This window comes from Paraburkholderia sp. (genome assembly GCF_004298475.1).
Lineage (GTDB): Bacteria > Pseudomonadota > Gammaproteobacteria > Burkholderiales > Burkholderiaceae > Paraburkholderia > Paraburkholderia denitrificans.
In genome coordinates this window covers 1-114,373 of record NZ_SCRP01000003.1, presented here as the reverse complement: position 1 = coordinate 114,373, position 114,373 = coordinate 1, and the positions used below count along the sequence as shown (strand labels likewise).

Genomic DNA, 114,373 nt, shown 5'->3' with positions numbered 1-114,373 from the left:
CACGCGAACGAGCGCCTTGGAGCATGCGCGCACGAAATCGACACGCTTGCGGCGCAGATCGATGCGCTGCACGCCGAACTGGCGCAGCGCAAGTCGGTGGCAGACGCGCTCGACGCAGCACTCTACGCCGAGCGCGCACGGTGCGAAGCCGCGCAGCAGCGCGCGGCGGGCATTGCTGACGAAGCTGCGCGTCTGCGGCACATGTCGGCGACATTCGAGCGCTGGCACGAGCAGATGATCTCGCTGATGGCGCAGAACCACGACATGCATCAGAAGAACCAGGAGCTGTCGTCGATCGTGAGCCACGTGCTGATCGTGTCGCTCAACGCATCCATCGAAGCCGCGCGCGCGGGCGCGGCGGGCCGCGGCTTCTCGATCGTCGCGGGCGAAGTGCGTGCGCTGGCGACGCGCTCGCAGGAACTCTCCAAGAGCTATCGCGACAGCCTGCACCGCAACGATCTCGTCACGGCCGCGACGTTTCAGGACATTCAGGCGGGCGGCAAGATGATTGCGGCGTCGCTCGCGAGCGTCGAATCGCTGTCGACCCAGTTGCGCTCGCAACTGGCGGAAGCGCATGCCGAGGCGCTGGCATGATTGGCGAGCGCGCGAAGGACAGCATCGACCGCATTTTTTTCGCGGCGGCGCGCACGCGCCTCGTGGCCGACGCGCAGCATGCCTGCGAGATCGTGCCTCACGCGGGCGAAACCGCGCAGGGCGCGCACGTGGTCGCACTGACGATCTCGTCGATGCAGTTTCGCCTGCTGTTGCTGCTGCACTTCAACGACGACGAAGCGACGCGCCGGTACTACGTGGGCGACGCGCAGCGCACGCTGGCGGAAACGTTCATGGAGTTCGGCAATCTCTGCTGTGGAGCAATGAACCAGCAACTGGTGGAGCATTTCCCGGATCTCGGCATGTCGACGCCCTATGTGCTGAGCGGCGGGTGTCTGCCGTATCTGCAGGAGCTGAAGCCCGCCTATCTGGCGTCGCATGCGCTGACGCTCGATGCGAGCGTGCGGCTGGGCGCGACGCTGTGCGTCTGTTCGAAGACGCCGCTCGATTTCGTCGCGGCGGATCAGGAAGCGGCCTGCGAAAGTTCGGGCGAACTCGAATTGTTTTAAAGCTGCGAGCGAACGCAACCATCAAGACGCAGCAACAGAACAGCCATAAAACAGCAACCAGGCAGCAACCAGGCAGCAGCGAAACGTAATTCAGGCAATCACACGGCAACGGGCAAGGCGCAATACGCAACGCGCAGTTGCAGGACGCAGGAAGAACACGCATGGACTCGAACAAACCGGTCAGCAAGGTGTTGCTGCTGGAAAGCGACACGGATTGCGCGGACGCGCTGGGCCGCTTTTGCGAAGACAACAATCTCGTGGGCGTACGGGTGCGCCGCGACGCGCTGGCCGGTGCGCTGCGCGCCCACAGCGATCTGGGCGGCGTGCTGCTCAGTGAAGACTTTGGCGGGTCGCTCGAAGCGAGCGCGGCCGTGGCGGCCTGCCTCGACGCCGCGCGCCCCGAGCTGCCGATCATCGTGCGCCGGGCGTCGCAGCCGACGCTCGACGGCTTGCCCGATGCGTTGCAGCGCGCATCGCGCGCCGCGTGGGCACACAGCGATCCCGCGTCGCTGCGTGCGGCGCTCGATGCATGCGTATTCACGCAGGACTACCCGGATGCGCTCGTGCGCGGCATCACGGAGATGACGGTGGAGCGCCTGCACCACGTGTTCGGCAATGTCGACGTGAGCTGGGACGCGCCGAGCATCGTGCGCGACCGCATCATCTTCGGCGAGGTGTTCAGCCTGATTCCGCTGGAGACGGCGTGGTGCCGCGGCTATTTGTTGATGCAGGCAGAGGAGGCTCCGCTCCTCGGCTTGCTGCCGCCGCGTGCGGGCCGTGAGGCGGAGACGGATTTCCGCGAGATGAACAGCGTGCTCGGCGAATTGACGAACCTCGTCTGGGGCGCGTTTCGCAATCGCTATCTGGGCGACGTGCAGGCGCTCGCCGCCGTGGGGACGCAAGTGCAGGTGCCGCTGCTCATCAATCATCGGCGGCGCTACCTGTCGTTCGGTTCGGATAACCCGCAGCTGTGCATCAAGTACCGGCTCGCCGGGCGCGGCACAGGGCACGAAGTGACGATCGACCAGCGTTTCGTGTTCAGCCTCGGGTGGTCGCCCGAGGCGTTCGACGAGACGCTTCAAAGGGCAGAGACGGCCAGCGCGGACCCGTGCGGACAGGACGCAGGCGAGCTGGAATTGTTTTGATGAAGGAGGCGTCGGGCACGACGCAGAGGAAAACAAAATGGCGAAAATTCTGGTGGTGGACGATTCGAGCACGGTGCGCGATGAAGTGGCAGGCTTTCTGCGCAAGAACGGACTCGACGTGGACACCGCGGTGGACGGCAAGGACGGCCTCGCGAAGGTGCGCGCGAATCCGGGCGTGAAGCTCGTGGTGAGCGACGTGAACATGCCGAACATGGATGGCCTCACGATGGTCGAGAAAATCCGCAGTGAGCTTGCGAACACGGCAGTCAACGTGGTGATGCTGACGACGGAGAGCAGCCCGGCGATGAAGGAGCGCGGCAAGGCGGCAGGCGTGCGCGGCTGGATCGTGAAGCCGTTCAAGGGCGACGCCGTGCTGGAGACGTTCCGCAAGCTGGCTGGCTGATTTGCGGGCGGATTCGGTCGGCTGACCGCGCAGCGCAGGCGCGCGGGCAGCCGTGCCGACGAGACGGTTGTGCAGGCAAGGGCAGGCAAATGAGGGCGTGGTTCCCGGCGGCGGTCGACGAGGGCTTTCCCTGGCGTGTTCGCCCCAGGACAAGCGGGCCCAGGTGGCGCTAAGCTAGGGCCTGTTCGCATGTGGACGAGACATGCGGGCGCCCGCTCCCGGCTCTTTTGGCCGGACTGCCACTTGCCGTCACGCCATGGACTATATCGACAGCCTGCGTATTTTCCGCTCCGTCGTCGAGGCGCGCAGCTTTACGCGTGCCGCCGACATGCACGGGGTCACGACGCCGGTCGTGTCGCGTACGATTGCGCGGCTCGAAAAACGCCTCGGCAGCCGCCTCTTTCACCGCACGACCCGGGCCATCTCGCTTACCGAAGCCGCTGAGCGCTTCTACGACGGCTGCTGCCGCGTGCTGGACGACCTCGATGCGCTGGAGGCGGTCGCCTCCGAGCAGACGCGCGAGGCCGAAGGCGTGCTGCGGCTCGTTGCGCACACCACGGCAATGGTGAGCCGGCTCGTGCCGCTCGTCTCCAGCTTCAAGCACGCGCATCCAAAGGTGAGTCTCGACGTGACGCTCACCGAACGTCCCGTCGATCTCGTCGCGGACGGCTTCGATCTCGGCCTCGTGCTGCCGTTCATGCTCAACAACGACACGACCGTGACGCGCCTGCTCGAACGCATTCCGCTCGCGCTCGTGACGACGCCGGGCTATCTGGCCACGCGGAAAGTGCCCACGCATCCGTCCGATCTGGAGCAGCACGTGTTCGTGACGATGCCGCCTTCGCTGCGCAAACCGGCGATCACGTTTCGCGCGGGCAACGAGGACGTGGTCGTGCACCTCAAGCACGAAGTTGCGTCGAACAACCCGGCGTTCAACCGCGAGATGGTGCTGGAAGGGTTCGGCATCGGCGTGCTGCCGCTCGGGCTCGTCAGCGCCGAGCTTGAATCCGGGCGGCTCGTGACGGTGCTCGACGACTTCCCCATCGTCGACGCGCAGATCGAGATCCGCCTCGCCTACACGACGCGCACGCTACTGCCAGCGAAGGTGCGCGCGTTCATCGACCACGTCACCGCATTCTTCGACGATGTCGGGCCCGCTGTATCCGCCCCCGCAGCAGTGAAAGACAATTGAAGGGTTGAAGGCCATTATTGCCGGCGCGTTCACACTGTGATGTCGCGCCTGGCGATTGTGGCGGCCCGTCGTGCCCGCTAATCTGTGCGTATGCACACTAGCGCATCTCCACGGCTTTCCAGGCACGACGACGGCTTCGCCGTTCGCCAGAGCGCCCGCCATCCGAGCCATGCCGTTTCATCGTGCAGCAATGTGCAGCCATCGCGTCCGGTCGTAGAGCGGCGTTTTTTTTGTCTCAATTAGTGCATATACACAGGTGAGCGTCATGTCGAGTCCTGCCAATTCCGTTGCAGACCAACCGGTCGCTGTGCGCGTCCAGGCGGGCCGGGTGCCCTGGATGGCGCTGGCACTTGGCGCAGTCGCGCTGGTGCTCGCGGCGGCGCTCGGCGACTGGTTGTTCGTGCTGCGTTTCGTGCAAACGACCGATGACGCCTACGTCGGCGGCAACGTCACAGTGATGGCGCCGCGCGTGAGCGGCTTCGTGAATGAAATCCTCGTGCAGGACAACGAGCGCGTGCACGCGGGCCAGGTGCTGATCCGCCTCGATTCGCGCGACTACGACGCGAAGCTCGCGCAGGCGAACGCGGAAGTGGACAGCGCCCGCGCGGCCGTCGCCGAACTGGAGGCGCGCCGCACGCTGCAGGAAGCCGTCATCAACCAGCAGCAGGCGCAAGTGCGCGCATCGAATGCGGAGCTCACGCGCAGTGCGCAGGATGAGACGCGCTATCGCGAACTCGTGAAAGACGACGCCGTATCGAATCAACTGGTCGAGCGGGCTCATGCCGACTACGCGAAGGCGCAGGCCTCGGTGGCGAGCAGTGGGGCGGCCGTGCAGGCCGCGCAGCGCCAGCTCGATGTGCTGGCCGCGCAGATCGCCGACGCGAAGGCGCGCGTCGCGACCGCCGTCGCGGCCCAGCGGCTGGCGGCGCTGAACGTCGGCTACACGACGATTTATGCCCCCGTCGATGGCTATATCGGCAATCGCACGGCGCGTACGGGGATGCTCGCGAACGTCGGCGCGCCGCTCCTGACCGTGGTGCCCGCCGCCGGCCTGTGGGTGGATGCGAACTTCAAGGAGGACCAGTTGAAAAAGATGCAGGTGGGCGACCGCGCCGACGTCGAACTCGACGCGGCCAGCGGCACGCTGCAGGGCCACGTCGACAGCCTCGCGCCCGCGACCGGTGCGACCTTCAGCGTGCTGCCGCCGGAGAATGCCACGGGCAACTTCACGAAGATCGTGCAACGCGTTCCCGTGCGTATCCGCCTCGATGTGCCGAAGGGCGCGGAACGGGTGCTGCGCCCCGGTCTCTCGGCGACGGTGAAGGTGCATCTGGGCCACGCTGCTCAGAACGCCTCGGCGCAATGACAGGGGCCACAGACATGACCACCACGCAGACAGCGCCTTCGCACGCGGCACCACTCGCGCCGCACCTTCAACCGCTCGGGCAGCGCGCATTCGCCTTCGCGCTGATGTGCATCGGCTTTTTCATGGCGACACTCGATATCCAGATCGTCGCGTCCTCGCTGCGCGACATCGGCGGTGGGCTTTCCGCGAGCCAGGATGAACTCTCGTGGGTGCAGACCGCCTATCTGATCGCCGAAATCATGGTGATCCCGATGTCGGGCTGGCTCTCGCGGGTGTTTTCCACGCGCTGGCTTTTTGTCGGCTCGGCGGTGGGTTTCACCATGACGAGCATGCTGTGCGGGCTCGCATGGGATATCGACTCGATGATTCTCTTTCGCGGCCTGCAAGGCGCGCTGGGTGCGGCGATGATCCCGACTGTATTTACGACCGCATTCATGCTGTTTCCGGGCAAGCAGCGACTCGTTGCGTCCACGACGATCAGCGCGCTCGCCTCGCTCGCGCCGACCATCGGCCCCGTGATCGGCGGCTGGATTACCGATCAGTGGTCGTGGCACTGGCTCTTCTATCTGAACCTCGTGCCGGGCATCGCCGTGGCAATGCTGGTGCCGCGCTACGTGCACGTCGACGAGCCCGATCTCTCGCTGCTCAAGCGTGGCGACTATGTCGGTATTCTGTTGTTGTGCGGCTTTCTCGGCTGCCTCGAATACATGCTCGAAGAAGGCCCGCGCAAGAACTGGTTCGGCGACGACACGATCATCGCATGCGCGTGGATCGCGGCGATCTGCGGCTTCCTCTTCATCGTGCACGGGCTCACGGCCAAAGACCCCATCGTCGATTTGCGCGCGCTCGCCGTGCGCAACTTCGGCATCGGCAGTCTGCTGTCGTTCGTGACCGGCATCGGCATTTTCGTGGCCGTGTTTCTCACGCCGCTCTTTCTCGCCGAAGTGCGTGGCTTCAGTTCGCTGCAGATCGGCTTCGCGCTGCTTTCGGTCGGTATCTTCCAGTTGCTCGCACTCGGCGTGTACGCGGTCGCCACGCGCTTTTTCAGCATGCGCACGCTCATGGTGTTCGGCCTGCTGCTGTTCGGGCTCGGCTGCTATCTCTACGTGCCGCTCACGCACGACTGGGGCTGGGAGCAGTTGCTGCTGCCGCAGGCGTTGCGCGGCATCGGCCAGCAATTTGCGATTCCGCCCATCGTGACGATGGCGCTCGGCTCGTTGCCGCCCGCGCGGCTCAAGTCGGCAAGCGGGCTGTTCAACCTGATGCGCAACCTCGGCGGCGCCATCGGCATCGCTGTGAGCGCAACGATGCTCAATGACCGCCTCAATTTCCACTATCTGCGCCTGAACGAGAGCGTCACGCACGGCCAGCCGCAGGTGGAATCGCTACTCGCGGGGCAGGCGTCGTACTGGACGTCCGTCGCGGGCAATGTGCTCGACGCGGGCACGGCCGGACTCCTGCGGTTGCACGCGCTCGTGATGCGCGAAGCGCTTGTGCTCACGTTTTCGGACACCTTCTTCGTGCTGTCGCTGTGCTTCGTGGTGGCACTGGCGAGCGTGCTGTTTTCGCGGCCGATCACGTTAGGCGGCCCGCCCACCGATGCTCATTGAGCCACAGAGGTCCATCATGCAAGCGTCTTCGAATTTCAGGCCGCTGCGCGTTGCGCGCACGCTTGTTGCGTCAGTCGTGGCCGCCGTGCTCGCAGCGTGCGCCGTGCAGCCCGCCCAGCATGCCGATTTACCGGCAACGGTTCACGAAACCGCACCCGCCGCCTGGCGCATCGACGCGCCGCAGGACGCCGTCGATGCGCAAACCTGGTGGGCGCAATTCGGCGACGCGACGTTGAACGCGCTGCTCGCTACCGTGCTGCAAGGCAATCTCGATCTTCAGGCCGCGGCGGAACGCGTGAAGCAGGCGCAGTCGATCACGACGCAAAAGCACGCGGCGCTGCTGCCGCAACTCGATTTCACGGCGCACGGCGCGTATGTGCGGCAGAACACGCCGCCGCCGCTCGGCTATGTGAAGCAGGCGGGTGCGGGCTTCACGCTTGGGTGGTCGCCGGATGTGTTCGGCGGCGAGCGGCTCGATCTGCTTGCCGCGCAGGCGAATCTCGTCGGCCAGCAGCATGCGCTCGACGCGCTGCGGCTCGCGCTGGCCGCCGATACGGCATCGGCCTACGTCGATTTGCGCTGGGCGCAGGCTGAACTGAATATTCTCCAGGACAACGTTTCGATCCGGCAGCGCGCGCTCACGCTCACGCAGGACCGGCTGAAATACGGCCTCTCGACGCAGCTCGACGTGACGCGCGCACAGTCGCAGTTGAGCGAACTGCAGGCGCGCATTCCACGCGCGCGGGCGAGCGTCGAACATCAATTGAACCTGATTGCGATCTACACGGGCCGCACGCCGGAATCCGTCGCGCAGCTTGCACTGGCCGCTTCCGCGCCTATTCCGGCTGCGCCCGTCGGTGCGCCGCAACTGCTGCCCTCGGAAGCGCTGCTGCGTCGACCGGACGTGCAGGCGGCCTACGCGAGCGTGGAGCAGCGTGCAGCCGAAGTGGGCGTTGCGCGTGCAGAGCGCTATCCGAAGTTTTCGCTGAATCTCACGGATGGCGTGCTGGCCGCATCGTATCTCGGCCTGCCGACGTTAACCGACAATCTCTTTAGCGCGGCGATTGGCGCGACGAGCCCGATCTTCAACGCGGGCCGCATCACGGCGGAAATCGGCCAGAGCGAGAGCCGCATGCGCGAGTCGCAACTGAACCTTCGGCAGACGATGTTGCAGGCGCTGCGTGAAGTGGAGGACAGCCGCACGGACCTCGTGAGCACGGCGGATCAGGCACGGGAGTTGAACGATGCGGCGGCTGCCTCGTCGCAGGCGCTCAAGCTCGCGAATCAGCTCTACAAGGGCGGCGCGGCGGACTTCCTCGACGTGCTCACGGCGCAGCAGACCTATCTCGCCGATGCCGACTTGCTCAACGAGGCGCAACGCGAGCGTGCGCTCGCGGCGGTTGCACTGTACCGGTCGCTCGGCGGCGGCTGGAGCCAGAGCGGCGAGGTGATCGCCCAGGCCGCCGATTTACCTCGCGCCGAAACCACGCCCGACGTGCGCGTGAAATAGCGCCACACGTTGTGCCGTGACGTTTTGCAGCGGTAGCGCCCGGGTATCGTGCCCGCGCCGGGGAAAGTATGATGACCGTGCGCCGCGTGGCGCGGGACTGAAGAGGTGAAGGTCATGACGAAGCAGACAACTCGCGACGAATGCAACTGTTTTGCGCTGCGGCAGGCCGCGCGTTTCGTCACGCAACTCTACGAGCGTCATCTTTCGCAGGCGGGCGTGACGGCTGCGCAATTCACGATCCTTTCGCGCCTCGCGAGGCACCCCGATGCGACCGCCGCCGAACTGTCCGACGACCTCGTCATGGACCGCACGACGCTCGTGCGCGCGCTCAAACCGTTGCAGCGCGATGCGCTCGTGGTCGCGTCGGCGTCGCAGCAGGATACGCGCATGCTCGTCTATCGCCTTTCGACTGGCGGCCGACGGCGCTACGAGCGTGCGCGCGTGCTGTGGCAGGACGCGCAGACCGAGTTCGAGCAGCATATGAAGCGCGACCGTGCGAAGGCATTGCGCGCCGAACTCTTCGCGCTGACGAAAGCAGACACCTGAATCGCCGCCCGCGCGCGGCGCGATCTGCGAAGCGCAAGCTTCGCGCCGATAACGATCCGATCTGGCGCGAAAATGGCATCATGAGGTTTCCAGGAGTCTGACGCGTCGCCGCCGGGTTCTCATGAAACGATATCGACCGCCGCTACATTTTCTGCGCGAACACGCTCAGCCCGACTGGCGCGATCTCGCGCTATCCGCGTTGCCGGTTGCGATCATTTGCGGTGTTATCGTCGCGCTCATGGTGTGGCTCGTCGATCCCGCGCCGCCGCGCAGCATCACGATCAGCGCCGGTCCCAGCGACAGCTCGTTCATGCTGTTGGCCGAGTCCTACCGCACGATCCTCGCGCGCAACGGCGTGACGCTCGACGTGCTCGAATCGGATGGCTCGGTGCAGAACCTGAACCGGCTGCTCGACCCGAAGTTGCACGTCGATGTCGCGCTCGTGCAGGGCGGCGTGGCAGGCGACCGGGATGTGAATTCGCTGATGTCGCTCGGCAGCGTCGCGTATCTGCCGATGGTGGTGTTCTATCGCGGTTCGGGTCTCACGCAGCTTTCGCAGCTCGAAGGCAAACGCATTGCCATCGGCCGCGAAGGCAGCGGCACGCGGATGCTCTCGCTGCAGCTGCTCGACGCGAACGGCATCGTTCCCGGCGGCGATACCACGCTGCTGCCGCTCGACGGCTTGCAGGCCGCCACGCAACTCGTCTCCGGTAACGTCGATGCCGCCATGTTGAGCGGCGACTCCACGACGCGCGAACTGATGCTGCGCGTGCTGACGATTCCAGGCATCTCCGTGATGAGCCTCGACGAAACGAGCGCTTACACGCGGCTCTTTCCCTACCTCGAAACCATCGACCTGCCGCCAGGCGTGCTCGATCTGCGCCACCGCGTTCCGCCCGATACCGTGCATCTGATCGGCCCGACCGTTGAGATCGTCGCGCGCAGCACGCTGCATCCGGCGATTTCCGATCTGCTGATCGAAGCCGCAAGCGAGGTGAACAGCGCGCCGGGTCTGTTGCAGCGCGCGGGCGAGTTTCCGAACACGTCGGTGCACGACTTCCGGATCAGCGAAGACGCGACGCGCTATTACCGCTCGGGCAAGAGCTTTCTTTATCGCACGCTGCCGTTCTGGCTCGCGAGCGTGGCGGACCGGCTCATCGTTCTGCTGCTGCCGCTCGCCGTTCTCGTATTCCCGGCCCTGCGCGCCATTCCCGCACTGTATAGCTGGCGCGTGCGCTCGCGCATCTATCGCTACTACGGCGCGCTCATCGCGATCGAGCGCGATGCGCTCAAGCATACGAGCGAAGAAGAGCGGCGCCAGTTGATCGGCGAACTCAACGAAATCGAGCGCTCGCTCAACACGCTGCGCATGCCGCTTGCTTATGCCGATGCGTTTTACGTGCTGCGGGAGCATATCGGCTTCGTGCGCTCGCATCTGGTTGCGAACGAGCCCGTCACCCACTGATCGATCTGCATTGATGCGCACTGATCCAATGCGGAGTGACCACTGCGCGGACGCCTCTCATCGATTTCGTGCAAACTGGGGTGGGAATGTGGGAATGCGGCTTGCGCTCACGTTCCCACATTCCCATTCGTGTGGAGATAACGATGCAACGACGAAACTTCATCCTCACGGCCGCCGCCGCGCTCGCCTCGGGCGCATTTGCGCTCGAGGGGTGTACCACCACGCCGGGCACGAATCCGAGCGCGGCGGATAACGCCTCGCGACGCCAGTCGATTGACGCAGGTATCGACGGCGCCTTGAACAAGCTCTTTACGACCGTGCCGGGCTCGCATGAACTCGTAGCAAAGGCACGTGGCGTGCTCGTGTTCCCGTCCGTGCTGCAGGCCGGATTCATCGTCGGCGGGCAGTATGGCGAAGGCGCGCTGCGCGTGGGCGGTGCAACGGTGGGCTACTACAGCACCGTGTCGGGATCGTTGGGTCTGCAGGCGGGCGCGCAGTCGAAGGCGGTCATCTTCTGCTTCATGACCCAGGATTCGCTCAACCGCTTCCGCGCGTCGGAGGGCTGGTCGGCGGGAGCGGATGCGTCGGTGGCGCTCGTGAAGATGGGCGCGAACGGTGCTGTCGATACGACCACCGCGACGGCGCCGGTTCAGGTGTTCATCGTGACGAACGCGGGCCTGATGGGCGATGTGTCGCTCGCGGGTACGAAGGTCACGCGGCTGAAGATCTAGACGCGCAGGAAGTCAGGCAAGGCGCAATCGCCTTGCCTGACTTTCCCTCGGCAGCGGGCAGGCGGCTGCGCAGGATGTTTTGGATAACTACGCATCCATGCCGCAGCGCATGGCGATCTGCGAAAGAATAAAGCCAAAAACGAAAATGACGCATTCCCGCGAGGGACTGCGTCATTGCCGGGTGTTGCAACAAGGTACTGCACTATTCGTTGGTAGGCTCGATTGGACTCGAACCAACGACCCCCACCATGTCAAGGTGGTGCTCTAACCAGCTGAGCTACGAGCCTGTCGAGGCGCGAATTATAGAGAGACTCGTGCGCGCTTGCAAGCGCTTTTGTTGCGGTTTCTCTTTCCTGGTGCGAGATCGTCGTGGCTAGTCTGCTGGCACCCGCGTGGCACCCGCGGGCTATTTCTGGACTGCTTGCCGGTAAGTATTGGGCGCGGCACCGAATGCATCGCGGAAGCGATGGCTGAAGTGGCTCGCGTTCGCATAGCCGCACTCGGCCGCAATCTGCACGAGCGGTTGTGCGGTCGAGCGCAACAGGGCGCGGGCCCGTTCGAGACGCTGGGCCGCAATCCATGCATGCGGCGGCTGACCGAACGACGTGCGGAACATGCGCGCGAGATGGTATTCGGACAGGCACGCGATTTCAGCGAGTGCGCCGAGCGTCAGCGGCTCGCCCAGATGGGCGTCGATGTAGTCGCGCAGGCGCCGCCGCGTCGCCACCGAAAGGCCGCCCTTGAGCGCCGCGCCCGGGCGGCGCACGCTCTGGCTGCGCAGCAGCAGGCTCAGCACTTCGTGGGCCGTTTCGTTGCTGCGCAAAAGCCCTTGCGGATCGGTCCAGTCTTCGTGGGCAAGCGTCTGGCAAAGCATGGCGATCCGCTCGTCTTCGAAATACGTGCGGTCTGCCAGCGTGAGTTCGCGCGGTTCCAGATCGAGTTCGCTGACGGCACGTTGCGTAAAGTGCTCCGGCAGGAAATAAAGGTGCATGAAATGCATGTGGCCCCGCACCCACCAGCGCGATTCGTGATCGCCCGGCAGCGCGCAGAGGCGGCTCGGTGCGCCGTAGATGCCCGGCAGTTTTTGCCGCTCCGTCCGGTAGCCGCCGTCGATGTAGCACGAGAGCGTGTGATGGCCGGGCCGCTCGTAGACCGTCTCCGTCTCGCGCGTCTCGCGCACCCAGACGGCTGCCGCAAGCCGGTCGCCGAGCCAGGCAAACCGTTCGAGCGTCGCGTCGGCTTCGCTCAGCGTGCGGCACACCGAATGCAGCCCGAATGGGCTGTCGGCGAGATCGGGCACGGAGGGAGTCGGCTGGGCGTTCATGGTTCGCAACAGGCCGCTGCGCGACCGGTGGAGGGATCGTGAAAGTATACGCGCGCGCCGGCCGGAGCAGGCCGCCGACAAAAAAGCGCAATCCTGGACAAGTGCGGGTCACAACTGCGCGCGATAGTGGGGACTTTCAGTTTCGAACTGGTTCCGGAAATGAATCTCTTGCTCTATGCGCTCACCGTCGTGATCTGGGGCACCACCTGGATCGCCATTAAATGGCAGCTTGGCGTCGTCCCGGCACCCGTTTCCATCGCCTGGCGCTTCGGGCTCGCGGCGCTCGTGATGTTTGCGCTGCTGCGCATCATGCGCCGCCCGATCTGGCCGCCGCGCGCGGCGTGGCGATATCTGGTGGGCCAGGGGCTTGCGCTCTTCTGCCTTAACTTCCTGTGCTTTTACTATGCCGAGGGCATCGTGCCGAGCGGTCTCGTCGCCGTCGTGTTCTCGACAGCGCCGCTGCTCAATTCCATCAACGGCCGCCTGTTCATGGGGCGGCCGCTGCAGCCTTCCGCGGTCGGCGGAGCCGTGCTCGGCCTGATCGGGATTGTTTGCCTGTTCCTGCAACAGATGGCGGGCCATATCGGCGACCAGACCGCCTGGCTCGGGCTTGCCGTCGCGTTTCTCGGCACGCAGTGTTTTTCGGCGGGCAATCTGTTGTCCAGCCGCATGCAATCCATGGGGTTGGATCCGCTTGTCACGAATGGTTGGGCCATGCTGATCGGCACCACGGTGCTGGTGGCCGGCAGCGCGTTCGCCGGTTTGCCGTTCCGGCCCGAACTGGATGCACGTTACCTCGGCGCGCTTGCCTATCTCGTCATCGCAGGATCGGTGATTGGATTTACCGCGTATCTGACGCTGGTTGGCCGGATCGGACCCGAGCGCGCAGCCTATTGCACGGTGTTGTTTCCGATCGTCGCGCTCGCGATTTCGACCGTCTTCGAAGGCTACCGTTGGTCATTGCTGGCCGTGGTCGGACTGGTGCTGATCCTGGCGGGCAATCTCGTCGCATTCGATCTGACCCGCCGTATTTTCACCCGGCGTGCGACAGCCTGACTGGCGTGGTTGCCCGCATTTCACGGGTGTAATAGGATTCGGGCCGCCGCAACGATTTGTTGCGGCGACTTTTCTTCAGGTGCCCGCAAGGGAGAATCGGGAAGGCGGTGCAATTCCGCCACGTGCCCAACGCTGTATGGAGGACGGGTAGAGCAACATGCCACTGGCGCGAGCCGGGAAGGCGCTCTACACGGATGAATCCAAGTCAGAAGACCGGCCTGAAGAGCGAAAAAACGCTGCCAGGCCCGGCAGCCGAATCTTTTCCAAAAGGGGAATCCATGGAAAGCCAAGCTGTCCGGCCCGATCACCAATTTTCCGAAGCAGAACGCGCCGCAGTCTACCGAACCATTTTCAGCCGCCGTGACGTGCGCGGACAATTCCTGCCCGACGCCATCCCCGACGAGGTGTTAAGCCGCGTTCTGATGGCCGCGCACCATGCGCCTTCGGTGGGCTTCATGCAGCCCTGGAATTTTCTGGTGGTTCGCTCGCAGGACGTCAAGCAGCGCGTCCATGACCTGTTCAAAAAGGCCAACGCAGAAGCCGCGCAGATGTTCGATGGCGAAAAGCGCGAAGTCTACAGCCGCCTCAAACTCGAAGGCATCCTGGAGTCGCCCGTCAACCTCTGTATCACCTGCGATCGCAAACGTACCGGTCCGGTCGTCGTGGGGCGCACCCATATTCGGACGATGGATCTCTATAGCAGCGTCTGCGCGGTGCAAAATCTGTGGCTGGCTGCACGCGCCGAAGGTCTGGGCGTGGGTTGGGTGAGCATCTTCAATCAGCGCGATGTGCAGGACGCGCTCCAGATTCCCCGCAATATCGTGCCGGTGGCCTATCTCTGTCTGGGCTACGTCAGCCACTTCTACGACAAGCCGGAGCTGGAAAGCGCGGGTTGGCTGCCCAGGTTGCCGATCGATCAACTGGTTTATATCGACCAGTGGGAACAACAGGCCAAAGCAGACGATCCGCTCATCGACTGCTTGCGTCAGCAGCAGGCAACCATTCAGGAGAATGGTCTGAACGGGACGCTCAACTCGACGAGTTCGCGAGCGCGCTGACGCGCTCGACGCGTTCGTAGAAGGTACGCTCGTCGCGCTGGCGGAGGTCTGCGAGGTCGGACAGCACCTTGTCGAAGCGTGCGGCCTGAGCCTTGTCCTTGATCTCGTCGATTTGCGCCTTCATGCCGAGAAACGCCTCGATGGCCTTGTTCTTCTTTTCGTCCTCGGCAAGCGTGTCGATCAGGCACGCGAGCGCATCGGAGATGCGTCCCAGTTGCCGGCCATAACTGTCCCTGGTGACGACGGCCTGTTCGGTAGCCGGATCGCTCGAATTGTTCTCGTTGATCACAAGGCCCGCGAAGGTCCACGGCAGGATCGACTGGTCGAGCGATCTCGGTGCGGCGTAAAGCGCAAAGAACGGCCGCAGCGCCGCGTACCAGTAATTCATGGGCTGCGCGAGCCAGGTGCCGGTATCGGAGGGTAAGGGCATCGCATTCTCCTGGAAGTCCAGTTGAAAACGTCATTGACCGCGATAGATCGAGTCTTGCGGCGCCTCGGGCGGCGGCTTCGGCGTCGCGAACCGCGCGAGTATCTTCTGCATGACGCTGCGCGCAAACGCGCCTGCGGCTCCGGCGGTTGTCGGTGCGGCCGGTGTCCGGGCGTCGGCCGCGCCAGCCGGGGCATTCTTCGACTGGATGAGATCCTGAATGTGCTGGGCGACGGTCGTGCCGCCGCCCAGTGGCGCGAGGCTCTTTGCGGCCAGCGCGAACAGACCCTGCATGTGCGTCACGTCGCGCCCGTTCGCGGCCTGCAGTGCGGCGTCGTCGACGATGGGTGCGGGCACATCGATCGATAGCGGCCCGCGATTCGCGTCGAAGGGCGCATTGAGCGCCGCGGACAGATCCGGTGCGGCGGCCTCGCGCGCGGAGAGCGGCCCGGCAATGCCGAAGCAGTTGCGCACGGTCTTGAGGATCGACGTGTGGTCGTACGGCACGGGACCGTCCGCGCGCAACACGGTGCCCGCGGCGGTGTACGGCGAGACGATGATGGCCGGTACGCGCACGCCGAAGCGGTCGAACGTGAAGCGCTGCATCGGCCGTGGCGGTTCGGGCTGCGTCGCGGCGGGCGGGGGAACGTGATCGAAACAGCCGCCGTGTTCGTCGAACGTGACGATCAGCAGCGTGTTGTCCCAGTTGGGCGACGCACGCACCGCGTTATAGACGCGTGCGACAAGCGCATCGGCGAACGGCACGTGATGCGGCGGATGCATATCGTTCGGCAATTGCACCACATCCGGGTAATACCGCGGCTCGATGAAGGCGTAGGCCGGCAATTGGCCTGCCGCAGCGTCGCTGATGAATTCGTCGATCAGCCGGAAATTCGCGAAATACGGCCACAGGCGCGAGAGCAGCGCGGTCTGCGGAAAATCGTGGAAATAGATCTTCCACGGCTCGACGCCTTGCAGTTCGTTGAAGATCGTTTGCATCGGAAACGGAAAGCCGTCGAGCGTGTTGTTCTCATACCCGTTGGCGGTGCCCGCATGCACGAAAAACCGGTTGGGCCAGGTCTGGCACGGCGCCGACGCGAACCAGCGATCCGATACGGCGAAGCTGCTCGCCAGCTTGCTCAGGACAGGCAGATCGTTGCGCGTGAAACAGTGCATGATCTCGGCGCCGTTGCCGCCGAGGTGTTTGTAATTGGCGACGAAGCCGCTCATCGACGGCACGCCGGTGATCGGTCCGTTGAAGAGTTGCGCGTTGATGTCGTCGAACGTTTCGCCCGGATCGGGGTTGGGGACCGTCGAACAGTCGGTGCCCTCGGGCGTGGGCCACGGTGCGATGCCGTCGTTGCCCGCGCAACCGGCGCCGTCGAGCCCGTCGAAATCGGAGCCTGCCGGGCGCAGGAAACCGAGGACGTTATCGAACGAACGGTTCTCCAGCATCAGGACAACAACATGCCGTATGGCGGACCAGTCAGTCATCTTGCCTCCTGCGGATTGCACGAGTCTTGCGATGCTGCGGCCCCGCCTGTCGGCTTGCGCCCGCGAAGCAGCTTCACGGATTATCCGCGCGAAGCCGTGCGCCGCCAATCGGCGTGTTGCGTAGCGGGAAAATCAGGTGCTATGGCGCGCGGGTTGCGCTGCTGTGTGTCCGGATGCGGCGCTGCCCGGCGCGTGGCCGGGCAGCGCCGGGCACGCGATGGGAAAACGCGCGCGCCTTCAGCGCCCCCGCTGCATGAACGGTCGAGCGGTCAGACGTGGTCAAACGCGGTCAAACGAGTCCGGTCGCGTAGTACACGGCGATCACGAAGAACACCGCGAGCGTTTTGATGACCGTGACCGCGAAGATGTCGCGATACGACTCGCGGTGCGTGAGGCCCGTCACGGCGAGCAGCGTGATGACGGCGCCGTTGTGCGGAAGCGTGTCCATGCCGCCGCTCGCCATCGCGACCACGCGGTGCAGCACTTCCATCGGAATCTGCGCGGCCTGCGCGCTCCTGATGAACTGGTCGGACATGGCTGCGAGCGCGATGCTCATGCCGCCCGATGCCGAGCCCGTGATACCCGCGAGCGAACTCACGGAAACCGCCGCATTGACGAGCGGATTCGGAATGCTCTTGAGCGCGTCGCTCACGACGATGAAACCCGGCAGCGCGGCGATCACGCCGCCGAAGCCGTATTCGGATGCGGTATTCATCGAAGCGAGCAGCGCGCCCGCCACGGCGGCCTTCGTGCCGGTCGCGAAGCGCGATTGCACGCGGCGGAACGCCGTGACGAGCACGAGCGCGATGCCGAGCAGCAGCGCGCCTTCGACGGACCAGATGCCGACGACCTGCTTGATGGTGGTCGTGACGGGCGCGTGAATGCCGGGCAGCACGTCGGGCGTGACGGTGAAGCTTTCGCCGTACCACACCGGAATCCAGCGCGTGAGCAGGAAATTCGCGACGCCGACGAGCGCGAGCGGCGCGATGGCGAGCAACGGATTCGGCAGGCTCTTCGTTTCGACGCGATCGGGCTCGTTCACGAGCGACGTGCCGTAGCCTTCGCCCTTCGCCATGGCCGTGCGGCGGCGCCATTCGAGGTACGTGAGACCCACGACAATGATAAAGAGCGAGCCAATGATGCCGAGCACGGGCGCGGCCCACGTGGTTGTCTTGAAGAAGCTCGTCGGGATGATGTTCTGGATCTGCGGCGTGCCGGGCAGCGAGTCCATCGTGAACGAGAACGCGCCGAGCGCGATGGCGCCGGGCATCAGCCGCTTCGGGATGTTGCTCTGGCGATAGAGTTCGGCGGCGAACGGATAGACCGCGAACACCACGACGAAGAGCGACACGCCGCCATACGTGAGCAGCGCGCATACCGCAACGATCACGGCATTCGCCCGCGAGCGGCCGATGTAGCGAATCGCGGCGTGGACGATCGACTCGGAAAAGCCTGAAAGTTCGATAACCTTACCGAATACGGCGCCAAGCAGGAACACCGGAAAGTACAGCTTCACGAAGCCGACCATCTTGTCCATGAAAATGCCGGAGAACACAGGCGCGACGGCGGACGGCCCGGTGAGCAGCACGGCCGCGAGCGCGGCGATGGGGGCGAAGAGAATCACGCTGTAGCCGCGATAGGCGGCGAGCATGAGGAACGCCAGGGCGGCGAGGACGATGACAAACGACATTGAGTCTCCTTCAATGGTGATCGTGGTTCGGCAATCCTTGAGACGTCGCGGCAATTCTACAGAATCGTATGATGATTGCGACGCCGGTTGACCGGCGCTATCGTTGCCGGTGCTGGGGCGTGCCAGGACGTGCTGGCGGCGGGGAGGGCGGCGGCAATGAAGTGGTGCGAATCGATTCGGGTGTTGCGCCGGGTGAAGCCAGCGCGCATGACATGGATTGCGCGTGGCGCACACGCGGCCGGTCTTGTGGCGGTCTATGCGGCTGGTTTTGCGACGTGCGCCGCCGTGCAGGCGCAGACGGCAACCGACGCGCAGACGCAGTTCAAGAACTGGTACAACGATCCGTTTTTCGCGCTGTCGAGTGCGGTGAGCGCATGTCCGGTGCCGCTCGGGCCGTTGATGACCCGCGCCGAGGCCGAAGACGACGCGCATTATCGTGTGGAGCGCGGCACGACGTGCTGGCTTGCGCACAAGTGCTCGAAGCCGAACGCGTACCTTTACGACGCGGACATCGCGGCCGCGGTTCGCCAGCAGTTCCAGGGCGACGCGTCGCTCGCGAACACGAGCCTCTGGATCACCGTGCAGCGGCGTTTTGTCTATGCGGAAGGATGCGCGCCCGCCTCATTCGATCGGGCTGCGTTGCAGCGCCGCCTCGAAGCGATCCCGGATGTCGAGCAGGTGTTTGTGCGCGTGGCCGCCGATCCGCACGGCGCGCTGCCTTACAAGACGCTGCCGCCGCCGAACTGAGCGCGCCCGCGCGCGGACGGCGCATGCCGCGCCGCAGGTGCGCGGCATGGCACAATCGCACATCGAAGAATGAGAAAGTCCATTGGGGTGCTACATGAATCGTCCAGGTTTGTCGCTGTCTTTCCGCTTGTGCAGGCTGCCGTTCGCGGCGCTCGCCTGCGCGCTGCTTGCCGCCTTGTCCGCGTGCACCAGCAGCCCGCCGCTGTTTCTCTCCGATGGCCGCCCGACGGTCAAGGTGCAATGCCCGTCCGCCGGCGACCGCGACTCCTGCTCGCAGCAGGCGCGCGCGCAATGCGGCGGCGCCTACGACACCATCGATACGTCCACGAGCGGCTCCACCTTCAGCCTCGTGTTCGCCTGCCGGGCCAAACAAGCCCGCGTCCCGGGCGGCTAGCCTGCGTGCGTCCGGTGCGTCTGCTGCGTCCGGTGTACCGGCAGATTCAGCAGCAGGCGCAGCAGATCGGGCTGGCGGCGCGTCGCAGTCTTCTGGAACACCGACTGTAGTTGCTTGCGCACCGTATCGTGCTGCACGCCGACACGCGCCGCAATTTCCTTTTGTGTGAGCCCTTCCGCGAGCAGATGGGCAATGCGGCATTCCGCGGGCGATAGATCGAATGCGTCGGCAAGGATCTGCTCGTCAACCGGCGGTGCGGAGCGCGGATGATAGAACGTGAGCGCGGCAACGGCGCAAAGTTCGGCGACCGGCGCGTCGCCGTAGGTCTGCACGTTATAGAACGCGTAGAGCACTTCCGGGCCGTTCGTGTCGCCGGGCGCGACGATGCGCAGTGCGCGAAACCGTGCGGCGGCCTCCCGGGCACCGTTTGTCTCGCTGCGCAGCCGCGCTTCGGCGATAGCGACGTCTTCCAGCAAGCGTGCCTGCCAGGGGGCTGGGAGGCGTAGCTGGTGCGCGCGCACGCGCACGAGCGACGTCGCATTCAGGAGCTGCTGCGCGCGTTCGTTGCTGTGCAGCACTTCACCATGCGCATCGACGAGCATCGCGGGCGGACTCGCGCGCTGCACGAGCGCGGATGCGCTCAGCGCGCTGCGTTGCGCGTGAAGACGCAGCGCGCGTATGAGGTGGGGCGTGAGCCGATCGAGCAGCGCACGCGCGGCATCGGACAGCGGACCTTGCGCCGCATCGCGCCGGCAGGCGAGCATGACGGTCAGCGATGAGCTGTCGATCAGCTTGCAAAGCGAAACGTGCCGATGTTCCGCGCCGGGAATGCGCGGCTCGAATACGGGAAGTCCGCTCGCGTGATCGCTTTCGGCGGTATCGCTGTAATGCAGCCACTTGCCGGGCGCAAATGCGCGCAGCCATTCAAGCCGTGGATCGTCGCGATAGAGCGGCCGGATCAGTTCGAGCGGCTCGCTCCGGGCGACATCGAAACCGTCACCATACGAGAAAACATTGCGGTGCCGGTCGAATGCAAACAAATGAACCGATGCGGTTTCAGTTGATTTTAATAATCTTGCGCAAAATTCTTTCCAGAACGCCGGATTGTCGATTGTTTCGTAAATGGCGTTCAGCAAACCATCATATTGTGATTCGTTCGATTCCACCGCGGACTCATCGCTGAATATCGGCGCTGCCTGATGCCCGCAAAAATGCGCGGAGCATATTTTTCCACAAATGAGGAATGTACAGGTTCAATAGCCGTCGTTACTCTCGATCGGGCTTGTTGTCGATGCATCGTCAGGCTCGCAGACGTAGCGCCCGGCTTCAGTGCGGTAGCCAACGGACAACCTTGGATGGTCAGCGGATAAGCAGAATCACGGGATTATTTTTCCCGGGCATGCGCGACAGATTGTTGCCATGCGCGCGTGCCATTATCCGTGACGAATCCGGCATAAACACCAATCGGGAAAAATGCCCGCGCATCGCTTAAGAGAAGCAGCGCAAACCGAAAATACGTAGATGCGCCCGCAGGCGTGTCATTAAACGGCTTGTCATAACCCGGGGGCAACAATGAATCACCATCAACTGGAAAGGGATATCGAGCATCTGGAACATGTCATTGCACGACTTTCAGGACAGGACCGCATTCCGCTTTCGTATTGGCGCGGGCGGCTCGAATCGGTGCTGTGCGCGAATCCGACGCCTTCGCAGACAGAGCGTGTGAAGCGGCTGCACGATGCGCTCTACGTGCTTGAGAATCGCGTGCGCGAAAGCATGCGCCGCCAGACGCTGCGATAGCGCAATGGATTGATGTACTGAGGGAAAAAAAGACGCAATTCGGCACGCTTTGACGCCAGAATGGTCACAATGCTGTCGTGTGACTATTCTGGAGATCACTTCTCATGCCGAGCTACAAGCAATTGACCGCCCAACTGGAAAAGCTCCACAAGGAAGTTGCGGTGGCACGCGAAAAAGAAATTGCGCAGGCGATCACCGAGATCAAGGAAAAAATTGCCGAGTACGACATCACGGCCGAAGAACTCGGCTTTTCGAGTCGTGCGGCTGCGCCGTGCAAGAAGCCGCTGCCGGCCCGCTACCGGAATCCGAAAACCGGCGAAACGTGGAGCGGCCGCGGCCGTGCGCCGGGCTGGCTCGCGGGCAAGAACCGCAACCGCTTCCTGATCCAGGATTAACCAGCAGACCGCCGCGAGCGATTGCGGGCCGGCAGCGGCTTCTTGCGCGGCACGGGCCGTACGCTCCCGCAAAAGCTGACCACGGGTCGCGCACACCGCGTCACACGGCGTTTGCGTGCATGCGTCGCATGCAGGATGCCGCCGTGGCGCCCATACACGCGTATCGAACTCTTCATCGCACGCCGTAATGCCGTGTATCATTCGTCCGCGGTGCCGCTTTGCGCCGGTGTGAGCCATGATTCCCTGACCGTTCGTGCTATTCGTCGCGGCGCTGGATCCCACGCCGGCCCTGCGATGCCGTCCGGTAACCGGACCCGGGTGGCCGCCCATGCCGCCGCCTTTGCAGCAACCCATGCCCGCGCGGCCCGGTTGCCCGAATTTCATCTGTGATACCCAGCTCGATGTCAGTTTCCGAACTCAAACGCCGCCGCACGTTCGCGGTTATTTCTCACCCGGACGCGGGTAAAACCACGCTTACCGAAAAGCTGCTGCTGTTTTCGGGCGCGATTCAGATCGCAGGCACGGTGAAAGGCCGCAAAAGCAATCGCTATGCGACGTCCGACTGGATGGAGATCGAAAAGCAACGCGGCATTTCGGTCGCGAGTTCGGTCATGCAGTTCGAGTACGGCGATGCCGTCATCAATCTGCTCGATACGCCGGGCCACGAGGACTTTTCGGAAGACACGTACCGCGTGCTGACCGCCGTGGATGCCGCCGTGATGGTGATCGACGGCGCAAACGGCGTGGAAGCGCAGACGCTCAAGCTGCTCGAAGTTTGCCGCAGCCGCAAGACGCCGATTCTCACGTTCATCAACAAACTCGACCGCGAAGTGCGCGAGCCGCTCGACCTGCTCGACGAAATCGAGCAGCACCTCGGCGTGGCCGCCGTGCCGTTCACCTGGCCCATCGGTATGGGCAAGGAGTTCCAGGGCGTCTACGACATTCAGCGCGACCAGGTGCGCGTGTTCCGCGCGGGCGAGGAAACGCTCGGCGGCGCGGTGGAAACGCTGCAGGCTCTCGACTTCGAAGAGGGCGAGCGCCGCTTCGGCTATCACTGGAAGCGCGCCAAGGAAGAGGTCGAACTGATTACGGGCGCCACGCCCACGTTCGATCGCGACGCGTTCCTCGCAGGCGAGCAGTCGCCGGTGCTGTTCGGTTCGGCGATCAACAACTTCGGCGTGAAAGAAATTCTCGATGCGCTCGTCGATCTCGCGCCGCCGCCGTCCGCTCGCATGACCGTGCAGCGCCCGGTCGAACCTGACGAGCCGAAGTTCACGGGCGTCGTGTTCAAGGTGCAGGCAAACATGGATCTTGCGCACCGCGACCGCGTGGCGTTTATCCGCGTGTGCTCGGGCCGCTTCGAGCGCGGCATGCAACTGAAGATCACGCGCAACAACAAGACGTTCCGCGCGAACAACGTTGTGAGCTTCCTGTCGCAGCGCCGCGAAACCGTGGCTGAAGCGTACCCTGGCGACATCATCGGTATTCCTAATCACGGCGCGTTGAGCCTCGGCGATACGCTGACCGAAGGCGAGGATCTTCAGTTCACGGGCCTTCCGTTCTTCGCGCCGGAAATTTTCCAGACCATCGAAGTGGTCGACCCGATGCGTGCAAAGCAACTGGGCGAAGCGCTCAAGCAGCTCGGCGAAGAAGGCGCGATCCAGGTGTTCCGCCCGTTGCATGGGGGCTCGATGATTCTGGGCGCCGTTGGCCAGCTGCAGTTCGAAGTGGTGTCGCACCGCCTGTCCGCCGAATACAAGGTGGACGTGCGCATCATGCCCGCACGCTACCGCCTCTCGCGCTGGGTTACCTGTGACGACTCCGCCGAACTGCGCCGCTTCACCGATGCCTACGCGGCCCGTATGGCCTACGACGCATCGAATGCGCCGACTTACCTTGCTTCGCACGTTTCCGAAATCGAAGTCGCGCAGAAGGCCTGGCCGAAGATCGTGTTCAACGAGTTGCGCGAGCACTCGGGCGCACCGTTCCGCAAGGGTTTGTGATCGCCCATTTTCGCCTCACGAATGCGTTTTCATTTTTGAGGTGAAGTCTTCATTGGAGTTCGGATCGGGTTGACGCCACTCGATCCGGATTCGCTGAATGAATGACTCGTCTTCGTTCGGGGCGTGGCATTCATTCGGCAGATGGTGCGCAATATGCGGCATTCACGCGAACCGTTCGCCTTCATGCGTGCCCATTCCTTCGTGGCCAGTTCCATACGACGCGATTCGAACTTCTGGCGCGTATCGATCTTGCCGGTCAGCCTGGCCCACACTTCCTGACTCGCCTGAATCTTGCGTCTGCGGTGGGGCGGGCCGGTGCGATTGGCCGCGCGCGTGCGCGACATTTGTACGCGCCTTGCGCTTCAGACTCTCCGAAATCCCGCGCGTCTTTCACGTTTTTCAGCCCCATTCGACACAGCATTAACCGTCCATATGCTGTGCATTCAACGAGTGCATCGCAAGTGCCGGACACCGCGCGAAACAGGCCTCGGCGCCAGGCTGGCAAGGGTCTGGAAGCGGCGAGCAATTCACACTTTTTGTGCCTTGTTTTACAGGCATTTTGAAACGATGTGTCTAAATCGCGCACCCCTCTTCGGCACCTTTGTCGAGGTCTCGAATTTGATCGTAATCATGGTAAGCTTCGGCCCGATCTCAATAAAACCGCGTGTTTAACGATGCCTGCAGGTTGCCATTACAACGGTGCGGCAGACATGCATCACATGGAAGGCCGGTGATGTCTGAATTTTTCCATCTGTGGTGGAGCGACTGGGCGTCGTTCCTTCGAATGGGACGCTACGGCGTTCATGTGTGGGGCAGCGTGGCGTCGGTGGTCGTTGCGCTCGCAGCAGAGCAACTGGCGTTGAAGCTTCGCGCGCGGCGCGCACAGCCCGGGGCGCACAACGCGGCGCTGGCCGCAACACAGGGAGAGTCGCCATGAGCGCGGTCGTACTGACCCCGCGCCGCAAGCGCCTGCTGCTGATCCTGGTGGCCGCGGCGCTGCTGGTGGCCGCGGGTGTGTTCGTCAAGCAGGCCTTCCGCAGCAACCTCATGTTTTACGTGACGCCGAGCGACATCGCCTCGGGCAGCGCACACGCCAGCGAGACGCTGCGCGTGGGCGGCATGGTGCAGGCGGGCTCACTGCAGCGCTCCCCGGGCGACGCGCTGGACGTGCGCTTCACGCTCATGGACGGTAAAAACAGCGTGCCGGTGATCTATCACGGCGTGCTGCCGGACCTGTTCGCCGAGGGCAAGGGCGCGATTGCGCAGGGCCGCCTCGACGGCTCGGGTGCGCTGGTGGCTACCGAGGTGCTGGCCAAGCACGACGAGAACTACACGCCGCCGAAGACGCACGTGGCGATGCAGGCCGCGCAGTCAGCGCAGTCAGCAACGGGAGCCGCGCAATGATCGGTGAACTTGGACAGCTGCTGCTGATCCTCGCGGTGGTCGCGGCGGCGGTGCAGGCGTGGGGCGGTCTGGGCCCGCAGGCGCAGCCGCGGCTCGCGACGCTGGCCGCGCTGTGGCAGATCGGCGGCATTCTCGGCGCGATCGTGCTGCTCGCGGCGGCGTTCGTGAACGACGATTTCTCGATTCTCTATGTGGCGCAGAACAGCCACACCAGCCTGCCGGTGATCTATCGCATCGCGGCGGTGTGGGGCGGGCACGAGGGCTCGATGCTGCTGTGGATGGCAGCGCTCGCGCTCTGGAGCCTGGCGTCGATGTGGGGCCTGCGCCGGCATGACGCGGCCTACGCGTCGCGCGTGCTGGGCATGCTCGGTCTGGTGAGCCTGTGCATCGGCGCGTTCGTGCTGTTCACCTCGAACCCGTTCACCCGCCTGCTGCCCGCGCCCGATGAGGGCCAGAGCCTGAACCCGCTGCTGCAGGATCCGGGCATGGCGATGCATCCGCCGCTGCTGTACCTGGGCTATGTGGGCACCACGGTGCCGTTCGCGATGACGATGGCCGCGCTCTGGCGCGGCGCGCCCGCGCTGTGGGTGCGCTGGGCGCGGCCCTACACGGCGGCGGCGCTGGTGTTCCTGTCGCTGGGCATTGCGCTCGGTTCGTGGTGGGCGTACTACGTGCTGGGCTGGGGCGGCTGGTGGTTCTGGGATCCGGTGGAGAATGCCTCGCTGATGCCCTGGCTGGTGCTCGCGGCGCTGCTGCACGTGCAGGTCGCCCGCGACCAGCACGGCCACTTCGCGTACTGGACGGCGGCGCTGGCCATCGGCGCGTTCGTGCTCTCGCTGCTGGGCACCTTCCTCGTGCGCTCGGGCGTGCTGATCTCGGTGCACGCGTTCACGACCGATCCGCGCCGCGGCATTGCGATGCTCGCGCTGATCGCGTTCGCGCTGCTGGGCAGCCTCGCGCTGGTGGCGCGCTACCGCGAGCGGCTGCAGCCGGCGCGCGCGCCGCGTGCGCCGGGCCTCGCCTCGCGCGAGACGGCGCTGGCGCTGAACAACCTGCTGCTGGTGGTGGCCTGCGGCGTGGTGCTGCTGGGCACGCTGTATCCGCTGGTCATGGATGCGCTGCAGCTGGGCAAGATCTCGGTGGGCGTGCCGTATTTCGATGCGGTCATGATGCCGGTGCTGATGCCCGCGCTGCTGCTGCTGATCGTGTCGATCTGGCTGCGCTGGGGAAAGAACACGGGCGGCGAGCTGCTGCGCCGGATGATGCCCACGCTGGTGGCGCTCGTGACCGGCGCGGCGGTGCTGCCGGTGCTGCTCGCGCGTGCGTACGGAATGGTGCACGTGCTGGTTGTGGTGGCGCTGCTGGGCGCGCTGGGCGTGGCGGTGAGCACGCTGCAGTGGGCGGTGCAGCGCGTGCGCGGCGGCGGGCTCGGGGCCTCGGGCCTGGGCATGGTGGTGTCGCACCTGGGCATAGCGATCTTTGTGGTGGGCGTGGCGATGGTCAAGGGCTACGGCGTGGAGCACGACGTGAGCATGGCGCCGGGCGACACGCGGGCGCTGGCCGGCTGCACGGTGAGCTTCGACGGCATGGGCCAGGGACGCGGCCCGGACTATGACGCGCAGGTGGGGCGCTTTACGCTGCGCTGTCCGTCGCAGGCGCCGCGCGCGCTCGTGAGCGAGAAGCGCACCTATATCGGCTCGCAGATGCCGCTGAGCCACAGCGCGATCGACTGGACGATGACGCGCGACGTGTACGTGGCGCTGAGCACGCCGGTGGATGTGGCGAGCGGCGCGTGGAGCGTGCGCGTGCAGTACAAGCCGTTCATGCGCTGGGTGTGGCTCGGCGTGCTGTGCATGGGCGCGGGGGCGCTGAGCGCGGCGCTGGCGCGCCGGCTGCGCCGCGCGGCGCCGCAGGCTGCTGCCACTGCCACTACCGCTGCTGCTGCTGCTGCTGCTACCGCTGCTGCCGCTGCTGCCGCTGCCGTGGTGCCGGAAACCCTTTCTTCACTGTGAAGTTGCCCGCATGAATATCCTGATCTCGCTGCGCCGCCACTGGATCCTGACGCTGTCGGCGGTGGCGGCGCTCGCGCTGCTGCTGCTGCTGGCCGTGGGGATGACGCGCGATCCGCGCGAGCTGCCCTCGATGCTGATCGGCAAGCCGTGGCCGGACATGGCGCTGCCTCAGCTGGGCAGCACGGCTGCCGGAGGCGGCGCGATCGGCCCGGCGCAGTTGCGCGGCAAGCCGCGGCTGGTGAACCTGTGGGCGTCGTGGTGCAGCGTGTGCGCCGACGAGCAGCCGGTGATCATGGCGCTGGGCGACACGCTGCGCGCGCAGGGGCGCGGCGACCAGCTGATCGGGCTGAACTACAAGGACAGCGCGAAGGACGCGACGGCGTGGCTGCAGCAGCAGGGCAACCCGTTTGCGATGACGCTGGTGGATGCGGACGGGCGCATGGGCATCGAGCTGGGGGTGTACGGCGCGCCGGAGACGTACCTGATCGATGCGAAGGGCGTGATCGTGTGGAAGCACGTGGGTGAGCTGACGCCGGAGGTGATCGCCAGCGAGGTGCTGCCGCGCCTGGGAGCGCACTCATGAGGCGCGCGGCCTGGATCCTGGCTCTCGCGCTGCTCGCGCCGCTGGCGCAGTTCGCGCAGGCGCAGACTGCACAGACAGTTGTGCCAGCAACGGCCGCGCAGACGGTTGTGCCTGCACAGGTCGCACAGGCTGCACCGGCCACGCAGACACTGCAGCCGGTAGACCCGGACCGCCTGTACCGGCTGACGAGCCAGCTGCGGTGTCTGGTGTGCCAGAACGAGTCGCTGGCCGATTCGGACGCCTCGCTGGCCGTGGACCTGCGCAACCTGGTGCGCGACCACATGGCCGCGGGCGAGAGCGATGCGCAGATCAAGCAGTTCCTGGTGGCGCGCTACGGCAATTTCGTCATCTACCGTCCGCCCGTGACCGGCAGCACGCTGCTGCTGTGGCTGGGGCCGCTGCTGCTCGTGGGCATTGGCATCCTTGCGCTGTGGCGGAGCATGCGCGCTGGCGCTGCGGGTAGTGATGCAGGCAGTGACGCGGGTGAAGTGGACGACGCGGGGCAATACAAATATAAGGAGCCAAGACAATGAACGGCAGCACCGGGATGTGGATCTTTGTGGTCCTGGCAGTGGTGATCGTGGGTGCGTTCGGCGCGAGCCTGTACTGGGCGGGCGGACGCCGTGGCGCGTCGCGCCGCCAGTCGGTGGTGCTGGCGATGTCGGTGCCGCTGGTGGTGGGCGGGCTGTATGCCGTGCGTGGCGAGACGGCTGCGCTGGAGCTGGCCCCGCCGCATTCGCAGATGGCCGCAGGGCAGGCTTCGACGCAGATGCATGACGGCGTGGACATAAACGCGGAGGTGCAGCATCTGGCCGACCACATGAAGCAGCATCCCGAAGACATGGATGGCTGGGTGCTGCTGGCGCGCTCGTACACGATGCTGGGCCGCTACACGGATGCGGCCGCCGCCTACGAGCACGCGCAGTCGCGCGTGATGAAGGACAGTGCGCTGCTGAGCGGCTGGATCGAGGCGCGCCTGATAAGCAACGGCCACAAGTTCGATGCGTACACGCTCGAACTGGTCGACAGCGCAGCGAAGCTCGCGCCGGACGACACCAGCGTGATGCTGCTGCGCGCGCTGGCCGCAAACGAGCGGGGCGACCGGGCAGGTGCGAACAGGCTGGTGGACGAGTTGCACAAGCTTTATCCGGCCGGGTCGCCCGACCGCCAGGACCTGGATGCGGCGCTCGCGAAGTGGATGCCGCAGGGCACGGTAAAACAGTAACCATCTTCAGACAGCAATCATGTTCAGCGTGACGGGCCTGGTAGGCGAGCGTAACGGCCTGCGGCTGTGGGGGCCGCTGGAGTTTGCGGTGGGCGCGGGCGAGGCGGTGCATCTGCGCGGCCCCAACGGCTGCGGCAAGACCACGCTGCTGCGCACGCTCGCGGGGCTGCGCCCGCCGCTGGCGGGGCGGGTGGAGCGGGGCGGGCGGGCGTGTTCGTTTCTGGGTCATCAGGACGGGCTGGCCGAGAACCTGCCGGCGCGCACCAACCTGGAGATGTTCGCGCAGCTGCATGGCGGCGGGGCTGGGGCGGTGCGCCGGGTACCGGCGCTGATGGCGGAGCTGGGGGTGCCGGAGCGGGCGGTGCGGCACCTGTCGGCGGGCCAGCGCCGCAAGCTCGCGCTGGCGCGGCTGCGGCTCACGGCGCACCCGCTGCTGCTGCTCGACGAGCCGTTCGACGCGCTCGACGCGCAGGGCTGCGCGTGGCTCACGGCGCTGGCGCACGCGCATTTGCGCGGGGGCGGGGCGATCGTGCTGACCTCGCACCAGGCGCTGCCGGCGGAGTTCCCGGCGTGCCGGGTGCTGGATCTGAAGGGTGGTGCGAAGGGTGGTGCAGCGGGCGGTACGAAGGGCGGCGCCGTGCTGGGGGAGGTGTCGTGAGTGCACGACCGGAAAGCGTGGCGGCCAGCCGGCCTGCCGCAGTGAGAGACGAAGCGGGCGACCGGCACGACCGGCACGACAGCGCCCTGGCGGGTGCAACGACGGGCGCAGAAAACGTGCCGTGGAGCCGCGCGATCTACGCGGTGCTGCGGCGCGAATGGGCGCTGGTGATGGCGCGCCCGGTGGACCTGCTGGTGCAGGCGCTGTTCTTCATCACGGTGGCGAGCCTGCCCGCGCTGGGGGTGTCGCCCACGCCCGAGACGCTGGCGCTGCTGGCGCCGGGGGTGCTGTGGGTGGCGGTGCTGCTGTGCGTGCTGGTGGCGAGCTGGCGCTGCTTCCACGATGACCTGCGCAGCGGCTGGCTGGACCAGTGGGCGCTGTGCGGGGTGCCGCTGGTGCTGCTGGTGGCCGCGCGCCTGGCCGCGCAGTGGGTGGCGACGGTGGTGCCGGTGCTGCTGCTCGCGCCGGTGGCCGCGCTGCAGTACGGCTTGAGCGGGGCGGCGCTGGGAGTGCTGATGGTGGCGCTGCTGCCGGGCGTCGCGGTGCTGGTGATGCTGGTGGGGGTGGTGGCGGCGCTGTCGGCGGGGCTGCGCCAGGGCGGCATGCTGGTGATCGGACTGGTGCTGCCGCTGGCCGCGCCGGTGCTGGTGTTCGGAAGCCTGGCGGTGCACGCCGCGCAACTGGGCGAACCTGCCGGGGCACATCTGGCCCTGCTGGCCGGCATGGCCTGCGCGATGCTGGCGTGCTGTCCGTGGCTTGCGGCCAGTGCGGTGCGCATTGGCATAGAGAGTTGAAGTCATGAACCTGTCGAGATACGTATTCTGGTTTGCGTCGCCGGCGCGGTTCCTGCCGCTGGCGCGCGCGCTGGTGGGCCCGCTGCGGGTGGTGGCGCTGGTGACGGCGGCGATCGGCCTGTACCTGGGCTTCGGGGTGGCGCCGGCCGACGCGGTGCAGGGCGACGCGTACCGCATCATCTATCTGCACGTACCGGCGTCGTGGGTGGCGATGTTCGCCTACGCGCTGATGGCGTTCTGGAGCTTCGTGGGACTGGTGTGGCGCACGCGCATGTCGCATCTGCTGGCGCACGCGCTGGCGCCCACGGGTGCGGTGTTCGCGGCGCTGTCGCTGGTGACGGGGATGCTGTGGGGCCAGCCGATGTGGGGCACGTGGTGGGCGTGGGATGCGCGGCTGACGTCGTCGCTGCTGCTGCTGCTGCTGTTCCTGGGGTACCTGGCGCTGCAGGGGGCGATTGACGATCCGCAGCGCGCGGACCGTGCGTGCGCGGTGCTGGCGCTGCTGGGGGCGCTGAACCTGCCGGTGATGTACTTCTCGGTGCGGTGGTGGAACACGCTGCACCAGGGGGCGACGATCCGCGCGAGCGGTGCGAGCATGGCGCCGGTGATGCTGTGGGCGATGCTGCTGTGCAGTGTGGCGGCGTGGGCGTGGGCGGCGGCGACGACGCTGCGGCGCGCGCAGCTGCTGATTGCCGAGCGCGAGGCGCACACGCGCTGGCTGCGTGCGATGCAGGACGAAGCGCCAGTCAGTGCGCTGGCTGCGCTGCCGGTCGATCCGGTTTGATGAAAACATCCGGACCTGCGCGGCGAGCGGCACGATCCGCACAATCGGCAGGTCTGGAACGACGCGATCGAGCCATTCGATTTCGGTCGCAGTGAACACCGCGCGTTGCAGCGCCGGTCAACCGCTCTGCTTGCCGATGGGCCGCAAGACAGTCATCGACTGCTGGCGACGCTCCACGGTCATCGGACGCATCTTCGCATCACGAATCACGACGCAAATCGCGTCACGAATAACGACGCGATAGAGTCCCCGCTACCTCTCCTGTTCGCGCCAGTGCGTGGCATCGCCGCGCACACGATTGCGTGTCTTTCATACCCGCCACACCTTGCGCGAAATCCGCGCGCCGTCAGGGCGATTAGCCTATCCTGACTCCGTATGCCATCCATCCGATGATTCAGGAGAATCTGTGACTGTACGCAACCTCGACGCGGTCTTCCAGCCGAAATCCGTCGCCGTGATCGGCGCTTCACGGCGTCCCGACAGCATCGGCGAGATGGTGTGGCGGCGCGTGATCGAAGGCGGTTTCACCGGCCCGCTGTGGGCCGTCAATCCACGCCACGCGAATGATTCGGAAAAGTTCGACGGCCGCCCCGTCCTGGCCGACGCAGGCGATTTGCCCGCCGCGCCCACGGTCGCCGTGATCTGCACGCGGCCCTCCACATGGCCGGGGCTCGTGCATCGTCTTGGCGGCATGGGCACGCGCGCGGCGATCCTCATCGGCGAGGTGCGCAACGACGAAGACCGCGCCGACCTGCGCCACGCACTGGCCGCCGCGCGCCCGCATTTGTTGCGTATCGTCGGGCCGGGCAGCGTCGGCGTCCTGACGCCCGCGCTCAACGCTCAACTCGGCGCGGCGGCGTCGCTCGCGCGGCCAGGCGGCGTGGCGTGGGTCTCGCAGTCGAATGCGCTCACCAACGCCGTGCTGCGCTGGGCCGATGCGCGAGGGCTCGGCTTTTCACATGTGATCACGCTCGGCGACGAAGCCGACGTCGATGCGGGCGACGTGCTCGACTACCTCGCAAGCGATCCTTCGACGCGCGCGATCCTGCTCGAACTCGACACCGTGCGCGCGGCGCGCAAATTCATGTCGGCGGCGCGCGCGGCGGCTCGCAACAAGCCGGTGCTGGTGCTGCGCAGCGGCCGCGACGATCCGGGCGATGCGCTCTATTCCGCGGCGTTCCGGCGTGCCGGCATGGTGCGCGTGGATACGCTCGACGATCTGCTCGACGAAATCGAAACGCTCGGCGTGGGCCGCGTCGCGGCGAGCGACACTGCGACGCTCATCACGAGCGACCGCGGTGTCGCGATACTCGCCCGCGACGCGTTCAACGAGGCGGGCGACACGCTCGCAACCTGGACCGATGAGGCGCACGCGGCGATGCAGAAGGCGCTGCCGCAGGTGCAGGCGGGCAATCCGCTGGTGCTCGGCGAAACGGCGAAGCCCGAGCATTTCGGGCTCGCGCTCGATACGCTCGGGCCGCATCCGAAGACGGGCACGGTGTTCGTTGTGCACGCACCGACGCACAGCGCGCCGGTCGACGCCGTGGCGCGCATGCTTATCGAGCATCACCGCGTGGCGTATCGCGGGGTGCTCGCGTGCTTTTTCGGCGGCGTCGACGCCGCCACGCGCGACGCGCTGCACGCGCACGGCATTCCGGTGCATACGACGCCGCGACGGCTCGCGCGCGCGTTCGCGCGTCTGGTCGACTACCGGCTTGGCCGCGAGCTGCTGATGCAGACCCCCGAGGGCACGCCCGCGCAGCGCGCGGACGCGATCGAGGCCGCGCAGGCGCAGGCGCGTGCCGCGCTGGCTGCAGGGCAGACGGAGCTGGACGGCGAGGCGGCGGCCAGTTTGTTGGGGCTGTTCGGCCTGCGGACCTGGACGCCGGGACAAAGCGGCACGGTGGATTCGCTGCCGCCCGTGGTCGACGTGAAGGTGGAGTTTCGCGACGACGAAAACTTCGGCCCGGTGTTCTACTTCGTTGCGCCGTCGATGGACGGCATATCGCCGCCGTTGCGCGTCTACGGGCTGCCGCCGCTCAATCCGGTCCTCGGGCGCGACATCGTCACGCAGTCGCCGCACGCCAGGCGCGTGAACTCGCCCGAGCCGACGCTCACCGCGCTCACCGAACTCTCGCAGGCGACGTGCGACGTTCGCGAGATCGTCGGCATGGAACTGACGCTGCGGGTGTTGCCTGCGGAAACACTGGTCGTGGCGCCGCGCCTGCGGCTTGCCGCGACGCGCAGCCGCTTCGCGATCATGCCGTATCCGCGCCGCCTGGAAGAGACGCTGGACTGGTGCGGCGAGCGCCTCACGATCAGGCCGATCCGCCCCGAAGACGAGGAGCAGCACCGCGCGCTGATCGCATCGATGACGCCCGACGATTTGCGTCTGCGATTCTTTTCGGCGGTCCGCAGTTTCGACCATTCACAGCTCGCGCGCATGACGCAGATCGACTACGACCGCGAGATGGCGCTCATTGCGACCGTCAAGGACGAGCACGGCAAGCCGCGCACGCTCGGCGTGGTGCGTGCCGTTTCGGACCCGGACAACGAAACCGCGGAATTCGCGGTGACGGTGCTCTCGAACATCAAGGGCCACGGTTTGGGACGCATGTTGATGGAGCGGATCATCGCGTACGCGCGCTCGCGCGGCACGCACTGGCTCCTCGGCGAGGCGCTGCGCGAGAACACGCCGATGATCGGCCTGGCGCGCGCCTGCGGCTTCACGGTGACGCCGACCGAAGATCCCGGTGTCGTCGGCTTTCGCATGCCGCTGGATTGATGCAATGCGCCGCGATGCGCTGTGCGCGCGGCCTGGTTCGAACGGATGCAACCAGGCCGCAGACAGCGTGCGGCGCATGCGTGCGTCAGGCGGCGAGCTTCGCGAGTGCGTCGTCCACCTGGCCGCGCGTGAGCGAGAGTTCTTCGAGCCAGACCTGCGCGTATTGCACGCCGGTTTCCTTTTCGAGCCGCGCGATGGTCGCGGCACAGCGCGTGGCGTCCTTCGGCGTCGCGATGAAGACCTTGACCGACTGCCCGCCCTGGAACGCCTCGAACAGCGGCTCGCGGATTTCCACGGGCAGCGCGCGCGTCCATTGATGCGTCTTGCCGTTGAACGTGAGCGAAGGCGGCAGCACGCGCTCTTTCTTCGTGGCCGGAATCAGGCCGAAATTGCGTGCGGCTTCGGCGATCTGCTCCGGCGAGAACAGTTCGTCCGGCGTGATTTCGAATTGCGTGATCGCCTCTTCGGCTGTCTTCATCGCGCTCGCGCGGTCGTCGCGCTTCTTCTGCGCGCGCGCAACGATGTCACGCAGTTCGTCGGCTTCGTCGTTCGTGATCGTGAAGCTCGCCTGCTTTTGTTGAAGCTCGGAAAAACGCTGGAATTCCTGGTCGTTCAGAAGTTTCGCCATGAGGTGTACGTGCGCGGCCGCCGCTTGTCCTGAGAAATGGACACGGCGCGCCGGAAATTTGGAGGGACGCCATTCTATCGTTTTGTGCGCGCACGTTCCAGTCAAAAAAACCGCAACGGGACGAGGTTGAAGCGGCTCGTGTGGGGCCTGAACACGGATGCGGCGCTGCCTGTTTCGACCGGACGAGATGACATGAACAGGAACTCACTCACCGCGCGGGCGCATGATTTTCATATCTGTAGACATGCAGATTAATTGACGGGATAACCAGGGCGGCACGACCCATTTCGTCGCCCGCTTCTCAAGCCTGTTTCTCCACTCCGGCAGCTTCAATCCATTGGTCGAGATTGCCCCGCATTGACGCGCGCCGTACAGGGCGTAATCTGTCGCAAACACTCACCGGGAGACACGCGCATGGTGCAGGAGCGACATCCGCAGGTGGCGCACAGGCGGCGCATCGGACGCACGGCGCTTGAAGCGACCGCACTCGGCCTCGGTACCGCGCCGCTCGGCGGCCTGTATCGCGATCTCTCCGAAGAAGAGGCGCAGGCCACCGTCGATGCCGCCTGGGAAGCCGGCATGCGCTTCTTCGATACTGCACCGCACTATGGCCATACGAAGGCGGAGCATCGTCTCGGCGCGGCGCTCAGGCGCTATCCACGCAGCGAGTACGTGCTTTCGACCAAAGCGGGCCGCCGCTTCGTGCCGCGCGTGCATGCCTACGACGGCAGCGAAGGCTGGCAGAACCTCTTGCCGTTCGAGGCCATCTACGACTACACCTATGGCGGCATCCTGCGCTCGTTCGAGGACAGCCAGCAGCGCCTCGGCATGGTGGACATCGACATTGCACTTGTGCACGACATCGGCCGTTATACGCATGGCGAGCGTCACGCGCACTACTGGCGGCAATTGACCGATGGCGGCGGATTCCTTGCGCTCGATGAATTGCGCGCGGCGGGCGTCGTGAAAGCCGTGGGCCTCGGCGTGAACGAGCGCGAAGTGATTCTCGACGTGATGCGCGAATTCGACATCGACTGCGCGTTGCTCGCGGGCCGCTATACGTTGCTTGAGCAAGCACCGCTCGACGATTTGCTGCCTGCCTGCGTCGAGCGCAACGTGAGCATCCTGCTCGGCGGTGCGTTCAATTCGGGCATCCTCGCGCACGGATTGCAGGGCGAGCGCAAGTTCAACTACGCCGATGCACCGGCTGAGGTCATCGAACGCGTCGCACGGCTCGACGCCGTGTGCGGGACCTTCGGCGTGCCGCTAGCCGCCGCCGCGCTGCAGTTTCCGTATGCGCATCCCGCGCTCGCAACGGTGCTCAACGGCGCGCGCAGCGCGGCCGAAGTGCGCGAGAACGTCGCGTCGTTCGAGACGCCCATCCCCGCCGATCTGTGGATCGCGCTGCGCGAGCAGGGCCTCATCGATTCGCGCGCACCGCTGCCCGCGTGCTGACATGACGACATCCGGCCCGCGCGCTACAGCGGTGCAAATCGACGCGCACCAGCACTACTGGGATCCGTCGCGCGGCGACTACGGCTGGCTCACGCCCGCCATGCCCGCTCTGTACCGCACCTTCGCTCTCGCCGATCTGGCGCCGTTGCGCGCGCGCTGCGGCGTGACGCGCACGGTGGTCGTGCAGGCTGCGCCGACGGTCGAGGAAACACGCTATCTGCTTGCGCTCGCACGCAACGATGCATCGATTGCGGGCGTGGTGGGCTGGGTGCCGCTCGACGATCGGGACTCACCGGATCTCATTGCCGATCTCGCGCGCGAGCCGAAATTCCGCGGCGTGCGCCCGATGCTGCAGGACCTGCCCGATGACGACTGGATCGCCACTGCCGACACGTCGCACGCAATTCAGGCGCTGATTGCGCATGACCTCGCGTTAGATGCGCTGATTTTCACGCGCCACGCTCCTGCACTCGAAACGTTTCTTGCGCAACATCCTGCGTTGCGCGTGGTCGTCGACCACAGCGCGAAGCCGCCGATCCGCGACGGCAATGCGGGCTGGTCCGCATGGTCCGACGCACTAATGCGCCTCGCGCGCTATCCGCAGGTGTGCTGCAAGCTCTCGGGCCTCGTCACCGAGGCTGCGCCGGGCTGGGGCGATGCCACGCTGCGCCCGTGGATCGCACAGGTGCTGGCTGCTTTCGGCCCGCAGCGTGTGATGTGGGGCAGCGACTGGCCGGTGTTGAACCTCAACGGCGACTATGAACGCTGGCACGCGTGCGCGCAGCGCCTGCTCGCGCCGCTCACGGACGCCGAGCGTGATGCGGTGTTCGGCGCGAACGCAGCGGCGTTTTATCGATTGTGACCGCGTGCGGCCAGCGACACGTTGCATTCATCCCCTGAACGCGGCTGCTTGAGGCTGCTTGAGGCTGCTTGAGGCTGCTTGAGGCTGCGATCAGGCTGCAATTCGGCTGCGATTCCAACCGGAGTGACAGAAGATGGCACCAAGACTGGCGGGCAAGACGGCTTTGATCACGGCGGCGGGGCAGGGCATCGGCTTTGCAACCGCTGAACTGTTCGCACGCGAAGGCGCGCGCGTGATTGCCACCGATATCCGGCTCGATGCGCTCGTGTCGCTGCCGGTCGAAGCGCGGCGTCTCGACGTGCGCGACCCGCAGGCCATCGCTGCGCTCGCGCGCGAACTCGGCGCCATTGACGTGCTGTTCAACTGCGCGGGCTTCGTGCACGCAGGCTCGATCCTCGAAGCGAGCGAAGAGGACTGGGACTTTGCATTTGACCTGAACGCGAAGGCCATGTACCGGATGATCCGCGCGTTCCTGCCCGCGATGCTCGAAGCGGGGCGCGGCTCGATCATCAATATGTCGTCGGCGGCGTCGAGCGTGAAGGGCGTGCCCAACCGCTGCGTGTACGGTGCGTCGAAGGCGGCTGTGATAGGGTTGACGAAGTCGGTCGCCGCCGACTTCGTCACGCGCGGCATCCGCTGCAACGCGATTTGTCCGGGCACCGTGGCGTCGCCCTCGCTCGAAGAGCGCATCGCGGCGCAGGCTTCCGAACAGGGCACGAGCGCCGACGCAACGCGCGCGGCTTTTGTCGCGCGCCAGCCGATGGGGCGCATCGGCACGCCGGAGGAGATTGCCGCGCTCGCACTTTATCTCGCCTCGGACGAGTCGTCGTTCACGACCGGCCAGGCCCATGTGATAGACGGCGGCTGGGCGAACTGAGCAGGGCGCAGCGCCTCGTATCGCCTGGACAGCACGGAAGAGAACCGGAGAAGACACGCAATGAAACTGCTTCGCTACGGGCCGAAAGGCCATGAGAAACCCGGCATGCTCGACGCCGAAGGCCGCCTTCGCTCGCTCGTGGGCGCGGTGTCCGATATTGCGGGCGACGTGCTTTCCGACGCGGGCCTCGCGCAATTGCGCTCGATCGATCCCGAGACGCTGCCCATCGTCGGGGGCAATCCGCGTATCGGCGCGTGCGTGGGCCATGTCGGCAAGATGGTGTGCATCGGCCTGAACTATGCGGATCACGCCGCCGAAGCAGGCATGCCCGTGCCGCCCGAGCCGGTGGTGTTCAACAAGTGGACGAGCGCGATCGTCGGCCCGAACGACGACATCGAAATTCCGCGCGGCTCGAAGAAGACCGACTGGGAGGTCGAACTGGGCGTGGTGATCGGCAGGCACGCGAAGTACGTGGACGAGGCGCACGCGCTCGATTACGTGGCGGGCTACTGCATCGTCAACGACGTTTCAGAGCGTGAATGGCAGATCGAGCGCGCCGGGCAGTGGGACAAGGGCAAGGGCTTCGATACCTTCGGCCCGACCGGCCCGTGGCTCGTCACGCGCGACGAAGTGCCCGACCCGCAGAACCTCGGCTTGTGGCTCGAAGTGGACGGCCACCGCTATCAGAACGGCAACACGCGCACGATGATCTTCCCGGTTGCGAAGCTCGTGTCGTACCTGTCGCAGTGCATGAGCCTGCAGCCGGGCGACGTGATCTCGACCGGCACGCCGCCGGGCGTCGGCATGGGCATCAAGCCGTCGCCGGTGTTCCTGAAGCCTGGGCAGACCGTGTGTCTCGGCATCGAGGGGCTCGGCGAGCAGACCCAGCGCACGCGCGCCGCCGAATAAGCGCGCATCGCAAACGCCGCGATTCGTCGTCACTCGCGGGGCCGCGCGCCCCGCGAAACCAGCGGTTTCCACGGTTCCCGTACGGCGTTTGCGCGGCTCAGTCCCCCGGCTCCGGTTCGCCGCGCATGGCCGGCTCCGACAGCCGGTTCACCGTCCCCTGCGCGAGCGCGACGAGGCGCTCGTCTCCGTTCTCGATCACGAACACGCTGCACTGGCAGGTGGCCTGCTGGCGTCCCGCGTAGACCACTTTCGCGCGGGCCAGCAACGTGCCGTTCAGCGCCGGGCGCAAATAGTTGATCTTGTATTCGCCGGTCACGACGCGCGGCCCGAGTGCGAGCGCGCCCGCGAACGTCAGTGCATTGTCGGCGAGGTAGCTGATCACGCCGCCATGAACGAAGCCATGCTGCTGCCTCAGCTCGTCGCGTACCGGCAGTCGCAGCGTCAGGTCGTCTGCCCCGATGTGCGTCAGTTCGGTGCCGAGCAGCACGCTGAACGGCTGTGCGTGCAACGCACCGCGCGCACGATCCACAAGATCAGTCATCGTCGGATTCCTCGGCGGGGCCCACGCCCGCATGGTTTCCTAACCACTCTAGGAAGTGCTTCGCTGCGGCGCAAGGTGAATCGAACGGCGCGTTTATGCGCTGCCGATGAAAAATCGCCGGAAGGTCGAGTACACCGTTTTCGCGACGGCCTGGCGCGCTGCGATTCGCGCGCGCATGACGTTCCTGCGCACGGCGGGCACGTATTTCCTCGTGGTGCTAGTCGCGCTCGCGGGCTTCGCGATGAGCGTCACGCCGCGCGCACGGACGCCGTACGGCGCGTGCCGCGTCAGCGGTTCAGACCGGCAACGCTAGATAAGCCGATAGCAGGTGATAAGGCGTCGTCGACGGCATGTCGGCGCGCACAACGTCGCCGGACGCGCTCCGGCATTCCACCCAACCTTGCGGCGTGAGGAAGCGTTCTGCGAAGCGGCCGATCTGCGCGGGCAGCGTGGCGTTCACATCGGCATCGCCGTGCGTCGCGATGGCGCGCAGATACTCGGTTTGCGCCCAGATGCGCTGCGTCGCGTCGATAACCCGGCCTTGTTCGTCGAGCGCTGCCGCCACGGCGCCGCTCGTGCTGTCCACGCCGTGCGTGACGGCGAAGCGGAACGCGCGCGTGAGCGCCTCGGCGAGCCCCGACGCGCCGAGGCGCTCCGATACGCGCGATGCGAGCCAGAACCATTCGAATTGATGCCCGGGTTCGAGCCGGTTGTCCGCTGCGCCGATCGGCAGCTCGGCGATACAGCCCGTCGGTTCATGCAGGAAGGTCCGCGCGACGGCCTCGACGAGCCGCGTGAGCGCCGTATCGAAAGCGGCGTCGCCGGTGGCTTCGCGGGCGGCGAGCCAGGCTTCGGTGAGATGCATCAGCGGATTTTGCAGCGGCGTGCCGGTGACAGCGGCAAACGGAGCGTCGAGCGACGCATTGAAGAGACCGTTCCCGGCGTCGAAGCGGTCGACGATCAGCGCGGAGGTCGACCGGGCAATTGCGAGCGCGGCGTCCACGCCGAAGCGCTGACCGTAGACCGAGCATGCGAACACGACGAAGGCGTGCGTGTAGAGATCCTTGGTGGTGTCGAGCGGCGCGCCGTGCGGATCGACGCTGTAGAACCAGCCGCCGCGCGCGCGGTCGTGGAAATAGTGCTGCAGCGTTTCGAAGAGCGTGTGCGCATGTGCGGCGTCGCCCGCCTGCGTGAACACGAACAACTGGCGGGCGCATGCCATCGCGCGGTAGCGCACGGCCGGCAGCGGCGCGACGCCCGCCGCGTCCAGCGCTTCGTAGGGCAGGTGCAGCGCGGCGTTGAAGCCCGGGCCGCGCCACTGCGGCAAGACGATGCGTTCGAAGTGATCGCGCAGCCCTGCTGCGCCTGGGAATGCGTTCATGAGTGGGGCGTTTGGCACGCGGGTGCACGGCTTGAAGGCGACGCTCGCGATTGTACGCTGCGCCACGCGCCGCAAGCACACCGCACGCGGCGAGCGGCGGCGCACGGCCACCGTGCACGCCCTGTGAGCCGATAAACACATTTCGACCCCGGTTGAAAGACGATGGTGCGTTGCATTGATGCGACGCACCATGGAAATTTTCGCCCTGTGGCAGGCCGCCGCAGTTTTTTTGCTGCGCCGCACTAGTAGTCTGTCAGGGAAAACCCTATAATGGCGCTGTCTTAGGGAAAACCCTGATCGTCCAACTAACCGGGAGTCGCCATGAGCTTTATCCTTGCACTGTTTGAAAAGGTGAGCGATCTCTTCGCCTCGCCGTATCTGCCGATGGATTCGGATTATTCGTACGAAGCACGGTCACGCGAAGCAGAGCGCATCCGCCGCTCGCACTACCTGCCGTTCGGCGTACCGCGCGGCTAACGCGCAAAAGCGCGCGCAGGTCAGTTCGAGGCGGCGTTCGCCGCCGGTTACCCCGCACCGCGTTCGTCCGCCAAACAGGGCTGGCTCTCGACAGAGAGCCGGCCCTGTTTGCATGGGTGCGCTCGCGCCGCTGTCGCCGTGACGACGCACGTCGCTCGCGTGAAAACTGCGCAATACAAGTAACCACAAGCGACCACAAGCGACCGTAAGCGACCGTAAGCGACCGTAAGCGACCAAAAGCCGCGCAAGACGCACGGCAAAAGTGCGGCGCTGCACAAATCTGTCAGTGCCCTAAAAAAGCGTTGTGCATCAGCGATCTGGCCGGGATGTGCCCAGGTTGTCCACATCCCTGTCCACGAAAACTGTGGAAAAGTCAGCTGTGGAAAAGTGCGCTGTGGAAAAGTGCGGCGCACGGCGAGGCATCAGCGCCGCATGCGGGACGCCTGCCAGTTCGACTCCCGCGCGAACTGGACGAACGATCTCAGGTAATCGACCGCGCCATCTGCCTCACGCGTGCCGAGAAAGATCTGCTTGGCGATGCCGTCCTTGCCGAGTTTCACGATGGCGAGCGGCATGCGGTCGGCGTACTCCTCGGCGAGCCATCGCGGCAGGGCGGCCACGCCGCGATGGCTGGCCACCATCTGCATCATGATGTCGGTCGTTTCGATGGTCTTGTGACGGCGCGGCGCGATGCCTGCCGGGCGCAGAAACTGGTTATAGATATCGAGCCGGTCCGTTTCGACCGGATACGTGATGAGCGTCTCGTCGACAAGCTGCTCGGGCTTCACATAGCGCACGCCGGCAAGCCGATGGCCTTCCGCCACGACCAGCACCTGCTCGTAATCGAACACGGGCTCGAAACGCAGGCCGGGACGATTGAGCGGATCGGGCGTCACGAGCACGTCGACGTCATAGCCGAACAGCGCGCCAATGCCGCCGAACTGGAAGCGCTGCTTCACATCGACATCGACATCGGGCCAGCGCGCGAGATAGGGCGACACCACCTTGAGCAGCCACTGATAGCACGGATGGCATTCCATGCCGATGCGCAGCGTGCCGCGTTCGCCGGCGGCATATTGCTTCATGCGTTCCTCGGCGAGTTCGAACTGCGGCAGGAGCCGTTCAGCCAGCGACAGCAGATACTGGCCCGCCTGCGTGGGGCGCAGGCTGCGGCCTTCGCGATCCCAGATGGGCGTGCCGAGCTGCTGCTCGATCTTCTTGACCGTATGGCTCAGCGCGGATTGCGTGAGAAAGAGCGTGTTGGCCGCCGCCGTAAGCGATCCCTGGCGTGCGACTTCGCGGACGATGACGAGATGAATGCGTTCGAGCATGGCAATCGATAATGAATTTTAGAATGAATAAAACTAATGGATAAATGAAATAATGCCATTTTATTTCATTAGCTGATACCTCTATCATCGCAACCACTCCGCTTTGTTTTCAGTACTTTTCCTACGGATGGCAGCGCACATGGTCACTACACATAATCTCGGCTTTCCGCGCATCGGCGCAAAACGCGAACTCAAGTTCGGCCTCGAACGCTACTGGAAGGCCGAATCCTCGCGCGACGACCTGAAGGCGCTCGGCGCCGATCTGCGCGCGCGCAACTGGGCGAGCCAGGCGTCGCTCGATCTCGTGCCCGTGGGCGACTTCTCGTTCTACGACCAGGTGCTGGACATGAGCTTCACGCTCGGCAACCTGCCGGAGCGCGTGCAGGGCTTTCACGGCGACAAGCTCGACAATTACTTCCGCGTGGCGCGCGGACGTTCGGCCCAGGGCGCCGAAGAGCACGCCGCCTGCTGCGGCGGCGTCGCGGCGGGCGAAATGACGAAGTGGTTCGACACGAACTACCACTACATCGTCCCCGAATTCACGGCCGATACGCAGTTCAACCTCGATACGTCCCATCTGCTCGAACAATTGCGCGAAGCGCGTGCGCAAGGCGTGAAAGCGAAGCCCGTCATCATCGGGCCGCTGACCTACCTGTGGCTCGGCAAGGCCAAGGACGATTCGGACAAGCTCGCGCTGCTGCCGCGCATCATGCCGGTGTACCGCGCGCTGCTCGACTATTGCCGTGTCATGGACGTCGAGTGGGTGCAGATCGACGAGCCGATTCTCGTGACCGAACTCGATCCGGCGTGGCGCGCGGCATTTGTGACCGCGTATGAAGGCTTCGAGGAGCGCAGCGTCAAGCTGCTGCTCACGACGTATTTCGGCCCGCTCAAGGAGAATCTCGACCTCGCGTGCGCGTTGCCGGTCGACGGTCTGCATATCGACGGAATCAATGCACGCGAAGAAGTCGCGTTCGCCGCACGCAAGCTGCCCGAGAAGAGCGTGCTGTCGGTTGGCGCGATCAATGGCCGCAACATCTGGAAAACGGACCTGAATGCGACGCTCGAATGGCTCGAGCCGCTCGCGAAGCAGCTCGGCGAGCGGCTCTGGATTGCGCCGTCGTGCTCGCTGCTGCACGTGCCGGTCGATCTCGCGAGCGAAGAGAAACTCGATCCGGAAATCCGCTCGTGGCTCGCGTTCGCGCTGCAAAAGCTCGACGAAGTGAAGCTGCTGGCCGCCGCGCTCAATGAAGGCCGCGGCACGATCGCTGCGGAACTGGCCGCGAACGCAGCGGCTATTGCTGCGCGCCGCAACTCGCCGCGTGTGAACAACCCGGCGGTGAAGGCCGCGATTGCGCGCATCGACGCCAAACTCGGCCATCGTCAGAACGGCTACGCCGAGCGCGCAGCGAAGCAAGCCGCGATCCTCAAGCTGCCCGCGTACCCGACCACGACGATCGGCTCGTTCCCGCAGACGGCGGAAATCCGCCAGGCGCGCAGCCAGTTCAAGAGCGGCGCGCTCGACCACGCGGGCTACCAGGTCGCGATGCGCGCCGAAATCGAGCGCAGCGTGCGCGAGCAGGAAAAGCTGGGCCTCGACGTGCTCGTGCACGGTGAAGCCGAGCGCAACGACATGGTCGAATACTTCGGCGAACAACTCGATGGCTACGCGTTCAGCCAGTTCGGCTGGGTGCAGTCGTACGGTTCGCGCTGCGTGAAGCCGCCCATTCTGTTCGGCGACATCAGCCGTCCGAAGGCGATGACGGTCGAGTGGATCACCTACGCGCAGTCGCTCACGAACCGGCCGATGAAGGGCATGCTGACCGGCCCGGTGACGATCCTGAACTGGTCCTTCGTGCGCGACGACCAGCCGCGTTCGGTGTCGTGCTACCAGCTTGCGCTTGCGATCCGCGAGGAAGTGCTCGACCTCGAAAAGGCCGGCGTGCGCGTGGTTCAGATCGACGAGGCCGCGCTGCGCGAAGGGCTGCCGCTGCGCCGCTCGCAGTGGGCCGAGTATCTGCGCTGGGCTGTCGAATCGTTCCGCATCGCCGCGAACGGCGTGCAGGACGAAACGCAGATTCACACGCACATGTGCTATTCGGAGTTCAACGACATCATCGCCTCGATCGCCGACATGGATGCGGACGTCATCACGATCGAGACCTCGCGCTCCGATATGGAATTGCTCGACGCATTCGACCATTTCCGCTATCCGAATGAAATCGGGCCGGGCGTGTACGACATTCACTCGCCGAACATCCCGAGCGAGGCGCATATCGTGCAACTGATGCAGAAGGCCGCCGAGCGCATTCCGGCGCAGCGTCTGTGGGTGAACCCGGATTGCGGCCTGAAGACGCGTCAGTGGGCCGAGGTGATTCCGGCGCTCACCAATATGGTCGCCGCTGCGAAGACGTTGCGTGCCGAGGCGCTGCGTGCCGTGGCGCAATAAGCGCGGCTAGCATCCGTCGCACGCGCGACGGATGCGGTGTATGAGTTGTCGATGTCCCGAGCCGGTCTCGGGGCATTTGCTTTTGGGCAACGCAAACGGGCCGCGACGACATCGCGGCCCGGATAAACAACATCAGCGCGGTTTTATCCGCGGCGAAGCGTAAAGGCGGGAAACAGCGCTTCGACCTGCGCCACGACATCGCTGCCAGGGTAGCCCGCCAACGACGCGGCGTTCAAGCCGTCGTCATTGCATCCGTTGGTGCGGAAGATCTGGAGCGCGTACTGCTTCACGTTCATCGCCGACAACGTCTGCGCAAGGCGCAGTATTTCGTCTTCGGGCAACAGTTCGGGATGCAACGTCGTGCGGCATTCGTAGTCCACGCCGCTCGCCAGCACGGCCTCCAGGCTCTCGCGTGCGCGATTACCGCTGCCCGGTTTCTTCGTGATGCGCGGGTAGTTGTCGAACGTCGCCTTGATATCGATGCCGACCCAGTCCAGCAACGGCAAGACCTCCTTGATCCGCTGCGGATGCGTCCCCGCGGTATGCATGCCGACCTTGAACCCGAGTTGCCTGACTGCGCGGATGGCGCGGCCAAGCGAAGGATCGGTTGCCGGTTCGCCGCCGCTGAATACGACGCCGTCGATCAAACCCACCCGGCGCTTGAGCAGGTCCATGACGCTGTCCCACTGAACCGCGCTCTGGCGGGTTCGCGGCTGCAAATGCGGGTTATGGCAATAGCCGCAGCGCCAGGGGCAGCCCTGCACGAATACGACTGCGGCAAGCTGGCCCGGGTAGTCGGTCGCGGTGAACGGCACAACCCCGCCCACGCGGAGCGGGCGGAGTTGCTTCGAACCGGGTTCGACCTCTGGCGATGCGAGCTCAGGCTGCAACCGATGCCTCGTGTTCGCTGAAGAACTTGCGCTCGTGGAATTCGCCCTTCTTGCCCGTGTTGAACGACGAGACGGGACGGTGATATCCCATGACCCGGGTCCAGATTTCGCAAGGTTGACGTTCTTCGTCGGACAGCGTGATAGCGGCGTGACGAGCTTCTGCGGATTGAGCGAGTGCGGTCATGGTTCAGACTCCAGCGGGTTCGAGTTGAGAAAGTTTGCGTTGAATGAGTTCTTCATCGCATCGTGGGCAAAACTTGTGGCTGCCGCCCAGGTAGCCGTGCTTCGGACAAATCGAGAACGTCGGCGTAACCGTGATGTACGGCAGCGAGAAACGGTTGAGCGTGCGCTGGACGAGCGTGCGGCATGCGTCGGCGGTCGAGAGCGGCTCGGTCATGTACAGGTGCAATACCGTCCCGCCCGTGTACTTGCGCTGCAGTTCGTCCTGACGCTCCAGGGCTTCGAACGGATCGTCGGTGAAGCCGACCGGCAGTTGCGACGAGTTGGTGTAGTACGGCATGTCCGGCGTGCCGGCCTGCAGGATTTCCGGGAAACGCTTGCGGTCTTCCTTGGCGAACCGGTAGGTCGTCCCTTCAGCGGGCGTGGCTTCCAGGTTGTACATATGCCCGGTTTCCTCCTGAAACGCGAGCATGCGCGCACGCACGTGATCGAGCAGACGCACGGCGAATGCATGTCCCCAATCGCTCGTGAGATCGTGCGCATTGGACGTGAAGTTGCGCACCATTTCGTTGACGCCGTTGATGCCCAGCGTCGAAAAGTGGTTGCGCAGCGTGCCGAGGTAGCGCCGCGTGTAGGGGAACAGCCCGTTGTCCAGATGTTGCTGAATGACCTTGCGCTTGATTTCCAGGCTGACCTTGCCAAGTTCGAGCAGTTCGTCCAGACGCTGGAACAAGGCGGCTTCGTCGCCTGCGTACAGGTAACCCAGACGCGCGCAATTGATGGTGACCACGCCGAGCGAACCCGTCTGCTCGGCGGAACCGAACAGCCCGTTGCCGCGTTTGAGCAGCTCCCGCAGATCGAGCTGCAACCGGCAGCACATCGAGCGGATCATGTTGGGCTTGAGTTCCGAATTGATGAAGTTCTGGAAATAAGGCAGCCCGTAGCGGGCGGTCATTTCGAACAGAAGGTTCGCGTTCGGGCTGTGCCAGTCGAAGTCGGGCGTGATGTTGTAGGTGGGGATCGGGAAGGTAAATGCGCGACCCTTCGCATCGCCCGTCATCATGACTTCGATGTACGCGCGGTTGATCATGTCCATCTCGGCCTGCAACTCGCCGTAGGTGAACGACACTTCCTTTCCGCCGATCAGCGGGACCTGCTCACGCAGATCTTCCGGACACACCCAGTCGAACGTGAGGTTCGTGAACGGCGTTTGTGTCCCCCAGCGCGAAGGCACGTTCAGGTTGAAGATCAGTTCCTGGATGTGCTGGCGGACTTCGCCATAGGACAGGTTGTCGTTGCGGACAAACGGCGCCATGTACGTATCGAACGAACTGAACGCCTGCGCGCCCGCCCATTCGTTTTGCAGCGTGCCGAGAAAATTGACGATCTGGCCGACCGCGCTGGACATGTGCTTCGGCGGCGCGGCTTCCACCTTGCCCGGCACGCCGTTGAAGCCTTCGGTCAGGAGCGTGCGCAGCGACCATCCCGCGCAGTAGCCGGCCAGCATATCCAGATCGTGAATATGCAGATCGGCATCGCGGTGCGCCTGCCCGACGGCCTGCGGATAGATATGGCTGAGCCAGTAATTGGCGACGACCTTCCCCGACACATTCAGAATCAGGCCGCCGAGCGAATAACCCTGGTTTGCATTGGCGTTGACGCGCCAGTCCTGTTGCTCGAGATACTCGTCGATCGAGGACTGGACTTCGATTTGCGGATTGCGAACGTTACGATCGGGCGCGGCGTTCTGGGCGCTCGCGGGCGTGTCCACGCGGCTGGAAGCGGGTAGAGGGCTTGACACCATGGATTCTCCGGTGGCTACGACATATTGTTGATGTCGGCATCGTATACACCACCTATAGTGTCGGTCAATGGGGCTTAGCCGTTATTTTGTTTGCGCATGGCTTCCCTTGATCCGGGTCGTCTTCGGGCACGGAGCGCCCCGCTTGCCGCCTTGACGGAACCCGGTCGGTGTGTGTGGCGTGGTCTGGGAGAGGGTGCGTCGCGACGATCCAATGGGCATCGTCGCCGCTGAGCATCCACGACTGCATTCCGGCGCGGCGCATGTCATAGTGCTAGCCGATTCCCGCCGCACGCAGACGTAACGCGTGCTTCAACCCTGCCTCGCGCAATATGTCGAATACCTACTTTTACGACCCCATCGAGGGCCACGGTCTTGCGCACGATCCATTCAAGGCGATTGTCGCGCCGCGTTTGATCGGCTGGATTTCCAGCCGGTCGGCGCAAGGCTGTCCGAACCTCGCGCCGTACAGCTTCTTTGGTGCGTTCGCAACGTTTCCGCCGGTGATCGGATTCTGCAGCGAAGGCCGCAAAGACAGCATCAACAACATCGAGGCGACGGGAGAATTCGTCTGGAATCTCGCGTCGAAGACGCTCGCCGCACAGATGAACCGCACCTCGGCTCCGGTGCCCGCCGATATCGACGAATTCGCGCTCGCAGGCCTCACGCCCGCGCCGGGGCGCAACGTGAGCGTGCCGCACGTCGCCGAATCGCCGGCTGCACTCGAATGCAAGCTGATCCGGGTCGTGCGGTTGAATACGATAGACGGCACGCCGATGGACAACTGGCTCGCGCTCGGCCAGGTGGTTGGCGTGCATATTCGTGAGGAGTACCTCAGGGATGGCGTGTTCGATACGCACGCTGCGCAGCCCGTCATGCGCGCGGGGTATCGTGCCGATTACGCGGAAATCGGCGAGATGTTCCAGATGATCCGGCCAACGGAATAAGCCTGACCGTGACGGGCTGTCACGGTCAGGCTTCGCGTTGTCGGTGCATTTGGCGTATCTGGCCCACCAGGCAAGGCGGGCCAGAGGACGAGCCTATAAGCGGCTTATAAGCGGCTTAGAAGCGCGTCAAGATGCCTGCGGCGCACATTACCTGGTTGGCCGTCGACGAGAAGCCGCCAGCGTTGTACATGACCGCGACGTTCTTGTTGCCCGTCGCGTGCTGGTACATGGCTTCGCCGTACAGTTCGGTGCGCTTCGTCAGCGAATAACGTGCAATCGCGTTCACCTGGTTCCACTTCGGATCGGCGCCGAACGTGGTCAGGCCGCTCAGATGCGCGTCGGTGTATGCATACGAGACGCCGAGCTTCAGAGCCTGCGTCGCGGTGTACACGCCGTTGATTTCGTAGTTGTCGAAGCGTGCCGAGCCGCTGTTCAGGCCGAATGCATTCGTGCCCTGGTACTGGCTGTGCGAATAGACGAAGCCCACGGCAGCCGGACCGAACGCATAGTGCACGCCCGCGGCGACCGTGCGTTGCACGTCGGACGTGAGGGGATTGTTGCCGTTGGCGGTGGGCTTGAGTTCGCCCTGGTCGACTGCGCCGCCGGTGTTCGCGAAGTTGCTGCCGGACTTCAGGCCCGAGCCGTTGGTCTGGAGGTAGCCGGCCGCGACACCCAGCGGGCCGTAGTTGTAGCTTGCGGCCGCGCTGTAGGCACGGCTCACGGCGAAGCCGGTGCTGTTGCTGAACGCATACATGCCGCTGAACTTGAAGCCGTTGTAGTCCAGGCTCGTGTACTTGACCGAGTTGTTGAAGCGGACGGTGTGCTGGAGGTTGTCGTTGTCGTACGGGTGGGCGAAGCCCGAGTCGCCGAACGTGCCTGACGTGGCCGAGAGCGGCGAGACGAACTCGACGATGCTGTCATATTGACGGCCCACCGTGACCGAGCCGAATGTCTCGCTCGTCAGGCCGACGAACGCTTGACGGCCGAACATGCGGGTCGCGTTCGAGGTGCTCTGGCCCAACGCGCCGTTGCCGACGTTAAAACCGTTCTCGAGCACGAAGATGGCTTTCAGACCGCTGCCGAGGTCTTCGCTGCCGCGCAGGCCGAAGCGGCTGCCGCTGATGTTGCCGCTCTGCATGGCGACACGGCCGCTGCCGTTCACGTTGTTCGTGTAGGCGATGCCGGCGTCGACAAGGCCATACAGCGTGACCGAGCTTTGCGCATGGACAGCGGGTGCGAGAGTGGCGAAGACAGTACCCACGGCGACGGCCGTCGCGGCGGCCGAAATCTTGTTTTTCACGGATAGACTCCTGATGGTTTCCGTTTTTGGTTGAAACAGCGTCAGGAGTGTAAGAATTAAGCGCCGTCAGAAAACTGCCTGTGATTGAACAGGATTATTCCAAAATCTGGAAGAAACGTTTCATCGAAGTGAAATATTCCGGTGGCGCGAGTTGTGGTTCGGCGTCGAACGCCGGCTGCGCGGGGCCTGTCGCCGGAGTGCGTGCAGATTTTTGATACGATGCACGCTTTCCAGCCGATCCCTTGCCCGCGTGAAGCGCTTCGTATCGTTTGTCCGCGATCAACTCGCGAAATGGTCTGCCCGCGTGAGGCCCGCTGTGGTTTCCACGAGCGCCCGGCTGCAGCCCTTCGTCGCCCGCGCGCTGCATCATCTGCGGCATCCCACGCGGCGCGGCGTGCTGTACGCGATGGCCGCGGTGCCCGCGCTTGTCGTGCTCTACGTGCTCGTGCTGATCCCGTTTACGCCGGGCATCGGCGATATCCGCAAGGCGCGCGTCGACGAGCCTGCGCAGATTCTCTCCGCCGACGGCAAGCTGCTCGCCGAATTCAAGCCGTCGAATCGCGAATGGGTGTCGCTCGGCGAGATTTCGCCGCACATGGTCGATGCGCTGATCTCGACCGAGGATCACCGCTTCTACGAACACCACGGCATCGACTTCAGGCGCACGGCGGGCGCCGCGCTGCACACGTTCTCGGGCGCGCGCCAGGGCGGCTCGACGATCACGCAGCAACTCGCGCGCAATCTCTATCCTGACGAGATCGGCCGCGCGCCGACGCTCACGCGCAAGATCAAGGAAGCCATCACGGCGCTCAAGATCGAGGCCGTCTACAGCAAGCCGCAGATTCTCGAAACGTACCTGAATACGGTGCCGTTTCTCTACAACGCCTACGGCATCGAGATGGCGGCGCGCACGTATTTCGGCGTGTCGGCGGATCAACTCGACATTCTGCAAAGCGCGACGCTCACAGGCATGCTCAAGGGCAACGCCTATTACAACCCGGTGCTGAACCCCGAGCGCGCGCTCGCGCGGCGCAACACGGTGCTCGGGCAGATGGTGAAGTACGGCAAGCTCACGCCCGCGCAATACGCGACGCTTTCCAGAAAGCCGCTGCGCCTCGACTTCGAGCGTCAGACCGAGCCGCCCGGCCCGGCGCCGCACTTCGCGCAGCAGTTGCGCAAATGGCTGATCGCGTGGGCCGACCGCAACGACTACAACGTGTACTCGGACGGACTCGTTGTGCACACGACGATCGACGCGCGTCTTCAGGCGATGGCGACGGCGGCGCTCGCGCAGCACGCGAACCAGTTGCAGGGCATCGCCAACGGCGCGTGGAGCGGACGCAACGGCTGCACGCCGGGCAACGAACTGTTCAGGACGTTCATGCGCGAGACGCCGGACTACAAGACGGCGCGCGATGCGGGCGAAAGCGACGCGGATGCCGTAAAGCACCTTGCAGCCGATCGCGCGTTCATGCACGCGCTGTGCAAGAACAAGACGGAACTGCAGGCGGGATTCCTCGCGATCGATCCGCGCAACGGCCAGATCAAGGCGTGGGTCGGCAGCCGCGATTTCACGGGCGAGCCCTACGATCACGTCCAGCAGGCGCGGCGTCAGCCGGGCTCCACGTTCAAGCCGTTCGTGTACGGCGCGGCCTTTGCGGGCGGCGCGAAGCCGACCGATACCTTCATCGACCAGCCGGTCGAAATTACGCTTGCGGGCGGCGAGATCTGGCGTCCGGACGACGACGTGCCGCCGAGCAACAAGCCGATGACGCTGCGCGACGGCATTGCCTTCTCGCGCAACCGCATCACGGCGCAGGTCATGCAGGAGGTCGGCCCGGACAAGGTGGCGCGCCTTGCGCGGGCCATGGGCGTGCGCGACAGCCGGCTCGACCCGGTGCCGTCGCTCGCGCTCGGCACGAGCCCGGTGACGCTCAAGGAAATGGTGTCGGCGTACAGCACGATTGCCAACGACGGCGAGTACATCGAGCCGCGCATGGTCACGAGCATCGAGGACAAGCATGGCGAAGTGCTCGCCGAATTTCCGAGCGCGTCGCCGGAGCGCGCGCTTTCCGTTGACGCTGACCGCACGCTGATCGACGTGATGCGCGATGTGGTGAATCGCGGCACGGGATCGAGCATTCGCTCGCGCTTTGGCATCCACGCGGATGTCGCGGGCAAGACCGGCACGACGCAGAGCAACACGGACGGCTGGTTCATCCTCATGAACCCGCAGCTCGTGGCAGGCGCGTGGGTGGGATTCGACGATGGCCGCGTGACGCTGGACGACTACTGGGGGCAGGGCGCGCGCAGTGCGCTGCCGATCGTCGGCGATTTCTTCCAGCGCGCGTTGCGCGCGCGCATCGTCGATTCGCACGCACGCTTCGATACCGAAGTGGCGCCGAGCGCATTCGATACGTTCCGCACGAAGCTCAGCGCCTGGATCGACGTGCTGTTTGCGCCGAAGCAGAAGGCCGCAGCGCCGGTCAAACGCGCGCCGGTTCACGGGCCGCGTACTGAATCGGCCTCTGCGCCGGAGACCGCGCCGACGCCAGCGCCGGCCTCGACGCCAGCGCCGGAAGCGCCGCCTTCGGGGGCCGTGGGTGCTTCGGCGCCGTCCGCTGCGCCGCAGCCGTACGAACCGGGCGTGCCGCCGATCATCGGACCGGCGAGCGCGCCGCCTGCGGCGTCGCCGTTCCCGTCGCAGGCGCCCGCGCTCGCGCCGACTCCGACGCCTGATGACACCGAGCCCGCTCCGGGCGGCGGTGCGCAGTACACGCCGCCCGTGCAGCAGCAGCCGGGGCAGTGAGGAGCGGCGCGCGCCGGAATTATCCCCAGTTTTCGTGGAAAGGCTTGTGGGCAAGCTTGGGATAGCGCGCCTAAGTGCCTGATGCGAAAAGGATGACGCGTCGAGGCAGCGCGACAGGCACCGCGCGTCAGGCTACGCGGTACTTTTCCACAGAAATCGTGGAAAGGGTTGTGGGCAAGTTTGGGACATCGGACCTAAGTGTCTGATGCACAAGGAATGTCGCGAAAACACAGCGCCGCGAGCACGGCGCAGCCGAAAGCGCACCGCTTTTGCGGGCAATGCCGCGCCTGAAGGCATCTGTTGAGAAGCGCAGCGGGTTGTCCACATTTTTCGTGGAAAGCCCTGTGGACAAGCTGTCCGCATCCTGCACAACACGCTGATCCGCAAAGGATTTACGGCGGCGGGCACGAAATGCGCCCGCCGCCGTCCGTTACCGTCCCGCGCGGTTTCAGCGCTTGTCGCGCCAGGTTCTCAGCAAGAGCGCATTGGTGACGACGCTCACGCTGGAAAACGCCATCGCCGCACCCGCGATCATCGGATTGAGCAGGCCGAAGGCCGCGAGCGGAATGCCGATCAGGTTGTACACGAACGCCCAGAACAGGTTCTGCTGGATCTTGCGCCACGTGCGCCGCGCAATGTCGATTGCGGCCGCAACGAGTGCCGGGTCGCCGCGCATCAGCGTGATGCCCGCCGCGTGCATGGCGACGTCGGTGCCCGTGGCCATCGCGATGCCGATATCGGCGGCGGCGAGCGCCGGTGCGTCATTGATGCCGTCGCCCGCCATCGCGACGATGCCGCCCGTGCGGATCTTCAGGTCGCGGATCGTGCGGGCCTTGTCGTCGGGCAGCACCTGCGCGTGGACGTCGTCGATGCCAAGCTGCGCCGCGACTGCCGCCGCGCTGCCCGCGTTGTCGCCCGTCACGAGCACGCTGCGGATGCCCATCGTCTTCAGGCGCGCAATCGCTTCCTGCGCGCTCGGCTTGACCGTGTCGCCGAAGGCGAGCAGGGCGAGCACCGCGTCCGGCTCACCCGTTGCGCCCGCACCGATCAGCCAGGAGACGGTGTTGCCCGCCGCTTCGAGTTCCTGCGCGCGCGCCTTGAGTCCGGACGGCACCGCAAGCCCGAGTTCGTCCAGCCAGCGGCCGCTGCCGAGCGCGTAGCGCCGCCCGTCGACTTCCGCTTCCACGCCGCGGCCCGGCACGGCGCGCGCATGTGGAGCAGCAGGCAGGGCCGCGCCTTGTGCCTGCGCCTGGAACGCCTTCACCACAGCCTTGGCGAGCGGGTGCTCGCTTTGCTGCTGTACGGCGGCTGCGTGTGCGAGCGCCTCGGCGCGAATGACGCCATCGGCGGTCTCGAACGCCGTGAGCGACGGCTGGCCGAGCGTGAGCGTGCCGGTCTTGTCGAAGGCGACCACGCTCACGTTGTGCGCGGTTTCCAGCGCTTCCGCGTCCTTGATCAGCACGCCGTGGCGCGCGGCGACGCCGGTGCCCGCCATGATCGCGGCAGGCGTCGCGAGTCCGAGCGCGCAGGGGCACGCGATCACGAGCACCGCGACGGCGTTGAGAATCGCGGTTTCCGCATGCGCGCCCGCGATGAGCCAGCCCACGAGCGTAATCGCCGCGATGATGAGGATCGCGGGCACGAACACGGCGCTCACGCGGTCGACGAGCCGCTGGATCGGCGCCTTCTCCGCCTGCGCGCTCTCGACGAGCCGGATGATGCGCGCGAGCGTCGTTTCCGCGCCGATGGCCGTGGTGCGCACGGCCAGCGCGCCTTCACCGTTGATCGAGCCTGCCGTGACGGGGTCGCCGGGCTGTTTGGCCACGGGCAGGCTTTCGCCGGTAATCAGCGATTCGTCGATGTGGGTGCGGCCTTCCAGCACGACGCCATCCACCGGCAACCGCTCGCCCGGACGCACGACGACCACCATGCTCACGCGCACGGCGTTGAGCGGCACTTCGCGCTCGCCGCCGCCTTCGCGGATGCGCGCGCGGTCGGGGCGCAGCGCGTTGAGTGCGCGGATGGCGTCGGTGGTCCGGCGCTTCGCGCGCGCTTCGAGCCACTTGCCGAAGCGCACGAGCGTGATGACGACCGCCGACGCCTCGAAGTAGAGATGCGCGTCGTCGCCGGGATGCGCGAGCATCGCGTAGATGCTCACGCCCCACGCCGCCGACGTGCCGAGCGCAACGAGCAGATCCATGTTGCCCGCGCCCGCGCGCAGGGCCCGCCAGGCGGCGCGGTAGAAGCGCGCGCCGAAGCCGAACTGCACGATCGACGCGAGCACGATCTGCACGCTGGCAGGCAGCATCCAGTCGATGCCGAACCCGCGGGTGAACATCGGCACCACGAGCGGCGCGGTGAGCACGGCCGAGATCAGCACGGCGCGCCATTCGCGGCGCGTGGCGGCACGGGCGGCGGCGTTGCGCGCGTCGGCTTCCTGGCTGGCTGCGGCGGAATCTTCGGTTGCGAGCGGCGTCGCTTCGTAGCCTGCCTTTTTCACGGCGGCGACGAGCTGATCGCTCAGATCGCCCGTGAGCGGCGCGCGCAGGTTGACGGTGGCCTGTTCGGTCGCGAGGTTGACGGTGGCGCCCGCGACGCCGGGCATGCGCGCGAGCGCGCGCTCGACGCGGTTAGCGCACGACGCGCAGGTCATGCCGCCGATGGCGAAGGCGGCGGTTTCGGTGGCGACCGGCACGGCCTCGTAACCGGCCTTTTCGACGGCGCTCACGAGCGCTTCCGGCGCGACGCCGTCTTGCGTTTCGATGGTGGCTTTTTCGGTGGCGAGATTGACGGAGGCGCGCGCGACGCCCGGCACTTTGGCGAGCGCTTTTTCGACGCGGGTGGCGCACGACGCGCACGTCATGCCGTGAATTTCGAATTCGGCGACGCGTGTGTCGGGGCGCTCTTCAACGAGTGGTTCGTTCATGATGGCTGGCTCTGACGCAATGGTTGACTTCGACGTCACGCAGTTTGTACGTTCCAGTGATGGGAAGGTCAAGACTGGTTTTTCGACGCACCCCTCGAATTACGCCTGTTCACGTTTCGTTATGCAGAATCCAGTATGTGAAATAAAAAATATCGATGAAACGTGGCTTATGCGTCGAATTCGCGAATTTTATCGCTGCGCTTGAATTAATCTCCCGATCATATCGCGCGCGGCGCGGGCCAGCGCCGCCGCGCGCCTGCCTGTTTCACCCGGTTATTTGCGGCTGGCCGCCACGTCGAGCATCGCCTGGCTCAACGCGTCGAGCACGTCACAGCGGTTTTCTTCGAAATGGGCGGGTACGTACATGCAGTCGGTCTCCTGAGGGCGCTGGCCCGTCACGATTCGTAGCGCGTTGCGCGCACTTGCACGCGTAAATGCATACAGAATGCTTTTCATGCCGTGGCGCGAGCGATACGATACCACCCGGCGTCACTGCCACGATGTAGCGCAAAAATGCACGTCCCAGGGGGACGGCGGGCACATCGTCGGGGATACGTTGACGCCGCCTGCCGGATCGTACGCATCGCACACAAGACTTACAAATGACAAAAAGACGTCAAGCGTATTCATTTTCACGCACCTGCTTTGCGCTTGCGGGCCTCGCCATCTTGGCCGGATGCGCGACAGCGCCGGGCGTCGCGCCGAAGGACACCGGGTGGGTGAGGGACGAAGTGTCCGACTCCTACGTTTTCGGCTTTCCGCTCGTCCTGATGGACGTGTCGCGCGAAGCGGCAACGGGCAACGCGCCAGGGCAGGCCGCGCCGAACACGTTGCGCCACGCGCAGTCGCTGCCCCCGGTGGGCGCCTCGAATCCGCCCGAACCCAATCTCGATACGCTCGGCTCGACCGGCTGGCTCGATCTCGACAGCGGGCCGGTGCTCGTGAGCCTGCCCGATTCACGCGGCCGCTATATGGACGCGCGTGCGCTCGATATGTGGACGAACGTCCTGTGGTCCACGGGGACGCAGGTCGGCGAGCATGGCGGTGGCCTGAAAGCGCAAACGATTGCGTTCGTGCCGGCCGGCTGGAAGGGCACGCTGCCCGCGCGCGCGCAGCGCATCGAAGTCGCCACGCGCTACGTCTGGTTCCTCGCGCGCGTCGAGACGCGCGGCGGCGGCGATCTGGCTTCGGCGCGCAAGCTGCAGCACGCGATCCGCGTCGCGCCGCTTTCGACCTGGGACGAGCATGGCGGGCACGGCGCCGAACCGGCGTTCACGGGTGCGAGCCAGAGCGGCGATCCGGTCGCGCCGGGCACGCCCGCCTCGCGCGTTGCGTCGCTCGACGCCAACGCCTTTTTCGATCGTCTTTCGCAGTCGCTGAGCGATAACCCGAGCGCGCCCGACGATCCGCACGCGCTCAAGATTCTGGCCGATATCGGCGTGCGTCCCGGCGATGCCGTGCAGTTTCCGGGCGACGCGCAAGACGCGACGGCGGCCGGTTACGCGGACGGCCGCACGCGCGTCGCGACGCCGCCGTCGAATCTGCTGGCGGGCAACGGCTGGCTGTGGGTCGGCGACGAAGCGGGCGACTACGGCCCGGATTACGCGCTGCGCGCCTACGCGGCGTATATGCAGCCGGGTTTGCCGAAGACCTCCGATGAGGTCCGCGCACGCGTGTCGCTCGACAGCGACGGCCATCGGCTCAACGGCGCGAACCGCTACGTGATCCATTTCACGGCGAAGCAATTGCCGCCCGTGCGCGGCTTCTGGTCGATCACGGCGTACACGGCCGACGGCGCACTCGACGGGCACGCGCCCGTGCGCGTGGCATTCGGCGACCGCACCGGCGCACGGCGCAACCGCGACGGCTCGCTCGACGTGCACGTTTGTGCGGAGCGCCCGCGCGGCGTCGCGAACTGGGTGAACGCACCGCGCGGCGACTTCCGGCTCGTGATGCGCCTGTACGCGCCGAAGCACACCGCTGTCGACGGCAGCTGGCAGCCGCCCGCAGTCGAGCGTCGCTGACGTACGCAACCGAGGCTGCATCGGGCGGGGCAGTCCGCCGCCTGAATCCCCGAACGCCGGCGCGCGCGCCACCTTCAGGCTCTGTCTTATCACGGCGAATTCGTGCACCGCGGCATTCTCCTGCCGCGAGTGACCCCATCGGGCCTATACTTTCGCCTGTCGGGGTCTTCGATCGTCATTCCAGTCCTATTCCATACGGCCGGTTTGCGGCCGCGTCACTGGCAAGCGAGTATGGCAAGTCTCAACAAAGGTCCTCTGAATTCTTCGCTGCAATCGGTCCGCGCCATCGCGCGAGCACCTCGCACCCGGCACATCCTGACCGGCGTGTCGATTTTCCTCGTTGTGTTCGGGCTGCTCGGCTTTTTCGCCGCACCGCCGCTCATCCGTCACATCGCAGCCCAGCAGTTGAGCAAGCAGCTCGACCGTCCGGTCAGCATCGGCCGCATCGCGCTCAATCCGTACACGCTGCGCCTCGAAGCCGACCGCGTCCATATCGGCGAGCGCGGCGGCAACGGAAATTTTGTCGATGTCGAACGTCTCGTCGTCCAGCCCTCGTGGTCGTCGATTTTCCGTGCCGCGCCCATCGTTGACCAGGTGCATCTCGACTCCCCGCGCGTCAATATCGTGCGGTTCGACGCGCAGCGCTTCAACTTCACCGACCTGATCGAGAAGTTCTCGAAACCCTCGCAGCCGGCCAGCAAGCCGACGCCGTTTTCGGTTTCCAACATCCGCATCGAAAACGGCCAGGTCACCTTCGATGACCGCCTGCTCAACGAAAAGCACGTAATCGACCGCTTCACGCTCGGCATTCCGTTCATTGCGACGCTGCCGTCGAAGACCAATATCTTCGTCGAGCCGCTCCTGCGCGCGCGCATCGACGGCAACAGCACGCTCGCCCTCGACGGCAAGACCAAGCCGTTCGCGGCGTCGCGCGAGTCGGAGGTGGCGCTGAAGCTCGATTCGCTCGACGTGCCGCGCCTGCTCACCTACGCGCCGACGAAGCTGCCGGTGCAGGTGAAAAGCGGCAAGCTCTCGACCGATCTCAAACTCAACTTCGTGATGGCGGGCGACAAGCCGGAACTGCGCGTGTCGGGCACCGCCGATCTGGACGACCTCGATACCGCCGATCCGGCCAACGCGCCGTTCTTCGGCGCGCATAGCCTGCACGTCGCGGCGGCGTCGCTTGTGCCGCTCAGCAACGTTTTCCACTTCGACGAGATTCGTCTCGACGCGCCCAACGTCTGGATCGCGCGCGACAAGAACGGCACGCTGAGCGTCGAAAAGCTGGCGGGCGGCCCGAATGCAGCCAGCGGCGCGGCGGCTAAAACGGCTGCAGCGCCGCCAGCGGCTTCCGAAGCGAAAGCGTCGCCCGCCGAAGCAAAGGCCGCACCCCAGGCCGCCCCGCTCGATCTCTCGATTCGCCAGGTCGCGATCAACGGCGGTACGGTGCACCTGCACGACGAAGCGGTATCACATCCGGTCGACAACATATTTTCGAACGTCGACGTCACGCTCGCGAATTTCTCGACCACGGCGAAGACGCCCGCGCAATATACGTTCGGCATGTCCGAGAACGGCGGCGGCACCGTGAAGGCCACGGGCTCGTTCGGCATGGCGGCGAAGACCGCCGACGCGAAGATCGACATTCAGGGCGTGCAACTCGCACCGAAGCAGCCGTATCTCGACAGCGTGAGCGGCGCGCAGATCCTCGACGGCAAGCTCGGACTCAATACGACGATCACCGCCGACTGGTCGAAGTCGCCTGCCGCCGTGGTGGTCGGTGACAGCACGCTGAACCTGGAAACGCTCAAGGTGGCGGCGCGCGGCGAGAAGACGCCGGCCATCGCGCTCGGGCAGGGCGTCGTGAAGGTGAATCAGGTCGATCTCGCGGCGCATACCGCGCAGATTACTTCGGTGGATGCGACGGGCCTCGTCGTGAACGCCGAGCGCCGCAAGGACGGCAGCATCAATCTCATGCAACTGGCGGGCGGGCACGAAGCCGCGCCGCATCATGCGGCAAGTCATGCAGCGAATCACACGCAGACGCATGCGGCGCAGAAGTCCGCGCCGGAAGCTCCGGCCTGGCACTACAAGATCGACGCGCTGAACCTGAACAACGGCACGATCAACTTCACGGACAGCACCACGCCGCGCCCGGTGAAGCTCGCCATCACGCCGCTCGACCTGAAGGTGCAGCAGATCAGCGACGACCTCGGCCACGCGCTGCCGGTCGCCCTCAAGGCGACGCTGAACCGCAAGGGCACGCTCGCGCTCAACGGCGACGTGAGCCCGACGCCGCTGAAGGCGGCGCTCAAGATCGACGCGAACCGGCTCGACGCCGCCGCGTTCGAGCCGTACTTCAGCAGCCAGTTGAATGCGGTGATCGCGAGCGCGCTGCTGAACATGAAGGGCCAACTGGCGTTCGAGCAGAGCAAGGGGATGCGGGCGAACTATCGCGGCGACGCGGCGCTCGTCGATGTGCGCATGCTCGACAAGGCCACGTCGAGCCGGTTTGCGGGCTGGCGCTCGCTCGCGTTCTCGAATCTCAAGGCGAGCTTCGACGACACGCACGGCACCGACGTCGATGCGAGCCGCGTGACGTTCGCGGGCTTTTACGGCCGCGTGCTGCTGGATGCGCAGGGCAAGCTGAACCTCAAGGACGTGGTGGCGCACCAGACCGGCGAAGCGCAGTCGCTCACGCACGACACGAGCGCGGCGGCGCACGGCGGCCACGAGCCGGTGCCGCTCTCGCCGCAGGCGGCGAGCGTTGCGGGCGCACCTGCGCAAGCGTCGGCGCCCGCCATGGTCACCGCGGCGGAGCCGCCGAAGAATCCGGTGCGGCTGCATATCGGCGAGCTGCTGCTGCAAGACGGCAGCATGAATTACACCGATAACTTCATCAAACCGAACTACACCGCCGACCTCGTGCAGATCCGCGGCAGGATAGGCGCGATCGGCACGCAATCGACCACGCCCGCGCCCGTCGATGTCTCTGCGAAGCTCGTCCCGAACGGCCCGATCACGATCAAGGGCACGGTGAATCCGCTCATCGCGAAACCGTCGCTCGACATCACCGCGAGCGCGCATGACATCGAACTCACGAACCTCACGCCGTACTCGGCGAAGTACGCGGGCTATCCGATCACGAAGGGCAAGCTCAACGTCGATCTGCACTACCAGCTCGCGGACGATCTGCTCACGGCGAACAACCACCTGTTCATCGACCAGCTCACGTTCGGCGATCACGTCGACAACACCACGGCCACGAAGCTGCCGGTGCGCTTCGCCATTTCGCTGCTCAAGAACCGGGCCGGCGAGATCGACGTGAACATTCCGGTGTCGGGCTCGCTCGCGAATCCCGAGTTCAGCCTCGGCAGCCTGATCTGGACGGCGGTGCTGCACCTGATCGAGAAGGCAGTGACGGCGCCGTTCTCGCTGCTGGCGAACGCGTTCGGCGGCGGCGGCGAGGATCTCGGCTACGTCGAGTTCGCGCCGGGCACGGCCACGCTCAGCGACGCGGACACGAAGAAGCTCGACACGATCGTGAAGGCATTGGACGACAAGCCGTCGATCAAGCTCGACCTGATCGGCCGCGTCGATCCGGCGATCGATACGCCCGCGCTGCGCGACCGGTACGTCGATCGCCTCGTGCGCCTGCAGAAAGTGAAGGACACGGTGGGCAATGGCGAGAGCGTGGACACATCGCAGGTGAAGGTCGACGACAAGGAATACGAGAAGTACCTCACCAAGGCCTATAAGTCGGCGGACTTCAAGAAGCCGCACAACCTGATCGGCTTCACGAAGACGCTGCCCGACGCCGACATGAAACAGGCGCTCGCCGAGCATGCGCCGGTGGACGAGGCGGCCTTGCGCGAGCTTGCGCAAAAACGCGCGCAGGCCGTGCAGCAGTACCTCGAAGGCAAGGTCGATCCGAGCCGCGTGTTCATCGTCGCGCCGAAGCTTGACGCAAAGGGCATTCAGGACAAGGGCGCCACCACGCGCGTCGATTTCGGGCTGAAATAAAGGGCGCGGCGGCGCAAGACGAGAGACGCTTTACGCCGTGCGCCGCAACGCGCGCGGCGCGCGCGTAAATGCGTGTTCCTCGATCACGCGCGCGAGCGTCGCGAAGGCCGGGGCGATCTGCTCGTGCGGCACGCAGGCGTAGCCGGTCAGGATGCCCTTGCGTTCCTGCGTGCGGCTGTAATACGACGCGAGCGGTCGCACGATCACCCCGTTATTCAGGGCGTCCGCCGTGACCGCGCGGTCGTCGCAGTGCGCGGGCAGGCCCAGCACGAAATGCAGCCCCGCTTCGTCGCCCATCACGGGCAGCGCATCGCCGAAATGGCGCGTCACGGCGTCGATCAGCAACTGGCGGCGCTCGCCATAGAGCGTGCGCATCCGGCGCACGTGCGAGGTCAGATAACCGTCCATGATGAATTCCGCGAGCACGGCCTGCTGCATGAGCTGGCCTTCGCGGTACAGCTCGGCGACGCCGGTGCGAAACGTGGCCGCAAGCCGCTCGGGCACGACCATGTAGCCGATGCGCAGGCCCGGAAACAGCATCTTGCCGAGGCTGCCCACGTAGATGACGCGGTCCGCGTTGTCGAGGCCCTGCAGCGACGCGATCGGGCGGCTGCCGTAGCGGAATTCGCTGTCGTAATCGTCCTCGATGATCCACACCTTGTGCTGGCGCGCGTATTCGAGCAGCATGCGCCGCCGCGCCAGACTCATCACCATGCCGAGCGGATATTGATGTGACGGCGTGACGAGCGCGATGCGCGGCGGCTCGCACAGGTCCGCTTCGCCCGGATTGAGTCCTTCGTCGTCGATGGGAATCGGCGCGAGCTTGAGCCCCGACGACTGCAGCACGCTGCGCGCGCCCCAGTAGCACGGCTCTTCCACCCACGCGCGGTCGCCGACGTCGGCGAGCAGACGCACGGCGAGGTCCATGGACTGGTGGATGCCGGTCGTGATGATGATCTGGTCGGGCGAGCAGCGCACCGAACGCGCGACCCGCAGATAGTCCGACAACGCGCGCCGCAGCGGCCGGTAGCCGCCGCCGGGCGCGTAGGTGAGCAGATCGTGGCTGGCCGAGCGCCACAGCCGCGACTGCAGGCGGCTCCATGTGCGCGACGGAAATTCGGCCACGTCCGGCACGCCCGGCATGAAGGCTCCCCACTGCTTCGCCGAAACGCCGGCTTCGTCGATCAACCGTTGCCCGCGCACCGACATGTCGCCGCGCGGGCAGGCCGCGCCCGCTGGCGTGGACCCGGCCTCGGCCGATGCGTTCGCCCCGGCGGGCGGGCGCAGACCCACAGCGGCGGAATCGGGCCGCGTGTCGGCGACATAGGTGCCGCTGCCGGTGCTCGAAATGACATAGCCTTCCGCGCTCAACTGGTCGTAGACGTGCAGCACCGTATTGCGCGCGACGCCGAGGTCGAGCGCGAGCGTGCGCGAGCTGGGCAGCTTCGTGCCCGGCGCGAGCCGTCCGGTCAGGATGGCCTGCTGCATCAGTTGCAGGAGCTGGCGGTAGGCCGGTTCGGCGCTGTCTTTGTCGAGCTGTGCCGAGAGCCAGTCAGACAAAATGTCCATGCCCAAGTGGTTCCATCAGGAATAATGAAATGGCTCCATGACGTGGAGCCGTGAGCGTCTATAGTAATCCGGACGTCAGATCTGGTTAATGCGCCATGCAGCATTTTTAATCGCGCCGGATCAGCAGGGGTGGCCCGAAAGAGGTTTCAACCCGCGGCGACAGAAAAAGTAAGGAGACAGTGCGATGAAGAATTCTGACGTGATCGTCAGCTTTCGTGGCGTCCGCAAGACCTACGACGGCGAAACGCTGGTGGTCAAGCAACTCGACCTCGACATCTATCAGGGCGAGTTTCTGACGCTGCTGGGACCGTCCGGCTCGGGCAAGACCACTTGCCTGATGATGCTCGCGGGTTTCGAGTTCCCCACCGGCGGCGAGATCCGGCTCGACGGCAAGCTGCTCAACAACGTGCCGCCGCACAAGCGCGACATCGGCATGGTGTTCCAGAACTACGCGCTCTTCCCGCACATGACGGTCGAGCAGAACGTCGCGTATCCGCTCGGCGTGCGCAAGGTGCCCACGAACGAACGCGCCCAGCGCGTGAACGACGCGCTCAAGATGGTCCGCATGGAAAGCTTCGCGAAGCGCTATCCGGCGCAGCTTTCGGGCGGCCAGCAGCAGCGCATCGCGCTTGCGCGCGCACTCGTGTTCCAGCCGAAACTCGTGCTCATGGACGAGCCGCTCGGCGCGCTCGACAAGCAACTGCGCGAACATATGCAGTACGAACTGAAGTCGCTGCACGAGAAGCTCGGCGTCACGTTCGTCTACGTCACGCACGACCAGGGCGAGGCGCTCACGATGTCCGACCGCGTCGCGGTGTTCGACAAGGGCATCGTCCAGCAGCTCGACACCGTCGACAGTCTCTACGAATCGCCGTGCAATGCGTTCGTCGCGAACTTCATCGGCGACAGCAACCGCCTGCGCGGCACCATCGCCGCTGTCGACGGCGAATTCTGCGAACTCCATCTCGCCGACGGCACGCGCCTCACGGGCCGCAACGTGGCGGGCGCGAAGGCGGGCAGCGGAGCCGTTGCGTGCATCCGCCCCGAGCGCATGAAGCTCGCCGTGAACGGCGCGGTGCGCGCGGGCTTGAACGCAATCGCGGGCGAGGCGCGCGGGCTGATCTATTTTGGCGACCACGTGCGCATGCGCTGCGGTCTGCCGCAACAGGACGAGTGCTTCGTAAAAGTGCCGCTCGGCACCGAGGCACTTGCAGGGTTCGCGCCCGGGCAGCCGGTCGCGCTCGAATTCGCGCCGGAACATCTGCGCGTGTTCGCCTGAGCGGGCGGCCCTCGCGGGCCGTTTTGCAGACGTCGAGGAGACCGGGCGGAACGCCCGGCATGACTACCACCAAGGAGAAGGGACAAAACCATGAGGAAGATCGGCAACACGCGCGTTGCAGCGATCGCGGCTGCGCTCGCACTGTCATTCGGCGTCGCACACGCCTCGGAACTGACCGTCGTGAACTTCGGCGGCGCGAACGGCGATGCGCAGAAAGCAGCGTTCAACGAGTCGTTCCAGACCAAGACCGGCAACAAGGTCACGGTCGTCGAATACAACGGCGAGCAGGCCAAAGTGAAGGCGATGGTCGAGGCGAAGCACGTCAATTGGGACGTGGTCGAAGTCGAAACCGGCGATATCGCGCGCGGCTGCGACGAAGGTCTCTACGAGAAGCTCGACTGGTCGAAGCTCGGCAACAAGGCCGACATCATGAAGGCGGCGCAGCAACCCTGCGGCGCGGGCATTTTCGTGTGGTCGACGGCGATGGCCTATAACGCCGATACGCTCAAGACCGCGCCGACGAGCTGGGCCGATTTCTGGGACGTGAAGAAATTCCCGGGCAAGCGCGGCATGCGCAAGGGCGCGGAGTACAACCTCGAATTCGCGCTGATGGCCGACGGCGTTGCGCCGAAGGACGTCTACAAGGTGCTCGCGACGAAGGCCGGCCAGGACCGCGCGTTCAAGAAGCTCGACCAGCTGAAGCCGTACATCCAGTGGTGGGAAGCGGGCGCGCAGCCGCCGCAGTTTCTGGTCGCGGGTGACGTCGTGATGTCGACGGTCTACAACGGCCGCATCGATGCCGCGCGTCGCGAAGGCAAGAACCTGAAGGTGGTCTGGAACGGCAGCATCTACGACCTGGACTACTGGGCGATTCCGAAGGGCTCGCCGAACAAGGCGCTGGCCGAGCAGTACATCGCGTACACGATCTCGCCGCAGCCGCAAGCGCAGTACGCGCAGCACATCGCGTACGGCCCGGTGAACCAGAGCGCGATCAAGGGCCTCGACGCGAAGACGCTCGCGGATCTGCCGAATTCGCCCGCCAACGCCAGGAATGCGGTCCAGCAGAACCTCGCGTTCTGGACCGACCACGGCGACGAGCTTGAGCAGCGCTTCGCATCGTGGGCCGCGAAGTAAGCGTGTGAAAGCAGGAGTGGCTGCGCGCGCCTGACGTGCAGGAGGGTGCGCGCGGCCTGCTGTATCGAGCAGGTGGTGAGGCCGGAGCGGGTGTTGATGCAGCCGCTGCGGCCGACACAAAAAAGATGTGGGACCGGAGTGAGCGCTGAAGTGCTAACGCCAGTCAACGCAGGAGACAAGCTGTGACAACGATGACGACCGTGACCAACGCCGCCGACACCGCAGGCGAACCGGCCGCCCGGCTCAAGCGCGAATTGCGCGTGGCGCAGGCGAAGAAGCGCACGGTGGCGCTGATGCTGATCGCGCCGCTCGCGATTTTTCTGCTGCTGATTTTCGTCGTGCCCATCGCGGCACTGCTGACGCGCGCCGTGCAGAACCCCGAAGTGGCCACGGCGCTGCCGCAGACGATCACGGCGCTGCGCGAATGGGACCGCAAGAGCACGCCGCCCGATGCGGCCTACGTCGCGCTCACGCAGGATCTCGCCGCCATCCAGGACGGCGAGGCGATGGGCGCGCTGGCACGGCGCCTGAACGTCGAAATTCCGGGCTTTCGCTCGCTCGTGGCGAAGACCGCGCGCGCCATGCCGCTCGCCGACGACGACGGCCATCCGCTCACGCTGACGCCCGCGCAAACGCGCGCGAAGATCGTCGAACTCGACGACCGCTGGGGCGACGTGAGCTACTGGCAGGCCATCGCGAAGAACAGCGGACGCTATTCGCCGTTCTATCTGCTCGCGTCACTCGATCATCGTCAGGATGCGTTCGGCAACATCCAGCCCGCCGATGCCGACCACCAGATCTACCTCGATGTATTCGGCCGCACCTTCACCATCAGCGTGTTCGTGACGATCTTCGCGCTGGTGCTCGGCTACCCGCTCGCTTACTGGATCTCGACGCTCTCCGATCGCCGCGCGAATCTCGTGATGATCATGGTGCTGATTCCGTTCTGGACGTCCATTCTCGTGCGCGTGGCCGCGTGGATCGTGATCCTCCAGGGCGAGGGCCTCGTCAACAAGCTACTGATGAGCGGAGGACTCATTTCACATCCGCTCCCGCTGCTGTTCAACCGCGTGGGCGTCTATATCTCGATGACGCACATCCTGCTGCCGTTCATGGTGCTGCCGCTCTACAGCGTGATGAAGTCGATTCCGCCGACCTATCAGCGCGCGGCCGTCTCGCTCGGCAGCCATCCGTTTGCAGCGTTCTGGCGCGTGTATGTGCCGCAGACCTATCCGGGCGTGGGCGCGGGTGCGCTGCTCGTGTTCATCCTCTCGATCGGCTACTACATCACGCCTGCGCTGCTCGGCGGCCCCGGCGACCAGATGGTGAGCTATTACGTGGCGTACTTCACAAACGTGTCGATCAACTGGGGTATGGCGTGCGCGCTCGGCGCACTGCTGCTCACGGCGACGACGGTGCTGTACTTCGTCTATGGGCGCTTCACGCGCTCGCAACTGAGCCTCGGCTGACGCCATCACGGAGACGCAAGCGATGAAATTCGCCAAACCCCTTTTTGCGCCGCACACCTCCGGTATCGAGCGCGTGTGGTACTTCGTGATGCGCGGCCTGTGCGTGCTCACGCTGCTGTATCTCGTGCTGCCGGTGCTCGCCATCGTGCCGCTGTCGTTCTCGTCGAGCACCTTCCTCGTCTATCCGATTCCGGGCTGGTCGCTGCGCTGGTACCAGAATCTCGTGATGTCCGACGAGTGGCGCATGGCCGCGAAGAACAGCTTCATCGTCGGACCGTCGGCCACGATCATCGCGACGGTGCTCGGCACGCTCGCCGCCATCGGCATCACGAAGGCCGATTTCCGCGGCAAGGCGCTGCTCATGGCGATCCTCATTTCGCCGATGATCGTGCCGGTCGTCGTGGTCGGCGTCGGCATGTATCTGTTCTTTGCGCCGCTCGGTCTCGCCAACACGTACACGGGCCTGATCCTCGCGCACGCGGCGCTCGGCGTGCCGTTCGTCGTGACCACCGTGTCGGCGACGCTGCAGGGCTTCAACTACAACCTCGTGCGCGCGAGTCTCTCGCTCGGCGCGAACCCGTTGACGACGTTCTTCCGCATCACGCTGCCCGTGATCGCGCCGGGCGTGATGTCGGGTGCGCTATTCGCGTTCGCGACGTCGTTCGACGAAGTGGTCGTCACGCTGTTCCTGGCGGGCGCGGATCAGACGACGCTGCCGCGCCAGATGTTCACGGGCATTCGCGAGAACATCAGCCCGACCATCGCTGCGCTCGCAACGATTCTCATCGTGTTCTCGACGTGTCTGCTGCTTTCGCTCGAATGGTTGCGCGGCAGAAGCGCCGCGCGGGCGGTGAAGGCTTGATGGAGGAACGGCGCCTGCGGGTGCCGTTTTCATTGTGCGCCCAGCATGGGCGCACTCCTGCGGGTGTCTCCGCCGGAAACAAGTCTTGAGTCTCCGTGCCTCAATAGCGACTTCAAGGGATCTGGCCGCCTGGGGGAGGGTGCACGCCAATACTAAACTTATAGTCTTCCGTGATTGTTGGCAGCAGCACTTCTGCACGTGCCAGATCCTCCCGCGTGTTCAGATTGGCAAGCGGGTCGTGGCGGGTGCCGGAAAAGTCGACGACCGTCCACGTTTTTCCACTCAGGAATGGCTTTGGGGCGAGCCCCGTTAATTCCGCTATTAGCCAGCGTCGCAGCGCTTCCATGCAGGACAGCGGCCAAATTCCGATCGCGGGAAACTGAAGATTCCCGTATTTCGTGAAAACCATTGACCCGTTTGCCTCATGGGCATGAAGCAGGATGCTGATGAGCGACCGTGGAATGAACGGGGAGTCGGCTGTCGTGACGAACAGCGCTTTGGCATGCGGCTGTCGTTCCGCGACCCACGCCATGACGGAATAGATGCCCGCCAACGGCCCGGGCTGCCCGGGAAACGCGTCTTGCACGACCGGGAGTTCAAACGTTGTTGCCCATGCACAATCTTGAGCGATGCTTAATGCCAGTTCGCTGACTTGCGGCTTCACCCTGTCGATCACGTGATCGATAAGCCGGCGCCCGGCCAGTCGTTGCAGAGGTTTGTTGCCTCCCATGCGTGTACCGCGGCCACCTGCGAGAATGGCGCCGGGAATGAATTGATGCTCGATCATCGGGAGACCGGATTTCATGATTCGATCCCGTACCGAAGCAACTCGTTCCCAATCTCCATCATGGTGTCTACGCGTTTCGATTCGACGATATCGGCGCAACCCTTGATGTATGCCCGATTGATGCGCAATTCAAATTCGTCGAATGGAGGCTGCGGGCGTTTCAGACCGAGCACGACCTCCGCCATCCGGTAGGAAAATGCAGCGCCGACAAGACTGCCACGGGAGGGGATCACTTCGCTGTACCCGTCGGCGAAACGCTCCATGTCCTCATACTGGTGTGCATGCTGCAGGAACTGGGCCACGTCGGTCAGGGGCGATCCGACATGGATGCACTCCCAATCAATAATGCCGGCGACTTTACCGGCTTCGATCAACTGCACATTTTTTGCCTTGTAATCGCCGTGACAAAACGATTCCATATTCGTGTACGGCAAGCATTGCTGCACACTTGAACGCAACGCCGTCAAAATGGGCGTTTTCGCCCCCTCGCCGAGCAGATCAATCGCCTGACCGACGGCCGCAAGCAGATTGTCGCCGAACGCCTGTGTTCCGTAGCCGAGGCTATAAATCTCGTCGCAATACAAGCTGCGTGGCAAGCCCTCCTGTTCGCCAAACTGAATACAGTGAATGCGTGCGAGAAGCTTCCCGCATTCGTAAAAGATTTCACTAATGGCGGGGTGCGAATCCCCGATGTCTCGATTCAAACCCAGAAGCCAGCGACGCATGTCCTGCGCGCCAATGGATTCCATTATGATCCAGTACCGATTGTCTTCGGTCACGCCCGAATGCAGTATCCGTGGCGCAGGAAAGTCCGCAGGCAAAAGCTCCCTCGCCAGAATTTCACGCTGTTGAAACCGGTCGCTTTCTCCGAGGATCTTGAAGATATAAGCGCGGCCTTCGCACTCAATCTTGAATACCTCGTGTCTCGGGCCTTTGATTGTGCGGATGTCGGGTTTGCTTTCGTGTTTGAATAGCGTCTCGATCAATTCGAGAAGGTATTCCAGTGCGGCGTGGTCGGTGGATTGGTTGCTGGTCATGATCGTCCAGAGGGGAGAGATGAGATCGGTGGTGACTCCAGCGCATCTGGCGCGTCGCCGCCTGGTAGCCAGGTTAATGGGGATGGTGGAGTTTGCTTTCTCCGATCATTGATATCGGCCTGCTGCGGTCCCTTTGCCAACCGTCCCTCGGCACGGCGACCATCGACGCGTTGATGATCCTTCGATCATGAGTGGCGAGGAGAACAATATGATCATTTGCGAGTTCAGTCAGCATGCGAACCAGATTGTCGACTGAGGGTTCCGATAGGTCGTTGGTCGGCTCGTCGAAAATGTATACGCTGGCCACTTTGTAGAGAGCACGTGTCAAGGCGATGGCTCGGCGCTCACCACCGGAAAGTCCTGCCCCGCCTTCCTCCAGCACTCGCGATTCCATCGTTTTGCCGAGCCATGCAAATCCGAGCTGCTCAAAGATATGCCGAATCCTGGACTTGTCCGCGTCGGCTGTCGGGTCGATGTTCTCAAGGATGCTCGAATTGAAAATGAACGGTTTTTGCGTCGCTAAGGAAACGGTACGCCACAGATCTTCGGGCGCGATGCTGCTTAACGGTGTCGAGTTGAGCATAATCGTTCCGTCATATTCAGTTTCGAGGCCGCTGAGGATTTCAAGCAACGTGGTTTTCCCGCAACCGTTGCTGCCCAAGATCGTGTACAGCCCCGGATTACTGATGGCGAACGAAACTCCTTCGAAAATTCGGCGCTTCCGGTATATGGTTAAATTAGTGCACGCAATGTGATTGATCTCGGCTATCGGGAGTTGATGGTAAGCAGTCTTGTCTCCCTCGGGCCGGAATGCATTTAGATCTTCCAGATGTGTGAGACTGACCTGAAGCTCGTTCGTCCAATAAGTAATGATCGTCATAGGCGCCAGTGCTCGCATAGCGAAAAGTTGGACGGCAAAGAATTCGCCGTATGTCATCCCGCCAGTGCTAATCCTGGACGCGCCGTAGACGGCGATGACAACTGTGCTCATTCTGATAAGCAACTTGGCACCGTAATCAGCATAATCTGATGTTTCGATATGCGCTCTGCGAACCGTATGCAAATTTTCCAGATTGTCCGTCAACTTTCTCTTGAAATGCTGCATCCAGTCTGACATTCGGATAATGTCGGCCGCTTGGGCATATTCAGAAAACATGGAAAACCGGCGTTTTTCAACTTCAGCTAGAGCTCGTACATCCACGCGCCGCATCTTATAGCCACGCCGGGTGGTGAAAAATATGATCATGATCGTTACGATGATCATCGCGGCAGTAATCGGACTGTAGATCGCAACTACTGCAGCCGCAATCAGTGAGGCTGCGGCATCAAACATGACCATCGGGGCCGCGCCACCGAAAAACCTGCGAATGGCTTCCGGTCGAACTAACGTTTGTGCAACCCGGCTTGCGCCTGTTAATTTTCGGACTCTCGATGGCATTCCGAACAACAGGTCGCTAATCGAAACCGAGAGCGCGCTGTCGACTTCCTCGGAAATACGCAGGAGTATTTTCTGTCGCAGCATGGAGGTCAGGAACTCTGCAGCACAAATGATGCATACCGTTATCGTGGCCAAAAGGAACGATGTGATGCTGGCGACTCGCATCGAATCGATCTGGCCTTGTAGGATCAGTGGTATCGAAAAGCCGAGCGCATAGCTTGCCGAAAAAAGGATGATAAGCCGACTATCAGCCAATTTTCCAAGTATCAATTGGTGCGTCCATTTTTCAAACTTCATGGCAGATCGGCTGAACTTATGAGGGTGCGAGTCGCTTAGCCTTCGATATCGATGATGCGTAGACTGGCTTTGCTCGGGGACCAAGGGATGCACTTACGTTTCGCTGGGGTAACGCTCTGGCGCTTGCTGTGCGGTGCTGGATTCACCTTGGAATTCCGGTAGCCCAGTGACTGAATGTGCACTGGTCGTCATAGCACGACGGGCGATGATTCGCCAGATATCGAATGGGAAATAATCGTCGGCTTTGGCTTGAATGGCTTCTATCATGCCCATGACGGAAGCTTGATCGACTTCTTCGCCGAACAACTTCTTGGCTGCCACGATACAGGCTGCACCGCTCCAGTATGGTTGCTCCTGTTCGAAATTTCCAATGTCGGTGATGAGTGTACGCGTGGGAAGACGTTCATCGCTTTCCAGTTTTAGATAGGATGTCCCGTACCACGTCGTACTGTCGCGGAAGTTGACCATGATCGGAAGCGCGTAGGAGCCATGCTGATATCCGGCACCCGGAGTTACACGGAAAATGTAGGTGTCGCCGTCGACTATTTCGGGCCTGGTCTTTGAAGTTTCTCCGAGGCAAGAGAAGTCGACGGTGACGCTAGCAAGCTCTGCGGATTTTTCTCCCGAAATACGGACGGCGACATTCAAATCCTCGTATGCACGGAACGTCTGCACTTGCTGCACGGTGTCGCACGACAGCGTAGGCAAGGTAGATGATTCAACAAGTACAAAGCCAAAGAGAAGGCCGAAATAGGGCGGATCACCACCTCCGAGAAGTGCGCGATTGTCTTTGATCGCCAGTGTGCTGTAGGGCGTTTGTCCAACCGCTTGCTGCTGCACGGTCATGCCGCTTTGCGCAAGCACGATATGCATCAGCCCATCGGCTTCGAATGCAACCCGATCACCCAGTATGGTGGGGGGCGACCAGACACCATACGGCGCAAGCATGCGTTGCCAAAGCATTCGGCCCGTGCGGACATCGATAGCCCCCGCATAGCCTTCGGCAGTTGTGAAAAAGACACGGCTACCGTCCGAAACGCAAGCGTGACGATGTGCGTCGCCTTCGACATCCACGCGCCAGATGATGCGCCCACTGTCGATGTCCACCGCGAAAATTCCATCGACCGCACCTGCGATGGCAATTTGTCCGTCTATAACGATACCGGACGTATCTGAACTCGCGACGTTGCCGAGGCTTAACGCCGTGCGCCAGCGCACCTTTCCGTCGGTGCCAAGCGCTGCCAGGAATATCTCCGAATGTCCTTTCGCGTCAGTACGCGTCCCCATTGTCAGCATGTCACCGCTTGTAAGGAAAGCGACTTTACCGAATAGGAAACACTCGTCAACTGGGTACGAAAAGGCCAACTGCCCAGCGGCATCAATGCCGAGCACCTGGTTTCCGCTCGATAGCACGACTAGACCATTACTAGACACAGCTACGCCAGAGCGAATTCGTGCGCTGGTTTGCACCGTCCAAAGTTCGCGCCCCGTACCAGTATCCAGTGCGGTCACATTGCTGAACGCAGTGAGCAGAACCAACTGGCCGTCACGGATCGCCGGAGTGCCATATCCGCCATTGTCGACGGTAGTCCGCCAGATCTCTACGCCAGTCCGCGGATCGAAGCAATGAGCCTCATAGGTACGGCGCTTCTCTATATATACAGTGACATATGCTCGACTATCATCCTTTGGATCGAATATCGGTACACGCACAAGACCATCGATATTTCGGCACCACGACATTTCCAAACGCGGACTGGACATAGTCAGGCTGCCTTTCGATTTCTGGCGGCGCCAAAGGAAAGTTTGTGCACGACGGTCACGCCGATATTGTCTTCATAGGGATACGGCCGCTCCCCCGAAATCCGAGCACTGACATCAAGCCGTGTTTCGATTTCGCCGGAAAGAGAATCTGGTATGACGATGTTGAATTTCGCCGATTCGCCAACAGCCCAGCGTCCGGTAGCCGAAAGCGTATGAATTTCCGTGCCCATGTGCGCCAATAGCGTAACGTGGGTCATCCGCTGTACCGCACGATCCATCACGATGGCTCTCGGATTGTGCATGCCGACTTCCACGCTGAGCACGCGCGTATTGGATTGCGTTTTGACTCGAGCGGAAATGTTGATGGGGGTGAGAGCCGAGGCCTGGCCATTCGATGTATTGACGTTATTCATGGCGAAATCCTTGTAGGAAAGCCAATAAAAACCTCCGAAATCGCCACCCCACTCCTTATTCCACGGGTCCATCACCGCGAAACTTCGCCGCTCGTCGTCATAGCCAACAAGGAGCACTGCGTGCCCTTCTAGATCGTTGCGGTAGGCACGATCACCCTTAATGGGGTAGCGTGCTGCTGCATGCAAACGAATCATTATCGGGTTCTTGCGAGCCAGTTCCGACTTGAGGCTGGTGATTAGTCGGCGAATTGTTGGATCGTAGATGGACACTGGCGCAAGGCCCCGAGCCGTCGGACGGACATGAGAATCAAGCAAGGATAAAGATGCGGTATTCATATCATGATCCCAATAGTAAAATCACTAAAAATGGTTGTTTGTCGATGCGAAGGCCTCGGCGCTGGGGCACTGATATTTCTCATCTTGCAAAGATAACGTCAGGACTCCGACAGTAAAGCGCGCCAACTTTTATTGTAAAAAATATATTAATGGGGGAGTTGTGGTGTCGAAACTCGATCCACCTTCAATCTGCTCCGTAAAAATATTTTGGATGACTATGATTCAAAGATGAGCCAGCCAAACAATGCCGTGAGCGGTGTTGTTTGGCTGCGACTGAATCGCGCCGCTTACATGGCACGGTCTGTCAATATCGCGCGTTTCCCGCGGGTTATGTTGACTTGATCGGCGAGGGATTGCCGCGAGCGTGCGCATGCACTGCCTCAGCGAGCGCGGTATCTATACTATTAGCCTGCAATTGCCGTTCTCAGTCACCGTCACACCAAGGGCTTCTCCTGATCAATCGCGGTAGCCATCTACGATCATGAAAAATCGGTATTCACGCCTCACGTGGAAGTTGCATTGATGATCTGTAATGCGAATAAACGGACGGGAACGTTACCACATCGGCCATCGGAGTAATCTCAATGTGAGTGGGACGATTCCAGTACGCATCTAAAGAAGAAGAGTCCTGCTTCAATAGTGAGAATTTTCGGCTTGGTATGTGAAGCGAAGATGTAAGCAAAATGAAATAACGATGAAAGGAATCGTCAAGATGGAGATCTCTAGTCGAGAGCTCTGTCTGCCATGGATCATGGGTTTCTGACGGATTTACTCCTTAATAACATAGGTATCCTGCTGAATTGGAGTGTGTCACGGTATGGCGCATCGTGTATCCGAAGCCACCGCGTCGCCGCAGTAAGCGGCCTATACCCTCCATCGTCAAGTTCCTTTTATAACGATGTGTGGTCGATTGTTGGCGTTCCAACCCGAAGCCGCTTGCGCCGACGATCACCGTTGCGATTCCAGCAGTCAGGAGTGCAATGCTCAAGTGCGCCGTACCGATCATGCCGGCGCTCAGGAGGCAGAAAAATACCGAAATCTGGATGCAGAGAATGTAGGCTGGCATCAGGTTGACACGCCGTTGCGCGTCGATAGCCTTCATCATGAAACTTGCCGTAAGCGCGTTCTGAATGCCGTTTTCCGACCCGATCAGAAACGCGGCGCATTGCCGTGCACCTGCGTGGAGGACGTTCAATACGTGGACTCCGACGCACCGTCGAGCTTGCGACGCTCGGTTACGTTACACGACATCATGGATGGTCTTTATGTGTGGCGATGAAGCTCACAGTAAGATCACGACAAGGTCACTGCGCGGTTTTCTCCGGCAGCGCGGCGCCTCCCAAAGCCTGATAGAGCGCGGCCGTATCGGCGAGCCGGTCGGCTTGCGCACGCGTCCTGTCGAGCGAGGTCTGAAGCGCCGTGCGCTGCGCATCGATCAGATTGAACTCGCTAACCCCACCCGCCGCATAGCGCGCGTAAGCCGTCGTCGCGTTCGCCTGCGCTTCGCGCGCAGCGTCGTTGCGCGACTGCAGTTCGAGCGCATCGTTTTCTAGCGCACGCAACGTATCGGCGACCTGTTGCAGCGCCTGCAGCACGGTTTGCCGATAGTCTGCGAACGCAGCGTTCAACGCAGCCTCCGAGCCGCGCTTTTTCGCGTGCAATTCGCCGCCGCGAAAAAGCGGCTGCGTGATCCCGAGTCCGATATTCCAGACATTGAGCCCATCGAGGAGATCGGCGACACGCGTGCGCTCCGTGCCCGCGCCTGCGGAGAGCGAGATCTGCGGATACAGATTCGCCGTCGCGACGCCTACGTTTGCACTTGCCTGATGCAGCAACGCTTCGGCGGCGCGAATATCGGGCCGTTCGCGGGCGAGCGTCGAAGGCAGCGTGAGCGCAACGGTGTCGGGCAGCTTCAACGTATCGAGCGACAGTGCATCGAGTTGTGCAGCGTACTGCGTGCTCGACGGCTCGACGCCCAACAGGATCGCCAGTTGATGATCGGTCTGGGCAAGCTGCGTCGCAAGCGGCGGCAGCGAGGCGCGCGTCTGCGCGAGCAACGTGCGCTGGCTGCGCACGTCGACATCGGCGACACCGCCTGCGGCGAGCCGCTTTTCCATGATCGACAACTGACGCGACTGGGCATCGATCAATTGATGCGTGAGTTCGATCTGACGACGCAGCGAGGCGCGCCGGACTGCCGCCGACACCACGTTGCCCGCCACCGAAAGACGCGCTGCTTCGAGTTCGTAGGCCGTGTAATCGACCTGGGCGAGCGTCGCTTCGAGTGCGCGGCGATTGGCGCCGAAGACGTCGAACACATACGACACGCTGACCGACGCGTCATAGAGCGTGAACGGCGGCGGATTCGGCACGGAGCTGATGCCGAACGAGGCGGGATCGACTTTCTGGCGCGCGCCCGAAAGCCTGGCGTCGATGGACGGGAACAGCGTGGCGCCCGCCTGCGCGTTGTAGTTTTCGCGCGCCTGAACGAGTTTGGCGCGCGCGGAATCGAGCGTCGGACTGGCTGCGAGCGCGGCATCGACGAGCTGATCTAGCGCCGGGCTGCCGAACTGCGTCCACCACGCGCGCGGTGCAGTCGAGGCGGCGACGAAGTGCTGCGCGCCGCCACCCGTGCCGCTGGGTGCTGCGGTCGCAGCGGGCGTTGCGTTGCGCGTGAAGGAGGCCGTCACGGGTGGCGCGGGCGTGTGGAAATCGGGGCCGACGGCGCAGCCCGCGAGCATCAGCGCGAGTGTGGCGGTGGAGAGCGCGAAGCGTTTCATCGTCGCGAGCCTCCTAGTCGAGCGTGCGCCGGTAGAAGCGCACGGCGATCGTCATGACGATCGTCATGAACACGACGAGCGGCCACACCGAGGGCCACAGGTCGCTCCAGCCGTTGCCTTTGAGCAGGATGCCGCGCACGAGCCGGTTGAAGTACGTGAGCGGCAGCAGGTTGCCGAGGTACTGCGCCCAGCGCGGCATGCCCGCGAACGGGAACATGAAGCCGGACAGCAGCACGTTCGGCAGGAAATAGAACACGGTGAGCTGCATTGCCTGCAACTGGTTTTGTGCGAGCGACGAAAGCGTGATGCCGACCGTGAGATTCGCGGCGATAAAAAGCAGCGCCGAGACGTAGAGCGCGAGAAGGCTGCCCGCGAACGGCACATGAAATACGAAGCGCGAGGCGAGCACGATGATCGTCGCCTGCACGAGGCCGATCGCGACATACGGCACGATCTTGCCGGTCATGACTTCGAATGGCCGCACCGGCGTCGAGAGCAGGTTCTCCATCGTGCCGCGCTCGCGTTCGCGCGTGATTGCGAGGCCGGTCATCATCACCATCGTGATCGTGAGAATCACGCCCATGAGGCCGGGCACGACGTTGTACTGCGTGATGCCTTCGGGGTTGTAGAGACGGTGGATCTGCACGTCGAATGCGGCGGGCGCGCCGTTCAGATGCGCGAGCGGCCCCGTGAGATCCTTCGCGGCCACGGGCGCGACGAGCCCCGGCAGCGCCGCGATGGCGGTCGTGATGGCGGTGGGATCGGTCGCGTCGGCTTCGACGAGCAGCGACGGTTTTTCGCCGCGCAGCAGCCGCCGCGAAAAATCGACGGGAATGCTCAGCACGAACTGCACCTTGCCGCGCGCGAGTGCGTGACGCGCGGCGGCTTCGTCGGGCAGCGTTTCGATCACGTCGAAATAGGCCGAATTCTTCATTCCCGCGATGAAGCTGCGCGAGAACACGCTGTCGTCGCCGATCACGACCGCGGTGGGCATGTGCTTCGGATCGGTATTGATCGCGTAGCCGAACAGCGTGAGCTGAATGATCGGCAGGCCGATGATCATCGCGAAGGTGATGCGGTCGCGCTTCAGTTGCAGGAATTCCTTGAGCACGATGCTCCACCATCGCGCCAGCGAGAACCCCATCGAGAATCCGCCGGGCCGCTTCACGACGCGGCTCCGTAGTTGTCCGCGACGTGGCTCATCAGATAGATGAAGACGTCTTCGAGGCCGGTGCCGATGCGTTCGGTGCGCAGCGATCCGCCCGCCGAAACGCGTTCGACGGCGGCGGCGAGCGCTGCGTGATCGCGTCCGCTCGCGTGCAGCACCGAGCCGAACACCACGGTCTGATCGACGCCGGGCATCGCGCGCAACTGCGTCGAGAGCGCCGTGAGCTGCTCGCCGTGAATCGCCCACGTCTGGAGATCCTGCGAAGCGATGATGTCGGCGGCGGTGCCTTGCGCGAGCAGCTTGCCGTAGGCGATGTACGCAAGCTTGTGACAACGCTCGGCTTCGTCCATGTAGTGCGTGCTGACGAGCACCGAAATGCCGCGCGCGGCGAGCCGGTGGAGCTCCTCCCAGAAATCGCGGCGTGCGTTGGGATCGACGCCCGCGGTGGGTTCGTCGAGCAGCAGCAGTTTCGGCTCGTGCAGCATGCACGCCGCGAGCGCGAGACGCTGTTTCCAGCCGCCCGAGAGCGCGCCGGTGAGCTGGCTCGCGCGGCTTGCGAGCCCGAGCGATTCGAGTGCGCGGTCAACGGTTTCGCGACGGTTGGGCATCTCGTAGATGCGCGCGACGAAGTCGAGATTCTCGCGGATCGTCAGGTCTTCCCAGTACGAGAAGCGCTGCGTCATGTAGCCGACATTCCGCTTGATCTGCTCGCTGTCGCGCCGGATGTCGTAGCCGAGGCAGGTGCCCGAGCCGGAGTCGGGCGTGAGCAGGCCGCACATCATCCGGATCGACGTGGTCTTGCCGCTGCCGTTCGGACCGAGAAAGCCGAAGATTTCGCCGTGCGCGACACGCAGCGAGACGTCGTTGACGACGTGCTTGTCGCCGAAGCGCTTGTTCAGCTTCTGGACGTCGATCGCATAGTCGTGCCCGATGGCGCGGCCGTCGTCGCGAAGATCGGTCGTGCTCATTGCAGCTGCACCGCGACGGGCTGGCCCGGATGGAGCTTCATGGCGTCGTCGCGCGACGGATGCGCTTCGATCATGAAGACGAGCTTCGCACGGCTCTCGTTGCTGTAGATGACGGGCGGCGTGTATTCGGCGGCATTCGAGATCCACGTGATCGTCGCGGGGATCTCGGCGCTGCAGCCGTCGCAGTGAATGGTGACGTGCCGGCCCGTCGCGAGCGCGCCGACCACGGATTCCGGCACGAAGAAGCGGACCTTCACGTTCTGCGGCGGCAGCAGTTGCACGACGGGGTTGCCCGCCTGCACCCATTCGCCGACGCGAAAGAGCGTATCGCGGACAAGCCCCGCGCCTGGCGCGGCCACGTGCTTCTGATCGAGCTTCCACTGAGCCTGCGCGAGCGCGGCACGGGATGCTTCGACCTGCGCCGCCTGTGCGGCGAGCTGCGCCGTGCGGCCAGGGAGCCTGGAGACCGTTACCTGGTTTTGCAGTTCGCGGACCTGTGCGGCGGTTGCGGCGGCGTTGGCGCGCGAATCGTCGAGTTGTCCCTTCGGGATGCCGCCTGCGGTGAATTGCGCTTCGTCGCGCGTGAGCTGCAACGCAGCCTTGCGCGCATTCGCGACGGCCTGCGCGAGTTGCGCCTCGGTGACGCGCACCTCGGGCGGACGCTTGCCGGTCTGCAGATCGGCAAGCTGCGATTCGGCGGCGGCAAGCTGATGGCGCGCCGCGTCGCGTGCTGCGGTTTCGTTGCCGGATTCGAGTGCAAAGACGGGCGCGGCGGCTGCAACGTTCTGGCCGCGCTGCACGTCGAGTTCCGTCAAGGCACCCGATTGCGACGACGACAGATACACGTATTCGCCTTCGACATAGCCCTGCCAGGCGGGTGCCTGGTGCCGCGCGCAGCCCGCGAGGGCGCCTGCGGCGCACAGGGCGAGTGCGGGCCATGCACGCTTCATGTTGCGCTCCCCGGAGCATGATGCGCCGGCGGCGTCATGGCGTTGCCGGGCGGGACCTGCAGCGCCGCCGAGAGCAGCGCGCTGACGTGCCGGTGCAAGACGTCGCGCTCGATTTTCGGCAGGCCGCGCGTGCTCTGCCAGGTTTTGGCGGTGGCGAGCGGCAGCATGATGAGCGCGAGAATCGACATGAAAAGCAACGGTGCTTCGAGCGCGGGATTGATCGCGCCGTCGCGCTGTGCCGCGCCGATGCGCGAAGCGAAGCGCTGCAACTGATCGACGGGCAGGACCTTGAGCATGCGCTCGCGCAGCAGGCCGCCTTCGTTGACGATCTCGCGCAGCCACAGCGGCGGCAGCCACGGCATGCGCGCGGTCACGTCGAACATGCGCGCGACGAGGTCCTCCACGAGCGCGTGCGCATCGCGTTCGTCGCCGCTCTCGACGCTCGACCAGACGAAGGCGATCGAACGCGCGATGCGCTCGTCGACGACGGCATCGAGCAGCTTTTCGCGGTTGGTGAAGTAGTAGTGGACCATCGCCGATGTGACGCCCGCTGCGGCGGCGATTTGCGCCATTGTGGTGGCGGCGATGCCGCGCTCGGCAAAGAGCTGGGTGGCGCAGGCGAGCAGCCGTTCGCGCACGTCGAGATCGGCAGTGGCGCGGCGTCGCCCGCGCGGCCGGGGCTGCGCGCTCTCTGGCTGTGACGCGTGCGGCCTGGCAGGGGCAGCGGGAGGTTTGAGCATGCGTGTAGTCTAATTCACGCATTAGTTAAATTCAAAGTCCCTGCGCCGGATGCTGTTCAGGGTGGTATCAAGGGTTAACCCTGATCAATGCTTCCGTATTCGTTTCAGACTTATCCGATACAAAAGTATCGCTGCGTCCTTCAGGCTTTGGGGTTCGTGCCGAAAGGCTTTCGAGTTCAGATCCTGAGAAACATGGACCAGAAAATGAAGCGCATCGTCGTGATCGACGACCAACCTATCGTGCTCAAGACGCTCGTCAACGTGCTGAACGCGGAATACGAACTTGTCGGCGAATGTGGCGACGGCGAAGAAGGGCTGCGAATCGTGCAGACGCTGAAGCCGGATCTGACGATTCTCGATCTCGAGTTGCCGAAGCTCGATGGCCTTTCCCTGATTCGCACCATTCGCGCCTCGCAGCCGGACTCGCGCATTCTCGTGCTGTCGGCCAAGCCGGAACTGGTGATGGCGAATCACACGCGCATTGCCGGTGCGAGCGGCTATGTCAGCAAGAGCCGGGGCGTGGAGGAACTGTGCAGCATCGTCAAGGCGGTGCTGATCGGCTACGACTGCTTTCCGGCAGGCTGTTGCGGCACTGCGCGCGATGCCTCGCTCAACGGGCTTTCGCCGCGCGAGGTGCAGGTGCTGCAATATCTGGCGCGCGGCGTGAGCAACAAGAGTATTGCCGAGCGTCTCGGGCTCTCCGATAAGACAGTCAGCACCTACAAGACGCGCGCGCTCGACAAGCTCGGCGTGTCGTCGCTGGCGGCGCTCATCGAGTTCGCCACGCTTAATAAGCTTATCGAATAGCGGCGCGAAAAAAGCCGTAAATAGCAGCCAAAAAAAAAGCCCGACTCCCGTCGGGCTCCCAAATGTAACCGCATCCGTTGCCGGATGCGGTACCTGCAAGCTTACGCTGCCAGCAGCGAGCGCAGCACGAACGGCAGAATGCCGCCGTGCTTGTAGTAGTCGACTTCGATCGGCGTGTCGATGCGCAGCAGCACCTGGATGCGTTGCTTCTTGCCATCCTTGTGGTGGATCACGAGCGTCAGATCCTGTTGCGGTTTGAAGTCGTCGGTCAGACCTTCGACATCGAACGTTTCTTCGCCGGTCAGGCCGAGCGACTGCACGCTGTCCGAACCCTTGAACTGCAGCGGCAGAACGCCCATGCCGACGAGGTTCGAGCGGTGGATACGCTCGAAGCTGCGCGCAACCACGGCCTTCACGCCCAGCAACTGCGTGCCCTTCGCTGCCCAGTCGCGCGACGAACCCGTGCCGTACTCCTCGCCTGCGAACACCATGGTCGGCGTGTCGGCGTCGATGTACTTCATCGCGGCGTCGTAAATCGACATCTGTTCGCCGCTCGGCTGATGGATCGTCAGGCCGCCTTCAACGCGCGTGCCGTCCGCTTTCGCCGGAATCATCAGGTTCTTGATCCGCACGTTCGCGAAGGTGCCGCGCATCATCACGTCGTGGTTGCCGCGGCGCGAGCCGTAGCTGTTGAAGTCGGACTTCTGCACGCCGTTGGCCTTGAGCCACTTGCCTGCGGGCGAGTCTTCCTTGATCGAGCCGGCCGGGCTGATGTGGTCGGTCGTGACCGAGTCGCCGAAGATGCCGAGCGCGCGTGCGCCCTTGACCTCGGCCACCGCCGACGACGGCGTCATCGAGAATTCCTTGCCGAAGAACGGCGGCTCGGCGATGTAGGTCGACTTCGGCCAGTCGTAGACCTGGCCTTCTTCGCCTTCGATCTTGCTCCACAGGTCGCCCTTCTTCGTGAGCTGGCTGTAGTTCTTCTGGAAGGCGTCGGCGTCGAGCGCGAACTTGAGCAGCGCGTTGATTTCGTCGCTGGTCGGCCAGATGTCCCCGAGGTAGATGTCGCGGCCGTTCTTGCCCTGGCCGACCGGTTCGGTCATCAGGTCGCGCGTGATGTTGCCCGCGATTGCGTAAGCGACGACCAGCGGCGGCGAGGCGAGGAAGTTTGCGCGGATGTTCGGGTGGATGCGCGCTTCGAAGTTGCGGTTGCCCGAGAGCACCGCTGCCGCGACGACATCGTGCTTCGTGATGGCGTCGTTCAGTCCCGGCGTCAGGTCGCCCGCGTTGCCGATACAGGTCGTGCAGCCGTAAGCCGCGAGTTCGAAGCCGAGCTTCGAGAGGTACGGCAGCAGGCCCGTCTTCGTCAGGTATTCGGTGACGATGCGCGACCCCGGGGCAAGCGAGGTCTTGATGTGCGGCGCGACCGTGAGGCCCGCTTCCACCGCCTTCTTCGCGAGCAGGCCGGCAGCCAGCAGGACGCTCGGGTTCGACGTGTTCGTGCACGACGTGATCGCGGCGATCAGCACGTCGCCGTTGTGCAGCTTGACGTCGTCGGAGGTCGTGTACTCGGCCTTGAGGTCGGCGGCCTTCTTGGCAAAGCCGTTTTCCGCGACCGGTTTCGAGAACAGGTCGGTGAAGGTCGACTTCACGTTGCCGATCTCGATGCGGTCCTGCGGGCGCTTCGGGCCGGCCAGCGACGGCGTGACCGTCGCAAGGTCGAGCGTGAGCGTCTTCGTGTAGTCGATCGCGCCGGCCTTCGGAATGCCGAAGAGTTCCTGCGCCTTGAAGTAGTTTTCGAAGGCCGAGATTTCCGCCTGCGTGCGGCCCGTGCCGCGGAAGTATTCGATCGTCTTTTCGTCGACGGGGAAGAAGCCCATCGTCGCGCCGTACTCCGGCGCCATGTTGCCGATCGTCGCGCGGTCCGGCAGCGACAGCGAAGCCGTGCCTTCGCCGAAGTATTCGACGAACTTGCCGACAACCTTCTCCTTGCGCAGCATTTCGGTGAGGGTCAGCACGAGGTCGGTCGCCGTGCAGCCCTCGCGCAGCTTGCCCTTCAGCTCGACGCCGACGACGTCCGGCGTGAGGAAGTACACCGGCTGGCCGAGCATGCCCGCTTCCGCTTCGATGCCGCCCACGCCCCAGCCCACCACGCCGATACCGTTGATCATCGTCGTGTGGCTGTCGGTGCCGACGAGCGTGTCCGGGTAGTAGACGGTGTCATCGCCTTCGGTCTTCTTGTGCACGCCGCGCGCGAGGTATTCCAGGTTGACCTGGTGCACGATGCCGATGCCCGGCGGCACGACCTTGAACGTGTCGAATGCCTGCATGCCCCACTTCATGAACTGGTAGCGCTCGTTGTTGCGCTCGAATTCCAGCTTCATGTTGAGGTCGAGCGCGTCCTTCTGGCGGAAGTAGTCGATCTGGACCGAGTGGTCGACGACGAGATCGACCGGCACGAGCGGTTCGATGACCTTCGGGTTCTTGCCGACCTGCCGCGCGACGCCGCGCATCGCGGCGATGTCGGCGAGCAGCGGCACGCCCGTGAAATCCTGCAGCACGACGCGCGATACGACAAACGGGATTTCATCGACGCGGGCCGCCGTGGGTTTCCAGTTGGCCAGCTGCTCGATGTGCTCTTCCGCGATCTTCTTGCCGTCGTAGTTACGCAGCACAGATTCGAGCACGACACGAATCGAGACCGGCAGGCGATCGATCTTCACGCCCAGCTGCTTGCCGAGTTGCGGCAGCGAGTAGAACTTGCCTTTGCCGGAACCGCTGTCGAATTCCTTCAGCGTTTTGTGGAGGTTGTGAGCCATGGTGTTTTCCTTCGTTTAATCGCGGAAATAACGCTTGATTACACGTTTGCTGCTGTAGCCTGAGGTTTTACCTGATAGTTGCTTGACTGCTCAGATCACATACAAGTCGACGTATTCGTTCACCGGCATGGCATCGAGCCGCGCCGGATCGAGCGAGACATCGAGAATCGCCTGCTGCTGCTTCGCGGGGAAGCGGCGCGCGAGGTTGGTCCGGAACTTCTCGATCAGGAGCGGGATGCCTTCGTCGCGGCGCCGCCGGTGACCGATCGGGTACTCCACCACGACTTCGTCGAGCGTCGTGCCGTCGTTCAGTTCGACGGTCAGCGCGTTGGCGATCGAGCGCTTGCCGGGGTCGTGGTAATCCTTCGTGAACTGCGGGTCTTCGACGCAGACCGTCTTCGCGCGCAACGCGTCGATGCGCGGGTCGCACGCGATGTCGTCTTCGTAGTCGGCCGCCGTGAGGCGCCCGAACAGGAGCGGAACGGCGACCATGTACTGAATGCAGTGGTCGCGATCGGCGGGGTTCGCGAGCGGGCCGGTCTTGTCGATGATGCGGATCGCCGCTTCGTGCGTGCGAATCGTGATCCGCGAGATGTCCGCGGTTGTCCTGCCTTGTTGCGCGAGCACGCCGTGCAGCTTCATCGCGGCTTCGGCGGCGGTCTGCGCGTGGAATTCGGCGGGAAACGAAATCTTGAACAGCACGTTTTCCATCACGTACGTGCCGTATGGACGCTGAAACCTGAACGGCTGGCCTTTGAACGAGACGTCGTAGAAGCCCCAGGTCTTCGCCGTGAGCGCCGTTGGATAGCCCATCTCGCCGGTCTTCGCGATCAGCGCGAGACGCACGGCACGCGAGGTCGCGTCGCCTGCGGCCCACGATTTGCGCGAGCCGGTGTTGGGCGCGTGCCGGTAGGTGCGCAGCGACTGGCCGTCCACCATCGCGAGCGAGACTGCGTTGATCAGCTCGTCGCGCGTGAGGCCGATGAGCTGGCCGACCACCGCAGTCGAGGCGAGCTTCACGAGCAGCACGTGGTCGAGTCCGGCCTTGTTGAACGAGTTCTCCAGCGCGAGGCAGCCCTGGATCTCGTGCGCCTTCACCATGCCGACGAGCACGTCCTTCATGGCGAGCGGCGCTTTGCCCGCCGCCACGGCGGTGCGCGAGAGCCAGTCGGCGGTCGCGAGAATGCCGCCCAGGTTGTCGGACGGGTGGCCCCACTCGGCGGCGAGCCAGGTGTCGTTGAAGTCGAGCCAGCGGATCATCGCGCCGATGCTGAACGCGGCCTGAACCGGATCGAGCTGGAATGAGGTGCCCGGCACTTTTGCGCCGTGCGGGACGATCGTGCCAGGCACGACCGGTCCCAGCAGCTTGGTGCAGGCCGGGTAGGCGAGCGCCTCGAGTCCGCAGCCGAGCGTGTCGATCAGGCAATGACGCGCCGTGGCCAGCGCGAGGGCGCTGTCGACGGAATAGCCCAGGACATAGTCGACGATATCGACGAGGACCTGATCCGGCTCGGGCCGGACATTGGCGATCGATGCGGACATCGAGACGCTCCGTGAGGCGAAGGTGCGGCGCTTACTGACCGCTCGTGGCGCTGGCGGCCGCCGGAGCGCGGTTCGCCGGGTTCAGCGCGGCGGCCTGGGTCGGCGCCATGGCGCCTTGCTGCATTGCAACGGTCTTGCACTCGTCGGCGAGACGCGAGCTGTCGTGGTCCGAGAACAGCATGGCCTTCGTCGGGATCACGACGAGATCGAGGCCCGTAGCGGAGTCGTGGAAGCGGTCAGCACCGGTCGTGGTGACCTGGCGCGGCAGGGCGTAGTTCTTGTTCGCCCAGTGGACGGTGACAACCTGGTCACGCGCCATGTCGCCCTTCATGTCGAATTCCATGCCTTCGGCGCAGGACCAGTGCTCCGAGCCGGCCAGGATCGGATCGACCTTGGCTTCCCTGGCCGCGCTCTTCTTGCGCTTGATGATGCGGTGCTTCGGGGCCGGCTTCTTCGGCGTCGCGGCAGTCTTCGTGGCGGCGGTCGACGCGGGTTGGGCGGCGGCGTCGGTCGCGGCCAGCATCATCGTCGAGGACAGTGCGCCAACAACGGCGGCGATAAGCAGTTTCTTCATGGAGTCAAACCTTTATATATCTAAGTCGGTTGATCAGTGCGCGGCCGTGTTTGCGGCCGCCATCTAGCACTACGCGCGCCCCGAAAGCGCGCAGCGGACACTATTTTCACCTATTTACGGATTCTGGCTTGTAATTATCGGTGACACGCGTTCGTTGCGCGTTGCGCCGTGCCGGATCTCCTCGTTGGCCATGCGTTGTCCGATCTGCCACGCGCAATTCTGCGCGATTCTGCGCGCATTGCCGAGGTGCTCATGCGATTCACGTCGCGGCTCCCTGCTGCCACTCGCCCGGTGCGAAGAGCGGCGCACACCCGGCGGGCACGCTGCGGCCTGTTGCGCGCGCGCGGCGCAGCACGGACCAGTAGTAGCGGTAGCTCGCGCGATCGTGCAGCGTGTCGCCGTGGCGCGTCGGGCCCCACTGCGCGGCCTGGGCGGCCAGCAGGATTTCGGCTGCGCGCGTCACTTCCTCGTCGCGGGGCGCGAATGCAGTCACGATAGTGGCTACCTGCGCCGGGTGAATGCTCCACATGCGCGTGTAGCCAAATTCATTGCGTGCGCGGGCTGCGTCGGCGGCGACCACGCTCATGTCGCGCACTTCGGTGCTCACGTTGTGCGAGGGCACCTTGCCGAAGGTGTGGCAGGCTGCGGCGATCTCGAGCTTCGCGCGGCGCACGAGCGGGTGATTGAACTGTCCGGGCGAGCGCATCGCCGAATCGGGAATCGCGCCGTCGTGAGCCGAAACGAAGTCCATGAGGCCGAAGCTGAGCGCCTCGACCCCGCGCAGCGCCGCGAGATCGAATACGCGCGCGAGCGCGCCGTGCGTTTCGACCAGCAGCTGCGCCGGGATCGGCCTGGCGATGCCCAGCTCCACGCGCGTCGCCTCGATGAAGGCGATCATTTCGGCGGCGTCGCCTGCGGCGCGGATTTTCGGCAGCGTGATATAGGCCGGCGCGCGTTTTGCGGCGCGCAGGATCAGGCGCACGTCGTCGCGCCAATGCGGGTGATGGAAGTCGTGGATGCGGACCCCGACGCGCCCGAAGCGGTCGTGCTCGCTGCCGATCAGCGAGGCGACGAGTTCGGCATGCGCGGCCTCGTGGCCGACCTGGGCGCCGTCCTCGCAATCGAGCGTGATGTCGAACACCGGCCCGAGCTGCTGCTGGAGCGCGAGCGATTTGAGCATCAGCTTTTCGCTGCCGGCGTAGTGATCGCATGCTGGCAGGAGCGTGGGCGGCGCTTCGCCGTCAAAGAGCACTTCGGCGGGAGTCAGGGCGCGCATCGTCGGCGTCGGGTGTCGAGTGGGGAGGTGAAGCCTGATCCGGATGCGCCCTGCCGGGTGCGAGCACTGAACAGGAGCCCTGCGTGAGCGGCAAGGCGCGTCCGGATCAGGTGCGGCGCGAGGCGGGATGTCCCGCCGTGCGCGCGCACAAAAAACCGGAACCCGTTGGAACAACCGAGTCCCGGTTTGCCTGCGCCGGGCTTAGCCGAGCAGGTGCGAAACGCCGTCGCGCTCTTCGAGCAGCTCGTTGAGCGTGCCGTCCATCTTTTCGCGCGAGAATGCGTCGATTTCGAGGCCTTCGATGCGCTTGTATTCGCCGTTTTCGCAGGTCACCGGCACGCCGTAGACGATGTCTTCGGGGATGCCGTACGAGCCGTCCGACGGGATGCCCATCGTGACCCACTTGCCGTTCGTGCCGAGGACCCAGTCGCGGACGTGGTCGATGGCGGCGTTAGCAGCCGACGCCGCCGACGACAGGCCGCGCGCTTCGATGATCGCTGCGCCGCGCTTGCCGACGGTCGGGATGAACGTGTTGCGGTTCCATTCGTCGTCGTTGATCAGCTTGGTCAGCGACTGGCCTTCGACGGTGGCGAAACGGAAGTCGGGGTACATCGTCGGCGAGTGGTTGCCCCACACGGCGAGCTTCTCGATCGATGCGACCGGCTTGCCCGACTTGGCGGCCAGTTGCGACAGCGCGCGGTTGTGGTCGAGGCGCAGCATGGCCGTGAAGTTCTTCTTCGGCAAATCCGGAGCCGACTTCATGGCGATGTAAGCATTCGTGTTGGCCGGGTTGCCGACGACCAGCACCTTCACGTCGCGGCTGGCGACGTCGTTCAGCGCCTTGCCCTGAACCGTGAAGATTTCGGCGTTGGCCGAGAGCAGGTCCTTACGCTCCATGCCCTTCGAGCGCGGACGGGCGCCCACGAGCAGGGCGACGTCGGCGTCCTTGAATGCAACCTTGGGGTCGTCGGAGACCACGACGCCCGCGAGCAGCGGGAATGCGCAGTCTTCCAGTTCCATCACGACGCCCTTGACGGCGGCTTGCGCCTGGGGCAGGTCGAGCAGTTGCAGGATGACGGGCTGATCCTTGCCGAGCAGGTCGCCGTTCGCGATGCGGAACAGCAGGGAGTAACCGATCTGACCTGCGGCGCCGGTGACGGCAACGCGCTTTGCGGGCTTAGCCATTGAAAATCTCCAGGAAGATGCGTTATACGCCAACGTAAAACGCTAGTTTATATGCGTGTTACGCAAAGCGTTCGTGAAACTGGCAGACTGACTGCCGGGCTGGCGTCTCGCGGCTTCTGCGGCCGGGCGGCGCGCCGCGGCAGGGCCGTCGTGCCGGTAACCTGTGCGACAAAGCGAGGATGGACGGGCGCGCCCGGAACCTGGCGCTGGCCTCATCAAGTGTGCCGATTCCTGCAACAGCTCGCTTTGGCGGGTCCACGAAGGCGCGGCGCGAGAGATGCTGGCGGGGCGGATCGGAACCTCGACTGCGGTGAGGGAACAGCATGATGCGAAGGCGGCCTGCAGCGCCTGGCGCGACCAGGTAAATGCGGCTGGCAGATCCCGCCGGAAAATCCCGTGAATCGCCCGCAAACCCTTGCTCGATCGGGAGTTTAGGAGTGGCATAGGGCAAAGTCAACAGCATCTTATGTCTTATATAAGATATATCTATTTTGCAGGGAAATCGCTGGACGCCAGGGACCGCTTTATGTTGAAATGCGCGCCATGAGTGCGAACCCGGACAGCAACGCGACAACCCCCGCTCCCGAGAGCGGCGTGGGCGCGTCCGCGTCCGCTACGCCGGCTGCATCGCCGTCGCCCACGTTCAGTCCCCTCTATCAGCAGATCAAAGGGCTCATCACGCAGAGCCTCGAAGCCGGCGAATGGAAGCCCGGCGAGATCATCCCCAGCGAAATCGAACTGGCAGGCCGCTATAAGGTGAGCCAGGGAACGGTGCGCAAGGCGATCGACGAACTCGCAGCCGACAATCTGCTGGTGCGCCGCCAGGGCAAGGGCACGTTCGTCGGCACCCACAACGAGGACCGCGCCCAGTTTCGCTTCCTCCGGTTGCTGGCCGATGACGGCGCGGAACATCCTCACATCAGCAAGCTGCTCGACTGCCGGCGCCTGCGCGCGACGGCCGAGATCGCTCGCCAGCTCGATCTGAAGCCCGCCGATCCGGTCGTGCTGATCCGCCGTCTTCTGCAGTTCGACGGCGAGAGCACCGTGCTCGACGAAATCTGGCTGCCGGGCATGGTGTTCCGGGGCCTCACGACGGAGCGTCTTGTCGAGTACAAAGGCCCGCTTTACGCCATGTTCGAGGCGGAGTTCGGCACGCGCATGATCCGCGCGACCGAAAAGATCCGCGCCGTGGCCGCCGAGCCCGCGGTAGCCGACTTGCTCAACGTTCCGTCCGGTTTTCCATTGCTTTCTGTCGAGCGCGTGTCCTATACCTATGGAGATCGGCCGGTTGAGGTGCGTCGCGGGTGGTATGTCACAACCGGGTACTACTATCAGAACGATTTGAGTTGAAACGGGCGGCTTCCGCCCAGCGCATTTAATGCGCGCGCAAGCAATACACTGTTAGCACGGGTTTCGCTGCAGCGCGAAATGAAAAAGCGTTAAAATTTGCAAGTTGCATATTGGTGTTTTTACATAGTTGGGGGTCTAGCATGGCAGAAGCCGCAAAAAAACCGAGGCCGGTGATCCGGAACATCGGGCTTGGGCAGATATTGTTCGCGTACCGCCTGCCGCTCGCGGGTCGCGTATCCATCGGCCACCGTGTCAGTGGCGCGTTGATGTTTATCTTCCTGCCCTTCCTCTTGTATCTGTTCGACCAAAGTCTCACCTCGGAACTCAGCTTCGAGGTATTCAAAGGTTTCCTCTCCAGCATCATCATCAAGCTCGTCGTGCTCGTGCTCGGCTGGGCCTTCCTGTTTCACTTCTGCGCCGGCGTACGCCATCTGTGCATGGACTTCAACCATGAACTGACTGGCAAGCAGCAGGGCAAATCGACTTCTCTCGTCGTCGTGACCGTCTCCTCGATTCTCACGATCGCCTTCGCGGCGAAACTCTTCGGAGCGTTCTAAAACATGTCTGCCAAAAACGGAATTGGTCCGAAGCGCCTTGTCGTGGGCGCTCACTACGGCCTGCGCGACTGGATGGCGCAACGCGCCACCGCGGTAATCATGGCCGTGTACACGGTCATTCTGCTTGCCTGGTTCTTCGGCGCGCAGGATTTTTCGTATGACGGCTGGGCGTCGATTTTCGCCACGCAGTGGATGAAGCTCGCGACGTTCGTCACGCTGCTCGCGCTGGTCTATCACGCGTGGGTCGGCATCCGTGACATCTGGATGGACTACGTCCACCACGTCGGCCTGCGCGTCGCGCTGTACGTGCTGTCGATCGTCTGGCTGGTCGCGGGCCTCGGCTACGCCGCGCAGATTCTCTGGAGAGTGTAAAGAATGGCTGCAATCAAAAATTCTCTGCCGCGTCGCAAGTTCGACGTGGTCATCGTCGGCGCCGGCGGCTCGGGGATGCGCGCGTCGTTGCAACTCGCCCGCGCGGGCCTGTCGGTCTGCGTGCTCTCGAAGGTGTTCCCGACGCGTTCGCACACCGTTGCTGCACAAGGCGGCATCGGCGCTTCGCTCGGCAACATGAGCGAAGACAACTGGCACTTCCACTTCTACGACACGATCAAGGGTTCCGACTGGCTCGGCGACCAGGATGCGATCGAGTTCATGTGCCGCGAAGCGGGCAACGCCGTGTACGAGCTGGAGCACTTCGGCATGCCGTTCGACCGCAACGCCGACGGCACGATCTACCAGCGCCCGTTCGGCGGCCACACGGCCAACTACGGCGAGAAGCCGGTCCAGCGCGCGTGCGCCGCGGCTGACCGTACCGGCCACGCGCTGCTGCACACGCTGTACCAGCAGAACGTCGCGGCGAAGACGCAGTTCTTCGTCGAATGGATGGCGCTCGACCTGATCCGCGACGCGGAAGGCGACGTGCTCGGCGTGACCGCGCTGGAAATGGAAACCGGCGACGTCTACATCCTCGAAGGCAAGACCACGCTGTTCGCCACGGGCGGCGCAGGCCGGATCTTCGCGGCATCGACGAACGCGTTCATCAATACCGGCGACGGCCTCGGCATGGCGGCCCGTTCGGGCATCCCGCTGCAGGACATGGAGTTCTGGCAGTTCCACCCGACCGGCGTGGCCGGCGCGGGCGTGCTGATTACCGAAGGCGTGCGCGGCGAAGGCGGCATTCTGCGCAACTCGAACGGCGAGCGCTTCATGGAGCGCTACGCACCGACGCTGAAGGATCTGGCGCCGCGTGACTTCGTGTCCCGTTCGATGGACCAGGAAATCAAGGAAGGCCGCGGCGTGGGCGCGCACAAGGATCACGTGCTGCTCGACCTGTCGCACATCGGCGCCGAGACGATCATGAAGCGTCTGCCGTCGATCCGCGAAATCGCGCTGAAGTTTGCGAACGTGGACTGCATCAAGGAACCGATCCCGGTCGTTCCGACCATCCACTACCAGATGGGCGGCATTCCGACCAACATCCACGGCCAGGTCGTGGGCACGAAGAAGGGCCACGAAGATCCGGTCAACGGCTTCTACGCGGTCGGCGAATGCTCGTGCGTCTCGGTGCACGGCGCGAACCGCCTCGGCACGAACTCGCTGCTCGACCTCGTCGTGTTCGGCCGCGCGGCCGGCAACCACATCGTCAAGCACGTGAAGGAAATCCGCGAGCACAAGCCGCTGCCGGCCGATGCAGCCGATTTCTCGCTCTCGCGTCTTGCAGCGCTCGACAGCTCGACTTCGGGCGAGTACGCGCAAAGCGTGGCGAACGAAATCCGCGGCACGATGCAGAAGCACGCCGGCGTGTTCCGCACGTCGAAGCTGCTGGCGGAAGGCGTGCAGGAAATCAGGAAGGTGTCCGAGCGCGTCAAGCACATCCATCTGAAGGACAAGTCGAAGGTGTTCAACACCGCGCGCGTCGAAGCGCTCGAAGTGGCCAACATGATGGAAGTGGCCAACGCGACGATGGTGTCGGCGGACGCACGCAAGGAAAGCCGCGGCGCGCACGCACTGAGCGACCACGAACTCCGCGACGACGAAAACTGGCTGCGTCACACGCTTTGGTTCAGCGGCGACAACCGGCTCGAATACAAGCCGGTTCATATGCAACCGCTGACCGTCGAGTCTGTGCCGCCGAAGGCGCGTACGTTCTAAGCCAAAGCCAGTCAAAAGGAATCGGAAATGGCCAAACGAATTTTTGAAGTCTACCGCTACGATCCGGACAAGGACGCGGCGCCGCGCATGCAGACGTACGAGCTGGAAATCACGCACGAGCGCATGCTGCTGGACGCCCTTGTCAAGCTGAAGGAAGTCGACGAGACGCTGTCGTACCGCCGTTCGTGCCGTGAAGGCGTGTGCGGCTCGGACGCGATGAACATCAACGGCAAGAACGGCCTCGCGTGCCTGACGAACCTGAACGACCTGCCGGAGAAGATCGTGCTGCGCCCGCTGCCGGGCCTGCCCGTGGTTCGCGACCTGTTCGTGGACATGACGCACTTCTTCAACCAGTACCACTCGATCAAGCCGTACCTGATCAACGACACGCCGCCGCCGGAGAAGGAACGTCTGCAGTCGCCCGAACAGCGCGACGAACTTGACGGTCTGTACGAGTGTATTCTGTGCGCAAGCTGCTCGACGTCGTGCCCGAGTTTCTGGTGGAACCCGGACAAGTTCGTGGGCCCCGCAGGTCTTCTGCAGGCTTACCGCTTCATCGCCGACAGCCGCGACGAGGCGACCGGTGAGCGTCTGGACAATCTTGAAGATCCGTACCGTCTGTTCCGTTGCCATACGATCATGAACTGCGTCGACGTCTGCCCGAAGGGCCTGAACCCGTCGAAGGCGATCGGCAAGATCAAGGAACTGATGGCCCGCCGGGCGGTTTGACGCGGCATTCTGGAAATGGAAACGCATCAATCCGATCCCCTTCGCCGCGCGCGCCTTCGCTGGCGCTCGCGGCGCGGTTTGCTCGAAAACGATCTGATTTTCGAGCGCTTTTTTGAACGCTATGAACAAGACCTCAGCGATGCAGACGTGGGTGCACTCACCCGCCTGCTCGAGCTGAGCGATAACGACCTGATGGACTTGCTTCTCGCACGCAAGGAACCTGAGGGCAATCTTGCCGATGCGGACGTGAAGCGCGTGCTGGACCTGCTTCGCAACGTCTGATTCGCAGTGGTTTCGCACTGGCGTCCGTAGTGGCGCCAGAATGCGCCGCCCCCACGTGCAAATTATCGAATCCCGAATTTATCTTCGATTGAGGATGTGCTATGACTCCGTCTGATGTAAAAGCCACGCTGTCGTTCAGCGACAATTCGCCGAGCGTCGAAATGCCGATCTACAAGGGCACGATGGGCCCGGATGTGATCGATATCCGCAAACTGTACGGTCAGACCGGTAAATTCACGTATGACCCGGGCTTTATGTCGACGGCAGCGTGCAATTCTGCGATCACGTACATCGACGGGGACAAGGGCGAACTGCTGTATCGCGGCTACCCGATCGACAACCTCGCGCAAAACGCGGACTTCCTCGAGTCCTGCTACCTGCTCCTGAAGGGCGAACTGCCGAACCAGGCGCAGAAGGCCGAGTTCGTGAAGACCGTCACGGGCCACACGATGGTTCACGAGCAGATGCAGTTCTTCTTCCGCGGCTTCCGCCGCGACGCGCACCCGATGGCGATACTCGTCGCCGCAGTCGGCGCGCTGTCCGCGTTCTACCACGACTCGCTCGACATCACCAACCCGCGTCACCGCGAAGTTTCGGCAATCCGCATGATCGCGAAGCTGCCGACGCTCGTCGCGATGGCGTACAAGTACAGCATCGGCCAGCCGTTCGTGTATCCGCGCAACGACCTGTCGTACAGCGCGAACTTCATGCGCATGATGTTCTCGAACCCGTGCTCGGAGTACAAGGTCAACGACGTGCTCGTGCGCGCGCTCGACCGCATCCTGATCCTGCACGCCGACCACGAGCAGAACGCGTCGACCTCGACGGTGCGTCTGGCCGGTTCGTCGGGCGCGAACCCGTTCGCGTGTATCGCCGCCGGTATCGCATGTCTGTGGGGCCCGGCGCACGGTGGTGCGAACGAAGCCGCGCTGACGATGCTCGAAGAGATCGGCTCGGTCGACAACATCCCCGAGTTCATCAAGAAGGTCAAGGACAAGAACTCGGGCGTGAAGCTGATGGGCTTCGGTCACCGCGTGTACAAGAACTACGATCCGCGCGCGAAGCTGATGCGCGAAACGTGCCACGAAGTGCTCGAAGAACTGGGCCTGCACGACGATCCGCTGTTCAAGCTCGCGATGGCGCTCGAAAAGATCGCTCTCGAAGACGAATACTTCGTGTCGCGCAAGCTGTACCCGAACGTCGACTTCTACTCGGGCATCGTTCAGCGCGCGCTGGGCATCCCGACCTCGATGTTCACCTGCATCTTCGCGATGGCGCGTACGGTGGGCTGGATTGCGCAGTGGAACGAAATGATCGCCGACCCCGAGCAAAAGATCGGCCGTCCGCGTCAGCTGTTCATCGGCAACGCGCCGCGCGAAGCCAAGCCGATCGCACAGCGCTAAGCACATGCTTCGAACGGCGCGCCCGTTGCGGCGCGCCGTGCACGAGATGTTGCTCGAACACCCCGACGGGTTCGCCCGCCGGGGTGTTTTTATTTGCGCGGGCCAGGGTGTTCTCGTTCCATCAGCACGCGCCAAAATCCAGAACAAAATCCACGACGAAGCCCAGGACTCGTCCTAATGAGTTGACGATATAGCCAGGACAAGAACTAAAAACAGGCTTTGAGGCGCTTTTTCCAGTAGCGATTGGATACCATCGCCGAGTCTCCCGATCCCGATCCAGCCCGATCCCGCCCGATCCAGGATCGTTCGGACCGGCTCCCGCATCCGCCGGGGTATCGTCCGGTCCGCCGCATATTGCATCCCGATTCATTGTTCTAGCCGCGATTCCCGTTCGGGATCGTTCGGCTCCTGTTGCGCATTCGCCGGACATCATCCGGCCCGCTGCACGTTGCACCCCGATGCATTGTTCTTGCCGTGATTCCCATCCGGAGCAGGCCATGCCGTCATCACGACGATCAAGCGGTGCAGTTGTGCGGATCAGCTGTGCGGATCGATTGCATCGAATGCGGATGTCCGAATAAGACAGAGGAAAAACGTACATGCGTAGAGGATTCGCGCGCGTGCTCGATCAGATCGTCGGCGCGGGCTTTTCCAGTTGGGGCGTCGCGATCGGTTTGCTCGCCGCGGCCGCGTATGCCTATACGCCGGCCGGCGAGGTGCTGTTCGCGCCGCTCGACCGGCTTCACTGGGGACTCGTTGCGCCGCGGGCGCGGCCGGTCAGCCGTAGCCGGGTTGCGACCGTCGTGATCGATGCGCGCACGGTCGCGGCGCTCGGGCCGGTCGCCGCCTATTCGCGGGCGACGGATGTGCGGCTGCTCGAACGCCTGCATGGCGCGGCGGCCGTGTGTCTCGATTTCGCGATGGTGACGCCGCAACCGGACGACGCACTGCTCGCGCCCGCAATCGCCCGGCACGGCCGTGTCGTGCTGAGCGCGCAGTCGAGCGCGCAGGTCGGCCACGCGGAGGTGGTGCTGCCGCCGTCGCCCGCGCTGGCCGCGGCGGCTGCCGCGATTGGCCAGCGCAATCTGCTCCTCGGTGCGGGCCATACGGTGCAGGGCATCGTGCCGTATCTCAAGGTGCGTGCGACGGGTGAGGAGGAGCCGCACGTGGTGCTGCAGGCGCTGCGCGTCGCGGGCGACACAGCGCCGCTTCACGATATTCGCCGCTTTATCCAGGCGCAGGTGTCGTCGATGGGGCAGATCGTGCCCGGCGCATTGGCGCTCGCGCTGCCGACGCATTTCAACCTCGATCAGTATTCCTATATCGATGTGCTCGAAGGGCGCGTGCCGGACAGTGCGCTGGCGGGGCGGATCGTTTTCGTCGGCGACACGGCGACCGATCTTGCGGGCGGTCCATACCGGCTGTCCGCCGCGAGCGCGCCGCTGGCCCGCGTGCAGATCGACGCAATCGCCACCAACGCGCTGCTTCACGGCCGCATCGACCTGCGCGTGCCGCCGCTCGCGCAGATGGCGATCGGCGTGGGCATCGCGCTCGGCCTGATCGCGATCTGCGTGCTCACGCCGCGCCGCCGCCTGAACCTCTTCGCATTCGGATGGGCGGCCTTCGTCATCGCGGCGCTGTCCGTGCTGCCGCAGGTGAGCCGGCACTGGATGCCGGTCGGACCGGCGCTGGCGATCTGCATATTCGTCTATGCGGTGTATGGCTGGCGGCGCGCGAACAATGCGCACAGCGCGCTGCAGCGCGAGCTGGACGTGCTGCGTGCCGGCACGGCGGGCGGCGTGCTGCCGCCGGTTCCGGACGATTCGCGGTCCACCGACGAGATCGGCGACCTGATGCGCCGCATTCGCGAATCCCGCACCGCGTATGTCGAACTGATTCAGTCGCTGCCGTATCCGGTGTTCGTCGAGCAGGGCACGAAGCTCGTGCTGAGCAACGAGCAGGGGCGCGAACTGCTCGATCTGCTCGCGGGCGACGATCAGGACGAGGCGCATCGCGCAATCCTCTCGCTCGCACGCAAGGAAATCGCCGCTGCAAAGGCGTCGCGCGAAATCCGCACGGCCGAGCTGACGCTGAACGGGCGCACGCAGATGATGATGGTGACGCCGTTCGGCGACGGCACCGATCTCGCGGACGCGGGCAGCATGATCTGCTTTGTCGACGTGCACGAGATCAAGGCGGCGGCGGAGCGGGACCGGATGACGCTGCGGCACATGGCGCACGATCTGCGCAATCCGCTTGCGACGATGCTGCTGCTGCTCAACGAACACGGGGCGAGCGGGCGCCGCACGGACGCGGATTTTCTCGCGAACCTGCAGCGGCTCGTCGATTACAGCCTGCGCGTCGCGCAGGAGTTCACGCAACTGTCGCGCGCCGAGCATCTCGACGCCCGTACCTATGTGCCGCTGGCCGCCGCGGATCTCGCGGCCGAGGCCGTCGATCAGGTCTGGCATGGCGCGGCGGCGAAGAAGATCGACGTCGAGGGGCCGCACGTGCGTGGCGACGAAGCGTTCGTGCTCGGCAACCGCGACATGCTGTTGCGTGCGCTCATCAATCTGCTCGACAACGCGGTCAAGTACTCGCCGGCCGGAACGACGGTCGATGTCCACGTCGAGACGCAGGATGTCGATGTGGTGATGCGCGTCGAGGATCGCGGCATCGGCATTGCCGCCGACGCGCTGCCGCATTTGTTCGAGCCGTTTTTCCAGGCAGCCGGTGCGAGCGACGATCCCACGCTCGGCGTCGGCCTCGGGCTGCCGCTCGTGCAGGCAGTCGTCACGCGGCACGGCGGCCGGATCGACGTCGCGTCGACGCCGGGCCGCGGCAGCAGCTTCACCATTCATCTGCCGAGGGTCGAAGCGGACGCGCTGGCCGAATAGCGCGTCCAGCGAGACAACCCCGCGAGCTTGCGTTCGCGGGGCGGGACGAAAAACGGCGTGCGCATCCTTCGATGCCTGCCGCCTGCGCCGCGGCCGATATTCCGGCACGCGGCGCACGTCATTTTTCAGCCGGGGTTATCGACCTTGATAGACCTCCCACGCCTGATCCCATGCGGTGCCCTTGCCGGGTTCGTAGGCCCACGCAGCCAGCGAGCACCAGCCGCCGAACGGCGCGGGCTTGCAGCGGTAGAGCTTGCCGTGGTTGGAGACGATGTCGCCCGGCCCGTACTTCGTGCCTTCCTTGTACGACGGGTGAGCGCCGCCGCTTTCGCCGCTGCCCGAGCCGTTGCCGTTGCCCGAGCCACCGCTTTCACCGTTGCCCGAGCCGTTGCCGGAACCGTTACCCGAACCGCCGCTTTCGCCGATGAGCGTCCACGCGTCGGACCACGCGAAGCCCTTGCCCGGTTCGTACGCGCCCGGCGCGGCAGAGCACCAGCCACTGAACGGGAACGGCTTGCACTGATACAGCTTGCCGCCGTTCGTCACGATGTCGCCACCTTTGTACTGCGTGCCCGGCTTGTACTGCGGATGTTCGCCGTTGCCGCCGTTACCGCCGCTTTCACCGCCACCGTTACCACCGCTTTCACCGCCGCTTTCACCGCCGCCGGTCTGTGCGGCCTTTACGACCACCGAATGCTTCGCCGTCGCCGACAGCTTTCCGTCGCTGACCTTCATCTCGAACGTGAACGTCTTGTCGGCGCTGAGCTTCGGCGCCGTGAACGTCAGTGTTGCGCCGTTCTTCTGCGCTTCAATACCGCTCGGCACCGTCCAGGCGAACGTGAGCTTGTCGCCGTCCGGGTCGCTCGACTTCGCGGCGGACAGCGTGACCGTCTGGCCCGCATCGGCCGTTGCCGGGCCGCTCAGATGCGCGACGGGCGGCCGGTTCTCAGCCGGCGGTGCGGTCGTCGCTTCGGCCTTTGCCGTCACCGTGACGCGCGCGCTCGACGAAAGTCCGGCCGGATCGGTCACCGTGACCTGGAACACGAAGTTCGTATCCTGCTCGACGGCCGGGATCGCGACGCTCGCCTTCACGCTGGTCGCGTCGGCAATCGCGAGCGGTGCGCCTTGCAACTGCTCCCACTTGTAGCTCAGCTTGTCGCCGTCCGGATCGCGCGACTTCGATGCGTCGAGCGTGACGGTCTGCGCGCCGTTCACCGTCATGTTCTGACCGGCGTCGGCGACCGGCGGATGGTTGACCGGACCGCTGCCGCCTTCATCGTGGCCGAGGCCTACATGCATCGCGTTCAGGATGTCGCCGTCGTCGGCGTCGATTTCCCAGGAGAACAGGCCGCCGAGTTGTTGCGCGCGCACGTAGTCGCCCTTCGCGCGCACAGAGCGCGCATCGTCGAACGTGAGCAGATCGCCCGTGCTCTTGTTGAACACGTACGGGCCTTCCGCAGCCTGGTCGTAGTGGTACTCATAGCCGTTGATGCCAGCGCCGTGCGCACCGATCATCTTCGCCTTCAGTTCCTTGTAGTCGATGACGCCCTTTTCCCACTGGCCGGCGTGCGGCCCCTTCGCCGTGCCGGTGAACGGATTGCCGTCGGTGTAGCCCGACACGCCGGTCCAGCCGCGGCCATAGGCTGCCGCGCCGACCACGAGCTTCTTCGGATCGACGCCCTGCGCGATCAGCGCCTTGATCGAGTTTTCGGTCGTATAGGCGGTGTCCGGCTTCCAGGCCGGTGCGTGCAGCGAGGCCAGATGACCCAGCGTCGTCAGACTGAACGCACCGTGGTAGTCGTACGTCATGTCGAAGATGTAGTCCATGTACTTCGTGGCGTCCTTGTAGTTCACCACATCGATCTTGTCCTTGCCCGCGCCGATGGCGGACGTCAGCTGGTACGCCTTGCCGGTTTCCTGCGAGAGCCCGTCGAGCATCTGGCGCAGTTCCTTCATCAGCGTGACGTACAGCGCGCCGTCCTTCACCGGATCGCCGATGTTCGGATTCGCGCCTTTGCCGCCCGGGAATTCCCAGTCGATGTCGACGCCGTCGAAGAACTTCCACGTGCGCAGCAACTGCTCGACGGAATCGACGAACACCTTGCGCCTGGCCGCATCGTGCATCTGGAAGAACGGGTCCGAAAGCGTCCAGCCGCCAATCGACGGCAGGATTTTCAGGTCCGGGTTGCGCTTCTTCGCGGCCATCATCTGGCCGAGCACGCCCTTGAGCTTGGAGTTCATGCCCTGACCCGGCAGCGACTTCGCCATTTCGCCGTAGATGTCGTGGATCGCGACGCTGAAATCGGGCAGACCGGCGCAGCTTGACTGCAGCGTTCTGAACGAGTCCGGCATGTCCTGCGCGAGCGACGCGTTCACGTTCGCGCCGCCGCAGATCGGCACGAAGCCGTAGAGCAGGTGCGTGAGGTTCTCGACCGGTACGTTGTCCACATTGAACTTGCGCTCGTAGATCGACCACGTTGCGAAGTAGCTGCCGACCACCGAACCCGATTTGTTCGCATACGGCTTGAAATGCTTGCTTGCGTTGTTCGGCAGATCGTCCGCGAGTTCGGAGACGGTGTCGAACACGGTCACCGATAACGGCGTGCTGTCGCTGGAAGCGCCGTTCGCGTCGATTGCGCGCACCTGCATCTTCTTCACGCCGGGCGTCGCCACGTTCGCGAAGACGGTGCCGCTTTGCGCCGTGCCCGGCGTCAACTGGATCTCGGAAGACGGATCGACCACGCCGTCGACCAGCGCGACGGCCTTCACCGCGGTGCCGCTGCTCCAGATGTTGAACGGCAGCGGCACGTTGACCTGCTTGTTCAGCTTGACGACATCCTTATAGGCGGGCGCGCCGCTATTGGCTTTTTCCAGATTGATCTCGACGAAGCCGTGAGGCTGCGACGTGATTTCGTACGCCTTGAGGTTGGGGGTGCCGGGCGCGGCGAGCGCCGCGTTCGCGAAACAAAGTGCGCTGGCCGCTGCGATCGTCGCGGTGACGAGCGCAGGGATTCCGCCGGCCGTGATGGCAGGCATCGGGTGGCGGGAATGTTTTTGCAAGCTCAATTTAATCGTCGTCCTTGATGAATGAAATGCGGGCTGGGAAGCCCCGTGCATTGTTTTCATCGCGGACGAGCCCGCCAATCAACCTCAACGTTCTCTCAATGTTGTCTCAATGTTGTCTCAGCGATCCCGGCCCCCAACCCCGATGCCTGCCGCTGCCGCGATTCTTTGAGGAATTGTTAAGGATGATTCCCGGTGCTGCGGCGTTCGCCGACACTCCGTTCCGCGCTGCACGGGTTGCCGATGGGTAACGCATCCGGTATCGCATTCGGCAACGCATCGGGCAACGCGTTCGCGCCGGGCGATTTGCCGGCAACGATCCACCTTGCTATCGAAAGCGATAGCGACAGACCGTTCATTCGACACCAGACTATGAGTAATCGCCGTACCCTATTCAAACTGTCGCCGCTCGTTGCGTGCGCATCAATGTTCTTCGCTCAGCATGCGGCTGCGCACGGCTATCTTTCCGAGCCGCCTTCGCGCAACCTGCTGTGCAGCTCGCACGCGGGCAAGGCCCAGAACTTCAACTGCGGCCAGGTCACCTGGGAGCCGCAAAGCGTCGAAGGCAAGCAGGGCTTCCCGCAAGCCGGTGCACCGGACGGCGAAATCGCGAGCGGCGGCCTGTCGCAATTCAGCGAACTGAACGCGCAGTCGGTCGACCGCTGGAAGATCAACGACATCAAGCAGGGCGCGCACAACTTCAAGTGGGTGTTCACCGCACCGCACAAGACGAAGGATTTCAAGTACTACCTGACGAAGCAGGGCTGGAACCCGAACGCGAAGCTCACGCGCGATCAGTTCGACCTCACGCCGTTCTGCACGATCGACGGCCACGGCAAGAAAGCCGATGAGATCGGTGCGCATAACTGCACGATTCCTTCGGATCGCACCGGCCATCACGTGATGCTGGCGACGTGGCACGTCGCGGATACGTCCAACATGTGGTACAACGTCGCCGACCTGAATATCAAGTCGGACGGCGGCGCAGTCGATCCGGTCGAACCGGTCAAGCCGGAGTGGGCGACGGTCGGCAGCATCGCGCCGACGATGGACCTGAACGTCGGCGACACGGTCACGAACCGCGTGTTCAAGTCGAGCGGCGAAGTGCCGTCGATGAAGACGACGCTGACGATCGGCACGGCGGACCAGGGCGAGCGCAACATGTGGTCGATGCTGCTCGCGAAGGAAATCAACCGCACGCAGGGCGCGAGCCTGCTCGCGGGCATCGAGCGCAACGGCATCATCGAACCGGCGCTTGGCAAGAACGACGTGTATGCGAAGAGCGGCAGCGGCGTCGTGCGCACCGAAACGACGATCGAGCACAAGCCCGAGGTTGGCATCGACGAAGGCTTCAGCATCACGAGCAACTCCGAATTCAAGATCCAGAACGGCAAGGCGACTGCGAAGTTCTTCCTGAAGTTCAACCATTCGAAGGACACGAACGTCGCAGTGAAGGTGTACGACGCATCGAATTCGCTCGTCGGCTCGAAGTCGCTCAAGATGCAGACGCAGGGCGACGTGAGCGTCGATATCGCAAACGCGAAGGCGGGCGCACATACGGCAGTTGCGACGTCGCAGATCGACGGCGGCACGCTGAAGCAGGAAACGGTCACGTTCAAGCTCATCGGCGAAGCCACCGGCGGCGAAACCGGCGGCGACGGCGCGAAGTGCCACGCTGACTGGAAGCTGGGCACGGTCGTCAAGACCGACGGCAAGGTGCAGCACAAAGGCCGTATTTACCAGGCTCGCTGGTGGACCCGCAACGAAGTGCCGGGCGATCCGGCGACCACGGGCGCCGACTACACCGGCAAGGTCTGGAGGGACCTGGGCGTTTGTAGCAAGTAAGTCGTTGCTTTGACTTCGAAGACCGCGCATCGGCTCGATGCGCGGTTTTTTTGTTTCCCCGGCGACTTTTGAGACTTCGTTGAGCTTGATTGAGGCGATGTCGATCAACCGGGAAAATGCCTTCATCGACAGTCTTCCCGCATCGCTTCCGGCGCTGCGCCATGCAAGCGTTGCAACCCGGCGCGCCGCACCGGGCCTCGATCAAAACCGATCGTTATCCCAACGAGGATCGAAATCTTGAAACTCAATCGTGCATTCCGCGCGGGCAGACCGCTGCGCGCGCAACAAGGCTTCACGCTGCTCGAACTGCTGGTCGTGCTGCTCATCATCGCGCTGCTCGCGGGCTATGTCGGCCCGAAGCTCTTTTCGCAGGTCGACAAGGCGAAGGTCAGGACGACCGAGGCGCAGATGAAGACGCTGGGCGACGCGCTCGCGCAGTTCCGTCTCGACACGGGCCGCTATCCGGGCGCGGAGGAAGGGCTCGACGCGCTGGTCGTCGAGCCTCAGGCCGCGGAGGGCTGGAACGGGCCGTATCTCGCGAAGGCGGTGCCGAGGGACGCGTGGGGGCGCGCCTATCAATTGAACGTGCCGGGCCGCGACAGCGAGGCGGAAATCGTGTCGCTGGGTCGCGATGGCCGACAGGGCGGGAGTGGGATCAATGCGGATCTCGTCTACGGCATGTAAGCCCAGCTTGCGCGCGCAAGCGTGCAAGCTGCTCGCGACGGCAGGCATGGCGGTGTGCGCGACCTGCGCCGCCGCGAAGGATTGCTGGACCCGCGCGGGCGAACGGTACGGCATCGATCCGCTGCTGCTCGCGGCCATTGCGAAGGTCGAATCCTCGATGGACCCCCGGGCCTTCAACCGCAACAGCAACGGCACCTATGACATCGGACTTATGCAGATCAACAGCACGCACCTGCCGCGCCTCGTCAAAGTGGGCGTGACGCGCAAGCGGCTGATCAACGAGCCGTGCACGTCGATCGACACCGGCGCGTCGATCCTGGCGGGCTTCATCGACCGCCACGGCTATACGTGGAATGCGGTCGGCGCGTATAACGCCGGTTCGTCGCCGAAGCGCGCGCCCGCCCGCAAGGCGTATGCGACGAAGGTGTGGGAAACGTACACCGAGTTCACGCGAGATCGCGCGGCCAGCATGGCCGAGCTCGCGCAGTGGGCGCAATGAGCGCGCAGGCATTCGACGTTCGCCTGCTTGTCGACGGCAAGCTGGTCGAGCGCGTCGTTCATGGCTGCGACGAAGCGGATGTGCGCGCGCAGCTCGGCGCGTCGTCCGGGATCGTGCTGAAGATCGGCCGCCGCGCGCGCTTTGGTGCGGGCCGCAAGGCGCCCGCTTTCGCGCTCACGCTGTTTTTGCAGGAGCTGTCGACGCTGCTCGACGCAGGCCTCGTGCTGATCGAGGCGCTCGAAGCGCTGCGCGACAAGGCGGGCGCGGATCGCGGATCGAAACCCGTGCTCGACCGCGTGGTCGCGGTGATGGTGGAGGGTCAGCCGTTCTCGAAGGCGCTCGCGAAGCAGCCGGATGTGTTTCCGGCGCTGCTCGTCGCGACCATCGAATCGGCTGAAGGCAGCGGCCAGTTGCCGGTCGTGCTGAAGCGCTACCTGCAGTACGAGACGCGCATCGCGCAAATCCGCAAGCGGGTGACGGGCGCGCTCGTCTACCCGGCGCTCGTGATCGGCATCGGTTGCGCGATTCTGATGTTCATGGCGTTTTTCGTGATTCCGCGCTTCGCAACGGTGTTCGAAACCATGAACACGCTGCCCGCGACTGCGCGCGCAATGCTCGCGTGGTCGAACCTGCTGGCGAAGCACGGCGGTGCGATTGGCGTCGCGCTCGCGGTGGCCGCAGCGCTCGCAGTGGGCGCGATTCGCGGCGGCGCGGCAAGGCGGCTGGGCGCGCGGCTGATGTGGCGCGTGCCCAAGGTGCGCGACATCGCCGGGCTATTCGCGCTGACGCGTTTCTACCGCACGACGGGCCTTCTCATCGAGGGCGGCACGCCCGCGCTCGGCGCGCTCGACCTTGCGGGCAAGACGCTGCCCGCGCCGCACCGCGCGCGGCTTCACGCCGCGCTCGTCGAACTGCGCGCGGGCCGGACGGTATCAGCCGTGCTCGCGCAGCACGCGCTGACGACGCCGGTTGCCGAACGGCTGCTGCGGGTTGGCGAACAGAGCGGCGATCTCGGCGGGATGTGCGAGCACATCGCGCAATTCCACGATTCGGCGCTCGACCGCGCAATCGAAATGGCCAGCAAGGTGTTCGAACCGGTGCTGATGCTCGTGGTCGGCGGCATCGTCGGCGCGGTGGTCGTGCTGCTCTACATGCCGATTTTCGAACTCGCGGGCAGCATTGGCTGACCGCCTCGCAGCGCGATGCGCGGCCCAAACCGCGCAGGATAACTGAACATGCCTACCAATTTTCTCGCTGGAATCTGGCAGACCGGAGCGGTCGACGCCGGGCTCGGCATTGCCGACTACGTCTCGCGCCTGATCGCCAGCGACCCGCGCCTGCTCGACGAAGCGGCTGTCGCGCTCGGCGTGCACGCCATCTTGCCGGACGTGCTGCAAGCGGCCGGGACGCGTTTCGACCTGCTGCCGCTGCATGACGCGTTGACGCTGCGCGTGCTGCCGGTCGAACTCGACGGCGCACCGTATTTCGTGCTGGCCGATCCGTTTTCGCGTGCGGCGCGCGACGCATTGCTCGCACGCTTTCCGAATGCGTCGGCGGTGACGGCGATGAGCATGCCGGGCGAGGTCGAGCGGCTGCTGAAGGATGCCGAAGCGAACGAGCGGCTGATGGACGGCGACGTGACGCTCGGCCCGCACGGCGATTCGCTCGCGCAGGCCATCGAGTCGATCACGCCCGCGAGCATCGCGAAGGACGAAAGCCCGATCATCCGGCTCGTCAACATGACGCTGTACGACGCGCTGCAAAGCCGGGCGAGCGACATTCACCTCGAAGCGGCGCCGGACGGGCTGGCGATCCGCTACCGGATCGACGGCGTGCTGCAGGCGATTCGCCGCATTCCGGGCATCGATGTCGCGACGCAGACGATGTCGCGCCTCAAGGTGCTCGCGTCGCTCGACATCGCCGAAAAGCGCGTGCCGCAGGACGGCCGCTTCAAGGTCGTTCTGCAGGGGCGCGAGATCGATTACCGCGTGTCGGTCATTCCGGGCACGCACGGCGAGAACGCGGTGCTGCGCGTGCTCGACAAGTCGCAGCGCGGCGAGCGGATCAGCCTCGACGTGCTCGGCTTCGACGCGCACACCGCGCGGCGCGTGCGTGCGCTCGCCAACCGGCCGTACGGGCTGATGCTCGTGACCGGCCCGACCGGCAGCGGCAAGTCGACGACGCTCTATGCGGTGCTGTCGGAGCTCAATCACGGCGAAGACAAGATCGTCACGATCGAGGACCCGGTCGAATACGAACTGCCCGGCGTGCTGCAGATTCCCGTCAACGAGCGCAAGGGGCTGACCTTCGCGCGCGGGCTGCGCGCGATCCTGCGGCACGACCCGGATACCGTGATGGTCGGCGAGATCCGCGACGAAGAAACGGCGTCGATTGCGGTGCAATCCGCGCTGACCGGCCACCGCGTGCTGTCGACCGTGCACGCGAACGACGGCTTCAGCGTGATCGATCGCTTCATCTACATGGGCGTCGAACCGTCGACGTTTCTTGAGGCGCTGAACGGCGTCGTGTCGCAGCGGCTCGTGCGGCGCATCTGCGCTGCGTGCGGTGAAGCGCACGGCGACGGCAGCGCGCTCGAGGGCGCGTCGCTCGACGATCTGCGCCACCTCGTGACGCCGGGCGCGGGCTGCGACGCGTGCCGCGGCACCGGTTATCACGGCCGGATCGGTCTTGCCGAGATTCTGACGCTCGACGCGCCGATGAAATCCGCGCTACTTGCGCGCTCGCTCGACAGGCGCGAGCAGGCGCTCGCGGGCAACGCCGACTATCAGTCCATGCGCGACGCCGCGCTGGCCGCGATTCGCCAGCGCTTGACCACGTTCCAGGAGGTGCAGCGTGCAATCGATCTTCAATGATGTCTATGCCGTCGCAGATGCGCAGCGGCTGCGCGTCTGGACCGGCGCCGGGGCGCGCGATTACGTCGGCGAGCCGGCGTTCGCGGCGGAGCACGGCGGCGATCCGGCGGTTGCGCTCGCAACGGTGCTCGGCGCGCTGCCGAAGGTGCGCGGGGCGTTTCGCAACCGGCTCTATCTGCGCATCGGGCATCCGTGGGCGCATGCGGCGGTGCTGCCGTGGCAGTCGGGCCTCTGGTCCGAATCCGCGTGGCAAGCCTATGCACGCGCGCTGTTCGAGACGCGCGCGCTGCGCGTGCCGCTTGCGGTGCGCGTCGCGTATGCACGCTTCGGCCACGCGCGGCTCGCGGTTGCGCTGCACGACGACGTGCTGCGCGCCTGCGCCGAGGTGAGCCGTGCGGCGGGCTGGCGACTCGCGGGCTGCCGCGATGCGCTTTCGGCTGCGCTTTCGGTCGCATTGTCGGCTGCGCTCCAGCCACAACGCGTGAGCCTCGGGACGGGCGATTACCGCTTCGTGCTGTTGCAGCCCGGCGTCGTGACGTGCCTGTTCCGTTGCGAAGGCGAATGGCGCGATGCCGTCACACTGCCGCGCCATGCAGGGCAGCAACTCGGCGATCTGATCGGCGCTGCGGCGCTGATGTGCGGTCAGCCGCCCGATGGCCAGACCGTCGTGAGCACGCTCGACGCGCACGAGTACATCGAAGGGCGCATCGACGTGCGCATCGACGTGCGCGATGGCCAGGACGACGCTCGCGTTTACGATGGCGGCGCGCCGCCGCTCGACCGGCTGCGGGCCGGGGTGGCGGCATGAGGTCGCTGGACTTCGCGCCCGTGCGGCGCCGGATTACGCCATGGGCCGCCGCCATGATCGGCGCGGCGGCGCTCGCCGCTGCATTCGCCGTCGAGGAGGCGGTGCGCGTCGATGCGTTGAATGACGAGGTCGAACAGATCCAGGCGCAGCTCGACCAGCGACAGCGCGCGCACGAACGCGAACAGCGCCGCCGGAAAAGCATGACGCCGGAGCAGAAACGGATCGAGCGCGTGGTCGCCGCGCAGCAGGCGCACACGGAAGGCTCGGCGCTGCCGGTCGTAGACCGGATCGAGCGCGCGTGGTCGCCCGACCTCGCGCTGACCTCGCTGAGCGTCGACAAGGCAGGCGCTGTCGCGCGGATCGAAGGCGGCGCGGCAAGCCTGTCGCATATCTATCAGTTCGTCGAACGCTTGAACGACGGGCACACCGAACGGCGCACCGGCCTGCTGCAGCACCGCGCGAAGGTGGTCGATGGCCGGACGATCCATCTCTTCAGCGTGAATGTCGAATGAACATGAACATCAGGACCCGCATTGATTTCAACCAGTGGCGCGAGCATGCCCGCTGGTGCGTTTACGCGGCTGGACGCCGGCTCGGCGGGCCAGGGCTCGCGGCGGTGGCCGTGCTCGCCGCCGTGCCGGTTGCCTGGGCCTGCTATTTCAATCCCGAGACCGAACGGCTCGATGCAGAGCGTGCCGCCGTGCGCAAGGCGCTTGCCGCGATGCAGAAGCCGGGTGCGGCGCAGAACGCGCATGGCATGACGCTGCGCGACGTGCAAAAGCTGCGGGTGCGCGAACAGGCGTATTCGGTCTTCGAACTGCTCGAGCAGAACGGCATCGTGCGTAAGCACGCGACCTACCGGCACGAGATCGAGGCGAAAGGCAAGTTGCGTCGGCTGACGATCGACATCGCCGCGACCGGCCCATATGCCGGACTGCGCGAGGCGTTGCGTGCAATCGCGGATCAACCGATGACCCGGGTCGAGAGCGTCGCGCTCGAACGCGACAAGATCGACAACGCGCAGTTGGAGATCAACCTGCGCGTGAGCTTGCTGGGGCCGGACGCATGACGGCCTCGCTTCGCACCCCGCAACGCGTCGCGCGTGCGGCGGCGCTCGCATTGGCCGTGGCCGCCGTTGCGCTCAGCACGCCTGGCGTGCCCGTCGCATTCGCCGACGAACCCGTTGGCAACACAACCGATGCGCCCGCGAAAGTCGATCTGTTTCCTGCGCAACGTTGGGACGCGCTCGGCGAGCTTGCCGCGACCGAGATTCCCGAGATGCCCGCGCAGATCGATCCCAACGAGTTCGGCGGCGCTGACGCCGTCGCGCCCGAGCCCGAACCTGAACCGCCCGCAGCGCCGTTCGCGGTGACAGGCGAATGGCGCGAGGGCGGGCGGCGCGTGGTCGTGGTCGAAGCCGCGCTCGAAGCCGGGCCTGAGCTTCGGCTCCTGTGCGAGCGCCGCTGCGACGTGCGCGGCGCGGTCGGGCCGGGTGACGAGATCGCCCCCGGCTACCGGCTGAAGCGCCTGACCGATCGCGAGGCGTTGATCGTCGACGCGAACGGCGACGAATTCTCACTGCCCACGCCGGGACTCACGCCCTGAATCCGGCTTCTTTCAACCTGCATCGAACCTCATCATGAAACGTGTCGCCAGTCTGCTCGTCGTGCTCGCAGCGTTCTCGCTGACGGGCTGCGCGGGCACCGCATTCCACTCCATTACGCCGGATACCGCGTCGGCGGCCAACGAACTCGCCGCGCTGAAGACACGGCAGCAGGCCGCCCCGGACGATCTCGACCTCGCCGCTGCCGTGCCGACGCGCCAGCAGAACTACGTGCGCATCGAGCTGAAAGAGGCCGAAGACGATGCGGCGCAAGGCGATTACGGCGCCGCGATCGAACATCTCGCCAACGTGTTGCGCGAGGAGCCGGGAAATTTGAAGGCGCAACAGGATCTGCGCCGGATCGAGCGCCGCCAGCAGCTACGGATCGACTTTGCGCGAGCCGAGCGGCTGCGCGACAGCCGCCCGCGGGAAGCGCTCGAAATCGTGCGCGGCATTCTCGCGGAGCAGCCGAATCACCCGGAGTCGAAGCGCCTGCACGACGCGCTGCTGCGCGCGTCGAAGGCGAGCCGCACCGCGCGTCCGCAGCTTGCCGACGCGCTGCGCAAGCCGGTTTCGCTGAATTTCCGCTCGCAACCGCTGTCGGGCATCTTCGACGTGATCTCGCGCATGTCCGGCGTGAACTTCGTGTTCGACCGCGACGTGCAGGTCGATCAGCCCGCGACGCTGCTCGCCGGGCGCACGACGGCCGAAGACGCGATCAACCTGCTGCTGCGCACCAACCAGCTCGACAAAAAGGTGCTCGACAAGCACACGCTGCTGATCTATCCGGCGCAACCCGACAAGGTGCGCAACTACCAGGAGTTCGCGCTGCGCACGTTCTTCCTCTCGCATGCGGACGCGAAGTCCGTGATGGCCGCGCTGCGCCAGATGATCAAGCCGAAGGACGTGTATGTGGACGAGCGCATCAACGCGGTCGTCGTGCGCGATACGCCGGAAACGATCCAGGTTGCCGAGCGCATCGTGATGGGGCTCGACATTGCGCAGTCGGAAGTCACGCTCGACGTGCAGGTGCTCGAACTCAACATGAACGACAGGATCGATCTGGGCGTCCAGTATCCGGGCAGGATCCAGTTCAACGCACCCGGCGACGGTTCGCTGCCGACGACGCTTGGCGACCTGCTCCGGATCAACCGCGACCGGATCGGCGTGTCCGGCGATACCGGCGTGCTGTCGGCGGCGATCAACATGCTGCAGAAGCAGGGCAAGACGAAGACGCTCGCGAATCCGAAGATCCGCGTGCGCAACATGGAGAAGGCGAACATCAAGATCGGCGAGCGCGTGCCGATCGTCACGACGACCAACGCGAATGGCGTCGTCAGCGAATCGGTCAGCTACCAGGACGTTGGCCTGATCCTGAAGGTCGAGCCGCGCATCAGCCTGAACGACGAAGTGAGCGTGAGGGTGAACCTCGAGGTCAGCAGCATTCTGTCGAAGGAAACGACGAAGACGGGCCTCGTTGCCTATGCGCTCGGCACGCGCAACGCCGAGACGCTGATGACCGCGAAGAACGGCGAGACGCAGATCCTCGCGGGCCTCGTCAAGCGCAGCGAAAGCGCGGACATCATCGGGATGCCGGGGCTGTCCGGGCTGCCGTTGATTGGCCGGCTGTTCGGTACGAACGCGACGGCCAGCGAGAAGTCCGAGATCGTGCTGCTGGTCACGCCGCACATCGAGCGCAACCTCGACCTGCCGGAAGCGGCCGTGACGACGTTCCTGTCCGGCACCGAGACGCGCATCACAACCGAGGCGCTGACGCTCGATGCCGCGTTCGCGCCGGGCACTGCGGCGCGCACGACGCCGCCCGAACTCGAAGAGCCGATCCTGCCGGACGATGCGGATGACGAAGTAGCGGGTGAAGCGGCCGATGATACGGCTGGCAAAGCGGCTGGTGAAGCGGCTGAGCCAGCCGGAGCGCAGCCGTCGAACGCACTGCGGGCGGCCGCGCGGCCGGACGATGCGCAGGCGGAGGATGCCGACGCGCGCTCGCCGCACGGCACGGGAATGATGCGCACGCACGGAACCGAAACAATGGCGCCGCATCTGCAAACGAACGCCGATCGATTCGTGCGCGCGCTGGATGCGGCCCTGCGGTTTCCGGCCGCACCGCGCAAGTCGGTGCGCGTCGCGGTGCGCTTCGGGACATCGGCATGACTGCACGGCTGCGCCGACGCGCACGCGGCTTCACGCTGATCGAACTGCTCGTGACGCTGACGCTGCTCGCGTTGCTCGCGACCGTCGCGCTGCCGCTGTCCGATCTCGTCAAGCGGCGCGCGAACGAGGCGGAACTGCGGCGTGCGCTGGTGACGATCCGCACCGCGCTCGACGCCTACAAGCGCGCGGCTGACGCGGGCCGCATCGAGCGCAGTATCGACGAAAGCGGCTATCCGGAGGATCTGCGCGCGCTTGTCGATGGCGTCGAGGACAAGAAGAGCGCGAACGGCGAACGTCTGTATTTCCTGAGGCGGATTCCGGCCGACCCGATGTGCGAATGCGAAGGCACTGCGCCGGAAGCGATGTGGGAAACCCGCAGCTACGCCAGCGATCCGGACGCGTTCTCGCCGGGCGCCGACGTGTTCGATGTGCGCTCACGCAACCGAATGGAGGGGCTGAATGGCGTCCCGTACCACCAGTGGTAAGCGCACGTGCGGCTTCACGCTGATCGAGTTGCTCGTCGTGATGGCGATCATCGCGGCGCTGACGGCATTCGTCGCGCCCGGCTATCTGAAGCAGGGCGACCGCGCGAAGGAAACCGTGCTGCGCCACAATCTGAACACGCTGCGCGAGTCGATCGATGACTACCGCGCGGATCACGGACGCGATCCGGACTCGCTGCAGGCGCTTGTCGATGGCCGCTATCTGCGCGACGTGCCGATCGATCCGCTGACCGGCAAGCGCACCACCTGGGTGCTCGTGCCGGGCGAAGCCGGTGGTGTGTACGACGTGAAGAGCGGCGCGAAGGGCCGTGCGCTGAATGGGGGCGAGTATGCGGCGTGGTGAGTGCAGGCTGCATATTCGGCCCCATTCAGCGCGTGGCATCGCGTATCTCGGGGTGCTGTTGCTGACGGGCGCGCTGGCGCTCGGCGCGACCCAGGCCGTGCGGATCTGGAAGACGGTCCAGCAGCGCGACCGCGAAGCGCAACTGCTGTTCGTCGGCGACCAGATCCGCCAGGCAATCGCGCATTATTACAATTCGGCGGAGGGCAGCCGGTTTCCGCCGTCGCTCGACGCGCTCGTCGAGGACCGGCGAGGTCCGCAGCCGTTGCGCCATCTGCGGCGCGTATATCCGGACCCGCTGACGGGCAGCCGCGAATGGGGGCTTATCGAGGCACCGGAAGGCGGCGTGATGGGCGTCTACAGCAAGGCGGCCGGCAGGCCACTGAAGCAACAGGGTTTTCCGGACGACTATGCGGGCTTCGACAACAAGGACGCGTATGCTGACTGGACGTTCGTGTACCTGCCATCGCCGGTAGCCGCCTCGCCGCAGGCATCGCCGGTATCGCCTGGCAGTCCGTAAAGACCATCGAACAGGGAGTGAAAATGATTGTCGGTATTCTGGAGGACATGGTGACCCAGGCGAATACCGTGGCTGCCTGGCTCGAAAAGGCGGGGTATGAAGTGATCGTGCGCCACGACGGCGACAGCTTCATCGCGCTCGTGCAGAACCAGCGCGTGGACGTGCTGCTGCTCGATTGGGACGTGCCGGGCAAGTCGGGCGTCGAGGTCATGAGCTGGGTGCGCGGCCAGTTCGGCGGGCAGATGCCGATTGTGATCATGACGCATCACGACGGCGAGGAGGACATCGTCTACGGCCTGAACAACGGCGCCGACGACTATCTGATCAAGCCGTTGCGCGAGCGCGAGCTGATTGCCCGCGTCGGGGCGCAGGCGCGCAAGTATTACCCCGAACAGCGCGAGAGCAAGCGCATCGAAATCGGCCACTTCGCGCTGGACCCCGACGCACACGCGGCGCTCGTCGCGGACGTGCCGGTCGAGCTGTCGCAGCGCGAGTTCGACCTCGCGCTGATGCTGTTCGAGAATGTCGGGCGGATCGTGCCGAAGGATGCGCTGATCAAGCGGATCTGGGGCGGCATCGACCGCAAGTACGATGCGACGCTCGCGACCTATGTCAGCAAGCTACGCTCGCGCCTCGGGCTGCGTTCGAAGAACGGGCTCGTGATTTCGACGATCTACAACCACGGCTATCGGCTCGAACGGGTGTAATCCACCGGGCATATCGGCGCGCGAAGCCGGACCATTCGCACCTTACGAGGCGGGTTGTTGCACGGGCACCGATTTTTGATTTTTGATCTGATCGCGCAGGATTTGAGGGAATGATTGCGCAAATGAAGCGAGCACAAGGCGCGAACCCATGCAATGATCGTGCGCAACTGCACGCGGCGCACACGGGTAAAACCCGAGGCCGCCATGACATCCGCCTGCCGGACACCAGGGTAAATGCACGGGTGGCGCGTAAGTTTGTGGTAAGTGAGTGCGGTTATCGTCGTTCGAGGCTATATAAAACACAAAACGCAGTCTGCAATTGCAATGAAATAAATATATGGCCTTCTGTTGCTTGCTCGGCAGCTGAATTCATGAAGGAGACAAACGTATGCTGGAATCAGTCCTGCGGGAAGAGCGCGTGTTCGCGCCGTCCGCGCAAATGGTGGCGAATGCGACGGTGTCGGGCATGGATGCCTACAACGCACTGTGCGCGGAAGCCGAGCGTGATTACGAGGGCTTCTGGGCGCGTCTTGCGCGCGAGACCCTGAGCTGGCACAAGCCGTTCTCGAAGGTGCTCGACGAATCGAACGCGCCGTTCTACACGTGGTTCGAGGATGGCGAGCTCAACGCTTCGTACAACAGCCTCGACCGTCACGTCGAA

At 64.5% G+C, this 114,373-nt stretch carries 103 protein-coding genes, 1 tRNA gene and 1 riboswitch (1 of these 105 cut by a window edge); of the genes, 70 read left to right on the top strand and 34 right to left on the bottom strand.

The genetic code is table 11. The features are described from left to right. The 11 genes from EPN59_RS02630 to EPN59_RS02580 all read left to right on the top strand — a co-directional run. Positions 1–594, top strand: partial view of a methyl-accepting chemotaxis protein gene (locus EPN59_RS02630; RefSeq protein ID WP_293038178.1) — the 3' portion only. The gene continues 153 nt to the left of window position 1, outside the view; the window shows 594 of its 747 coding nt (coding positions 154–747); its start codon lies beyond the left edge, outside the window; its stop codon occupies positions 592–594. Beyond that, positions 591–1,121, top strand: coding sequence for a hypothetical protein (locus EPN59_RS02625; RefSeq protein WP_293038181.1), 531 nt, complete (start codon positions 591–593; stop codon positions 1,119–1,121). Before EPN59_RS02630 ends, EPN59_RS02625 begins: the two co-directional genes overlap by 4 nt. 161 nt (positions 1,122–1,282) lie before the next feature. Further along, positions 1,283–2,266, top strand: coding sequence for a chemotaxis protein CheX (locus tag EPN59_RS02620; RefSeq protein ID WP_293045480.1), 984 nt, complete (start codon positions 1,283–1,285; stop codon positions 2,264–2,266). 37 nt (positions 2,267–2,303) lie between these two features. After that, on the top strand, positions 2,304–2,669 hold the full coding sequence (locus EPN59_RS02615; RefSeq protein WP_293034638.1) for a response regulator: 366 nt from the start codon (positions 2,304–2,306) through the stop codon (positions 2,667–2,669). Between the two features lie 256 nt (positions 2,670–2,925). Further along, a complete protein-coding gene (locus EPN59_RS02610) occupies positions 2,926–3,861 on the top strand; it encodes a LysR family transcriptional regulator (protein ID WP_293034639.1) in 936 nt (311 codons plus the stop codon). A 265-nt stretch (positions 3,862–4,126) separates the two neighbouring features. Further along, positions 4,127–5,227, top strand: a complete 1,101-nt coding sequence (locus EPN59_RS02605; RefSeq protein WP_293034640.1) for an HlyD family secretion protein — start codon at positions 4,127–4,129, stop codon at positions 5,225–5,227. A 104-nt stretch (positions 5,228–5,331) separates the two neighbouring features. Further along, positions 5,332–6,837, top strand: coding sequence for a DHA2 family efflux MFS transporter permease subunit (locus tag EPN59_RS02600; protein WP_293034650.1), 1,506 nt, complete (start codon positions 5,332–5,334; stop codon positions 6,835–6,837). Between the two features lie 16 nt (positions 6,838–6,853). Continuing rightward, positions 6,854–8,347, top strand: coding sequence for an efflux transporter outer membrane subunit (locus EPN59_RS02595; RefSeq protein WP_293034641.1), 1,494 nt, complete (start codon positions 6,854–6,856; stop codon positions 8,345–8,347). A gap of 114 nt (positions 8,348–8,461) precedes the next feature. Further along, positions 8,462–8,893, top strand: coding sequence for a MarR family winged helix-turn-helix transcriptional regulator (locus tag EPN59_RS02590; protein WP_293034642.1), 432 nt, complete (start codon positions 8,462–8,464; stop codon positions 8,891–8,893). Positions 8,894–9,014: 121 nt separating this feature from the next. Continuing rightward, positions 9,015–10,358 carry a TAXI family TRAP transporter solute-binding subunit gene (locus EPN59_RS02585; protein ID WP_293034643.1) on the top strand — a complete coding sequence of 448 codons (1,344 nt, stop codon included), beginning with the start codon at positions 9,015–9,017 and terminating at the stop codon, positions 10,356–10,358. A 143-nt stretch (positions 10,359–10,501) separates the two neighbouring features. After that, positions 10,502–11,089: a YSC84-related protein gene (locus tag EPN59_RS02580; RefSeq protein WP_293034644.1), complete on the top strand. Its 588-nt coding sequence runs from the start codon at positions 10,502–10,504 to the stop codon at positions 11,087–11,089. 210 nt (positions 11,090–11,299) lie between these two features. Here the strand turns inward: EPN59_RS02580 and EPN59_RS02575 are convergent. After that, positions 11,300–11,376, bottom strand: a tRNA-Val gene (locus EPN59_RS02575). 119 nt (positions 11,377–11,495) lie between these two features. Further along, positions 11,496–12,413, bottom strand: a complete 918-nt coding sequence (locus EPN59_RS02570) for an AraC family transcriptional regulator (protein ID WP_293034645.1) — start codon at positions 12,411–12,413, stop codon at positions 11,496–11,498. A 159-nt stretch (positions 12,414–12,572) separates the two neighbouring features. Here EPN59_RS02570 and EPN59_RS02565 point away from each other — a divergent pair, with 159 nt between their 5' ends. Together EPN59_RS02565 and bluB are read left to right on the top strand one after the other, a co-directional pair. Continuing rightward, positions 12,573–13,469, top strand: a complete 897-nt coding sequence (locus EPN59_RS02565; protein WP_293034646.1) for an EamA family transporter — start codon at positions 12,573–12,575, stop codon at positions 13,467–13,469. 60 nt (positions 13,470–13,529) lie between these two features. Beyond that, a riboswitch (cobalamin riboswitch) is annotated at positions 13,530–13,706 on the top strand. After that, a complete protein-coding gene (bluB, locus tag EPN59_RS02560) occupies positions 13,664–14,527 on the top strand; it encodes a 5,6-dimethylbenzimidazole synthase (RefSeq protein ID WP_293034647.1) in 864 nt (287 codons plus the stop codon). It overlaps the preceding riboswitch by 43 nt. On the opposite strand, the gene EPN59_RS02555 is transcribed toward bluB, so the two are convergent. From EPN59_RS02555 to EPN59_RS02545, 3 genes are all read right to left on the bottom strand, one after another. After that, complete coding sequence (locus EPN59_RS02555; protein WP_293034648.1) at positions 14,499–14,957, bottom strand: hypothetical protein; 459 nt, start codon at positions 14,955–14,957, stop codon at positions 14,499–14,501. The genes bluB and EPN59_RS02555 overlap by 29 nt on opposite strands. 30 nt (positions 14,958–14,987) lie before the next feature. Then, on the bottom strand, positions 14,988–16,448 hold the full coding sequence (locus tag EPN59_RS02550; protein WP_293034649.1) for an alkaline phosphatase family protein: 1,461 nt from the start codon (positions 16,446–16,448) through the stop codon (positions 14,988–14,990). 289 nt (positions 16,449–16,737) lie between these two features. Continuing rightward, the gene (locus EPN59_RS02545; protein WP_293033923.1) at positions 16,738–18,138 is read right to left on the bottom strand and encodes a GntP family permease; all 1,401 of its coding nucleotides are present in this window, start codon (positions 18,136–18,138) and stop codon (positions 16,738–16,740) included. A gap of 207 nt (positions 18,139–18,345) precedes the next feature. On the opposite strand from EPN59_RS02545, the gene EPN59_RS02540 reads away from it, so the two are divergent. Next, positions 18,346–18,885, top strand: a complete 540-nt coding sequence (locus EPN59_RS02540) for a BON domain-containing protein (RefSeq protein ID WP_293033924.1) — start codon at positions 18,346–18,348, stop codon at positions 18,883–18,885. Positions 18,886–18,979: 94 nt separating this feature from the next. Further along, entirely contained in the window at positions 18,980–19,279 is a 300-nt protein-coding gene (locus EPN59_RS02535) for a hypothetical protein (RefSeq protein ID WP_293045477.1), read from the top strand. Here the strand turns inward: EPN59_RS02535 and EPN59_RS02530 are convergent. Continuing rightward, positions 19,276–20,319: a helix-turn-helix transcriptional regulator gene (locus EPN59_RS02530; RefSeq protein WP_293045475.1), complete on the bottom strand. Its 1,044-nt coding sequence runs from the start codon at positions 20,317–20,319 to the stop codon at positions 19,276–19,278. The genes EPN59_RS02535 and EPN59_RS02530 overlap by 4 nt on opposite strands. Positions 20,320–20,851: 532 nt before the next feature. Between EPN59_RS02530 and EPN59_RS02525 the strand changes: the two genes are divergently transcribed. From EPN59_RS02525 to EPN59_RS02515, 3 genes are all read left to right on the top strand, one after another. Continuing rightward, complete coding sequence (locus EPN59_RS02525; RefSeq protein ID WP_293033268.1) at positions 20,852–21,079, top strand: hypothetical protein; 228 nt, start codon at positions 20,852–20,854, stop codon at positions 21,077–21,079. Positions 21,080–21,183: 104 nt separating this feature from the next. Beyond that, the gene (locus tag EPN59_RS02520) at positions 21,184–21,474 is read left to right on the top strand and encodes an H-NS histone family protein (RefSeq protein ID WP_293033266.1); all 291 of its coding nucleotides are present in this window, start codon (positions 21,184–21,186) and stop codon (positions 21,472–21,474) included. A 401-nt stretch (positions 21,475–21,875) separates the two neighbouring features. Next, positions 21,876–23,477, top strand: coding sequence for a peptide chain release factor 3 (locus EPN59_RS02515; protein ID WP_293033265.1), 1,602 nt, complete (start codon positions 21,876–21,878; stop codon positions 23,475–23,477). Between the two features lie 29 nt (positions 23,478–23,506). On the opposite strand, the gene EPN59_RS02510 is transcribed toward EPN59_RS02515, so the two are convergent. Continuing rightward, entirely contained in the window at positions 23,507–23,821 is a 315-nt protein-coding gene (locus EPN59_RS02510) for a NapC/NirT family cytochrome c (protein WP_293033264.1), read from the bottom strand. 389 nt (positions 23,822–24,210) lie between these two features. Between EPN59_RS02510 and EPN59_RS02505 the strand changes: the two genes are divergently transcribed. The 10 genes from EPN59_RS02505 (at position 24,211) to EPN59_RS02460 (ending at position 33,722) form a co-directional block, all read left to right on the top strand. Continuing rightward, positions 24,211–24,414: a heme exporter protein CcmD gene (locus tag EPN59_RS02505; RefSeq protein ID WP_293033263.1), complete on the top strand. Its 204-nt coding sequence runs from the start codon at positions 24,211–24,213 to the stop codon at positions 24,412–24,414. An 11-nt stretch (positions 24,415–24,425) separates the two neighbouring features. Beyond that, positions 24,426–24,881 (top strand): cytochrome c maturation protein CcmE, encoded by a 456-nt coding sequence (ccmE, locus tag EPN59_RS02500; protein WP_293033274.1) that lies wholly within the window; start codon positions 24,426–24,428, stop codon positions 24,879–24,881. Continuing rightward, positions 24,878–26,893, top strand: a complete 2,016-nt coding sequence (locus tag EPN59_RS02495) for a heme lyase CcmF/NrfE family subunit (protein ID WP_293033261.1) — start codon at positions 24,878–24,880, stop codon at positions 26,891–26,893. The genes ccmE and EPN59_RS02495 overlap by 4 nt, the downstream gene beginning before the upstream one ends. Before the next feature lie 10 nt (positions 26,894–26,903). Then, positions 26,904–27,476: a DsbE family thiol:disulfide interchange protein gene (locus EPN59_RS02490; protein WP_293033259.1), complete on the top strand. Its 573-nt coding sequence runs from the start codon at positions 26,904–26,906 to the stop codon at positions 27,474–27,476. After that, a complete protein-coding gene (locus EPN59_RS02485; RefSeq protein WP_293033257.1) occupies positions 27,473–28,009 on the top strand; it encodes a cytochrome c-type biogenesis protein in 537 nt (178 codons plus the stop codon). The genes EPN59_RS02490 and EPN59_RS02485 overlap by 4 nt, the downstream gene beginning before the upstream one ends. Continuing rightward, positions 28,006–28,701: a hypothetical protein gene (locus tag EPN59_RS02480; RefSeq protein ID WP_293033255.1), complete on the top strand. Its 696-nt coding sequence runs from the start codon at positions 28,006–28,008 to the stop codon at positions 28,699–28,701. Before EPN59_RS02485 ends, EPN59_RS02480 begins: the two co-directional genes overlap by 4 nt. A gap of 19 nt (positions 28,702–28,720) precedes the next feature. Next, on the top strand, positions 28,721–29,359 hold the full coding sequence (ccmA, locus tag EPN59_RS02475) for a heme ABC exporter ATP-binding protein CcmA (RefSeq protein ID WP_293033253.1): 639 nt from the start codon (positions 28,721–28,723) through the stop codon (positions 29,357–29,359). Beyond that, positions 29,356–30,153: a heme exporter protein CcmB gene (locus EPN59_RS02470; RefSeq protein ID WP_293033251.1), complete on the top strand. Its 798-nt coding sequence runs from the start codon at positions 29,356–29,358 to the stop codon at positions 30,151–30,153. Before ccmA ends, EPN59_RS02470 begins: the two co-directional genes overlap by 4 nt. 4 nt (positions 30,154–30,157) lie before the next feature. Beyond that, a complete protein-coding gene (gene ccmC / locus EPN59_RS02465; protein WP_293033249.1) occupies positions 30,158–30,937 on the top strand; it encodes a heme ABC transporter permease CcmC in 780 nt (259 codons plus the stop codon). A gap of 406 nt (positions 30,938–31,343) precedes the next feature. Further along, the gene (locus tag EPN59_RS02460) at positions 31,344–33,722 is read left to right on the top strand and encodes a GNAT family N-acetyltransferase (protein ID WP_293033247.1); all 2,379 of its coding nucleotides are present in this window, start codon (positions 31,344–31,346) and stop codon (positions 33,720–33,722) included. 85 nt (positions 33,723–33,807) lie between these two features. Here EPN59_RS02460 and EPN59_RS02455 read toward each other — a convergent pair whose 3' ends face one another. Beyond that, a complete protein-coding gene (locus EPN59_RS02455; RefSeq protein ID WP_293033245.1) occupies positions 33,808–34,350 on the bottom strand; it encodes a hypothetical protein in 543 nt (180 codons plus the stop codon). A 414-nt stretch (positions 34,351–34,764) separates the two neighbouring features. On the opposite strand from EPN59_RS02455, the gene EPN59_RS02450 reads away from it, so the two are divergent. The 4 genes from EPN59_RS02450 (at position 34,765) to EPN59_RS02435 (ending at position 38,453) form a co-directional block, all read left to right on the top strand. Continuing rightward, positions 34,765–35,805, top strand: a complete 1,041-nt coding sequence (locus EPN59_RS02450) for an aldo/keto reductase (protein WP_293045472.1) — start codon at positions 34,765–34,767, stop codon at positions 35,803–35,805. Positions 35,806–35,836: 31 nt separating this feature from the next. Continuing rightward, positions 35,837–36,667 carry an amidohydrolase family protein gene (locus EPN59_RS02445; RefSeq protein ID WP_293033272.1) on the top strand — a complete coding sequence of 277 codons (831 nt, stop codon included), beginning with the start codon at positions 35,837–35,839 and terminating at the stop codon, positions 36,665–36,667. A gap of 133 nt (positions 36,668–36,800) precedes the next feature. Then, a complete protein-coding gene (locus tag EPN59_RS02440) occupies positions 36,801–37,544 on the top strand; it encodes an SDR family oxidoreductase (protein WP_293033241.1) in 744 nt (247 codons plus the stop codon). Positions 37,545–37,604: 60 nt separating this feature from the next. After that, positions 37,605–38,453: an ureidoglycolate lyase gene (locus tag EPN59_RS02435; RefSeq protein WP_293033239.1), complete on the top strand. Its 849-nt coding sequence runs from the start codon at positions 37,605–37,607 to the stop codon at positions 38,451–38,453. 97 nt (positions 38,454–38,550) lie between these two features. Here the strand turns inward: EPN59_RS02435 and EPN59_RS02430 are convergent, their stop codons facing one another. Beyond that, positions 38,551–38,994, bottom strand: coding sequence for a PaaI family thioesterase (locus EPN59_RS02430; RefSeq protein ID WP_293033237.1), 444 nt, complete (start codon positions 38,992–38,994; stop codon positions 38,551–38,553). Positions 38,995–39,100: 106 nt separating this feature from the next. On the opposite strand from EPN59_RS02430, the gene EPN59_RS02425 reads away from it, so the two are divergent. After that, positions 39,101–39,307 carry a hypothetical protein gene (locus EPN59_RS02425; protein WP_293033235.1) on the top strand — a complete coding sequence of 69 codons (207 nt, stop codon included), beginning with the start codon at positions 39,101–39,103 and terminating at the stop codon, positions 39,305–39,307. Here EPN59_RS02425 and EPN59_RS02420 read toward each other — a convergent pair. Then, complete coding sequence (locus EPN59_RS02420) at positions 39,290–40,375, bottom strand: AGE family epimerase/isomerase (protein WP_293045469.1); 1,086 nt, start codon at positions 40,373–40,375, stop codon at positions 39,290–39,292. The two genes, EPN59_RS02425 and EPN59_RS02420, sit on opposite strands and share 18 nt — an antisense overlap. Between EPN59_RS02420 and EPN59_RS02415 the strand changes: the two genes are divergently transcribed. Together EPN59_RS02415 and EPN59_RS02410 are read left to right on the top strand one after the other, a co-directional pair. Beyond that, the gene (locus tag EPN59_RS02415) at positions 40,374–40,502 is read left to right on the top strand and encodes a hypothetical protein (RefSeq protein WP_293045466.1); all 129 of its coding nucleotides are present in this window, start codon (positions 40,374–40,376) and stop codon (positions 40,500–40,502) included. The genes EPN59_RS02420 and EPN59_RS02415 overlap by 2 nt on opposite strands. Before the next feature lie 194 nt (positions 40,503–40,696). Next, positions 40,697–40,852, top strand: a complete 156-nt coding sequence (locus EPN59_RS02410; protein WP_293045463.1) for a hypothetical protein — start codon at positions 40,697–40,699, stop codon at positions 40,850–40,852. Between the two features lie 422 nt (positions 40,853–41,274). Here EPN59_RS02410 and EPN59_RS02405 read toward each other — a convergent pair whose 3' ends face one another. Beyond that, entirely contained in the window at positions 41,275–42,183 is a 909-nt protein-coding gene (locus tag EPN59_RS02405) for a LysR family transcriptional regulator (protein ID WP_293041610.1), read from the bottom strand. Positions 42,184–42,322: 139 nt separating this feature from the next. Here EPN59_RS02405 and metE point away from each other — a divergent pair, with 139 nt between their 5' ends. After that, on the top strand, positions 42,323–44,632 hold the full coding sequence (metE, locus tag EPN59_RS02400; protein ID WP_293045460.1) for a 5-methyltetrahydropteroyltriglutamate--homocysteine S-methyltransferase: 2,310 nt from the start codon (positions 42,323–42,325) through the stop codon (positions 44,630–44,632). Positions 44,633–44,775: 143 nt separating this feature from the next. Here metE and EPN59_RS02395 read toward each other — a convergent pair whose 3' ends face one another. Genes EPN59_RS02395 through EPN59_RS02385 form a run of 3 tightly spaced genes read right to left on the bottom strand, consistent with a single transcriptional unit; the run spans position 44,776 to position 47,506 of the window. Next, positions 44,776–45,459, bottom strand: coding sequence for an anaerobic ribonucleoside-triphosphate reductase activating protein (locus EPN59_RS02395; protein ID WP_293036252.1), 684 nt, complete (start codon positions 45,457–45,459; stop codon positions 44,776–44,778). A 52-nt stretch (positions 45,460–45,511) separates the two neighbouring features. After that, complete coding sequence (nrdD, locus tag EPN59_RS02390; RefSeq protein ID WP_293036230.1) at positions 45,512–45,706, bottom strand: anaerobic ribonucleoside-triphosphate reductase; 195 nt, start codon at positions 45,704–45,706, stop codon at positions 45,512–45,514. A 3-nt stretch (positions 45,707–45,709) separates the two neighbouring features. After that, positions 45,710–47,506 carry a ribonucleoside triphosphate reductase gene (locus tag EPN59_RS02385; RefSeq protein ID WP_293036233.1) on the bottom strand — a complete coding sequence of 599 codons (1,797 nt, stop codon included), beginning with the start codon at positions 47,504–47,506 and terminating at the stop codon, positions 45,710–45,712. 329 nt (positions 47,507–47,835) lie between these two features. On the opposite strand from EPN59_RS02385, the gene EPN59_RS02380 reads away from it, so the two are divergent. Continuing rightward, the gene (locus tag EPN59_RS02380; protein ID WP_293036236.1) at positions 47,836–48,450 is read left to right on the top strand and encodes a flavin reductase family protein; all 615 of its coding nucleotides are present in this window, start codon (positions 47,836–47,838) and stop codon (positions 48,448–48,450) included. Between the two features lie 115 nt (positions 48,451–48,565). Here the strand turns inward: EPN59_RS02380 and EPN59_RS02375 are convergent, their stop codons facing one another. Then, positions 48,566–49,711, bottom strand: coding sequence for a porin (locus tag EPN59_RS02375; RefSeq protein ID WP_293036255.1), 1,146 nt, complete (start codon positions 49,709–49,711; stop codon positions 48,566–48,568). A gap of 119 nt (positions 49,712–49,830) precedes the next feature. Between EPN59_RS02375 and EPN59_RS02370 the strand changes: the two genes are divergently transcribed. Together EPN59_RS02370 and EPN59_RS02365 are read left to right on the top strand one after the other, a co-directional pair. Beyond that, on the top strand, positions 49,831–49,965 hold the full coding sequence (locus EPN59_RS02370; RefSeq protein ID WP_293036238.1) for a hypothetical protein: 135 nt from the start codon (positions 49,831–49,833) through the stop codon (positions 49,963–49,965). A gap of 35 nt (positions 49,966–50,000) precedes the next feature. Next, complete coding sequence (locus EPN59_RS02365) at positions 50,001–52,559, top strand: transglycosylase domain-containing protein (RefSeq protein WP_293036241.1); 2,559 nt, start codon at positions 50,001–50,003, stop codon at positions 52,557–52,559. A gap of 448 nt (positions 52,560–53,007) precedes the next feature. On the opposite strand, the gene EPN59_RS02360 is transcribed toward EPN59_RS02365, so the two are convergent. Next, positions 53,008–55,485, bottom strand: coding sequence for a heavy metal translocating P-type ATPase (locus EPN59_RS02360; protein WP_293036244.1), 2,478 nt, complete (start codon positions 55,483–55,485; stop codon positions 53,008–53,010). A gap of 602 nt (positions 55,486–56,087) precedes the next feature. Here EPN59_RS02360 and EPN59_RS02355 point away from each other — a divergent pair. Further along, positions 56,088–57,509 (top strand): DUF1254 domain-containing protein, encoded by a 1,422-nt coding sequence (locus EPN59_RS02355; protein ID WP_293036248.1) that lies wholly within the window; start codon positions 56,088–56,090, stop codon positions 57,507–57,509. 231 nt (positions 57,510–57,740) lie between these two features. After that, positions 57,741–61,532, top strand: a complete 3,792-nt coding sequence (locus EPN59_RS02350) for a DUF748 domain-containing protein (protein ID WP_293036250.1) — start codon at positions 57,741–57,743, stop codon at positions 61,530–61,532. Positions 61,533–61,562: 30 nt separating this feature from the next. On the opposite strand, the gene EPN59_RS02345 is transcribed toward EPN59_RS02350, so the two are convergent. Next, entirely contained in the window at positions 61,563–63,101 is a 1,539-nt protein-coding gene (locus EPN59_RS02345; RefSeq protein WP_293045457.1) for a PLP-dependent aminotransferase family protein, read from the bottom strand. Between the two features lie 184 nt (positions 63,102–63,285). On the opposite strand from EPN59_RS02345, the gene EPN59_RS02340 reads away from it, so the two are divergent. The 4 genes from EPN59_RS02340 to EPN59_RS02325 all read left to right on the top strand — a co-directional run bounded on the left by EPN59_RS02340 (position 63,286) and on the right by EPN59_RS02325 (position 67,845). Then, entirely contained in the window at positions 63,286–64,380 is a 1,095-nt protein-coding gene (locus tag EPN59_RS02340) for an ABC transporter ATP-binding protein (RefSeq protein ID WP_293045454.1), read from the top strand. A 90-nt stretch (positions 64,381–64,470) separates the two neighbouring features. Next, the gene (locus tag EPN59_RS02335; RefSeq protein WP_293041133.1) at positions 64,471–65,514 is read left to right on the top strand and encodes an ABC transporter substrate-binding protein; all 1,044 of its coding nucleotides are present in this window, start codon (positions 64,471–64,473) and stop codon (positions 65,512–65,514) included. A 191-nt stretch (positions 65,515–65,705) separates the two neighbouring features. After that, positions 65,706–66,983, top strand: a complete 1,278-nt coding sequence (locus EPN59_RS02330) for an ABC transporter permease (RefSeq protein ID WP_293041180.1) — start codon at positions 65,706–65,708, stop codon at positions 66,981–66,983. A gap of 22 nt (positions 66,984–67,005) precedes the next feature. After that, positions 67,006–67,845, top strand: coding sequence for an ABC transporter permease (locus EPN59_RS02325; protein WP_293041130.1), 840 nt, complete (start codon positions 67,006–67,008; stop codon positions 67,843–67,845). Between the two features lie 112 nt (positions 67,846–67,957). Here EPN59_RS02325 and EPN59_RS02320 read toward each other — a convergent pair whose 3' ends face one another. From EPN59_RS02320 to EPN59_RS02270, 11 genes are all read right to left on the bottom strand, one after another. Beyond that, entirely contained in the window at positions 67,958–68,650 is a 693-nt protein-coding gene (locus tag EPN59_RS02320; RefSeq protein WP_293041127.1) for a molybdenum cofactor guanylyltransferase, read from the bottom strand. Further along, positions 68,647–69,669 carry an aminoglycoside phosphotransferase family protein gene (locus tag EPN59_RS02315; RefSeq protein WP_293041125.1) on the bottom strand — a complete coding sequence of 341 codons (1,023 nt, stop codon included), beginning with the start codon at positions 69,667–69,669 and terminating at the stop codon, positions 68,647–68,649. The genes EPN59_RS02320 and EPN59_RS02315 overlap by 4 nt, the downstream gene beginning before the upstream one ends. Positions 69,670–69,742: 73 nt before the next feature. After that, positions 69,743–71,404: an ATP-binding cassette domain-containing protein gene (locus tag EPN59_RS02310; protein ID WP_293045451.1), complete on the bottom strand. Its 1,662-nt coding sequence runs from the start codon at positions 71,402–71,404 to the stop codon at positions 69,743–69,745. Positions 71,405–71,497: 93 nt separating this feature from the next. Then, positions 71,498–73,168 (bottom strand): PQQ-binding-like beta-propeller repeat protein, encoded by a 1,671-nt coding sequence (locus tag EPN59_RS02305; protein ID WP_293045448.1) that lies wholly within the window; start codon positions 73,166–73,168, stop codon positions 71,498–71,500. 2 nt (positions 73,169–73,170) lie between these two features. After that, positions 73,171–73,917, bottom strand: coding sequence for a C39 family peptidase (locus EPN59_RS02300; RefSeq protein WP_293041117.1), 747 nt, complete (start codon positions 73,915–73,917; stop codon positions 73,171–73,173). Between the two features lie 775 nt (positions 73,918–74,692). Then, complete coding sequence (locus EPN59_RS02295; protein WP_363928531.1) at positions 74,693–75,112, bottom strand: hypothetical protein; 420 nt, start codon at positions 75,110–75,112, stop codon at positions 74,693–74,695. A gap of 109 nt (positions 75,113–75,221) precedes the next feature. Further along, a complete protein-coding gene (locus tag EPN59_RS02290; protein WP_293045445.1) occupies positions 75,222–76,697 on the bottom strand; it encodes an efflux transporter outer membrane subunit in 1,476 nt (491 codons plus the stop codon). A 13-nt stretch (positions 76,698–76,710) separates the two neighbouring features. Next, on the bottom strand, positions 76,711–77,841 hold the full coding sequence (locus tag EPN59_RS02285) for an ABC transporter permease (protein ID WP_293041178.1): 1,131 nt from the start codon (positions 77,839–77,841) through the stop codon (positions 76,711–76,713). 20 nt (positions 77,842–77,861) lie between these two features. Continuing rightward, complete coding sequence (locus tag EPN59_RS02280) at positions 77,862–78,833, bottom strand: ABC transporter ATP-binding protein (RefSeq protein WP_293041111.1); 972 nt, start codon at positions 78,831–78,833, stop codon at positions 77,862–77,864. Next, positions 78,830–79,783 (bottom strand): HlyD family efflux transporter periplasmic adaptor subunit, encoded by a 954-nt coding sequence (locus tag EPN59_RS02275; RefSeq protein WP_293041108.1) that lies wholly within the window; start codon positions 79,781–79,783, stop codon positions 78,830–78,832. The genes EPN59_RS02280 and EPN59_RS02275 overlap by 4 nt, the downstream gene beginning before the upstream one ends. Further along, complete coding sequence (locus tag EPN59_RS02270; RefSeq protein ID WP_293041105.1) at positions 79,780–80,523, bottom strand: TetR/AcrR family transcriptional regulator; 744 nt, start codon at positions 80,521–80,523, stop codon at positions 79,780–79,782. Before EPN59_RS02270 ends, EPN59_RS02275 begins: the two co-directional genes overlap by 4 nt. 192 nt (positions 80,524–80,715) lie before the next feature. Here EPN59_RS02270 and EPN59_RS02265 point away from each other — a divergent pair, with 192 nt between their 5' ends. After that, positions 80,716–81,330, top strand: a complete 615-nt coding sequence (locus tag EPN59_RS02265) for a response regulator transcription factor (protein ID WP_293041103.1) — start codon at positions 80,716–80,718, stop codon at positions 81,328–81,330. 101 nt (positions 81,331–81,431) lie between these two features. Here EPN59_RS02265 and acnA read toward each other — a convergent pair whose 3' ends face one another. From acnA to EPN59_RS02240, 5 genes are all read right to left on the bottom strand, one after another. Beyond that, the gene (gene acnA, locus EPN59_RS02260; RefSeq protein WP_293041101.1) at positions 81,432–84,149 is read right to left on the bottom strand and encodes an aconitate hydratase AcnA; all 2,718 of its coding nucleotides are present in this window, start codon (positions 84,147–84,149) and stop codon (positions 81,432–81,434) included. A 90-nt stretch (positions 84,150–84,239) separates the two neighbouring features. Continuing rightward, the gene (locus EPN59_RS02255) at positions 84,240–85,691 is read right to left on the bottom strand and encodes a bifunctional 2-methylcitrate dehydratase/aconitate hydratase (RefSeq protein WP_293041099.1); all 1,452 of its coding nucleotides are present in this window, start codon (positions 85,689–85,691) and stop codon (positions 84,240–84,242) included. Between the two features lie 31 nt (positions 85,692–85,722). Continuing rightward, the gene (locus EPN59_RS02250; RefSeq protein WP_293041096.1) at positions 85,723–86,265 is read right to left on the bottom strand and encodes a hypothetical protein; all 543 of its coding nucleotides are present in this window, start codon (positions 86,263–86,265) and stop codon (positions 85,723–85,725) included. Between the two features lie 259 nt (positions 86,266–86,524). After that, entirely contained in the window at positions 86,525–87,541 is a 1,017-nt protein-coding gene (locus EPN59_RS02245; RefSeq protein WP_293041093.1) for an aldolase/citrate lyase family protein, read from the bottom strand. 201 nt (positions 87,542–87,742) lie between these two features. Next, on the bottom strand, positions 87,743–88,726 hold the full coding sequence (locus EPN59_RS02240) for a malate dehydrogenase (protein WP_293041090.1): 984 nt from the start codon (positions 88,724–88,726) through the stop codon (positions 87,743–87,745). Between the two features lie 543 nt (positions 88,727–89,269). On the opposite strand from EPN59_RS02240, the gene EPN59_RS02235 reads away from it, so the two are divergent. The 8 genes from EPN59_RS02235 to EPN59_RS02200 all read left to right on the top strand — a co-directional run bounded on the left by EPN59_RS02235 (position 89,270) and on the right by EPN59_RS02200 (position 98,095). Beyond that, complete coding sequence (locus tag EPN59_RS02235) at positions 89,270–90,076, top strand: GntR family transcriptional regulator (protein ID WP_293045442.1); 807 nt, start codon at positions 89,270–89,272, stop codon at positions 90,074–90,076. Positions 90,077–90,216: 140 nt separating this feature from the next. Further along, complete coding sequence (gene sdhC / locus EPN59_RS02230; RefSeq protein ID WP_293041084.1) at positions 90,217–90,633, top strand: succinate dehydrogenase, cytochrome b556 subunit; 417 nt, start codon at positions 90,217–90,219, stop codon at positions 90,631–90,633. Positions 90,634–90,636: 3 nt separating this feature from the next. After that, positions 90,637–91,005, top strand: a complete 369-nt coding sequence (sdhD, locus tag EPN59_RS02225; RefSeq protein ID WP_293045439.1) for a succinate dehydrogenase, hydrophobic membrane anchor protein — start codon at positions 90,637–90,639, stop codon at positions 91,003–91,005. Positions 91,006–91,008: 3 nt separating this feature from the next. Then, positions 91,009–92,784, top strand: a complete 1,776-nt coding sequence (gene sdhA / locus EPN59_RS02220; protein ID WP_293034635.1) for a succinate dehydrogenase flavoprotein subunit — start codon at positions 91,009–91,011, stop codon at positions 92,782–92,784. Positions 92,785–92,811: 27 nt separating this feature from the next. Beyond that, positions 92,812–93,513 (top strand): succinate dehydrogenase iron-sulfur subunit, encoded by a 702-nt coding sequence (locus EPN59_RS02215; protein ID WP_293034634.1) that lies wholly within the window; start codon positions 92,812–92,814, stop codon positions 93,511–93,513. A 9-nt stretch (positions 93,514–93,522) separates the two neighbouring features. Next, positions 93,523–93,795 carry a succinate dehydrogenase assembly factor 2 gene (locus tag EPN59_RS02210; protein WP_293034636.1) on the top strand — a complete coding sequence of 91 codons (273 nt, stop codon included), beginning with the start codon at positions 93,523–93,525 and terminating at the stop codon, positions 93,793–93,795. A gap of 101 nt (positions 93,796–93,896) precedes the next feature. Next, positions 93,897–95,198: a citrate synthase gene (gltA, locus tag EPN59_RS02205; protein WP_293034633.1), complete on the top strand. Its 1,302-nt coding sequence runs from the start codon at positions 93,897–93,899 to the stop codon at positions 95,196–95,198. Between the two features lie 599 nt (positions 95,199–95,797). Then, complete coding sequence (locus EPN59_RS02200) at positions 95,798–98,095, top strand: CHASE2 and HATPase_c domain-containing protein (RefSeq protein ID WP_293034632.1); 2,298 nt, start codon at positions 95,798–95,800, stop codon at positions 98,093–98,095. Positions 98,096–98,230: 135 nt separating this feature from the next. Here the strand turns inward: EPN59_RS02200 and EPN59_RS02195 are convergent, their stop codons facing one another. Beyond that, positions 98,231–101,131, bottom strand: a complete 2,901-nt coding sequence (locus EPN59_RS02195; RefSeq protein WP_293045436.1) for a glycosyl hydrolase family 18 protein — start codon at positions 101,129–101,131, stop codon at positions 98,231–98,233. 399 nt (positions 101,132–101,530) lie between these two features. Between EPN59_RS02195 and gbpA the strand changes: the two genes are divergently transcribed. The 16 genes from gbpA to EPN59_RS02115 form a co-directional block, all read left to right on the top strand. Continuing rightward, positions 101,531–103,003, top strand: coding sequence for an N-acetylglucosamine-binding protein GbpA (gene gbpA / locus EPN59_RS02190; RefSeq protein ID WP_293037392.1), 1,473 nt, complete (start codon positions 101,531–101,533; stop codon positions 103,001–103,003). A 79-nt stretch (positions 103,004–103,082) separates the two neighbouring features. Further along, complete coding sequence (locus EPN59_RS02185) at positions 103,083–103,244, top strand: hypothetical protein (RefSeq protein ID WP_293037389.1); 162 nt, start codon at positions 103,083–103,085, stop codon at positions 103,242–103,244. Next, positions 103,241–103,687 carry a type II secretion system major pseudopilin GspG gene (gspG, locus tag EPN59_RS02180; protein WP_293037386.1) on the top strand — a complete coding sequence of 149 codons (447 nt, stop codon included), beginning with the start codon at positions 103,241–103,243 and terminating at the stop codon, positions 103,685–103,687. Before EPN59_RS02185 ends, gspG begins: the two co-directional genes overlap by 4 nt. Then, complete coding sequence (locus EPN59_RS02175; RefSeq protein ID WP_293037383.1) at positions 103,662–104,186, top strand: lytic transglycosylase domain-containing protein; 525 nt, start codon at positions 103,662–103,664, stop codon at positions 104,184–104,186. Before gspG ends, EPN59_RS02175 begins: the two co-directional genes overlap by 26 nt. After that, positions 104,183–105,373 carry a type II secretion system F family protein gene (locus tag EPN59_RS02170; protein WP_293037380.1) on the top strand — a complete coding sequence of 397 codons (1,191 nt, stop codon included), beginning with the start codon at positions 104,183–104,185 and terminating at the stop codon, positions 105,371–105,373. Before EPN59_RS02175 ends, EPN59_RS02170 begins: the two co-directional genes overlap by 4 nt. 48 nt (positions 105,374–105,421) lie before the next feature. Continuing rightward, on the top strand, positions 105,422–107,059 hold the full coding sequence (locus EPN59_RS02165) for a GspE/PulE family protein (RefSeq protein WP_293037377.1): 1,638 nt from the start codon (positions 105,422–105,424) through the stop codon (positions 107,057–107,059). Further along, positions 107,040–107,867 (top strand): hypothetical protein, encoded by an 828-nt coding sequence (locus EPN59_RS02160; RefSeq protein WP_293037374.1) that lies wholly within the window; start codon positions 107,040–107,042, stop codon positions 107,865–107,867. Before EPN59_RS02165 ends, EPN59_RS02160 begins: the two co-directional genes overlap by 20 nt. Further along, positions 107,864–108,379, top strand: coding sequence for a hypothetical protein (locus EPN59_RS02155; RefSeq protein ID WP_293037372.1), 516 nt, complete (start codon positions 107,864–107,866; stop codon positions 108,377–108,379). Before EPN59_RS02160 ends, EPN59_RS02155 begins: the two co-directional genes overlap by 4 nt. 2 nt (positions 108,380–108,381) lie before the next feature. After that, positions 108,382–108,936 (top strand): hypothetical protein, encoded by a 555-nt coding sequence (locus EPN59_RS02150; RefSeq protein ID WP_293037369.1) that lies wholly within the window; start codon positions 108,382–108,384, stop codon positions 108,934–108,936. Beyond that, positions 108,933–109,472, top strand: a complete 540-nt coding sequence (locus EPN59_RS02145; RefSeq protein WP_293037367.1) for a hypothetical protein — start codon at positions 108,933–108,935, stop codon at positions 109,470–109,472. The genes EPN59_RS02150 and EPN59_RS02145 overlap by 4 nt, the downstream gene beginning before the upstream one ends. Positions 109,473–109,506: 34 nt before the next feature. Then, positions 109,507–111,642, top strand: coding sequence for a secretin N-terminal domain-containing protein (locus EPN59_RS02140; protein ID WP_293037364.1), 2,136 nt, complete (start codon positions 109,507–109,509; stop codon positions 111,640–111,642). Next, positions 111,639–112,127 (top strand): type II secretion system protein, encoded by a 489-nt coding sequence (locus EPN59_RS02135; RefSeq protein ID WP_363928530.1) that lies wholly within the window; start codon positions 111,639–111,641, stop codon positions 112,125–112,127. The genes EPN59_RS02140 and EPN59_RS02135 overlap by 4 nt, the downstream gene beginning before the upstream one ends. Further along, on the top strand, positions 112,102–112,488 hold the full coding sequence (locus EPN59_RS02130; protein ID WP_293037362.1) for a prepilin-type N-terminal cleavage/methylation domain-containing protein: 387 nt from the start codon (positions 112,102–112,104) through the stop codon (positions 112,486–112,488). The genes EPN59_RS02135 and EPN59_RS02130 overlap by 26 nt, the downstream gene beginning before the upstream one ends. Before the next feature lie 52 nt (positions 112,489–112,540). Further along, complete coding sequence (locus tag EPN59_RS02125; protein WP_293037359.1) at positions 112,541–113,005, top strand: type II secretion system protein; 465 nt, start codon at positions 112,541–112,543, stop codon at positions 113,003–113,005. A gap of 23 nt (positions 113,006–113,028) precedes the next feature. After that, the gene (locus EPN59_RS02120; RefSeq protein WP_293037356.1) at positions 113,029–113,712 is read left to right on the top strand and encodes a response regulator transcription factor; all 684 of its coding nucleotides are present in this window, start codon (positions 113,029–113,031) and stop codon (positions 113,710–113,712) included. Between the two features lie 388 nt (positions 113,713–114,100). Beyond that, a partial coding sequence (locus EPN59_RS02115) for an acetyl-coenzyme A synthetase N-terminal domain-containing protein (protein WP_293037354.1) occupies positions 114,101–114,373 on the top strand: 273 nt, incomplete at its 3' end.

Excerpts from the sequence above, each read along its gene's own strand:
- EPN59_RS02625 (WP_293038181.1), top strand. The coding sequence starts at position 591 with ATGATTGGCGAGCGCGCGAAGGACAGCATCGACCGCATTTTTTTCGCG.
- EPN59_RS02620 (WP_293045480.1), top strand. The coding sequence starts at position 1,283 with ATGGACTCGAACAAACCGGTCAGCAAGGTGTTGCTGCTGGAAAGCGAC.
- EPN59_RS02615 (WP_293034638.1), top strand. The coding sequence starts at position 2,304 with ATGGCGAAAATTCTGGTGGTGGACGATTCGAGCACGGTGCGCGATGAA.
- EPN59_RS02610 (WP_293034639.1), top strand. The coding sequence starts at position 2,926 with ATGGACTATATCGACAGCCTGCGTATTTTCCGCTCCGTCGTCGAGGCG.
- EPN59_RS02605 (WP_293034640.1), top strand. The coding sequence starts at position 4,127 with ATGTCGAGTCCTGCCAATTCCGTTGCAGACCAACCGGTCGCTGTGCGC.
- EPN59_RS02600 (WP_293034650.1), top strand. The coding sequence starts at position 5,332 with ATGTGCATCGGCTTTTTCATGGCGACACTCGATATCCAGATCGTCGCG.
- EPN59_RS02595 (WP_293034641.1), top strand. The coding sequence starts at position 6,854 with ATGCAAGCGTCTTCGAATTTCAGGCCGCTGCGCGTTGCGCGCACGCTT.
- EPN59_RS02590 (WP_293034642.1), top strand. The coding sequence starts at position 8,462 with ATGACGAAGCAGACAACTCGCGACGAATGCAACTGTTTTGCGCTGCGG.
- EPN59_RS02585 (WP_293034643.1), top strand. The coding sequence starts at position 9,015 with ATGAAACGATATCGACCGCCGCTACATTTTCTGCGCGAACACGCTCAG.
- EPN59_RS02580 (WP_293034644.1), top strand. The coding sequence starts at position 10,502 with ATGCAACGACGAAACTTCATCCTCACGGCCGCCGCCGCGCTCGCCTCG.
- EPN59_RS02570 (WP_293034645.1), bottom strand. The coding sequence starts at position 12,413 with ATGAACGCCCAGCCGACTCCCTCCGTGCCCGATCTCGCCGACAGCCCA.
- EPN59_RS02565 (WP_293034646.1), top strand. The coding sequence starts at position 12,573 with ATGAATCTCTTGCTCTATGCGCTCACCGTCGTGATCTGGGGCACCACC.
- bluB (WP_293034647.1), top strand. The coding sequence starts at position 13,664 with ATGAATCCAAGTCAGAAGACCGGCCTGAAGAGCGAAAAAACGCTGCCA.
- EPN59_RS02555 (WP_293034648.1), bottom strand. The coding sequence starts at position 14,957 with ATGCCCTTACCCTCCGATACCGGCACCTGGCTCGCGCAGCCCATGAAT.
- EPN59_RS02550 (WP_293034649.1), bottom strand. The coding sequence starts at position 16,448 with ATGACTGACTGGTCCGCCATACGGCATGTTGTTGTCCTGATGCTGGAG.
- EPN59_RS02545 (WP_293033923.1), bottom strand. The coding sequence starts at position 18,138 with ATGTCGTTTGTCATCGTCCTCGCCGCCCTGGCGTTCCTCATGCTCGCC.
- EPN59_RS02540 (WP_293033924.1), top strand. The coding sequence starts at position 18,346 with ATGACATGGATTGCGCGTGGCGCACACGCGGCCGGTCTTGTGGCGGTC.
- EPN59_RS02535 (WP_293045477.1), top strand. The coding sequence starts at position 18,980 with ATGAATCGTCCAGGTTTGTCGCTGTCTTTCCGCTTGTGCAGGCTGCCG.
- EPN59_RS02525 (WP_293033268.1), top strand. The coding sequence starts at position 20,852 with ATGAATCACCATCAACTGGAAAGGGATATCGAGCATCTGGAACATGTC.
- EPN59_RS02520 (WP_293033266.1), top strand. The coding sequence starts at position 21,184 with ATGCCGAGCTACAAGCAATTGACCGCCCAACTGGAAAAGCTCCACAAG.
- EPN59_RS02515 (WP_293033265.1), top strand. The coding sequence starts at position 21,876 with ATGTCAGTTTCCGAACTCAAACGCCGCCGCACGTTCGCGGTTATTTCT.
- EPN59_RS02510 (WP_293033264.1), bottom strand. The coding sequence starts at position 23,821 with ATGTCGCGCACGCGCGCGGCCAATCGCACCGGCCCGCCCCACCGCAGA.
- EPN59_RS02505 (WP_293033263.1), top strand. The coding sequence starts at position 24,211 with ATGTCTGAATTTTTCCATCTGTGGTGGAGCGACTGGGCGTCGTTCCTT.
- EPN59_RS02495 (WP_293033261.1), top strand. The coding sequence starts at position 24,878 with ATGATCGGTGAACTTGGACAGCTGCTGCTGATCCTCGCGGTGGTCGCG.
- EPN59_RS02490 (WP_293033259.1), top strand. The coding sequence starts at position 26,904 with ATGAATATCCTGATCTCGCTGCGCCGCCACTGGATCCTGACGCTGTCG.
- EPN59_RS02485 (WP_293033257.1), top strand. The coding sequence starts at position 27,473 with ATGAGGCGCGCGGCCTGGATCCTGGCTCTCGCGCTGCTCGCGCCGCTG.
- EPN59_RS02480 (WP_293033255.1), top strand. The coding sequence starts at position 28,006 with ATGAACGGCAGCACCGGGATGTGGATCTTTGTGGTCCTGGCAGTGGTG.
- ccmA (WP_293033253.1), top strand. The coding sequence starts at position 28,721 with ATGTTCAGCGTGACGGGCCTGGTAGGCGAGCGTAACGGCCTGCGGCTG.
- ccmC (WP_293033249.1), top strand. The coding sequence starts at position 30,158 with ATGAACCTGTCGAGATACGTATTCTGGTTTGCGTCGCCGGCGCGGTTC.
- EPN59_RS02455 (WP_293033245.1), bottom strand. The coding sequence starts at position 34,350 with ATGGCGAAACTTCTGAACGACCAGGAATTCCAGCGTTTTTCCGAGCTT.
- EPN59_RS02450 (WP_293045472.1), top strand. The coding sequence starts at position 34,765 with ATGGTGCAGGAGCGACATCCGCAGGTGGCGCACAGGCGGCGCATCGGA.
- EPN59_RS02440 (WP_293033241.1), top strand. The coding sequence starts at position 36,801 with ATGGCACCAAGACTGGCGGGCAAGACGGCTTTGATCACGGCGGCGGGG.
- EPN59_RS02435 (WP_293033239.1), top strand. The coding sequence starts at position 37,605 with ATGAAACTGCTTCGCTACGGGCCGAAAGGCCATGAGAAACCCGGCATG.
- EPN59_RS02430 (WP_293033237.1), bottom strand. The coding sequence starts at position 38,994 with ATGACTGATCTTGTGGATCGTGCGCGCGGTGCGTTGCACGCACAGCCG.
- EPN59_RS02425 (WP_293033235.1), top strand. The coding sequence starts at position 39,101 with ATGAAAAATCGCCGGAAGGTCGAGTACACCGTTTTCGCGACGGCCTGG.
- EPN59_RS02415 (WP_293045466.1), top strand. The coding sequence starts at position 40,374 with ATGAGTGGGGCGTTTGGCACGCGGGTGCACGGCTTGAAGGCGACGCTC.
- EPN59_RS02420 (WP_293045469.1), bottom strand. The coding sequence starts at position 40,375 with ATGAACGCATTCCCAGGCGCAGCAGGGCTGCGCGATCACTTCGAACGC.
- EPN59_RS02410 (WP_293045463.1), top strand. The coding sequence starts at position 40,697 with ATGAGCTTTATCCTTGCACTGTTTGAAAAGGTGAGCGATCTCTTCGCC.
- EPN59_RS02405 (WP_293041610.1), bottom strand. The coding sequence starts at position 42,183 with ATGCTCGAACGCATTCATCTCGTCATCGTCCGCGAAGTCGCACGCCAG.
- metE (WP_293045460.1), top strand. The coding sequence starts at position 42,323 with ATGGTCACTACACATAATCTCGGCTTTCCGCGCATCGGCGCAAAACGC.
- nrdD (WP_293036230.1), bottom strand. The coding sequence starts at position 45,706 with ATGACCGCACTCGCTCAATCCGCAGAAGCTCGTCACGCCGCTATCACG.
- EPN59_RS02385 (WP_293036233.1), bottom strand. The coding sequence starts at position 47,506 with ATGGTGTCAAGCCCTCTACCCGCTTCCAGCCGCGTGGACACGCCCGCG.
- EPN59_RS02380 (WP_293036236.1), top strand. The coding sequence starts at position 47,836 with ATGTCGAATACCTACTTTTACGACCCCATCGAGGGCCACGGTCTTGCG.
- EPN59_RS02360 (WP_293036244.1), bottom strand. The coding sequence starts at position 55,485 with ATGAACGAACCACTCGTTGAAGAGCGCCCCGACACACGCGTCGCCGAA.
- EPN59_RS02355 (WP_293036248.1), top strand. The coding sequence starts at position 56,088 with ATGACAAAAAGACGTCAAGCGTATTCATTTTCACGCACCTGCTTTGCG.
- EPN59_RS02350 (WP_293036250.1), top strand. The coding sequence starts at position 57,741 with ATGGCAAGTCTCAACAAAGGTCCTCTGAATTCTTCGCTGCAATCGGTC.
- EPN59_RS02345 (WP_293045457.1), bottom strand. The coding sequence starts at position 63,101 with ATGGACATTTTGTCTGACTGGCTCTCGGCACAGCTCGACAAAGACAGC.
- EPN59_RS02340 (WP_293045454.1), top strand. The coding sequence starts at position 63,286 with ATGAAGAATTCTGACGTGATCGTCAGCTTTCGTGGCGTCCGCAAGACC.
- EPN59_RS02335 (WP_293041133.1), top strand. The coding sequence starts at position 64,471 with ATGAGGAAGATCGGCAACACGCGCGTTGCAGCGATCGCGGCTGCGCTC.
- EPN59_RS02330 (WP_293041180.1), top strand. The coding sequence starts at position 65,706 with ATGACGACCGTGACCAACGCCGCCGACACCGCAGGCGAACCGGCCGCC.
- EPN59_RS02325 (WP_293041130.1), top strand. The coding sequence starts at position 67,006 with ATGAAATTCGCCAAACCCCTTTTTGCGCCGCACACCTCCGGTATCGAG.
- EPN59_RS02320 (WP_293041127.1), bottom strand. The coding sequence starts at position 68,650 with ATGAAATCCGGTCTCCCGATGATCGAGCATCAATTCATTCCCGGCGCC.
- EPN59_RS02315 (WP_293041125.1), bottom strand. The coding sequence starts at position 69,669 with ATGACCAGCAACCAATCCACCGACCACGCCGCACTGGAATACCTTCTC.
- EPN59_RS02310 (WP_293045451.1), bottom strand. The coding sequence starts at position 71,404 with ATGAAGTTTGAAAAATGGACGCACCAATTGATACTTGGAAAATTGGCT.
- EPN59_RS02305 (WP_293045448.1), bottom strand. The coding sequence starts at position 73,168 with ATGTCCAGTCCGCGTTTGGAAATGTCGTGGTGCCGAAATATCGATGGT.
- EPN59_RS02300 (WP_293041117.1), bottom strand. The coding sequence starts at position 73,917 with ATGAATACCGCATCTTTATCCTTGCTTGATTCTCATGTCCGTCCGACG.
- EPN59_RS02290 (WP_293045445.1), bottom strand. The coding sequence starts at position 76,697 with ATGAAACGCTTCGCGCTCTCCACCGCCACACTCGCGCTGATGCTCGCG.
- EPN59_RS02285 (WP_293041178.1), bottom strand. The coding sequence starts at position 77,841 with ATGGGGTTCTCGCTGGCGCGATGGTGGAGCATCGTGCTCAAGGAATTC.
- EPN59_RS02280 (WP_293041111.1), bottom strand. The coding sequence starts at position 78,833 with ATGAGCACGACCGATCTTCGCGACGACGGCCGCGCCATCGGGCACGAC.
- EPN59_RS02275 (WP_293041108.1), bottom strand. The coding sequence starts at position 79,783 with ATGAAGCGTGCATGGCCCGCACTCGCCCTGTGCGCCGCAGGCGCCCTC.
- EPN59_RS02270 (WP_293041105.1), bottom strand. The coding sequence starts at position 80,523 with ATGCTCAAACCTCCCGCTGCCCCTGCCAGGCCGCACGCGTCACAGCCA.
- EPN59_RS02265 (WP_293041103.1), top strand. The coding sequence starts at position 80,716 with ATGGACCAGAAAATGAAGCGCATCGTCGTGATCGACGACCAACCTATC.
- acnA (WP_293041101.1), bottom strand. The coding sequence starts at position 84,149 with ATGGCTCACAACCTCCACAAAACGCTGAAGGAATTCGACAGCGGTTCC.
- EPN59_RS02255 (WP_293041099.1), bottom strand. The coding sequence starts at position 85,691 with ATGTCCGCATCGATCGCCAATGTCCGGCCCGAGCCGGATCAGGTCCTC.
- EPN59_RS02250 (WP_293041096.1), bottom strand. The coding sequence starts at position 86,265 with ATGAAGAAACTGCTTATCGCCGCCGTTGTTGGCGCACTGTCCTCGACG.
- EPN59_RS02245 (WP_293041093.1), bottom strand. The coding sequence starts at position 87,541 with ATGCGCGCCCTGACTCCCGCCGAAGTGCTCTTTGACGGCGAAGCGCCG.
- EPN59_RS02240 (WP_293041090.1), bottom strand. The coding sequence starts at position 88,726 with ATGGCTAAGCCCGCAAAGCGCGTTGCCGTCACCGGCGCCGCAGGTCAG.
- EPN59_RS02235 (WP_293045442.1), top strand. The coding sequence starts at position 89,270 with ATGAGTGCGAACCCGGACAGCAACGCGACAACCCCCGCTCCCGAGAGC.
- sdhC (WP_293041084.1), top strand. The coding sequence starts at position 90,217 with ATGGCAGAAGCCGCAAAAAAACCGAGGCCGGTGATCCGGAACATCGGG.
- sdhD (WP_293045439.1), top strand. The coding sequence starts at position 90,637 with ATGTCTGCCAAAAACGGAATTGGTCCGAAGCGCCTTGTCGTGGGCGCT.
- sdhA (WP_293034635.1), top strand. The coding sequence starts at position 91,009 with ATGGCTGCAATCAAAAATTCTCTGCCGCGTCGCAAGTTCGACGTGGTC.
- EPN59_RS02215 (WP_293034634.1), top strand. The coding sequence starts at position 92,812 with ATGGCCAAACGAATTTTTGAAGTCTACCGCTACGATCCGGACAAGGAC.
- gltA (WP_293034633.1), top strand. The coding sequence starts at position 93,897 with ATGACTCCGTCTGATGTAAAAGCCACGCTGTCGTTCAGCGACAATTCG.
- EPN59_RS02200 (WP_293034632.1), top strand. The coding sequence starts at position 95,798 with ATGCGTAGAGGATTCGCGCGCGTGCTCGATCAGATCGTCGGCGCGGGC.
- EPN59_RS02195 (WP_293045436.1), bottom strand. The coding sequence starts at position 101,131 with ATGCCTGCCATCACGGCCGGCGGAATCCCTGCGCTCGTCACCGCGACG.
- gbpA (WP_293037392.1), top strand. The coding sequence starts at position 101,531 with ATGAGTAATCGCCGTACCCTATTCAAACTGTCGCCGCTCGTTGCGTGC.
- EPN59_RS02175 (WP_293037383.1), top strand. The coding sequence starts at position 103,662 with ATGCGGATCTCGTCTACGGCATGTAAGCCCAGCTTGCGCGCGCAAGCG.
- EPN59_RS02170 (WP_293037380.1), top strand. The coding sequence starts at position 104,183 with ATGAGCGCGCAGGCATTCGACGTTCGCCTGCTTGTCGACGGCAAGCTG.
- EPN59_RS02165 (WP_293037377.1), top strand. The coding sequence starts at position 105,422 with ATGCCTACCAATTTTCTCGCTGGAATCTGGCAGACCGGAGCGGTCGAC.
- EPN59_RS02155 (WP_293037372.1), top strand. The coding sequence starts at position 107,864 with ATGAGGTCGCTGGACTTCGCGCCCGTGCGGCGCCGGATTACGCCATGG.
- EPN59_RS02150 (WP_293037369.1), top strand. The coding sequence starts at position 108,382 with ATGAACATCAGGACCCGCATTGATTTCAACCAGTGGCGCGAGCATGCC.
- EPN59_RS02145 (WP_293037367.1), top strand. The coding sequence starts at position 108,933 with ATGACGGCCTCGCTTCGCACCCCGCAACGCGTCGCGCGTGCGGCGGCG.
- EPN59_RS02140 (WP_293037364.1), top strand. The coding sequence starts at position 109,507 with ATGAAACGTGTCGCCAGTCTGCTCGTCGTGCTCGCAGCGTTCTCGCTG.
- EPN59_RS02135 (WP_363928530.1), top strand. The coding sequence starts at position 111,639 with ATGACTGCACGGCTGCGCCGACGCGCACGCGGCTTCACGCTGATCGAA.
- EPN59_RS02130 (WP_293037362.1), top strand. The coding sequence starts at position 112,102 with ATGGCGTCCCGTACCACCAGTGGTAAGCGCACGTGCGGCTTCACGCTG.
- EPN59_RS02120 (WP_293037356.1), top strand. The coding sequence starts at position 113,029 with ATGATTGTCGGTATTCTGGAGGACATGGTGACCCAGGCGAATACCGTG.